The 102,783-nt window shown below is 49.3% G+C and carries 86 protein-coding genes, 5 tRNA genes and 1 other annotated feature; of the genes, 45 read left to right on the top strand and 46 right to left on the bottom strand.

The genetic code is table 11. The features are described from left to right. Positions 1-109: 109 nt before the first annotated feature. Positions 110-820, bottom strand: a complete 711-nt coding sequence (locus EKM96_RS06680) for an SDR family NAD(P)-dependent oxidoreductase (protein ID WP_125641538.1) — start codon at positions 818-820, stop codon at positions 110-112. 70 nt (positions 821-890) lie between these two features. On the opposite strand from EKM96_RS06680, the gene EKM96_RS06675 reads away from it, so the two are divergent. The 3 genes from EKM96_RS06675 (at position 891) to EKM96_RS06660 (ending at position 3,914) form a co-directional block, all read left to right on the top strand. Continuing rightward, positions 891-1,271 carry a MerR family transcriptional regulator gene (locus EKM96_RS06675; protein WP_125641535.1) on the top strand — a complete coding sequence of 127 codons (381 nt, stop codon included), beginning with the start codon at positions 891-893 and terminating at the stop codon, positions 1,269-1,271. Positions 1,272-2,196: 925 nt separating this feature from the next. Further along, the gene (locus EKM96_RS06665) at positions 2,197-3,237 is read left to right on the top strand and encodes an Rrf2 family transcriptional regulator (RefSeq protein ID WP_125641533.1); all 1,041 of its coding nucleotides are present in this window, start codon (positions 2,197-2,199) and stop codon (positions 3,235-3,237) included. Positions 3,238-3,521: 284 nt separating this feature from the next. After that, positions 3,522-3,914 carry a hypothetical protein gene (locus tag EKM96_RS06660; protein ID WP_125641530.1) on the top strand — a complete coding sequence of 131 codons (393 nt, stop codon included), beginning with the start codon at positions 3,522-3,524 and terminating at the stop codon, positions 3,912-3,914. Between the two features lie 27 nt (positions 3,915-3,941). On the opposite strand, the gene rlmH is transcribed toward EKM96_RS06660, so the two are convergent. The 7 genes from rlmH to yycF form a co-directional block, all read right to left on the bottom strand. Continuing rightward, positions 3,942-4,421 carry a 23S rRNA (pseudouridine(1915)-N(3))-methyltransferase RlmH gene (gene rlmH, locus EKM96_RS06655; protein ID WP_125641527.1) on the bottom strand — a complete coding sequence of 160 codons (480 nt, stop codon included), beginning with the start codon at positions 4,419-4,421 and terminating at the stop codon, positions 3,942-3,944. 546 nt (positions 4,422-4,967) lie between these two features. Next, positions 4,968-6,311 carry a S1C family serine protease gene (locus EKM96_RS06650; protein WP_125641524.1) on the bottom strand — a complete coding sequence of 448 codons (1,344 nt, stop codon included), beginning with the start codon at positions 6,309-6,311 and terminating at the stop codon, positions 4,968-4,970. A 143-nt stretch (positions 6,312-6,454) separates the two neighbouring features. After that, on the bottom strand, positions 6,455-7,276 hold the full coding sequence (locus EKM96_RS06645; RefSeq protein ID WP_061776129.1) for an MBL fold metallo-hydrolase: 822 nt from the start codon (positions 7,274-7,276) through the stop codon (positions 6,455-6,457). A 111-nt stretch (positions 7,277-7,387) separates the two neighbouring features. Continuing rightward, on the bottom strand, positions 7,388-8,245 hold the full coding sequence (locus EKM96_RS06640; protein ID WP_125641521.1) for a two-component system regulatory protein YycI: 858 nt from the start codon (positions 8,243-8,245) through the stop codon (positions 7,388-7,390). Between the two features lie 27 nt (positions 8,246-8,272). Beyond that, positions 8,273-9,571, bottom strand: coding sequence for a YycH family regulatory protein (locus EKM96_RS06635; protein ID WP_125641518.1), 1,299 nt, complete (start codon positions 9,569-9,571; stop codon positions 8,273-8,275). Beyond that, on the bottom strand, positions 9,558-11,414 hold the full coding sequence (gene walK, locus EKM96_RS06630) for a cell wall metabolism sensor histidine kinase WalK (RefSeq protein WP_125641515.1): 1,857 nt from the start codon (positions 11,412-11,414) through the stop codon (positions 9,558-9,560). The genes EKM96_RS06635 and walK overlap by 14 nt, the downstream gene beginning before the upstream one ends. A gap of 45 nt (positions 11,415-11,459) precedes the next feature. Beyond that, entirely contained in the window at positions 11,460-12,176 is a 717-nt protein-coding gene (yycF, locus tag EKM96_RS06625) for a response regulator YycF (protein WP_125641514.1), read from the bottom strand. Between the two features lie 564 nt (positions 12,177-12,740). Here yycF and EKM96_RS06620 point away from each other — a divergent pair. From EKM96_RS06620 to EKM96_RS06610, 3 genes are all read left to right on the top strand, one after another. After that, positions 12,741-12,813 (top strand) — tRNA-Lys (locus EKM96_RS06620). A gap of 223 nt (positions 12,814-13,036) precedes the next feature. Beyond that, positions 13,037-13,657 (top strand): hypothetical protein, encoded by a 621-nt coding sequence (locus tag EKM96_RS06615; protein ID WP_225417658.1) that lies wholly within the window; start codon positions 13,037-13,039, stop codon positions 13,655-13,657. Between the two features lie 165 nt (positions 13,658-13,822). Continuing rightward, positions 13,823-14,824 carry a matrixin family metalloprotease gene (locus EKM96_RS06610; protein WP_125641511.1) on the top strand — a complete coding sequence of 334 codons (1,002 nt, stop codon included), beginning with the start codon at positions 13,823-13,825 and terminating at the stop codon, positions 14,822-14,824. 61 nt (positions 14,825-14,885) lie between these two features. Here the strand turns inward: EKM96_RS06610 and EKM96_RS06605 are convergent, their stop codons facing one another. From EKM96_RS06605 to EKM96_RS06590, 4 genes are all read right to left on the bottom strand, one after another. Beyond that, positions 14,886-15,122: a hypothetical protein gene (locus EKM96_RS06605; RefSeq protein WP_125641508.1), complete on the bottom strand. Its 237-nt coding sequence runs from the start codon at positions 15,120-15,122 to the stop codon at positions 14,886-14,888. 278 nt (positions 15,123-15,400) lie between these two features. Beyond that, a complete protein-coding gene (locus EKM96_RS06600) occupies positions 15,401-17,011 on the bottom strand; it encodes a peptide ABC transporter substrate-binding protein (protein WP_125641505.1) in 1,611 nt (536 codons plus the stop codon). Between the two features lie 449 nt (positions 17,012-17,460). Continuing rightward, positions 17,461-17,742: a hypothetical protein gene (locus EKM96_RS06595; protein ID WP_125641503.1), complete on the bottom strand. Its 282-nt coding sequence runs from the start codon at positions 17,740-17,742 to the stop codon at positions 17,461-17,463. A 70-nt stretch (positions 17,743-17,812) separates the two neighbouring features. Then, positions 17,813-18,988: an MDR family MFS transporter gene (locus tag EKM96_RS06590; RefSeq protein WP_125641501.1), complete on the bottom strand. Its 1,176-nt coding sequence runs from the start codon at positions 18,986-18,988 to the stop codon at positions 17,813-17,815. A gap of 134 nt (positions 18,989-19,122) precedes the next feature. Here EKM96_RS06590 and EKM96_RS06585 point away from each other — a divergent pair, with 134 nt between their 5' ends. After that, positions 19,123-19,656, top strand: coding sequence for a flavodoxin family protein (locus EKM96_RS06585; protein WP_125641498.1), 534 nt, complete (start codon positions 19,123-19,125; stop codon positions 19,654-19,656). A 664-nt stretch (positions 19,657-20,320) separates the two neighbouring features. Here the strand turns inward: EKM96_RS06585 and dnaB are convergent. From dnaB to EKM96_RS06570, 3 genes are all read right to left on the bottom strand, one after another. Next, the gene (dnaB, locus tag EKM96_RS06580; RefSeq protein ID WP_125641495.1) at positions 20,321-21,712 is read right to left on the bottom strand and encodes a replicative DNA helicase; all 1,392 of its coding nucleotides are present in this window, start codon (positions 21,710-21,712) and stop codon (positions 20,321-20,323) included. A 121-nt stretch (positions 21,713-21,833) separates the two neighbouring features. After that, positions 21,834-22,292 carry a 50S ribosomal protein L9 gene (rplI, locus tag EKM96_RS06575; protein ID WP_125641492.1) on the bottom strand — a complete coding sequence of 153 codons (459 nt, stop codon included), beginning with the start codon at positions 22,290-22,292 and terminating at the stop codon, positions 21,834-21,836. Positions 22,293-22,360: 68 nt separating this feature from the next. Further along, positions 22,361-24,376 (bottom strand): DHH family phosphoesterase, encoded by a 2,016-nt coding sequence (locus tag EKM96_RS06570; RefSeq protein ID WP_125641490.1) that lies wholly within the window; start codon positions 24,374-24,376, stop codon positions 22,361-22,363. A gap of 255 nt (positions 24,377-24,631) precedes the next feature. On the opposite strand from EKM96_RS06570, the gene EKM96_RS06565 reads away from it, so the two are divergent. Continuing rightward, on the top strand, positions 24,632-25,393 hold the full coding sequence (locus EKM96_RS06565) for a MerR family transcriptional regulator (RefSeq protein WP_164510987.1): 762 nt from the start codon (positions 24,632-24,634) through the stop codon (positions 25,391-25,393). Between the two features lie 51 nt (positions 25,394-25,444). Here the strand turns inward: EKM96_RS06565 and EKM96_RS06560 are convergent, their stop codons facing one another. After that, the gene (locus EKM96_RS06560) at positions 25,445-25,909 is read right to left on the bottom strand and encodes a VOC family protein (RefSeq protein ID WP_125641484.1); all 465 of its coding nucleotides are present in this window, start codon (positions 25,907-25,909) and stop codon (positions 25,445-25,447) included. Between the two features lie 585 nt (positions 25,910-26,494). Here EKM96_RS06560 and EKM96_RS06555 point away from each other — a divergent pair. Both EKM96_RS06555 and EKM96_RS06550 read left to right on the top strand, forming a co-directional pair. Continuing rightward, a complete protein-coding gene (locus EKM96_RS06555) occupies positions 26,495-28,099 on the top strand; it encodes a peptide ABC transporter substrate-binding protein (protein WP_125641481.1) in 1,605 nt (534 codons plus the stop codon). A 53-nt stretch (positions 28,100-28,152) separates the two neighbouring features. After that, complete coding sequence (locus tag EKM96_RS06550) at positions 28,153-29,340, top strand: metal-dependent hydrolase family protein (RefSeq protein WP_125641477.1); 1,188 nt, start codon at positions 28,153-28,155, stop codon at positions 29,338-29,340. 79 nt (positions 29,341-29,419) lie between these two features. Here the strand turns inward: EKM96_RS06550 and EKM96_RS06545 are convergent, their stop codons facing one another. After that, on the bottom strand, positions 29,420-29,767 hold the full coding sequence (locus tag EKM96_RS06545) for a hypothetical protein (protein ID WP_125641475.1): 348 nt from the start codon (positions 29,765-29,767) through the stop codon (positions 29,420-29,422). A 420-nt stretch (positions 29,768-30,187) separates the two neighbouring features. Then, positions 30,188-30,477 (top strand) — a binding site (T-box leader). Positions 30,478-30,557: 80 nt separating this feature from the next. Between EKM96_RS06545 and EKM96_RS06540 the strand changes: the two genes are divergently transcribed. Both EKM96_RS06540 and EKM96_RS06535 read left to right on the top strand, forming a co-directional pair. Then, positions 30,558-32,159 (top strand): peptide ABC transporter substrate-binding protein, encoded by a 1,602-nt coding sequence (locus EKM96_RS06540; protein WP_125641473.1) that lies wholly within the window; start codon positions 30,558-30,560, stop codon positions 32,157-32,159. 55 nt (positions 32,160-32,214) lie between these two features. Next, positions 32,215-33,399: a metal-dependent hydrolase family protein gene (locus tag EKM96_RS06535; protein ID WP_125641470.1), complete on the top strand. Its 1,185-nt coding sequence runs from the start codon at positions 32,215-32,217 to the stop codon at positions 33,397-33,399. A 73-nt stretch (positions 33,400-33,472) separates the two neighbouring features. Here the strand turns inward: EKM96_RS06535 and EKM96_RS06530 are convergent, their stop codons facing one another. The 11 genes from EKM96_RS06530 to dnaA all read right to left on the bottom strand — a co-directional run bounded on the left by EKM96_RS06530 (position 33,473) and on the right by dnaA (position 47,524). Next, positions 33,473-34,234, bottom strand: a complete 762-nt coding sequence (locus tag EKM96_RS06530) for a glucose 1-dehydrogenase (RefSeq protein ID WP_125641467.1) — start codon at positions 34,232-34,234, stop codon at positions 33,473-33,475. Between the two features lie 203 nt (positions 34,235-34,437). Further along, positions 34,438-34,674: a 30S ribosomal protein S18 gene (gene rpsR, locus EKM96_RS06525; protein WP_011666824.1), complete on the bottom strand. Its 237-nt coding sequence runs from the start codon at positions 34,672-34,674 to the stop codon at positions 34,438-34,440. Between the two features lie 28 nt (positions 34,675-34,702). Beyond that, on the bottom strand, positions 34,703-35,284 hold the full coding sequence (gene ssb / locus EKM96_RS06520) for a single-stranded DNA-binding protein (protein ID WP_125641464.1): 582 nt from the start codon (positions 35,282-35,284) through the stop codon (positions 34,703-34,705). Between the two features lie 32 nt (positions 35,285-35,316). Next, positions 35,317-35,613: a 30S ribosomal protein S6 gene (rpsF, locus tag EKM96_RS06515; RefSeq protein WP_125641461.1), complete on the bottom strand. Its 297-nt coding sequence runs from the start codon at positions 35,611-35,613 to the stop codon at positions 35,317-35,319. A gap of 424 nt (positions 35,614-36,037) precedes the next feature. Further along, the gene (locus EKM96_RS06510) at positions 36,038-38,173 is read right to left on the bottom strand and encodes a BspA family leucine-rich repeat surface protein (RefSeq protein WP_164510986.1); all 2,136 of its coding nucleotides are present in this window, start codon (positions 38,171-38,173) and stop codon (positions 36,038-36,040) included. Positions 38,174-38,565: 392 nt separating this feature from the next. Continuing rightward, complete coding sequence (gene gyrA, locus EKM96_RS06505; RefSeq protein WP_382336247.1) at positions 38,566-41,049, bottom strand: DNA gyrase subunit A; 2,484 nt, start codon at positions 41,047-41,049, stop codon at positions 38,566-38,568. A gap of 84 nt (positions 41,050-41,133) precedes the next feature. After that, positions 41,134-43,080: a DNA topoisomerase (ATP-hydrolyzing) subunit B gene (gene gyrB / locus EKM96_RS06500; protein ID WP_125641453.1), complete on the bottom strand. Its 1,947-nt coding sequence runs from the start codon at positions 43,078-43,080 to the stop codon at positions 41,134-41,136. Between the two features lie 3 nt (positions 43,081-43,083). Then, on the bottom strand, positions 43,084-44,235 hold the full coding sequence (gene recF, locus EKM96_RS06495) for a DNA replication/repair protein RecF (protein ID WP_125641450.1): 1,152 nt from the start codon (positions 44,233-44,235) through the stop codon (positions 43,084-43,086). After that, positions 44,235-44,462 carry a S4 domain-containing protein YaaA gene (gene yaaA, locus EKM96_RS06490; RefSeq protein ID WP_061776154.1) on the bottom strand — a complete coding sequence of 76 codons (228 nt, stop codon included), beginning with the start codon at positions 44,460-44,462 and terminating at the stop codon, positions 44,235-44,237. Before yaaA ends, recF begins: the two co-directional genes overlap by 1 nt. A 295-nt stretch (positions 44,463-44,757) precedes the next feature. Next, complete coding sequence (gene dnaN, locus EKM96_RS06485; protein ID WP_125641447.1) at positions 44,758-45,897, bottom strand: DNA polymerase III subunit beta; 1,140 nt, start codon at positions 45,895-45,897, stop codon at positions 44,758-44,760. A gap of 268 nt (positions 45,898-46,165) precedes the next feature. Next, a complete protein-coding gene (gene dnaA / locus EKM96_RS06480) occupies positions 46,166-47,524 on the bottom strand; it encodes a chromosomal replication initiator protein DnaA (RefSeq protein WP_125641444.1) in 1,359 nt (452 codons plus the stop codon). Positions 47,525-48,058: 534 nt separating this feature from the next. Here dnaA and rpmH point away from each other — a divergent pair. The 8 genes from rpmH to EKM96_RS06440 all read left to right on the top strand — a co-directional run bounded on the left by rpmH (position 48,059) and on the right by EKM96_RS06440 (position 55,106). Continuing rightward, a complete protein-coding gene (gene rpmH, locus EKM96_RS06475; protein ID WP_081624573.1) occupies positions 48,059-48,193 on the top strand; it encodes a 50S ribosomal protein L34 in 135 nt (44 codons plus the stop codon). A gap of 102 nt (positions 48,194-48,295) precedes the next feature. After that, positions 48,296-48,652 (top strand): ribonuclease P protein component, encoded by a 357-nt coding sequence (gene rnpA / locus EKM96_RS06470; RefSeq protein WP_061776158.1) that lies wholly within the window; start codon positions 48,296-48,298, stop codon positions 48,650-48,652. A gap of 2 nt (positions 48,653-48,654) precedes the next feature. Further along, complete coding sequence (locus tag EKM96_RS06465) at positions 48,655-49,488, top strand: YidC/Oxa1 family membrane protein insertase (protein ID WP_225417656.1); 834 nt, start codon at positions 48,655-48,657, stop codon at positions 49,486-49,488. A 121-nt stretch (positions 49,489-49,609) separates the two neighbouring features. Next, the gene (gene jag / locus EKM96_RS06460) at positions 49,610-50,368 is read left to right on the top strand and encodes an RNA-binding cell elongation regulator Jag/EloR (RefSeq protein WP_125641440.1); all 759 of its coding nucleotides are present in this window, start codon (positions 49,610-49,612) and stop codon (positions 50,366-50,368) included. 354 nt (positions 50,369-50,722) lie between these two features. Next, positions 50,723-52,117, top strand: a complete 1,395-nt coding sequence (gene mnmE, locus EKM96_RS06455) for a tRNA uridine-5-carboxymethylaminomethyl(34) synthesis GTPase MnmE (protein ID WP_125641437.1) — start codon at positions 50,723-50,725, stop codon at positions 52,115-52,117. Between the two features lie 52 nt (positions 52,118-52,169). Then, on the top strand, positions 52,170-54,080 hold the full coding sequence (gene mnmG / locus EKM96_RS06450; RefSeq protein ID WP_125641543.1) for a tRNA uridine-5-carboxymethylaminomethyl(34) synthesis enzyme MnmG: 1,911 nt from the start codon (positions 52,170-52,172) through the stop codon (positions 54,078-54,080). Between the two features lie 350 nt (positions 54,081-54,430). After that, complete coding sequence (locus EKM96_RS06445) at positions 54,431-54,784, top strand: hypothetical protein (RefSeq protein WP_125641434.1); 354 nt, start codon at positions 54,431-54,433, stop codon at positions 54,782-54,784. Positions 54,785-54,854: 70 nt separating this feature from the next. Next, positions 54,855-55,106 carry a type II toxin-antitoxin system Phd/YefM family antitoxin gene (locus tag EKM96_RS06440; RefSeq protein ID WP_125641432.1) on the top strand — a complete coding sequence of 84 codons (252 nt, stop codon included), beginning with the start codon at positions 54,855-54,857 and terminating at the stop codon, positions 55,104-55,106. A 72-nt stretch (positions 55,107-55,178) separates the two neighbouring features. Here the strand turns inward: EKM96_RS06440 and EKM96_RS06435 are convergent, their stop codons facing one another. From EKM96_RS06435 to EKM96_RS06425, 3 genes are all read right to left on the bottom strand, one after another. Continuing rightward, positions 55,179-55,448 (bottom strand): hypothetical protein, encoded by a 270-nt coding sequence (locus EKM96_RS06435; RefSeq protein WP_125641429.1) that lies wholly within the window; start codon positions 55,446-55,448, stop codon positions 55,179-55,181. Between the two features lie 101 nt (positions 55,449-55,549). Further along, entirely contained in the window at positions 55,550-56,890 is a 1,341-nt protein-coding gene (brnQ, locus tag EKM96_RS06430) for a branched-chain amino acid transport system II carrier protein (RefSeq protein ID WP_125641426.1), read from the bottom strand. Positions 56,891-56,989: 99 nt separating this feature from the next. Continuing rightward, a complete protein-coding gene (locus EKM96_RS06425; RefSeq protein ID WP_125641423.1) occupies positions 56,990-57,637 on the bottom strand; it encodes an NAD(P)-dependent oxidoreductase in 648 nt (215 codons plus the stop codon). A gap of 121 nt (positions 57,638-57,758) precedes the next feature. Here EKM96_RS06425 and EKM96_RS06420 point away from each other — a divergent pair, with 121 nt between their 5' ends. Then, positions 57,759-58,328, top strand: a complete 570-nt coding sequence (locus EKM96_RS06420; RefSeq protein ID WP_125641420.1) for a GNAT family N-acetyltransferase — start codon at positions 57,759-57,761, stop codon at positions 58,326-58,328. On the opposite strand, the gene EKM96_RS06415 is transcribed toward EKM96_RS06420, so the two are convergent. Further along, positions 58,325-58,849: an acyl-CoA thioesterase gene (locus EKM96_RS06415; protein WP_125641417.1), complete on the bottom strand. Its 525-nt coding sequence runs from the start codon at positions 58,847-58,849 to the stop codon at positions 58,325-58,327. The genes EKM96_RS06420 and EKM96_RS06415 overlap by 4 nt on opposite strands. Before the next feature lie 174 nt (positions 58,850-59,023). Between EKM96_RS06415 and EKM96_RS06410 the strand changes: the two genes are divergently transcribed. Beyond that, positions 59,024-60,232: a condensation domain-containing protein gene (locus tag EKM96_RS06410; protein ID WP_125641414.1), complete on the top strand. Its 1,209-nt coding sequence runs from the start codon at positions 59,024-59,026 to the stop codon at positions 60,230-60,232. A gap of 42 nt (positions 60,233-60,274) precedes the next feature. On the opposite strand, the gene EKM96_RS06405 is transcribed toward EKM96_RS06410, so the two are convergent. Then, positions 60,275-61,471, bottom strand: coding sequence for a multidrug effflux MFS transporter (locus tag EKM96_RS06405; protein WP_164510985.1), 1,197 nt, complete (start codon positions 61,469-61,471; stop codon positions 60,275-60,277). 369 nt (positions 61,472-61,840) lie between these two features. On the opposite strand from EKM96_RS06405, the gene lepB reads away from it, so the two are divergent. From lepB to EKM96_RS06380, 5 genes are all read left to right on the top strand, one after another. Beyond that, positions 61,841-62,425, top strand: a complete 585-nt coding sequence (gene lepB, locus EKM96_RS06400) for a signal peptidase I (protein WP_125641408.1) — start codon at positions 61,841-61,843, stop codon at positions 62,423-62,425. A 120-nt stretch (positions 62,426-62,545) separates the two neighbouring features. Next, positions 62,546-63,001, top strand: coding sequence for a MarR family winged helix-turn-helix transcriptional regulator (locus tag EKM96_RS06395; protein WP_125641405.1), 456 nt, complete (start codon positions 62,546-62,548; stop codon positions 62,999-63,001). A 154-nt stretch (positions 63,002-63,155) separates the two neighbouring features. Beyond that, positions 63,156-63,689, top strand: a complete 534-nt coding sequence (locus tag EKM96_RS06390) for a hypothetical protein (RefSeq protein ID WP_125641402.1) — start codon at positions 63,156-63,158, stop codon at positions 63,687-63,689. Positions 63,690-63,857: 168 nt separating this feature from the next. Then, entirely contained in the window at positions 63,858-65,189 is a 1,332-nt protein-coding gene (locus tag EKM96_RS06385) for a C1 family peptidase (RefSeq protein ID WP_125641399.1), read from the top strand. A gap of 101 nt (positions 65,190-65,290) precedes the next feature. Further along, the gene (locus tag EKM96_RS06380) at positions 65,291-65,929 is read left to right on the top strand and encodes an HAD family hydrolase (RefSeq protein WP_125641396.1); all 639 of its coding nucleotides are present in this window, start codon (positions 65,291-65,293) and stop codon (positions 65,927-65,929) included. A 64-nt stretch (positions 65,930-65,993) separates the two neighbouring features. Here the strand turns inward: EKM96_RS06380 and EKM96_RS06375 are convergent, their stop codons facing one another. The 4 genes from EKM96_RS06375 to EKM96_RS06365 form a co-directional block, all read right to left on the bottom strand. Further along, positions 65,994-66,842: a C39 family peptidase gene (locus EKM96_RS06375; protein WP_125641393.1), complete on the bottom strand. Its 849-nt coding sequence runs from the start codon at positions 66,840-66,842 to the stop codon at positions 65,994-65,996. A 528-nt stretch (positions 66,843-67,370) separates the two neighbouring features. After that, positions 67,371-67,664, bottom strand: a complete 294-nt coding sequence (locus EKM96_RS06370; protein WP_125641390.1) for a transposase — start codon at positions 67,662-67,664, stop codon at positions 67,371-67,373. Positions 67,665-67,734: 70 nt separating this feature from the next. Beyond that, positions 67,735-67,905, bottom strand: a complete 171-nt coding sequence (locus EKM96_RS10570; RefSeq protein WP_164510984.1) for a hypothetical protein — start codon at positions 67,903-67,905, stop codon at positions 67,735-67,737. Positions 67,906-67,992: 87 nt separating this feature from the next. After that, complete coding sequence (locus EKM96_RS06365; protein ID WP_125641388.1) at positions 67,993-68,538, bottom strand: hypothetical protein; 546 nt, start codon at positions 68,536-68,538, stop codon at positions 67,993-67,995. A gap of 248 nt (positions 68,539-68,786) precedes the next feature. Here EKM96_RS06365 and EKM96_RS06360 point away from each other — a divergent pair, with 248 nt between their 5' ends. Further along, a complete protein-coding gene (locus EKM96_RS06360) occupies positions 68,787-69,602 on the top strand; it encodes a DNA/RNA non-specific endonuclease (protein WP_125641385.1) in 816 nt (271 codons plus the stop codon). A gap of 67 nt (positions 69,603-69,669) precedes the next feature. On the opposite strand, the gene EKM96_RS10565 is transcribed toward EKM96_RS06360, so the two are convergent. After that, positions 69,670-69,825: a hypothetical protein gene (locus EKM96_RS10565; RefSeq protein WP_164510983.1), complete on the bottom strand. Its 156-nt coding sequence runs from the start codon at positions 69,823-69,825 to the stop codon at positions 69,670-69,672. A gap of 112 nt (positions 69,826-69,937) precedes the next feature. Here EKM96_RS10565 and cls point away from each other — a divergent pair, with 112 nt between their 5' ends. Further along, a complete protein-coding gene (gene cls / locus EKM96_RS06355) occupies positions 69,938-71,395 on the top strand; it encodes a cardiolipin synthase (protein ID WP_125641382.1) in 1,458 nt (485 codons plus the stop codon). Positions 71,396-71,669: 274 nt separating this feature from the next. Continuing rightward, positions 71,670-74,750 carry a YfhO family protein gene (locus EKM96_RS06350; protein WP_125641379.1) on the top strand — a complete coding sequence of 1,027 codons (3,081 nt, stop codon included), beginning with the start codon at positions 71,670-71,672 and terminating at the stop codon, positions 74,748-74,750. 181 nt (positions 74,751-74,931) lie between these two features. Here the strand turns inward: EKM96_RS06350 and EKM96_RS06345 are convergent, their stop codons facing one another. Both EKM96_RS06345 and EKM96_RS06340 read right to left on the bottom strand, forming a co-directional pair. Beyond that, positions 74,932-76,242, bottom strand: coding sequence for an NCS2 family permease (locus EKM96_RS06345; RefSeq protein WP_125641376.1), 1,311 nt, complete (start codon positions 76,240-76,242; stop codon positions 74,932-74,934). A gap of 218 nt (positions 76,243-76,460) precedes the next feature. Then, a complete protein-coding gene (locus EKM96_RS06340; RefSeq protein ID WP_125641373.1) occupies positions 76,461-77,444 on the bottom strand; it encodes an aldo/keto reductase in 984 nt (327 codons plus the stop codon). A gap of 141 nt (positions 77,445-77,585) precedes the next feature. Between EKM96_RS06340 and EKM96_RS06335 the strand changes: the two genes are divergently transcribed. The 3 genes from EKM96_RS06335 to EKM96_RS06325 all read left to right on the top strand — a co-directional run bounded on the left by EKM96_RS06335 (position 77,586) and on the right by EKM96_RS06325 (position 79,784). Continuing rightward, complete coding sequence (locus EKM96_RS06335; RefSeq protein WP_125641370.1) at positions 77,586-78,188, top strand: NAD(P)-binding oxidoreductase; 603 nt, start codon at positions 77,586-77,588, stop codon at positions 78,186-78,188. Between the two features lie 80 nt (positions 78,189-78,268). Next, positions 78,269-78,640: a hypothetical protein gene (locus EKM96_RS06330; protein WP_225417655.1), complete on the top strand. Its 372-nt coding sequence runs from the start codon at positions 78,269-78,271 to the stop codon at positions 78,638-78,640. Positions 78,641-78,767: 127 nt separating this feature from the next. Further along, positions 78,768-79,784, top strand: coding sequence for a polysaccharide deacetylase family protein (locus tag EKM96_RS06325; protein WP_125641365.1), 1,017 nt, complete (start codon positions 78,768-78,770; stop codon positions 79,782-79,784). 52 nt (positions 79,785-79,836) lie between these two features. Here the strand turns inward: EKM96_RS06325 and EKM96_RS06320 are convergent, their stop codons facing one another. After that, entirely contained in the window at positions 79,837-80,979 is a 1,143-nt protein-coding gene (locus EKM96_RS06320) for an ArgE/DapE family deacylase (RefSeq protein WP_125641351.1), read from the bottom strand. A gap of 213 nt (positions 80,980-81,192) precedes the next feature. On the opposite strand from EKM96_RS06320, the gene EKM96_RS06315 reads away from it, so the two are divergent. Both EKM96_RS06315 and addA read left to right on the top strand, forming a co-directional pair. Next, positions 81,193-84,789 (top strand): PD-(D/E)XK nuclease family protein, encoded by a 3,597-nt coding sequence (locus EKM96_RS06315; RefSeq protein WP_125641349.1) that lies wholly within the window; start codon positions 81,193-81,195, stop codon positions 84,787-84,789. Continuing rightward, a complete protein-coding gene (gene addA, locus EKM96_RS06310; RefSeq protein ID WP_125641346.1) occupies positions 84,782-88,564 on the top strand; it encodes a helicase-exonuclease AddAB subunit AddA in 3,783 nt (1,260 codons plus the stop codon). The genes EKM96_RS06315 and addA overlap by 8 nt, the downstream gene beginning before the upstream one ends. Before the next feature lie 52 nt (positions 88,565-88,616). Here the strand turns inward: addA and EKM96_RS06305 are convergent, their stop codons facing one another. Continuing rightward, positions 88,617-88,805: a hypothetical protein gene (locus tag EKM96_RS06305; protein WP_125641343.1), complete on the bottom strand. Its 189-nt coding sequence runs from the start codon at positions 88,803-88,805 to the stop codon at positions 88,617-88,619. A 54-nt stretch (positions 88,806-88,859) separates the two neighbouring features. Further along, a complete protein-coding gene (locus EKM96_RS06300; RefSeq protein WP_125641340.1) occupies positions 88,860-90,023 on the bottom strand; it encodes a thiolase family protein in 1,164 nt (387 codons plus the stop codon). Positions 90,024-90,184: 161 nt separating this feature from the next. On the opposite strand from EKM96_RS06300, the gene EKM96_RS06295 reads away from it, so the two are divergent. Next, the gene (locus EKM96_RS06295) at positions 90,185-91,147 is read left to right on the top strand and encodes a hypothetical protein (RefSeq protein ID WP_225417653.1); all 963 of its coding nucleotides are present in this window, start codon (positions 90,185-90,187) and stop codon (positions 91,145-91,147) included. Positions 91,148-91,198: 51 nt separating this feature from the next. On the opposite strand, the gene EKM96_RS06290 is transcribed toward EKM96_RS06295, so the two are convergent. From EKM96_RS06290 to EKM96_RS06280, 3 genes are all read right to left on the bottom strand, one after another. After that, complete coding sequence (locus EKM96_RS06290) at positions 91,199-92,719, bottom strand: UDP-N-acetylmuramoyl-L-alanyl-D-glutamate--2,6-diaminopimelate ligase (RefSeq protein ID WP_125641337.1); 1,521 nt, start codon at positions 92,717-92,719, stop codon at positions 91,199-91,201. Positions 92,720-92,738: 19 nt separating this feature from the next. After that, the gene (lysS, locus tag EKM96_RS06285) at positions 92,739-94,250 is read right to left on the bottom strand and encodes a lysine--tRNA ligase (RefSeq protein ID WP_125641334.1); all 1,512 of its coding nucleotides are present in this window, start codon (positions 94,248-94,250) and stop codon (positions 92,739-92,741) included. A 131-nt stretch (positions 94,251-94,381) separates the two neighbouring features. Next, the gene (locus tag EKM96_RS06280; protein WP_125641331.1) at positions 94,382-94,912 is read right to left on the bottom strand and encodes a helix-turn-helix domain-containing protein; all 531 of its coding nucleotides are present in this window, start codon (positions 94,910-94,912) and stop codon (positions 94,382-94,384) included. 206 nt (positions 94,913-95,118) lie between these two features. Between EKM96_RS06280 and EKM96_RS06275 the strand changes: the two genes are divergently transcribed. The 9 genes from EKM96_RS06275 to EKM96_RS06235 all read left to right on the top strand — a co-directional run bounded on the left by EKM96_RS06275 (position 95,119) and on the right by EKM96_RS06235 (position 102,373). Further along, a tRNA-Glu gene (locus tag EKM96_RS06275) sits at positions 95,119-95,191 on the top strand. Between the two features lie 10 nt (positions 95,192-95,201). Beyond that, a tRNA-Gln gene (locus EKM96_RS06270) sits at positions 95,202-95,273 on the top strand. Positions 95,274-95,474: 201 nt separating this feature from the next. After that, positions 95,475-95,547, top strand: a tRNA-Glu gene (locus EKM96_RS06265). Positions 95,548-95,558: 11 nt separating this feature from the next. Continuing rightward, a tRNA-Gln gene (locus tag EKM96_RS06260) sits at positions 95,559-95,630 on the top strand. A 243-nt stretch (positions 95,631-95,873) separates the two neighbouring features. Continuing rightward, the gene (locus EKM96_RS06255) at positions 95,874-96,464 is read left to right on the top strand and encodes a TetR/AcrR family transcriptional regulator C-terminal domain-containing protein (protein ID WP_125641328.1); all 591 of its coding nucleotides are present in this window, start codon (positions 95,874-95,876) and stop codon (positions 96,462-96,464) included. Positions 96,465-96,665: 201 nt separating this feature from the next. Then, positions 96,666-98,165: an amino acid permease gene (locus EKM96_RS06250; protein WP_125641325.1), complete on the top strand. Its 1,500-nt coding sequence runs from the start codon at positions 96,666-96,668 to the stop codon at positions 98,163-98,165. A gap of 97 nt (positions 98,166-98,262) precedes the next feature. Then, positions 98,263-99,669 (top strand): glutamate decarboxylase, encoded by a 1,407-nt coding sequence (locus EKM96_RS06245; RefSeq protein ID WP_125641322.1) that lies wholly within the window; start codon positions 98,263-98,265, stop codon positions 99,667-99,669. Between the two features lie 74 nt (positions 99,670-99,743). Next, the gene (gene gltX / locus EKM96_RS06240) at positions 99,744-101,258 is read left to right on the top strand and encodes a glutamate--tRNA ligase (RefSeq protein ID WP_125641320.1); all 1,515 of its coding nucleotides are present in this window, start codon (positions 99,744-99,746) and stop codon (positions 101,256-101,258) included. A gap of 197 nt (positions 101,259-101,455) precedes the next feature. Beyond that, positions 101,456-102,373, top strand: a complete 918-nt coding sequence (locus tag EKM96_RS06235; protein WP_125641317.1) for a hypothetical protein — start codon at positions 101,456-101,458, stop codon at positions 102,371-102,373. Positions 102,374-102,783 lie beyond the last annotated feature (410 nt).

Raw genomic sequence — 102,783 nt, 5'->3', positions numbered from 1 at the left:
ATTGGCGAACACCGATTGAGATCTTTTTGCGTGATCTGCGTTACTAAATTTGTTCAAGTTATTTCTTGCAATCTGCCAAGCACAAAACATATTCAGTGCCTTGAGCAGGTTACCAGGGAACGACACCATCAATATCCGAAAACGTGCCAGAGTCAGTTAACGCATCCGCAGTGGCCAATTCTACAGTCCGCGCCACACCCACTTGCACGGTTCGATTACCGCCACCACCGCCAAAGCTGGTGTCGACCCAACCAGGATTGACGGCGTTTACCGTGACAGTCGTTCCCTCAAGTTCGGCAGCGAGTTTGATCGTGAACATGTTGACCGCTGACTTAGAAGCCTGATAGCCAGACGCTTGTAGCTTGTGAATGCTGGTATTGGGATCGCTGGCCAGATTCAATGACCCCACTGCACTGGAGATATTGATAATCCGGCCAGCCGGTGCTGCCTTCAAAAGTGGTAAGAAGACTTGCGTGACGTCGATCAAGCCGAAATAATTCACATTAAAATCTTGTCGAATTGCGTCTAACGCCAGTTCTGACGGCTTAGTCTCATGATCAACGGCAATCCCAGCATTATTGATTAGAATATCTAAATTAGTGATACTCTTTTTCGCCGCAACAATCGACTCATGGTCGGTCACGTCTAACTGTACCGCCTGAGCCTGAACGCCAGCAGCCTCGAGCTGAGCAACAGCGGCCTGGCCTCGGGCTAAATTCCTAGAACCAACATAGATATACTGGCCTTTCAGCCCAAGTTCCAGGGCCAATTCGTAACCCATCCCGCGATCGGCACCGGTGATTAATGTCTTGATAGTCATATCCATAGCTCCCTTTTCTGTTATGATGGATTTACTATAACAGCCTAACGTAACGGGAGGTCAAGCCAAAATGGAAAATAATCAAGTGATGCGGATTGGTGAGTTTGCGAAAGCCGCTAATGTCACGATTCGAACAGTCAGGTATTACTTGGAGTGTAACTTATTACCACCAGAAAAGCGTAACAAAAATAATCAACGGGTCTTTAACGATGAAGACCTACACTGGATAACTAATTTGCATTATTTGCGAGAAGCTGGCATGTCGATTGCTGAATTGCAACACTACACCACCTTAGTACGCGAAGGCGATAGCAGCCTACCCCAACGAATTGAATTGATGCAAGAACAGCGTAAACAAGTCATCGCTGCGATTGCTGATAAACAGGAACAGCTGAAAGTGATCGACCATAAACTGGAGCGGTATTTAGCTGGGGATAGTGCGGTGATGTGAGCGATATAAACAAACAGGCCTCGACGACGTCGAGGCCTGTTTGTTGCCGCGTATTATTTATGATACGGACTCCCGTAACCACTAGCGATTAATTCCAAGAAAAACCTCGTCACTTATGATACGGCGAACAGTATCAAACTAATCTATGATTATACCAATCGATTTATTAACGTGGAGAACAATTTATAATCCACTCGTCGACTCTTAATCATAATACTGTTGCAGCAGTTCCGGTACCTCCCTAGCAATTCGGGAGATTGTTGTAACAAACTCTTCGCGGGCTTTTCGTAAATCATTTCGTAGCCACTCTCTGCAAAATTCCCGCCATCATATTCGTCATTGCAACAATCATGTACTCTGTTTGCTCATCTAAGTCTGTCGTCTGAAAAAGTAATGGCTTCATACTATCAATGTATTTTGCCATGAACTGGGGATCACCACGCTCCCCATCAAGTAGCTTGAAGGCTTGACGATGATCATAAATGTACTGGATAACAATATTTTTTACGGCATATCATCAAGGTTCATAGCAATCTAGCTCGAGGTAAAAGTGAACTAAGAATAGATTAGTTGTTGATTTGTCCGATTAATTTCATCATGCCATTGCACTAATACGTTGATATACCAATGTTATACGGTACATGCAAGAATACAAAAGAATGCACATATTATTGGACACGTTCGGATTAAGCTAATTCTCAAAGAAGATAAGCTTTTATTAGGGCGTGGCAAGCTTTGGCAGGTAGCTTTCTGCACCCTAGATAGAAAAGGGTTCACCACTGATATCCGAAAAAAATGTCATGTTTTGTCAAGTAGTTCTGCTTATAAACTAAAAAATAATTAAATGTATTTATTGACATTACATCTAATGAGAAGTATAGTATCACATGTAATAACAATAAATACATGAAAGTGAGGTGGACTTATGCGCTTAAATACTCGACTTAGTGATGCAATCCACACTTTATCATTGCTGTATGTTAGAAATAACGAAAATTTAAGTAGTAAACAAATCGCTCAAAGCGTAAACACCAATCCTGTTTTGATTCGTCAACTAGTTGGAGATTTAAAAAGGGCTGGGCTAGTAAATTCACAGCGCGGTGTATCAAAAATCACTTTGTCAAAAGATCCGCATGATATCTCACTACTAGACATTTATCTTGCTGTTGATGATCATCAAATATTGAATGTTGATACCAATACCAATCTAAATTGCATTGTTGGCGGCAATATTCAGAGCATCTTAGGTGATTACTATCAAAATCTTACTGATGGTGTCAAACAGCAACTTAATGAAACAACTCTTGCAGATATGATTGACCAAATTCTTAACCAAGCAGAATCCCAGAAAGGACGTATTATGAATAAAATTAAATTAGCACTCGCTGAACTAGAAAAAGACAACACTAAAGTCGAAGTAATCCGCACTTTGAATGATAATAACTGGTTAGCTCTCCATACTTCAACAACTGTAGAAAATAACAAGACTGTTACCTTTGATGCTTTTGAATTTGAGGGTGATACCATCAAGCAACATTTACACACAGAAACGCCTTATTTAGAAACACTCACTCCATCAGGTCACACTCAACTAGACGGCCCAACACATGTTGACGCCAATTTTAATGCTAACGAAACCGGAAAACTAGTTGAAGAAACTATTAACGCAACATTGATGGGCGGCCCTCATTTAGAACATGCTACTGACTATATGAATACCGATTACATTCAGCATCATGTTGGTGTGCCTGATGGATTAAACACTGTCATGAAAGGTGTTCAGATGTTAAAAGCAGCGGGCAAAGAATCTATCTATACTAAGATCAACCACGTTATTGCTGATGGCAACTTCGCTTTAGCTATTTCTGATGGTCATGCTGAGGGTATTGAAAAAACTTACTACGACTTATTCCGAGTAGAAAACAATCGTATCGCTGAACATTGGGATATTGTTAACCCACGCTAATAACAGCCAATCGTTTTTAGGCAAACTAACTTCTGTCAGCATTCACTATCGAATACTAGATCATCCACCTGTATGGCTCATGACTGCAGCAGATAAAATATCAATGAACTGTATTCCAATTAAAAATTTGCTCCTGGTTGATGGAGAAGCTGCCATTACTATTTAATGTTGATTGAGCCAATTGCTTAGGCTTTAAGCAATTGGCTCAATTATTTTGTCTTAGTTGAAGTAGTTTGAAATTTGCAACTGATACTTAATTAAAATTAAATGCAGACCAGAAGGGGATGTCCCCTGCATCACTTGAGACTGACTACTTAGAGAGATTATTAACTCCAAATTCACCCACAATAACTGATGTAGTAGACGAAGCCATCAATAATACCAAAGAATTTGTCGGCAATGTGCAATCTCAAAAGTCACAAAATATATCCAAAACAGCTCAAGAGTTTTTGAAAGATACACTTAACGATATCAACGTTGATGGACATCACAATGAAACTACACCTCAGTTTGGTCTGCAATGCAAGAAGCGAATCGATTCCGATATCGTTAAAAACCCCACCACGTACTGGCGAGACGAAGAGAAAAAGATTCGCCATGTTAACGGAGCTACAGGTGGAAGACTCTATGTCATTAACAACACTGCTATAATTCCTGGAAATTTTTATATTAAATAGAAAATAGAAAATATCGAAATAACCGCGTCATTTATGATATGGAGACCCTTCATTAATCATAAACGCCCGATAAACCTGCTCCGTTAACACCAACCGCATCAATTGATGGGGCAGCGTGAACCGGCCAAAGGAAATCTGCGTGTTGGCTCGCTTCAGAACGGCCGGTGTGAGTCCCAGGGACCCGCCAATGACGAACGTGATGTCTGAATGGCCATACGTGGTCAAATCCTTCAGCTCCTTGGCAAACTCCTCAGAGGAGCGCTCCTTGCCTAGAATAGCCAGGGCAAAAACATACTCCCGATCCTTAATCTTGCTGAGGATGCGGTCACCCTCGGCCGCCATAACCTGATCCATCTCCGCCTGGGATAAATTCTCAGGCGCTTTTTCATCTGGTACCTCAACGATTGAAAACTTACAGAAACGGGACAACCGCTTCGCATATTCCGCAATCCCCTGTTTGAAGTACTTTTCCTTTAATTTACCCACCACGACAAACTTAATGTTCATAATTCTCCTCCTATTCACAGGTTATCCACAAAGTTATCCACAGGCACCTGATTCACTTTCCTAGATATTGGGGTCAGTCATCCACAGACCCACCACATGTATTTTTACAAAAATGTCAATGTTTTTTTAGTTATCCACCGCTGTCCACCAAAACAAGTGTTTGTCGTTCCCGCTTACAATCCGCGTCGCAACTGGGTTTTGAGCACCATATTTTCATGAACAGCTTTTCTATCCACAGTTATCCACCGTGCCTGTGGATAACTTTTCCACCGGGTTCAGGGCCGTCATTCCGGACTTTTGTCAAAATCACCGGTCTTGCACCAGAGTTATCCTCAAAGTTATCCACAGGTCGTCACAAAAATAATTTTGCCGATGAATGACGATGGCCGTTCACGGAACTTCGTTCGGTGATTTGGCGAACGGGGACGTTTTCATGGCCCTTCGTGAACCGTTAAACTTCGGATTTTCACTCATAGTTTAGCATATCAAAAAAGACCGCCATATCAAATGGCGATCTTTCTTTCAAATTCTTTCAAAATTTTTGACTTAGCTTTCGGAGTTAGCGTTTGTCGTGGTCTTCAACTGTGAAGACGTCTCGGTCAATTTCACCTTCGTCGTCTGCTTCTTACCATTGTGATAGTAAGTCATAGAAACCGTATCGTTAATCTTGTACTTGTACAACAGGTCTCGTAGCGTTGACTGGTTGCTGATCTTTTGACCACCCAATTCGGTAATCACGTCGTACTTCGCCAATCCCGCCTTCTTAGCAGGTGAACCGGTCGAGGCACTCATCACCACAACCCCGCTATCCACGCTAGATGGCAGCTTCAAGACGGATTTCTGTTGCGAGCTGGAAACGTTGGCCAGGTCAACGTAGGTAATCCCTAACGCCGGCCGGACAACCTTACCCTTCTTAACCAGTTGATTGATGATGTTGACCACTTCATTGGAAGGAATGGCAAAGCCCATCCCCTCGACGCTGGTCCCCTCGGTGTCGCTGGCAATCTTAGAAGACGTAATCCCAACGACTTGGCCGCCGACATTAATCAGCGCCCCACCGGAGTTCCCAGGGTTGATCGCGGCGTCGGTTTGGATAACCGTGGCGTTCCCGGTCTGCGTCCCGGCAGAGTTCGTGGTTTCAATCGTCCGCTTCTTAGCGGAGATGATCCCTTGCGTCAGTGACGTTGCGTATTGACTGCCTAATGGCGATCCGATGGCCAAGGCGGTCTCGCCGACCTTCACCTTATCGGAATTCCCGAAGGAAGCCACCGTCTTCAGGTCGCTCCCATTAACCTTCAACACGGCCAGGTCGGTCACGGAATCCTTCCCGACGACCTTGGCCTGGAGTTGCTTACCACTACTGGTAACCACCCGCAGCGCAGAGGAACCAGACACCACGTGATTGTTCGTCACGATGTAGGCGGTACTGCCGCTCTTCTTGTAAACGACCCCAGAACCCTCGGAGGCCTCCTCCAGCTGTGATTTAGAACTGGATGACGACGATGAGGAACTCTCGCCGAAGAGTTGTCCCAGCGTACTATTGTTGCTGTTTTCCTTTTGGAGGTTAATCACTGAAACCATCGCACCCTTAACCTGATTAAAGGCTTTGGTCGACTGGCTATTCACGTTAACCGTCACGTTCGAGGTCGAGGCATTGCCGCTCTTATTACTACCACTAGGAACCGCCGTATCATTAATACCACTATTATTAATATAAGAGATACCACCGTAGGCAACCCCACCACCGAGCAGTCCGGCAACAACCGCCGTAATGGCCACCTTCGTCAGTGTAAGCTTACCCCGTTTCCGACCTTGTGGTGCCGGAGTTGGCGTTTCTTCGTTATTATTATCATTAAATTGATCGTTGTTATTATTATTATTGTCCATCATATTGCGCTAAAGCGCTAACCCTCCTCATTCATGGCTGGGAACAGACAAACTGCCAACCATTCTGATTAATTACCCCAATCATACCGATGGAGTGTGAATTTTGTTTGATAAATTCGTGCAAAACACCTAAAATTTACCGTTTCTTATAAAGCCACGAGGGGTGTTGCTTCTTCCGGGTTCGTATCGATCAACTGGAAATCATGACCGACGCCAAAGTCCCGGTTTTCCATCATTGAGGCCACAGTCAGGTGACAGAGCGACTGCATGTTGTTGTGCAGGCTCCGGTGCCCAAGGTAAATCTTCTTGGTTCGGTTACCCAAGACGTCCATCAGGGCATCGGCCCCTTCTTCATTGGACAAATGGCCCTTGTCACCCAGGATCCGTTGCTTCAAAGGCCAAGAATACTCGCCCATCCGCAGCATTTCCACGTCATGGTTACATTCTAAGAGGTAAGCGTCCGCGTTCGCTATGACGCCCTCAATGTGTTCTGAGACGTACCCGGTATCGGTAAGGATAACGAAGGTCTTCCCGTGGTAATGAACGGCATAGAACTGGGGTTCCGCCGCGTCATGCGACACGGAGAAGCTCTCAACGTCAATATCCCCAAAGGTTTGAACCGTGTCGGGGGCAAATAGGTGCTTCTGCGCCAAGTCAACCTTGCCAATCTTTGAGTCCATGGCATCCCAGGTCCCTTGATTGGCAAACACATTCAACTGTTCGTAGCGTCGGGCCAAAATCCCGACGGCCTGGCGATGGTCGGAATGTTCATGCGTGACCAAGAGGGCGTTGACGTCCTCCATACTGCGGTTAATATTTCCCATCAATTTTTCAATCTTTTTGCCACTCAAACCGGCATCAATCATGATCTTCTCGTTTGGGCTTTCAATGTAGCATACGTTACCCGTACTACCGCTAGATAACACGCTAATCCGCAAGTCATCTGCTGTTTCTGTCCGCAAATCCATCTGACCTCTCCTTAAATTCAATACCGTAATAATACCGCATTTTACGGCCATTGTAACGAATATTAACATCCAAATAAAAAGGACGGTTCTACCCGTCCTCGTCATCATTTATTATTCCGTCGCCGTTTCGGTCCCACTGACCGACTTCACACTGCTGTCTGACGTGAGGATCGCCCCGGTGAAGGCGTTGACGTGCTTCAACTGTAGGGCACCGGCATTACTGCCGCTATTAGACTTCACGGCAATGACCCAGGTTGGAATGTACACGCTGCTATTCTTCAAGGTGAAGTAGCGGGTGTAGGCCAACTTGGTCCACATCACCTTTGTGTTATTCGGGATCTGGTTGTACTGATACAGCCAGATGAGGGCCTTACGCTCCGAAATGGTCTCCGTCTTTTCCCGCAAGGTTGAGACATTGTTCAAGAACCCTTGCTTGTAGCCGGTTACCGAGCCATCGTTGGTCAGGCTGAAGCGAATCTCACCGTGACGCGAGTAAATCTGGCCATCCGCCACGCGTTGGGTATAAACCACCGTATTTTGGCTAGACAGCTGGCGATTGTAGAGGTACTGACTCCCATTAAGAATCAGCGACCCGTTGTTAACCACCGTGTCCAGCGTCTTGTCGGGATGCTTAACATCCACGTTGCTAATCGCGGTCTTGAAGGTCGCCGAGATGGTCCCATCGGATTCGTAACGAACCGTTTGGTCACTCAGAGACGTCAAGCTGGTCTTTAAGCTGCTGTCATCACTGGTCGAAATGTAGTAACCATTGCCGCTAGCCTTCGAGGGTGACTTGAAGCTAATGTCATCGGCCTTCATTTCCTTGATAATAGTCGTATCGCTATCAGAGGAACGGCTGGAGGTCGTATCGGTCTGGCCCGTTGTGTCGCGCTGAAAGGCAACGAACAGGAAAATATCAATGACAATGAACGCAACTAAAAATAACCATTCAATGCGGCGAAAATCCATGGCCGGACCGCCCTCCTTTATTCCGCGTTATTGTTGCTGTAGCAACTGCGTGTAGGTCTTCCAGGCACCATTGTAGTAAACATACCAGGTTGGTGTTAGGTTAACGACTTTATCCGATGAGGCCGAGGCCTTCCATTGGTAACCCAATTGGAGACTCGCCATCTGCTTTTTACTATAACCGGCCGCTACCAGCTGGTCAATGACCCGTTGGGTGCTAGGCAACGAGACCGACTTACGGTCCGTTGGCACAGGCACTTGCAAGCTATAGAGTGAGAAATTATACCGCCGAACCCCTTGCGAGAGCATTTGGATTCGAGCCGCGCCATAGTTACTCTGATTGAAGATTGGGAACCCTTCAACGAAACTTCGGTAGGTGACCGTGGACTTCCCATTGTCATAACCGTAGTAGCGCAGGTTTTCCATTGGAATCCCGATGGACTTCACGGCCTTATAGCTAGTCGACAGTGCCTGGCTAAAGTTTAACGAGGCCTGCAGGGCACTGTAATCCTCATACAAAGCGGTCCCACTCTTCGTGTAAATGGCCAGCTGACGGGAAGCACCATCGCTGTAGATGGTACTATCCTTAGTCTTCTTGGCCGAAACGTTGGTGGATTCCCCCTTATTCAGGAGTCGGGTCGTGAAGTAATCGGTCGACTGTTGGTTGACCAAATAACTATAGGACTGAACGGTCACGTTATTGGAAACGTAAGCCATTGCGGACTTGTTCAGCCAGCCCATCTTGACGTTAACCCGCAACAGATTCTCCTTCAGGATTTTCTTCAGCGCCGCCACATGGGCTTTCTTGACCTGAACCCGATAAACATCCTTGCCGGTATCGTCCAATAAATAGAGATGCTCTTGGTCATTCAATGACACCACAATCCGCGAGAACTCAACATTCTTACGACTCAGCTTGGTGCCAAACACGGTATTAAACATATTAATATTGATTGGTGCGGCATACGACAATAGCAGGCTATTTTTCTGTTGCAAGTATTGGGTATAGTCTGCCCGGTCCTTCACCCGCACCTTGGTTACTCGACCCAGCTGCCACTTGGACAACGCCTGGCGAATTTCCGTGGTCAAGTTGACCTTCCGGTTGTTCAACAGCTCCTGTTTCCCATCATCCGCGGTATAAATCACCTGGGTGGGTAGGTAAACATCCTTGGCGGGCCGGGCATTCAACTCATTGGTTGGCGTATTCGAGCTTCGCTGACGGTTCCGTTCATACTGCGTTGGATTCGTCCAAATAATCGCGGACAGAACCACACTGACACCAACCGCAACCGTCAAACCAAGGGGAAGAAGGATTTTAGTTATTTTCATCCCAAATATCCTCCTCATCATATGGTTTGTAAGGCAAAGCAATATAGAAGGTTGACCCACGGCCTTCGCGACTATCAACCCAGATTCGGCCGCCCAACATTTGGACAACCTCACGAGAAATCGCTAAGCCTAAGCCAGTCCCACCTTGAGCCCGTGAACGGGCCTTATCAACCCGGTAGAACCGATCAAAAATCCGTGGAATATCTGCTCGAGGAATCCCCAGACCTTGGTCAGAAACGCTAAGAATCACGTTGTTATGGGTCTCAAGTAGGCGACAGGTCACAACCCCACCGTCTGGTGAGTACTTGATGGCGTTATTCATCAAGTTATCCAACACCTGCGTGAACCGATCGGTATCAATTTCAACCCACAGGTCACGCTTGGTGAAGTCGCGCTTGATGGTATAGGTCTTTTCAGGCCGGTCATCTTGTTTCAGCATCATATCGAACCGGTCCAACACGTAGTTGAACAGTTCGTTTAGGTTAACCATTTCTAGTTCCAGCTTCTGTGTCCCGGAATCCATCCGTGACAAGGTTAACAGGTCATTAATCATCCGGATCATCCGGTCAGTTTCTTCCTGGGTGACCTTCAAGAAACGTGGAGCAACCTCGGGATCCTTCCAGGCCCCTTCGGACAGGGACTCGATGTAGGCCCGAACACTGGTCAATGGCGTCCGCAATTCATGAGAAACGTTGGAAACGAATTGCCGCCGGTCCTGATCAATCTTTTGTTGTTCAGTAACATCGTGCAGGACACAGACCAACCCTGAAATGAAGCCGGACTCCCGTTGAATCAGGGAGAAGTAGGCTTGCAAGATCAAATCGTGTTCCTTCGTCGAGAAGTCCAGCACCAGATTATCTGGGGCCTCCAGCAGTTCACGCAGCGTATAGTCATCACGAATCTCTAAGAGATCCAGGATGGACTTTCCAACCGCCTCATCCTGATCGGTATCCAGGAAGCTACTAGCCGTTTCGTTGATAATGGTCAGATTACCCCGCCGGTCAGTCGCTAAAACCCCGTCGGTCATGTGGGCCATCACTGAATCCAGACGACGCCGTTCGGACTCGGTGGATTCTTGAGCCTCTTCAACCCGGACTGACAGGTTATTAACGGCACTCGCTAACTGCCCCAGCTCATCGTTCCCGTACACATGAACGTGGCCAGAGTAGTCCCCACGGGCAATCCGCAGCGTTTGCTTCTTCATTTCATCAATTGGTCGGGTAATTGCCCGGGAAATAATAATCGCCATAACCAACCCTAAAATAATCGCGACCAGGGTGGCCGAGACATAGATTAGCGTAATCTGATTAATATTCTGATAAACGGAGTCTAAACTAGACCGCATGTAAATAACCCCGACTAATTCGCTGTTGTTGCCCTGGGTGCGAATCAGCCGCGTAATGGTGGTATAGTACCGGCTATTGTTCTGTGAATTATAGGTCGTGCGGACCACATCACGATTATTGTAGATAGCATTTTTAATGTTATTATCCGTGGTTTTTTGCCCAACGATCCCTTGGTTGTCGGCTTCATTGGTTCCCCGGATAGTTCCCTTGTTGTCGATGATGCGAATCTGCGCATTGTTTGTATTGTTAATCTCTGAAAGCGTCGATTTAATCTGCTTATCGGCGGTCGTCGTCTTCGTAGAAGACAGCTCGGTTGAGAAACGATTGACGATATAGGTTTGCACCGTTTGTTGCGCCTTGAAGGTGTTGAGGTTTTGGCGTTCTAGTTGCCGCACAAAGACCGCGCCGACAATCTCCAATGTCAATAATAGGAGGAGCGCGAACACCAGCGCGATTTTAAAATGAATCGACTGGAAGAATTTAATTTTACTATTCACGAGGTCACAGGCTCCTCAATGCGAGATTTAGCGTTACCGCTAGCTTTAGGCTTGGTCAGAGTCTGGGTTACGTAAGTAGTACCCGACCCCACGCCGCGTTACCAACCAAGTTGGGTGGCTTGGACTATCTTCAATCTTTTCCCGTAGGCGCCGAACCGTCACGTCGACAGTCCGGACATCACCAAAGTAGTCATAGCCCCAAACGGTTTGTAACAGATGTTCACGTGTCATAACTTGGCCAATGTGTTGGGCCAGGTAATGAAGCAATTCAAACTCACGGTGCGTCAACTCAATGTTGGCCCCGCGCTTAGAGACTGAGTAAGCCTCTGGATGAATGGTTAAGTCACCAATTTCAATGTCTTGATTCTCTGGTTCTTCAGGTTGGGCATGGGCTGCGGTATTTTGCCGCCGTAGGTTAGCCTTGACCCGGGCAACTAATTCACGATTAGAGAACGGCTTGGTAACATAGTCGTCAGCCCCAAGCTCCAGGCCCAACACCTTATCCAATTCGGAATCCTTGGCTGTGACCATGATGATTGGCATGTCATGCTTCTTACGAATCTCACGGGCAACTTCCAGCCCATCAACCTTAGGGAGCATCAAGTCTAGGATAACTAAATCGGGGGCATCTTCTTCAACCTGTTGGATGGCGGCTTCACCGTCATAGGCCACGTTAATCTCGTAACCCTCTTTTTCCAAATTAAACTTCATAATATCCGTGATCGGCTTTTCATCATCAACAACCAGAATTTTTTTAGGCATAATAAAAATTTCCTCCTTAAGGAAAGACACAGGCTAATCCGGTAATTGCAGGATTACCGGCAGACCGGCCGCTGGATGTCACAGTACCATCGACAGCGGGGTCACTAACAGTTAAATTCATTTGATTTCATCGTTTAAAGTCAAGAATTAAGGGACCGGCGTTCTTATCGGTCCATGTTTTTTAAAAAGTGGCGTTGAACGTTGCGAGATAGTTCCGCAAACGAGCAAACAACGCTACCTGAATTATAACACATCATGACCTATCTTTCAGGGCGGTCCGCTTGGGCGCTTAAGGTTCAGTTAACGATCTATTTCCCGGGAAATATTTGACGCCTAATAGACATTTTGTTCACTTTTGTATTTAACGTTTGCTCGCTCAAAAATAAATTTATGACGCGTCACGGCCGTTTTCTTAATTTCATCGGCCTTTTCAGGCCCTATTTTTCAAAAATATCAATTTTTTTGAATAAAAAACAACTTTTTTTCAAAAAAGGGTTGCGCACCCCAAATCTGCATGATATGATAGTTCTCGTTGATATGGAAGACATACGACATAACCGATATGGGCAGTTAGCTCAGCTGGCAGAGCAACGGACTCTTAATCCGTGGGTCCAGGGTTCGATCCCCTGACTGCCCATCACTTACTAATCAGCTTTCACGAAGCTAACTTCGTGGTTGCTGATTTTTTTGTATATCTAAAGAATAAATATCCGTCGAGCTAATATCTATTCACGGTCCGCCAATTCGTGTCGCCGACAACCGTCATCGATAGCCAAACCCGCAACGGAAACTTGCAGAGGTGACGTGTTATGGAAACAAAGCAACGGAAGAATCACATGTCGTACCGGGTCGTGGCCCTCATCATCGGGCTTTTGTTAAATGCTTTTGGAAACGCTCTCAGTGTTGCCGCCAACGCTGGTAGTGGGATTTGGACGGCTGCGGCGGTTAACATCGCGTACTGGATTCACGGCAACGTTGGGATCATCCTCCTCATCGTTGGGGTGCTCAGTGCCCTCTTGAATCAACTCCTCATCCGCAAGGTTGATATCCCCCGGTTTATAGGGGAAGTCGCCTTCATCTCGTGTTTTAGCTACTTCATCGATCTATTCGTCGGCATCTTCACCAAGTGGGGCATCCCCGCCTTGCCGCTCGGTTGGCGCATGGCCCTCAGCGTACTCGGGGTAACCATCTTCGCCTGCTCCATCTCCATCTATCAACGGGCGAACCTGATCATGCATCCCAACGATGATACCTCAAACATCCTGCGATTCATGTATCTCGGTGGTCGGGCCACGGCTTCTCAACTCGTGGACTTCATCCCACCAATCATCATGATTGCCGTCTGTTACGCCGCCACCCGCCAAATCTATTCGGTTAACGTGGGGACGCTATACTCCATCCTCTTCAACGGCATCATCATCGCGGCCTCGGACAAACACATCATGCCCCACCTGTATCATAACTTCCGGGCCTCACATTAACGACCAGCAGCAAGCCATCAACCACCCCGGTTGATGGCTTTTTTGCTGTCCATCTGGACAATAACTGCCAAGAAGACTAATCTAAATTTAATACGTGGATTGGACTATTTTATCAACAAGTCATTTATCGACTGGTCCATCCCCAATCAGAGAGGACCGGTTTCGATGAAGAAGACCATTACCCTATTTACCTGCTGTCTCGTGCTCCTCAGCGGCGTTTCTGCCGGTGCGGCAACCAAGAGCCCCACCCCAGTCAACAAGTACCGCTACGCCAAGAAAAAGGCATCCTACTACACCAAGTCCACGAGTAAGTACTACCGGACCATTTGGAACGATTCGCGGAAGGCCTGGAACAAGTCAAAGGTCTTCAAATGGTCGACAACCAAGAATAAAAAGTCCCGGTCATACGCGACGACCGTCAGTCGGACCACCGGTGTCTGGACCAACGCCACCGGGATGGCTTACAACGGCAAGGGTTTTGACAGCAAGGGCAATCAGACCGGCGCGGGCATGTACCTGAACCGCGCTATCCTGAAGAAGTACCAGTACAACAAGAAGCAACGGACGAACGTCGCCATTCACGAGATGGGTCATGCGTTGGGGCTGAGTCACAACAACGCCGGGTCAGTCAGCGTTATGAACCCGGCCAACCGGCGCTACGCCCTGCGTAACTGTGACATCAAGGGCGCCAAGAAGGTCTACAGCACCCCCGCCGCCACGCGGGCAACGCTGGCCTCCGCCGCCAAACCAACCCTCACCGTCGACCACATCCACGACTACTCGAACAATATTTACGGCGTGGAAAAGATCAAGCAGGACGCGGGCACCATTGTTGAGGGCACCATCACCAAGAGTGTGGCCCACCATACCGCCCCCCAGAATTACTACACCACCCAGACCATCAAGGTTAGCGAGCACTTCAAGGGCGCCAAAAACCAGACGCTCACCTTTACGCAAGGTGGCACGACTGAGATGGCCGTGGCCGACAGCGAGGTCCTACATCCCGGCGAGGACGTTGTCGTCATGCTGGCCAAGAATCCCAATGGCCAATACTACGTCATTAATGATGGTCAAGGCATGTTCATCGATACCCACACCTCCAATGGTAACGAGCTCTTTGAACACGTCTCAGATCACGGCATCTATACAGAAGGCATGTTGCACTAACCAAAAAAACGACCGACCAGGACATCCCTGATCGGTCGCTTTACTATGTATTGGCTATTATTTACCGTGAGCGCCAGAGGCGAAACGCCGCTACCAGGTCGATTAACGCGAATAGCGCAATGAACCCGCCGACACTCTCAAAGAATAATAGGCCGTAACTCCGCCAGAATAACTGGCCCTGCGTGATGAAATCGATCGCCCCTTTAACAAAGAACACGGGGACTAAGAAAAACAGATAAATCCCTAACAAATCAACTGTTTGACTCACTTGGTCTCTAAAAATTTTACGAAAGCTCATCACACACCCCTCCGTCTCCGATGCCATCACTACCCTAACGCCTTGCCCACCGTCAATTCCCCAATTAACGGTCCTCAGAATCAGTCGCAACGTCAGTTATGGGTTCCCTAAGTTCCCCATGCTGTCATGGTACCATGGGGTCCCCTAAAAGACTACGCCCCTGGACTAGTTTTTCGAGAAAACTAACAATAATCATTCTTTTTCCGGGTTAAAAGGTTTGATAGAACAACAAAACGACCGGTTTGCCGCCAAGGCAACCGGTCGTTATTTATTTAACCTTATTTCCAATAAGCGTACTTGTATTGCGCGTCGCTCATCATCGTGTATTTCAACCCACCAACAGACTTAGAGACTAAGTGTGCCTTGGCTTGTTGATATAGTGGCACGAGGCCGGCCTGCTTCGTCACGTAGGTGTCGGCTTCCTTCAGCAGGTCCCACCGTTGTTGCGTGGTGTACTTGGAGGTATCGTCAATCTGCTTCATCAGGTTGCTGAAGTGGGCGTTATCCCACTTGGTAAAGTTCACAGAGCTCTTGCCGTCGGCCATTTGTAAGAAGTCCGATGGGTCCCGCCAGTCGGTCGTCCAACCATCGAGGTCGATGTCGTAGTTACCGGAAGCCCCCTTGGCAATCTGTTGGGCCAGTGGCATGGACTTGATGGTAATGGTCAGGCCTGGCATGTACTTTTGTGCCTGTTGTTGGAGGTATTGGGCCACGTGCTTCTGTTCGTCGGTATCGGCCGTCAGGAGTTCCAAATTGGCCTTCTTGATGCCCAATTCCTTCTTGGCTTGGTTCCAAAGGGTCGTGGCCTTCTTAGGATTGTAGCTCAGGAGGTTCCCAACGTCCTTAGAGAAGTCTTTGCCGGTCGTTGGATCATTACCATCCCCGTAAGGAATGAGACTCTTAGCGGCCGATGAGCCGTCCTGTAGGACGTTCTTGGTCAGGGCCTGCCGGTTAACCACGTAAGAGAAGGCTTGCCGGACCTTGGTGTTATGGGTCACGGTCTTCTTGTCGTTAAATTCCAGGAACCGCATGGAACTGCCCAAGGTTTTCTTTAATTCGGGGTTGTCGGCGTTTTGCTTGATGTATTGACCGGAGAGGACGGTCTCTTGAACCTTACCGGACTTGAACAGGCTGGAAGAGGTCCCCGGGTCTTTCACGACTTGGACGTTAACCTTCTTAATCTTAACGTTCTTAGCGTTCCAGTATTTGTCGTTCTTCACGTAGGACCAGTTGTCGGATGACCCGCTCCAGCCCACCAGCTTGTAGGCCCCTTCGGACATGGTCTTGTCGGCGGAGGTCCCGTACTTGCTCCCGTACTTTTCAAATAAATCGGTCTTCATCGGATAAGCGGCCGTGGCCAAGATGTCGCCCAACCAAGGTTGGGGCTTCGACAAGGTTATCTGTAACGTCGACTTATTCAGAGCCTTTACGCCCAAGGCTGAGACGGGCTGCTTGCCGGCTTGAACATCATCATAGTTCTTCACAAACTTCAGCTTGTTAGCCACCTGCGACTTAGACTTAGGATTAACCTGCCAGTCAAAGGAGGTCACGAAGTCTTGGGCCGTGACGGGATCGCCATTTTGCCATTTGGCATTCTTCTTAATCTTGAAGGTGTAGACGGTGCCGTTCTTAGTTGGCTTAACCACTTTGGTCGCCACCCCGGCGGCCACCTTACCATTTTTATCCAAGGTATACAGCCCCTCGGCCGTCTGGGAAATCATGCTGGAACTGTTGCTATCGCCGGAGATGGCCGGATTGGCCGTGGCCGGGTTCCCCACGATCGTCACGTTCAAATCCTTGTCCGCATTACTCTTGGCTGTGGTGGACCCACAACCGGCCAACGCGGCAACGGCTAATAACCCAAATCCTAATCCGATAAATTTTTTCATTTTATAATCCCCTTTATTCTTCTCAATTAAAAAGTCACCCGTCCTCGTCAATCATCTCTGATCGACAAGGGCGAGTGACTCGCGGTACCACCTTGTTTTTTACTTAGGAGTCGGCCATGGCTGACTCACGTGAGGTAATGGTCACGGACCAGTGGCGGCTACTCGTTTCACCGTCACGACGCTCAGATGCGCCCCACTCTCCGTTAGATTCGGCTTCCATCGTCCCGAACTCGCTGGCCTAACAATTGAAAATGGCTCTTCTGTGCTTTGTCGTAATTATTGATTATAAACTTATCATCATTCATTTTAGATGTCAACCGTATTATAAACATTCGTTTTTATGTATATAATGCTGAATTTAGATTAAAAAAACGGCTAACCCGCGTCGCCGTAGGTTAGCCGCTATGAATATTCTGATAAATAGCCGTGTAAAATTGCTCAAAACTTTTTTATTTATTCACGCCATGCCACTGTTTTGGATGCTGCGTGTTTGAAACAGTGGTCGTCTGGCGACTGACAGTCTTCCCCGCCTGGCTAGTCGTCTTCTGCGTCTTCATTTGTACGTGGCCCTTGTGCGTCCCATCGGACAGCTGCACGGCCGTCTGACCGGACGTCGGCTGGACCACCGAGTCGGTCACCGTTGGCCGCTGGTGAATGGGTTGGATAAAGAAGAGTCCCCCCGCCACCAGGCCAATCAGCAGACCGCCGATTCCCCTAGTTGTTTTTTTCATGTGCTTCCCCTGATTTCCCTAAAAACTTGATAACTCCTGTGTGTCATTATACACCAAAATTTATGATTGCCTATTCATACTTCTCGATATGGGGCTTGTTGCCCATCACGGTAATCACCGTCATCGCTAGCATGAAGAGGATGGCCACCGCCGCGACGATGAAAAGCAGTGTATAGGAAGAATGATCGATGATGATCCCCCCAATAAGTGGGCCAAACGCCCGACCGAACGCCCCCCAGGCATTGGCCAACCCTTGATACTTCCCCTTCACAACCTCCGGCGTCAGCGTGTTCACGATCGACGGAATCGCTGGAAATGCCGTTGCTTCACCCAAGGTTAGGATGGTCATGGCCAGGACAAAGTGCAGGTAATCCTTGGCAAAAATCAACGTGACAAACGACATGGCCACGAAGAAAAAACCGGCATAAACCAAGACGTATTCATTCTTAAAGTAGTGGGCCAACCAGTTGAGACAAGCCTGAAAGACCACAATTAGCCCGGCATTTAACGTCCATAGTAGGCTGTATTCCTTCATGGGAATCCCCATCCCGGTCATGTAGACGGCCAGGTTAGAAACCCATTGTTCATACATAATCCAGATGACCACCAATGATGCGAAGAATATAAACATAATTCGCAGATTGGGCGCCGCAATGTGAACGTGTTCCTTGGTCTTCTCCGCGGGCTGACGCTGCATCACGGCCGGTGCCCGATAGTAGGCGATGACAATGACGAAGAAGATGACGAACAGGCTAAAGGCTAAGCCGAACAGCAAGGTCACGCTGATGCTATAGACAAAACCCACCATGGCAGTCCCTAAGACCACCCCGAGGTTCTGGGCAAAATAAAGCATGTTAAATATGTATCGACCATCACGACTATGAATCGTCGTCCCTAATGAATTGACCATCGTCAAGGTCCACCCCGAGGCAAACCCCAGGAGAACCAGGGCAATTGGAAATTGTGGCCAGCCATGATTAATCATCAGACCAGCCAATGTAACCAGGGAGATGGTGACCCCGCCTAACGTCAGATAGTAGGGATTCGTCCGGTCAAACAACCGGCCACCCAACATACTGCCAACCACGTTTGCCAAGGAGTACATCAGGAGGATCACCCCAACCCTGGTCAATGACGCGCCCAGCCGATCATGCATGTAGATCGTGGTCAGCGGCCAAATAAAACTCATACCAATACTACTGAATAGCGCGCCAAGCAGCAACCAGCGCAGCTTAATCTCTTTCATAGACCCTCCTCCTAATGGTGTTTATTCCTCATTCTAGCACGGACCTCCCCCGTTTCACCAGCCCTCTTCAGGAATCGCTTCAATTGCTTTAAACCAACATTTTGCCTAAACTGGGCCCAAGGAGGAAGACGACAATGACGACCCTATTCATCAATGGCAGTCCCCGAAAGCATGGCAACACCGCCACCCTTGGCACTCGCCTCTTACGCGATCTCGACCACACCACCATTCATCTCACCGACTACCGGCTAAACTTCGAACAAGATCAACGCGAAACTAACCGACCTCAGGTTGATCGAAGCGACGACTTCGAGTCACTCATGGCGCTGGTGCGGGCCAATGATACCTTAGTCTTAGGCACTCCCGTTTACTGGTATGGCATGACCGGTCAGCTGAAGGTTTTCATGGATCGCTGGTTCGATAGCTATACGGCCAACTTTCCCTTTGCCAACAAGCGCATCTACCTATTAGTCGTTGGCGCCGATCAGCCCGAAACGAAGGCTACCGGCATCACCCAGTCCGTTCGTGACTCTTGTGAATGGCTCCAAATGGACTTCCGTGGTACGGTCACCGTCACAGCGGACGCCGCCGATGACGTGGCTAACCTGTCGCAGCTACCGGCTACTTTCGCCCGTATCCGCAACGAGATTGGTCGTCAATTAGAATAATGTTTCATGTGAAACATTCAAAAACAAAACCACCACCAGACTGGAATGCCGGTCTGACGGTGGTTTTTCGATCTGTGATTTATTTTGTGGTGCTGATTCTGGGAATTTGACCACGCTTAGCTTCGATGGTTTAACTAGCCAAACCGGTTAAGGACGACTCTCGGTTTTCACTTTACCATCCCCGTCATTTGGGGCCGCCGAAACGCGTTTCCAAGAGCAGCCGGTTCCGCTTAACCCCATTAAGAAATAATCCAAGCCCAGGATTTTTTCTTAATGACGTTAATGCTCACCCGCTAAACGCTCTTTGAAACGCTCTGCACAAAAAAACCACCGCTCGGGGAAAGCGATGGTCATCGGAGTAGGGGTAACGTCATTTATAAGAATGACGTTAACTATTTTTTCATTATTCCAGGGGAGGAGGAGTACATGAAAAAAGATTGTTAATCTTTGGTAGAAGCTACCTTTATCGGTGAACTTCTATAATTCATATAGTAATCGGAAAATATGACGAAAGTGTGAACTTTTTGACACCACCATATGAATTTTACGAATACGTACTATTAATCCCATCATTTCAAGCAAAACTCATCGGTTGCGGCCCCACATTATCCAAATAAAAAACGACTTATGGGCTAATTTCGCCAATAAGTCGATTCCATTTTCATTATTTGTCTGGCACGTAGGCCACGGAAGAGAACTTGTTATAGGATTTAACAAATAACAACTTCACTGTTCCCCGCGGACCCGACCGGTTCTTTTCAATAATGACTTCAACTTCCCCGACGTCCTGATCATCATTATCACGGGGATCGCTGTCGCCACCACCGTCGTCACCTTCGCCATCCCGTTCGTAGTAGTCATCCCGGTATAGGAAGGAAACGATGTCGGCATCTTGTTCGATTGACCCGGATTCACGGATATCGGACAACACCGGCCGCTTATCTTGCCGTTGCTCGACGCCACGAGAGAGTTGTGACAGCGCGATGACCGGCACGTGCAGTTCCTTCGCGAGCTTCTTCAATTGCCGCGAAATATCGGAAACTTCTTGTTGCCGACTTTCATGATTGGTCCCTTCGATCAGTTGCAGGTAATCAATCACGATCAGGCCCAAATTGCCGCGTTCCTTGGCTAGCCGCCGACACTTGGCCCGAATCTCGGTAATCTTGTTACCGGCCGTGTCGTCGATGTAGATACTGGCCTTGGCCAGGCTACCCATGGCCACAATCAAGTTTTGCCACTCGTCTTCGGACAACTGTCCGGTCCGCAAATGATTGGCGTCGATGGACCCTTCCGCACACAGCATCCGGTTAACCAACGACTCCGCACTCATTTCCAAACTGAAGATGGCCACCGTCTTGTCGGTCTTGGTCCCGACATTCTGCGCAATGTTTAGGGCAAAGGCCGTCTTCCCGACGGCGGGACGGGCGGCCAGAATCATGAGTTCATCGTCATGAAGCCCGGTCGTCATCTTATCTAGTTCCGCATACCCGGTCGAGAGACCAGTGATGACGTCCCCCTGCTCGGACAGCTTATTGATCTCTTCAAAGGACGTATTCAGGACATCCCGAATGGGTTTAAATCCCGATTGATTCCGGGTCTCGGCCACACTCATGATGTCTCGTTCGGCATTGTCTAACAGGTCTGAAACGTCCTCATCCTGTTGATAACCCTGCGTCGCGATGTTCGTTGCGGTTTGAATCAACCGCCGTAGGATCGCCTTTTCTTGGACAATTTTAGCATAGTAGGTCGCGTTGGCCGCCGTTGGCACGGCACCCGCCAACTCGGCAATATAGGTCACGCCACCAACGTCGTCCAGTTCGTTCTTCGCCGTTAAGCGATCGGTGATCGTCACCACATCAATGGCTTCATCCCGGTCGTTGAGGTCAATCATGGCCTGGTAAATAATCTGGTGTTCCCGCCGATAAAAGTCCGCCGGTTCCAGATATTCCAACGCATCCACCAAAGCATCGGTACTCAAAAAGATCGCCCCGAGGACCGCCTTTTCGGCATCGAGGTTCTGTGGTGGTGTGTGGTCTGTTAATACATTGTTATCCATGCTGACTATTTACCCCTTCACTAGACCGTGCGTTTTTGTTAGACCTCATCTTACCATGTAACGCGGGTTCTCGTAAAATAAAAAAGGCCGCCGGGAATCGACGACCCTCATCTATCAAATACTAGTGTTGCTTTTCGGCAACGTGAACCCGAATCTTGGCGGTCACGTCGGTGTGAAGCTTGACCGGCACATTGGTAAAACCAAGTGAACGGATTGGTTCTGGCAGTTCTACCTTGCGCTTATCAATCTTCAAATCAAATTGCTTAGCCAAGGCTTGAACAATTTGCTTACTTGGGATTGACCCGAATAATCGGCCATCTTCCCCCGCCTTAGCGACCAATTCAACGACCGTCTTGTCGTCTTCCAATCGAGCTTGTAAGGCCTTAGCCTCAGCCAAATCTTCAGCTTCGCGCCGGTCTTCAGCCTTCTTTTCAGCTGACAATTGGCTCATAGCAGCCGCGTTGGCTTCCTTGGCCAGGCCCCGCTTGATTAAAAAGTTTTGCGCGTAGCCATCAGGAACATTCTTGATTTCGCCGCGCTTACCCTTACCACGGACGTCTTTCGTAAAAATAACTTTCACGTTGGTCACTCCTCATCTTATTGCATCTATTATTTATGTTACCCCTCAAATTAACGAGAAGCAATTAACTACGTCGTGGCCTCTTCCGGCTGCGGCGTATGATTCAAAATGTCAATCAGCTGTTGCTTAACCTCGGCAACCGTCTTATCGGGAATCTGGGTAGCGGCATTGGACAGGTGTCCCCCGCCTCCCATGGCTTCCATGGTCAACTGAACGTTAATGACCCCGAGCGACCGCGCGGAAATGCCCACTCGACCATCGGCCCGCCGCGTCACAACGAAGGACGCATCGACACCCGACATGTTTAACAAGTCATCGGCCGCCTGAGCCGCCGTGACGGGATCATAGGTCTGATCCTCTTCCCCTGTGATCAGGGCCATGTCTTCATTAACGAACTCAACCATTTCGATCAAATGATTACGTTGGAGGTAATTATCAACATTTTCTTTCATATACTGTTGTAGTTCAATGGCATCGGCCCCAGCAGACCGTAAGTAACTGGCCGCATCAAACGTCCGCGTCCCGGTTCGCAACGAGAAGTGTTTGGTATCGACGAAGATCCCGGTCAGCATCGCCGTTGCTTCCAACTTATTTATGGGTTCAGCCTCTTGTGATTGATACTCAAACATTTCGGTAATCAACTCACAAGTTGAACTGGCGTAAGGCTCGATGTAAACCAACAAGGGGTTCTCAGGGAACTCTTCGCCCCGCCGGTGATGGTCGATGATCATGACCCGGTTCTCTAGGCGGTGATACAGGTCGGCCGAAATGGAGATCGAAGGTTTCGAATGGTCAACCATCAGCAACATACTCTGATCATTGGCCTTCTCCAAGGCTTCCTTAGGCGAAATGATCGCGGCCTCGATGTCCGGATAGTCTTTCAGATTATCCAACAGCCGTTGAACATCCGAATGGACGGTTTCCTTGTCGAGGACAATCCAACAGGTCTTGTTGTTCATCTTGGCAATCCGCCGAATCCCTAAACAAGCCCCCAAGGAGTCCATGTCCGGTTGCGAATGCCCCTGAACAAAGACCTGATCGGACTCGTTCATTAACTCTTGCAGGGCTTGGGAAATCATCCGCGCCCGCACTCGAGTCCGTTTCTCCATTGGGTTGGTCTTCCCACCATAGTAGCGGGCCTCTTGATCGGCGGCCTTAACGACCACTTGGTCACCCCCCCGACCGAGGGCCAAGTCCAAGTTACTTTGCGCCTGATCAGCCAACTTGTTCAAGTTGGCATCGCCATAGGCAATCCCCATACTCAAGGTTAAGGGGAAGTTTTGCTTAGACGTACTCTCCCGGATGGTATCCAAAATCTTGAATTTATCCGTTTCGATGGCCGTCAGCGACTTGGCGTAGGCCAAGATAAAGTAATGGTCATCATCCAATTGTTTAAGGTACATATCAAACTGTTGGACCCAGGCCGACAATTCATTGGTCACATAGTTACGCAAATTCGAAATGTCTTGGTCGGTCATTGATTGCGTGACTTCATCATAGTTATCCAAGAAGACTTGGCCAATCGCAATCTTTTCATCATCGTATTGTTCCTGAATCAACTCATAGTGCGTGATGTCATATAGGTAAAGGGTGTGGAAGTCCGGTTGAATATACAGTGTAAAGCGGTAATCCCGCCATTTCACCGTGGTCATCGTCTTCGGTTCCACATCAGCCACCAGCTTAGCCAACTCGGGATCGACTTCCTCTAGTTCACGGTTCAAGATATCCGTATCACCAAAGAAGTCCTGTAGGTAAGGGTTTACCCACTCGATTTGGTCGCTGTCCCCCAGAATCATAACACCCGGTGGCATCCGAATTAGGGCTTCTTGCTCCCCCTGCTGAATTCGAAACGACAAGTCAGAAATATACTGTGTCGTATCGGAACCGATTTCCGCCATGGTATTGAAGGTTACTAACGTCGCAACCCCAATCAAGACCAGAATCACAATCCCGAAAATCCAATTAAGCAGGAACGAAAGCACAATCCCTAAGATCGCTAGAACCGCCGTCATAATGGCGATGCCCCTCAAGCGCCGGTTCTGTAAAAACTCGGGCACATTAGCTCGCGAAAATAATTTATTCATGCTTGCTCCTCATCTGATTCATCTGGAAAAGTTCGTTCTAACCGATTTAATAATCGGACTGATTATCCGCCGATTAAAATGTTACAAATGATAGGTTTATTTTATCACATTCACTGCCAATCACAAACTTTTACCGAGCCGCAGGCCGGAATGACGGGCTTGCGGCAACTTTATTGTTCGCAGTCTTCAGGCCTTGACCTTGACGCCACGACAACCCTTATAGTAGGTTTAACAGCAAGATTGGAGGTGGCCACGATGGCCTATAGCATTCAGCAACTCGCGGACCTGGCCGGCATCAGCTCGCGAACCTTACGCTACTATGATCAAATTGGCCTGTTAGTCGCCGACCGCAACCCGGCTAATGGCTACCGTGAATATACTTCTGACGCCGTGAATCGGCTTCAGCTCATCCGCTACTTTCAGGCCTTTGGCTTTAGCCTACAAGCCATTCAGGCCTTATTGGCCCAATCTCCCGCGGACCAACGGCAGGCGCTGGCCGACCAACGTGCACAACTCGCTGCCAAGCGCGACCACCTCACCACCTTGCTGAATACCCTGGACCGCACCCTGGCGGCCCAACGAGGAGGACCCCAAATGACCGATTCCGAAAAATTTGCCGCCTTTAAACGCGACCAGATCACGACTAACGACCGTGAGTATGGCGATGAGTCCCGCCAACGTTACGGCGCGACCACCTTTTCAGCCAGCCAACAACGCTACGCCAGCCTAACTGAATCAGATTACCAAGCCATGCAAGCGACCGAGCAACGACTCTTTACGCAGTTGAAACAGGTCGCAACCACCGGTAATCTGGACAGCCCAGCGGCTAAGGCCGCTTACCAGGCCCACCGTGACTGGTTATGTTTCACGTGGAACAACTGCTCACTGGCGGCCCATCGTGGTCTCGCCCAACTCTACCGGGATGACGACCGCTTCGCCGCCTACTATACCGACCGCGTGGGCTTACCCAATGCCGCCAAAACGCTGGTTGCCATCATCAATCACTATACGCAATAGACCGAATTACCCCCCTAAGGCTGTCCTTAGGGGGGTAATTTTTATTAATCACTATTTAGTTGGATCTTTGATCTGGCTCCAGGGAATCATGTGAAGCATCCAGGAGATCCCGTATTTATCGGTGAAATGCCCCATCTTGCCACCCCAGAATTGCGTTTCAAATGGCATGTCGATGGTGACCTCACCACTAGCCGCCAGCTTATCGTAAAAGGCCTCGGCGGCGCTCACACTGGACGCATCGTCGCCATCGATATCCAGAATGATATCAACCTGGTTTGACGGCTTAACGGGCCCGCGAAAACTATCGGCACACTGAAAGCTCATGCCCAGCACGGTGAAGCCACCATGAATGGTCATCGACTCGAGATCGGCTCCTTCTGGTAAGTGGAATTGCTTGGCCTGTTCCGGCTGTGGGCTGAACCGATAGACGTCGGTCGCACCGAAGACCCGTTGATAGTAGGCCAGCGCCTCTTTAGCATTCGTAAAAGCAAAGCTGGGAATAATCCGGGATTGCATAAATAACCATCTCCTCGATTTGGATAATCTCAGTATAACCGGACCCTTTACAGAATGGTAGTGAATGGTCTCAATCGTTGTCGCTAATAAGCTCTTTGACCCCCCTAGATCCAAAAAAATAAAAATTTTCCCTACATACTCTGTAACGGGTCAGTTTGAACCACCTGCACCAAACTTTTCTTTGACTTTCAGAAAATCCATGCTAAACTAGCAATCATTAACAAACGATTAGAAAATTAAAAAGTGATGACGAAGACTAGTATCGTCGCTGGTCATTGTTAGCGAGCCCGGTTAAGTGCAAGCGGGTCAAGGCTAGCGACGCGAACTCCCTTCTGAACTGTCAGCTGAAGTCATAGTAAGCCCGACCGGTAGCAACCGTTATCAATGCAGTGAATCGCGACCAATGGCCCCCTCTGCCAGGACCTAGCCTGGCCGATCTCGCCTCTAGGAGTGTCGCCGTTCATGTTCAAAGTTAAAAGTTAAGGTGGTACCGTGCATACGCGCCCTTACGGAGAAGTGTATTCCGTAGGGGCGCTTTTTGTTTATCACAGTTATTCTAATCGTTTGCCCTAGGAGGTTATGCTTATGCATCGTTCAATCGTTATGATTCCCATTGCATTTATTATCGCCGTCACCCTTAGTGCCTGTGGCAATGCCGCAGGTAATACCAATAAAAATCGAGCACTCAATGTCACATTAGCCGACCAACCCGCCACCACCGACCCCAACAAGGCCACCGATACCAATAGTGGTAGCCTGATCTATCAAACGATGGAAGGCCTCTACAAGTATGACAAGCACAACAAGATCGTTGCCGGGGTGGCCACCAAGGTGGTTAAGCCTACGAATCATGGCAAGACCTACACTTTTACCCTCAAGAAAAATGCCAAATGGGCCAATGGTCAGCGCGTCACGGCCCAAGACTTTGTCACCTCAATGCAACGGATGGTGAACCCCAAGACCAAGGCCCAATATGCCAGCGTCCTTTCAGCATTTAAGAACTACGATGCCATTCAAAAAAGTCAGATGGCGCCATCCAAACTGGGGGTCAAGGCCTTAAGTAAGACGAAACTCCAATTTCAATTAACGACGGCCGTGCCTTACTTTAACGACCTGGTTGCCATTGAATACTACCCATTGAACACCGCCGCCGTTAAGAAATATGGGGCCAAATACGGCACTAACGCCACCAAAACCATGGCCAACGGCGCTTACAAGTTGGTCGGTTGGACCGGCAGCAATAACTCTTGGCACTACGTCAAAAATCCCCACTACTGGAACGCCAAACATGTGAAAATTAATCGCGTTAATGTCGCCGTCACCAAGGATTCCAACACCGCCGCCAACCTGTTCAAGGCCGGCAAGGTGCAAGAAACCACGGTCACCGGCCAATATATCCGGGCCAATGCCAACAGCAAGGATATGCAGACCCACCTGCTGGGCCGGATGCAATTACTCTACTTCAACCACAAGAAATCGGCCAGCGACTCCGAAAACCTGCGTCAGGCCGTTTCCTATGTGATTAATCGGAAAACCATTACGAAGGATGTCCTTCAAGACGGCTCTAAGCCGGCGATGAGCGCCATTCCTCGCGGCGACCAGGCCAACCCCCAGACCGGCCAAGACATGGCCAGCGAGGTCGGTAACCTGTTGCCAACCGATGTGAAAAAGGCCAAGCAGTACTGGGCCAAGTACCTGAAGGAAAAGGGCAAGTCCAAGGTTACCCTGAATATTTTAACCGATGATTCCGACGAGGATAAGCACGTTGGTACCTACATGCAAGCCGTCATGGAGAAAAATTTCAAGGGCCTGACCGTTAATCTGACCTCACTCCCCCACGCCCAACACGTTGCTCGCGACTTCTCTGGTAACTTCGAAATCAACCTGATTGGTTGGTCGACCAACTGGTTCGATTCTGCCGATTACTTGGGATTAGCAACTAAGTCTAATTCCGTCAACTTCACTCATTGGAACGATACTAAGTACAACCAGCTCTACACTGAGGCCAACGCCAAGACCGGCCTGGATCGCTACAATGGTTTGATGACCGCCGACAAATACCTGATGAAGATTAAAGGTTACGTCCCCGTTTACCAACCTTCCGAGGCCAAGTTGATCAGTCACCAAGTGGGTGGCCTGCACTACTCCCTGTTGAAGGAAGCGCAATACCAATACGCCTACTGGAAATAAGTCCGGTTACGAATAGCCGCTATCCTTATCGTCTTGTATAGGAGGAATTGTCTATGACTCAAACAACTTTTAAAAATTTCACGCTTTTTGATGGCGCCACGGATCAGAACCAGCCTAATGCCTGGTTCGTCGTTGATGATGCGACTGGTAAAATGGTCGATCGCGGGCAAGGGACACCGCCCGCAGCCGATCAGGTCGTCGATTTCGGCGGCCAATATGTCATGCCGGGCTTCTTCAATGTTCACACCCACATTACCAGTGACCCCGCCAGTGCATCCGGTAACCTCGGTCGCTCAGAAACCGTGGCGACCGTCATGGCCGTCCGAAATCTTCAAACGCTCCTCCGATCTGGCGTCACCTACATTCGTCAGTGTGGGACCGACTTCGATGTTGATATCAAGCTCAAGCAGCTCCAACGCGCCGGTCAACTCGCTCACACCCCGCACATGATGACCTCTGGCCGTGCCTTTTCAATGACCGGTGGTCATGGAGACATGCCGGGATTTGCCTACCTCGTCGATTCGCCCGATGAGATGCGCAAACACATTCGTCAGGCCTTTAAAGCCGGTGCCGAGAGTATCAAGGTCATGGCAACCGGCGGCGTCATGACGCCGAACGACTTCATGGAAGATCCCCAACTTTCCGTGGCGGAAATGAGGACCGCCGTCGAGGAGGCTCACCATAAGCGGCACGTGGTCGCCGCCCATGCGGAAGGCAATCCGGGCATTCAAAATGCCCTCGATGCCGGCGTCGATACGATTGAACATGGCTTCTACACCAATGCGGCAGAGGCAAAACAGATGATCCGGCAGGGCACCTACATCACCCCCACCCTGGTCGCCGAAGCCGCCGTAGCGATTCAAGGTCAGGGCGTGCTCCCCGATTGGGAGGTTAAAAAGGCCGCCGATGCCCTCGACGACACGTTTGAAAACCTCACGAAGGCCTTTACGGCTGGGGTTAAATTCACCTGTGGTACCGACGCTGGCACCCCATTCAACGGCTTCGAGCGCACGCCAGATGAGTTTGGCTACATGACCAAGCTGGGGATGACCCCCGCGCAAGCCTACCAATGTTCCAGTATCAATTCCGCCAAAATGATGGGGGTGGATGCGGAATATGGCACACTCGAGATTGGCAAATTTGCCGATTTCCAGGTACTCGCCGCTGATCCACTAGCGGATACGGCCGCCGTTACACAGACCGATAAACAGGTCTTCATGGGTGGTCACCGAGAATTTTAATGACTCTGGAAAAATTAAAACCAGTATCCACCTACTCAAAATTAGGCTGATACTGGTTTTTCATTTAATATAACCCGGGTTAAGCCTCCGGAACAACATGATAAGCGCGATAGCGACCATGGCTACGGCGTACGGCAAATTCACGAACGGTAAAGCTACCATCGCCCGAAATATATCCCGGTTGAATCTCGTAATGGCGGAATTTTCGCCGACTGATGCCGTGTCGGCCCACAATCAAGTACGGCATCTCGGCCTTAATCGCCTTGGGCTGTGTCCGCATGGCTACGATGGGATGACCATCAAACACCATTTTACGCCGCACGGCACCCACCGGGTCCGTGGTTCCTAACGTGGTGATTGTCCACGCTAGGACCAACAATCCCGCAGCCAGACCGCCGCACCACCAAATTTGTCGTTGCCGTTTCATCTCTTTCACCCCTTGGTATTCCTTTCCTTAAGCATACTGAACGGCGATTTAAAAATCAATATTAGCTGTATATTGTTAATAATTATTCATTTGTGATCATAACCCAGTCGTTACCCATAGACAGACCTAACGTTTTTTAAAGCACGCTGCATTGTCGGCAAACAGTTCTCGTCGACTCACGGGATAAGGTCGCGGCACCGGTCCATCAAAACACCACCCGAAAAAATAGTACTTATTTTCAGCGTTTTTGATCCCTTGTAGAAAAACCAACGAAACCCAGCGCTGCCAAGGCCTCGTTTCTCATTTGGTCCTCATAATTTCGATTTTATTCCATTCACCATGGCCATTAATTTCAGAAAAATCGTTGACAAACTTAATTTCGGTGCTAAACTAGCAATTATTAACAATTGATTAGAAAATTAAAAAGTGATGATGAAGTCCAGTAGTGGTGGACGAACTTGTTAGCGAGCCCGGTCAAGTGCAAGCGGGTCAAGGTCCCTACCACGAACATCCCTTCGGAGCTGTTAGCTGAAATCCAAGTAAGTTTATACCGGAAGCATCCGTTATCAATGCAGTGAATCGCGGGAGTGGTCATTTCCCAAATGTTCCTAGCTTTTGGGGCTTGTCCTCTAGGAGCCCGCCGTTCATAGATGAGGCTACTTTTTGAGTAGCAAAAACTAAGGTGGTACCGTGCGAACAGCACCCTTACAGAGAATCTTTTTCTGTGGGGGTGCTGTTTATTTTCTCCGCTAATCACTTCTAATCAATTGAATCTAGGAGGTTGTTTCACATGAAACATTTAGTTTGGGCAGCACCCATGTCAGTTCTACTATTATTATCGCTTAGCGCCTGTGGCCAGGCATCCGGCAGTACCAATAAGAACCGGACCTTAAATGTCACATTAGCTAGTGAACCCGCCACTGCCGACCCTAACAAGTCGACCGACACCAACAGTGGGAGCGTTATTTCCCAAACGATGGAAGGCCTCTATACCTATAACAAGGATGGCAAGGTCGTCGCCGGAGTTGCCACCAAGGTGGTCAAGCCGACGAACAATGGGAAGACCTACACTTTTAATCTCAAGAAGAACGCCAAGTGGGCCAATGGTCAGCAAGTGACCGCCCAAGACTTCGTGACCTCTCTGAGACGTTGGGTGGACCCGAAAACCAAGGCCCAGTACGCCAGCCTCCTCTCAGCCTTCAAGAACTACGATGCCGTCCAAGCCGGCAAGGTCTCCCCAGATAAACTGGGTGTCAAGGCCCTCAGCAAAACCAAGGTTCAATTTCAATTAAACCAGGCCGTGCCTTACTTCGATGACCTGGTCGCCGAATACTATCCCTTAAACACCGCCGCCGTTAAGAAGTACGGTGCCAAGTATGGGACTAGTGCCGCCAAGACGGTCAACAACGGGGCCTACAAGTTAACCGGTTGGACCGGGAGTAATTCTACCTGGAACTACGTGAAGAACCCTCACTACTGGGACGCCAAGAACGTCAAGATCAAAAAGGTTAACGTTAACGTCACCAAGGATGAAAGCACTGCGGCTAACCTCTTCAAGAGTGACAAGGTCCAAGAAACCACGGTCAGCAGCCAATATGTTCGATCGAATGGCAACGACAAACAACTCCACACCCACTTGTTAGGCCGACTCCAATACCTCTACGTTAATAGTAAGAAGAAGGCCACGAGTTCAGACAATCTGCGTCAGGCGGTCTCTTACGTCATCGATCGTCAACAGTTGACCAACAAGGTGCTCCAGGATGGTTCCAAGCCGGCCCTGAGTGCCGTACCTCGTGGTGATCAAGCCGACCCCAAGAACGGCAAGGACATGGCCACCGAAGTTGGTAATCTCTTGCCCCACGATGTCACTAAGGCCAAGGCCTACTGGCAGAAATACTTGAAGGAAACCGGCAAATCCAAGGTCACGCTGAACCTCTTAACCGACGATACGGATGAGGATAAAAACGTGGGCACCTACATCCAATCGGTTATGGAAAAGAATTTCAAGGGACTGACCGTGACCGTCACCTCAATCCCCCATGCCCAACACGTGGCCCGCGACTTCGCCGGCACATTTGAACTTAACTTAACGGGCTGGTCCTCAAGTTGGTTAGACTCCGGCGATTACCTGGGATTGGCCGCCAAGTCCAACACGGTTAACTTCACTGGTTGGAACGATGATCAGTTCAATAAGTTACTCGATTCCGCTAACAGCAAGACCGGCCAGGCCCGTTACGATGGGTTAGTTGCCGCCGACAAGCGGTTAATGGAAGTCAAAGGTTACTTGCCTCTTTACCAACCTTCACAAGCAAACCTAGTTAGCAGCAAGGTCGGTGGCCTGAAGTACAACCTGGTCCACACCGCCAAGTACCAATACGCTTACTGGAAATAATCGATAGTCAAATCTGACCTTAAACGAAAAACACTTATTATAGGAGGACATTCATATGACTAAAAAAACATTCTTTAACTTTACCCTTTTCGATGGCACCAATGACCAAAACCAGGCCGATGCCTGGTTCACCGTCGACACTGAGACTGGCAAACTCGTCGACCGTGGTCAGGGCACCCCAGCCCAGTCCGATGAACAGGTAGACCTAGGCGGCCAATACGTCATGCCCGGCTTCTTCAACGTTCATACCCACGTTTCCGCTAACCCACAGAAGCTAAATGGTGACGACAAGTCGGAATCCGAAACGGCCGTCATGGCCTGGACCAACCTCCAAGCCTTGCTCAAATCCGGCGTCACCTACACCCGGGGCTGTGGTAACGAATACGATGTTGACGTGAAGCTCAAACGACTCCAGAAGTCCGGTCAACTGCCACACACACCACGGATGTTAACCTCTGGCAAGGCCTTCTCGATGACCGGTGGCCATGGGGACTCGCCTCATGGTGGCCATGCCGTGGATTCTCCGGATGAGATGCGCAAGGCCGTCCGTACGGCCTTCAAAAATGGTGCCGAAAGCGTGAAGGTCATGGCAACCGGTGGTGTCATGACGCCCAATGACTTCATGGAAGATGCCCAATTATCGGTAGCCGAAATGCATGTTGCCGTTGAAGAGGCGCATCACAAGCGTCGCGTCGTTGCCGCCCATGCCGAAGGTAATCCCGGGATCCAAAACGCCCTCGATGCCGGCGTGGATTCCGTCGAACATGGCTTCTACGTTAACGAGGCCGAGGCGAAGCAAATGGTTAAGCAAGGCACGTACCTGACACCAACGCTCATCGCCGAATGGGTAATCCCCGAATACGGCAATGGTGACCTGCCCGACTGGGAGGTCAAGAAGGCGGCCGACGCCTTGGACGACACCTACGTCAACATGCGGCGGGCGTTCAAGCTAGGCGTGAAGTTTACCTGTGGGACCGATGCGGGGACCCCATACAACGGCTTCGATAAGACGCCCGAGGAATTTGGCCTCTTAACCAAGCTGGGCATGACCAATGCCGAAGCCTACCAATGCTCGACCCTGAACTCCCCTAAGTTATTGGGGGTTGCCGATGAATACGGCACCTTGGAAGTGGGCAAGTTCGCTGATTTCCAAGTCTTGAAGAAGGATCCCCTGGCCGATACGGCCAACGTGGTCCAGGAAGATAAGCAAGTCTACCTGGGTGGGCACCGCGAATTCTAAGGTTCAAAAAAACAATGCGTCAGCATGGGATCCGACCCCCAATGCTGGCGCATTGCTTTTGTCTCCGATTAAATTAGGCGGTGACGCCACCATCGGCGGTTACCGTCGTGCCATTAATAAATTTCGAATCGTCCGAACCTAAGAACAAGGCTAGCTTGGCAATGTCTTTGGGTTCACCCATCGGATTGTTGCTAGGATCGCCGGTGGCCTTAATCCCCATGGGATCAATGTCGGTCAGCGTCTTAGCAATATTGGTGTTCACGCCGCCCGGGGCAATGGCGTTGGCCCGAATATTGCTGAACATGCCGAGAGTGGCCGCAATATTTTGGGTTAGACCAACCAGGCCATGCTTCGAGGCCACATAGGCTGCCCCACCCCAGGAGCCACCGAGGCCGCCAATGGAGGCATTGTTCACGATAACCCCACCATTGGGATTATTGTGCATAATTTTCACGGCATCATGAATGGCCAAGAAGGGTCCCGTCAGGTTAACCGCCATAATCCGGTCCCACAGGTCCTTGTCGGCGGTTGCGACCGTCTTGAAATTATCCATGATCCCGGCGTTATTGACCAGGATATCAATCGTGCCATAGGTCTTCACGGCAAAATCCACCATGTTCGCAATATCATCGCTCTTAGACATATCGGTCACCACAGCGCTGACGTTACCATCGGCCGCCTTGATACCGTCGACAACTCGCTTTAGACTATCGGCATCAAAGTCCGCCGCCACAACCTTGGCCCCTTCTGCCGCGTACAGTTCGGCAATCGTCTTACCCATTCCAGATGCTGCACCCGTCACAATCGCAACCTTACCATCAAGCTTCTTTGTCATATTCATACGCCTCCATGGTTTTAGAATTAACCACAATGTAGCATGGACCATAAGCGCTTTCAACGTAGCGAATCATCTCGGATTTGCAAGCTATTTGCTCACTAGTGCACAGAAAGCGCCACCCCTAGCCGTTCCCGTTAACCAAGGATCCCTAAAAAATGACAAAAAAAGGCCAACCACATTGTGGTTGGTCTTCATGATGACTACTCTTCGCTTACGAATGGCATTAAGCCCATGATCCGTGAACGCTTGATAGCGATCGTTAACTTACGTTGGTTCTTGGCACTAGTGCCAGTAACTCGGCGAGGTAAAATCTTACCCCGTTCGGAGATAAACCGACGTAATAAGTCAGTGTCTTTGTAATCAATGTATTCGATGTGGTTGGCTGCAATAAAGTCAACCTTACGACGGCGACGGCCGCCACGACGTTGTCCTGCCATGAGAAATTCCCTCCTCGTTATTTAGTGATTAGAACGGTAAATCATCATCGGAAATGTCAATCGAATCACCGGAGTTAGCAAACGGATCGGCTGAGTTATTGTTCCCAGCATTTCCTTGGTTACCACCTGCAGGATTATTATTCGTAGTCGGTGCCGCACTGGAAGCGGGCGCCGGATTACCACTCATAAATGGATTGTCATTTTGATTCTGATTTGAAGCCTGAGGAGCATTATTCGTGGGACCAGCGTTGTAATTACCACCGGCGTTGCCACCCGCACTACGATTGCTCGAGCGCGGTTCCAAGAACGAAAAGTTCTCGACGACAACTTCGGTCACGTAAACACGTTGGCCTTGCTGATTTTCGTAATTCCGGGTCTGAATCCGACCTTCAATCCCCACAAGGGAACCCTTGTGCATGAAGTTCGCAAAGTTTTCCGCGGCTTTGCGCCAGATGACACAACTTACGAAATCAGCTTCCCGTTCACCTTGTTGGTTGGTGAACCGCCGATCAACGGCCAACGTAAAGGTGGCAACAGCAGCACCGCCTTGGGTGTAGCGTAAGTCAACATCCCGTGTCAGTCGGCCAGTAAGTACTACTCGGTTGATCATTGCTGAATAACTCCTCTCAAATTAAGTTTAAATTAGTCTTCGCGCTTAACGATCATGTGACGTAAGATACTGTCATTGATCTTAGCTAAACGGTCGAATTCGTTTAAAGCTACGTCATCGGTAGCATTTACCATATCGATATGGTAGATACCTTCGTTAAAGCCACCAATTTCGTATGCGAACCGACGCTTTGACCAGTCTTTCGAGTTGATCAATTCTGCACCGTTATCAGTCAGTAACTTGTCGAAGCGTTCAACCAGAGCGGTCTTCGCAGCATCGTCAAGGTCTGGACGAATGATGTAGGTGATTTCGTATTTAGTAGTTTCCATGAATGTTACACCTCCTTATGGACTTCAGGCCCCCGCTGCAATGCGGAAGCAAGGAGAGACACTAGCGTAAGCCAGATACTCACAAGCTAGTAGTATAGCATATCCTGATACTTTAAGCAAATCGGGGCCGACCGATGGGTGCTGCTTACGTTACACCAGTTAGCTCCGTCGGTTGGCCCTCGTTATTTTTGAAAATTCGACTTTTTTCTATAATATCAGATCTGTTGCTCTGGTCAGCTAACCGTCATCAATGGTATCTATCGCTATGCTAAGGCTTGCTGAAGGCCAAATCCAGCTAGTTAGGGGGATTAGCCACCCACTATCGTTGCCGACGTTAGAACGTCTCAGAACGCTCCTTCCCCTAGTATCGTATCCGATACAAAAACCGCTCAGCCTAACTGAGCGGTTCGTTTAGTCAATTTAATTAATTTTGACGCTTAAACCAGTTCAACCCCAAGAAGCTGAGGCTCAAAGCACCAGCAATCACGGCTAACCAACTGGTCTTTTCTTCACCAGTTTGCGGTAAGACCGTTGCGGCCGATTGTGACTTGCTTGGGTCTTTCGTGGCTGTACCCTTAGCATTAGCTGCTAGCGGCTTGACAGCACTCGTGACCTTCGCAGCAGCTCCACCGTTATTCAGCGTTGCAGCCTTGCCAGTCGTGTTGGCCTTCTTGTCGCCGGCATGTCCCTTAGACGTGACAGCTGGCTTCTTGGTTGGTGTCGTTGGCTTAACAACTGGCTTAACGACTGGATTTTCTGGGTCAACCGTTGCGCCATTGCCGCCCTCTGAAGGATCGGTTGTTGGTGTAGTCGTGCCACCGCCATTGTTACCCGTGTTGCCGGTATTACCAGTGTCACCACCGCCGGTCGTTGCGGATGGCACCTTTTGCCAAACGTAAGTGTCAGCCATGGTAGCGCCATCGTAAGCGGTGTTCAATTGCGCACTCGTAAAGGTTGCTCCGGCAGGCTTGTCCACCGTACCGGTCCCAACGGCTTGCCATAGGCCCGTGTAAACGTCGGTCTTTGGAATGTCAGGAAGCGCGGCATTACCATTGCTACTGTCCATATGCATGTTCGTTGGCAGGATTAATTCTTTCAAATTAGTCGTCCCAAGCAAGGCTTCTCGAACACTAGCATCGTCCGTCAGACTGAAATTCGATAAGTTCAACTTTTCTACGCCAGTATTTCTAAAGGCCCAAGTCAGAGCACTCACAGGTGCTGGATGCCAGTTGCTCAGATCGATGGTGGTTAAGGACGAATCATTGTCAAACACTTGAACAAAACTCTTTGATCCAGAGACATCCCACTTGCTAACATCCAAGTCTGACAACAGTGGATCGCTTTGGAAGGCTTGAACCAAATTGTTCACCTTCGACGTATCCCAGTCGGCCACGTTGATACTCGTCACGTTGGGCATTGCAGCAAACGTGCTGTTTATTGACGTTAAGTTGCTGGTATTCCAGCCACTTAAGTCCAGACTACCAATTGCTGTTCCTCTGAAGAGCGCATCGGCACTTTGCAGGCTATCCACGTTCCAGTCGGCAGCATCGACATCGGTCAGATACTGGTCGCCATTGAACATACTCGACATGTCGGTAACCTTGCCAGTCGTCGAACCCAACTTGACACTTTGTAATTGCATTGTTTTGAGACCCGTGCCATCGTTGTACCCGCCACTAAACATATTAGTCATCGAAGTCACATTGCTCATGTCCCAGCTACTTAAATCGATGCTCTTTAAAGAAAGGTTCTGTGCGAACATACTGTCCATCATGACAACTTTGCTGGTATCAACATTTTCCATACCATCATATTCAGTTACATCGGTCCAGAGTTGAAATAATCCCCCACCAAAAGAGTACTTTGGAAAAACAACCTTTTGTCCAGCATCATTTAAGGCAAAAACAACCTTTTTTACACCAACGGTGCTAAAACTAGGGATCTTACTGAAATTCCCACCAAAAATAGTGACCGTTCCTTCACTATCCTTGGTCCACTTACTCCCATTTGTGCCGCTTATAACCCCAGAATCAACAATCGTCGGGGCAACTGGCACATCGGCAGCTCTCAATAAGTTTCCTCGATTGAACTTAGTCGTTGTGTCGCTGACAACAGTTGACCCACCGGTCTTGTCACCGTTGTTGTCAACCTTGCCATCAGTTTCCGTTGACCCATTGTCCCCGGTTGAACCGGTATTCGTATTAGCATCGGTGCCGCCTACGGACCCATTGCCCCCAGACTTATCACCGCTGTCTTTAGTATCGTTTAAACTGTCAGAACCATCGTTGGTCTTTGAACCAGTATCCTTATCCACTGATCCATCAACAGTCCCACCTTTATCTGAATCAGATTGTGACTGTGAACCATTACCAATGACGGCCTGGTCACTTTGCGTGTCGTCAGCCGTATCCCCGGCCTTGGTCACCGTGTTGGCGTCAATGTCTCCGCTGTTTGTTGCCGCGTGAGCATTGTCCATTTGGTACCCAACACCCGTTACCAATCCTAGTAATACTAAGGTAGTCAACCTTTGTTTTGAAAGCATCCTCAACTTTTTATCCATGGTGAATTCCCCTTCCATGTGTAACACATCTCAATATCTGGCTAAAGTATAGCGCCATTCCCCCTAAAAGTCCAACAAATTTAACAATTAACAACTAATTTGATTCGTTTTCACATTTTTAGTTTGTTCGCATAATAAACGCCGTTAAATTAGCGTTGCCACAATCATTGTTACCCGCGCTTTCTTCCTTGCTTTAACGCAATATTTACATAAATTATGACATATTTCGGAATCCTCATTTTCTAACATTAAAAAGTCGCTAGGTCGTCCACTATATAACCCATTTCGGCTAAAATATTTCCCTCTAAGCCCTCTAATCAATGGGTAATTCCGCAAAAAAAGACCGACTAGTCAAAATTAACTAGTCGGTCCTTACTTAGTTTCGCTAAAATTTAGTCTTCGCTAGGTGCGTCGGTATCAGACTCTGCAGGTGCTGCCTCACTGGTAGCGGCCGAATCATCAGTCGCTGTCGTGTCATCGCTATCTGTTTCGTCTTCCTTGGCCACCTTCGCCATCGTCGCAACGGCAGTGTCATCGTTCAACCGAATCAGGTGAACCCCTAAGGTTGCCCGACCAGTCTCGGAGACATCGGCGACGCTGAAGCGAATCATGACACCCTTGTTAGTAACCAACATGATGTCCTCATCGCCATCGACCGTGGTCAAACCGGCTAACGGACCGTTCTTGGCCGTCACGTTAACCGTCTTGATCCCTTTACCACCACGACCCTTGATTGGGTACTCGGCGGCGGCCGTTTGCTTCCCATAACCCTTTTCGGAAATGACAAACACATGGCTATCAGGCTTCAAGACACTGGCACCGATCACGTAATCGTTGTCACGGAGACGAATCCCCCGAACACCGGTTGCGGAACGACCCATCGACCGGACATCTTGGGCCGCAAAGCTAACGGCATAACCCAAGTGAGTCCCGATGATGATGTTGGCCTGGTCATTGATGATGTCAACGCCCATCAACTCATCGTCTTCCTTCAGGCTAATGGCCTTGAGACCATTACTCCGAATGTTGGCGAATTCATCGACTGGTGTTCGCTTGACCGTCCCTTGCACCGTGGTAAAGAACAGGTCGCGGTCAGGGTTTTCTCCTGGGTTAGAAACGTTGATGACCGCTTGAACGTGCTCGTTGTTGTTGATTCCCAGCAAGTTAATCACTGGAATCCCCTTCGCGGTCCGGCCGTATTCAGGGATTTCATACCCCTTCATGCGATAAACCTTCCCGGTATTGGTGAAGAACAACAGCATGTCATGCGTCGACGTTGCTACCAGGTGTTCGATGAAGTCATCATCGTGGACACCCATCCCTTGGACCCCTTTACCACCACGGTTTTGGGCCTTGAATTCGGACGTTGGTAACCGCTTGATATAACCGTTATGCGTTAATGAAATCACAACGTCTTCTTCGGCGATTAGGTCTTCGTCTTCCAAGCTAAGGACTTCACCGACCATTAATTCGGTCCGACGGGCATCCCCAAACTTGTTTTGAATGTCGAGTAATTCTTGATAGATGATGGCTTGTTGCCGTTCCTTGGAGGCCAAGATTTCTTGGTCATCCTTGATGGCAGCCATCACATCGTTATATTCCTTTTCGACCTTTTCCCGTTCCAAACCGGTCAGACGAACCAACCGCATGTCCAAGATGGCTTGCGATTGTTTGTCAGACAGGCTGTAACGCGTCATCAATTCATTCTTAGCTACTTCCGCGGTCTGCGACTCACGGATGATAGTAATAATGGCATCGATGTGGTCGAGGGCAATTCGCAACCCTTCCAGGATGTGGGCCCGGGCTTGGGCCTTCCGCAATTCAAACTCGGTCCGCCGGCGGATAACTTCCAACTGGAATTCCAAGTAGTATTGCAGGATGGCCTTCAAGCCTAAGACCTTAGGCGCACCGTTAACGATGGCCAACATGTTAATCCCGAAGGACGTCTGCATCAAGGTCATCTTGTACAAGTTGTTCAAGATAACTTCGGCACTGGCGTCACGGCGAACATCAATCACGATCCGCATCCCGGTCCGGTCGGTTTCATCGTTAATATCGGTGATCCCTTCAATCCGTTTGTCCCGGGCGAGCTCGGCGATCCGTTCGATCAGCTTAGCCTTGTTGACCATGTAAGGAATTTCCGTGGCCACAATGCGTTGCTTGCCGTTCTTTTCCTCTTCGATATCAACCTTAGCACGCAACGTGATGGTTCCCTTACCGGTCTCGTAAGCCCGGCGAATGGCGGCTTTACCCATCACGATCCCCCCAGTAGGGAAATCGGGGCCAGGTAAGGCTTCCATCAGGTCGGCCAAGGTGGCATCTGGATTATCCATCAAGATGTGTAAGGCACTGATAACTTCCGTCAGATTATGTGGCGGAATGTTCGTGGCCATCCCCACGGCGATCCCGGAAGCCCCGTTAACTAACAGGTTAGGAAAGCGTGATGGTAAGACCACGGGTTCTCGTTCGGAACCATCGTAGTTATCTTGAAAATCAATCGTATCCTTGTTGATGTCCCGCAGCATTTCCATGGCGATCTTGCTCAGGCGAGCTTCGGTATACCGCATGGCGGCGGCACCGTCACCATCGACGGACCCAAAGTTCCCGTGACCATCAACCAACATGTAGCGGTAAGAGAAGTCTTGGGCCATCCGTACCATGGATTCGTACACGGCAGAATCACCGTGAGGATGGTACTTCCCCAAGACATCCCCAACCATCCGGGCAGATTTCCGGAATGGCTTATCGGGGGTAATCCCCAGTTCATGCATATCATATAAAATCCGGCGGTGGACTGGCTTCAAACCATCCCGCACGTCCGGTAACGCCCGTTGAACAATCACACTCATTGCGTAATCCAGGAAGGAAGTTCGCATCGTTTGTGAAAGGTCAACGTCGGTAATTCGACTTAAATAATCTTGGTCAGCCAAATTTTTACCCTCCGTTCTTCCTGGCACTCACTAAACATCGAGATCGGCATACGTGGCGTTCTCTTCAATGAATTCCCGCCGTGGCGCAACCTTGTCCCCCATTAACATGGTAAAGACTTGGTCGGCATTGATGGCATCCTGGGCATCCACCCGCAGAAGCCGCCGATTTTCTGGATTCATGGTCGTATCCCACAATTGTTCCGCGTCCATTTCACCCAACCCTTTGTACCGTTGGATTTGTGGCTTAGGAGCTGGTGGCAATTGACCCAATAAGTCTTTCAACTCATCATCGCTATCCAGGTAACGTTGCATCTTCCCTTGGCGAACCCGGTACAGTGGTGGGCAGGCAATGTAGACATACCCGGCGTCCAGTAATGGCCGCATGTAACGGTAGATCAGGGTCAGCAACAGGGTCCGAATGTGGGCCCCATCGACATCGGCATCGGTCATAATGATCAGCTTATGATAGTTGGCCTTACCCACGGTAAAGTCATCACCAAAGCCCGTGCCCATGGCCGTAAACAGGGAACGAATTTCTTCGTTCGCCAGAATCCGGTCCATCGATGCCTTTTCAACGTTCAGAATCTTCCCTCGAATAGGGAGAATCGCTTGAGTCAACCGCGAACGACCCTGCTTAGCAGAACCACCGGCGGAGTCCCCTTCGACGATAAACAACTCGGAAATTTCGGGGTCCTTGGACGTGTTATCGGCCAATTTACCTGGCAGGTTAGAGATTTCCAACCCACTCTTCTTCCGCGTCACTTCACGAGCACGCTTGGCAGCGACCCGCGCCTTGGAGGCCAAGGTCCCCTTGTCGACAACCTTCTTAGCGACATCCGGATGTTCCATCAAGAATCGCATGAAGTGGTCGGCAAAGGTATGGTCAACCGCCGTCCGGGCATCGGAGTTCCCCAACTTGGTCTTGGTTTGTCCTTCGAATTGTGGGTCCGGATGTTTAACCGAAACCACAGCCGTTAAGCCTTCTCGAACGTCATCCCCGGTTAGGTTAGGCTCGTTGTCCTTCATCAGCTTCTTCTGACGGGCATAGTCATTAACGACCCGCGTCAAGGCGCGCTTGAAACCTTCCTCATGGGTCCCACCTTCATAGGTGTGGATGTTGTTGGTAAAGGTTAACAGGTTGTTATGATAGTCGTCTGTGTATTGCAGGGCAACTTCCACCGTAATCCCATTTTCCTTGCCTTCAACGTAGATTGGGGGTTCAAACAGCGTCGTCTTGTTTTCATTTAGGTAATCCACGTAGTGTCGAATCCCGCCTTCGTAGAGGAAATCATCCTCCGTGGGTTTCTCGGGACGTTCGTCACGAATCGTAATCCGTAGGCCCTTGTTTAAGAAGGCCAGCTCACGGATCCGCGTGGTTAACGTTTTAATATCAAAAGTCGTGGTTTCCCGGAAGATATCTGGGTCTGGCAGGAAGTGAACCGCCGTCCCATGTTGATCCATGGGCAGGCCTTCCTTCGTCACGTGCATTGGCACCGTCACGTGACCACGTTCAAAGGTCATCGAGTATTCCTTACCATCCCGATAGACTTGGGCGTCTAACTCGGTGGACAGCGCGTTAACAACTGACGCCCCCACACCATGCAGACCACCGGAAACCTTGTAACCGCCACCGCCGAATTTACCCCCGGCATGCAAGATCGTAAAGACGGTTTCCAAGGCTGGCTTCCCAGTCTTCTTTTGAATATCAATCGGAATCCCCCGACCATTGTCGGTCACGCTGATACTGTTGTCCTTGTTAACGGTCACGTGAATCTCATTCGCAAAGCCGGCTAAGGCCTCATCGATCCCGTTATCCACAATTTCCCAGACCAAGTGGTGAAGTCCTTGGGCACTTGTTGAGCCAATGTACATCCCGGGCCGTTTCCGGACCGCTTCCAAGCCTTCCAAGACTTGGATTTGACTGGCATCATATTCTCGGGCTTGTTCCGCCTTAGTTTCGTGTTCGTAATCAGCCACTGCCTAATCCTCCTTTGTCGCGCCACCAGGGTCTTCGTTGCCATCCGCCACAACCTGACCATCCGCAATCTGGAAGATGGTCGGGTCTTTAATTAATTGGCGGGTAATGCCACTCAGACTCGTGGTGGTAATAAACGTCTGTACCTTGTCCTGAATCGCCGTCAACAGATGGGTCTGCCGGGCATCATCCAGTTCTGAAAGCACATCATCCAGTAGTAAGACGGGATATTCTCCCGTCTCTTCCTTCATCAAGTCAATCTCAGCGAGTTTGACACTCAATGCGGTCGTCCGTTGCTGCCCTTGGGAGCCGAACGTCTGCACGTTCTTGCCGTTAACCTGAAAATGCAGGTCGTCACGGTGTGGGCCAACCAACGTGGTCCCCTGATACAACTCTTTGTCCTGTTGCTTCTGATAGAGCGCCGTTAACGCCGCACAGATGGTCTGTGGATCCGTCAATTGATCATCGGCAACCTGAGTCGCATAGTGAAAGGTCAGTTCTTCACGGCCCTGTGAAATCTCGCCGTGAATCGCCTGGGCCCAATGTTCCAGCTTCTTAAGCATCCCCAGCCGCGCCGCGATAATTTCCGCGCCATAGGCCGCCAACTGGTCCGACAACACCGACAGAAACAGGAGATCCTTCTTCTGCTTATGCTGCAGGTCCTTCAAGTAACGATTACGTTGCTTCAATAGCGTGCGGTATTGGCTGAGATTGTAAAGGTAGCGCGGGTTCATCTGACCGAATTCCATGTCCATGAAACGGCGACGAACGGTCGGCGCTCCCTTCACAATGGCCAAGTCTTCTGGCGCAAACAAAATGACGTTAAGCTGGCCAACATATTGTGACAGCCGGGCTTGTTCCAAGTGATTAACCTTGGCTCGTTTCCCCTGCCGTGAAAATGTCAGCTCTAACGGAACCGTCCCAGCGGATTTGACGACCCGCCCGCTAATCTTAGCGGTCTTGGTCTGCCAATTAACCAAATCATGGTCATTCGCTGTCCGGTGGCTCCGCGTTAACGCCAAAACGTAGATTGCCTCTAAAAGGTTGGTCTTTCCCTGCGCATTTTCTCCCAATAAAACGTTAATCCCCTGACCAAAGCGGAGATTAGCGGCGGTATAGTTGCGGAAATGCTGCAGCTGCAACTCTTGCAAATACATTATTCACCCTGCTTTGAGCGTATAAAAAATAATCCGGCATCAGGTACGGCAATCTTGTCGCCAGGATACAGCTTACGACCGCGCCGGTTGTCCGGCTCGTCGTTGATATTTACGGTATTTTCCCGCAAGTACCACTTGGCTTGGCCGCCAGTACTGATAATGGATTCTTCCTTGAGCATCTGGCCTAAAGTAATGTAGGGCGTCTCAATGAAAACATCTTTTTTCACAATTTCACCCCTTAATATTCTTCTCTACTATTATACCGCTTTTATAGTGAAAGGTACAGTTGCACTACCTTATTTTTGCGTTCTCAGCCGATCTACCCATCTTTTGAGCTTTTTGGTAAAAGACCGGTAAATTTGCTCAGATTTAAAAATAGCCCCATTCTCGCCGAATAACCCCATTTTTAAGCTCAAAATCAGCGTTTAAACGAAACACCACCGGAAAACGCCGAAAACTTGTGAAAATGGCGTAAAAAAAGAGCGTTTCGCACGGAAACGTCTCTTTGTGGGAGTTATTTAATTAGAATGTCCGGACTGGCGTGATCAATTGAATAAAGTTACTCGTGTCTTCCGTTGGCACCAGGGTAAATGGCCGCAGTGCTGACGTGAAGGCCACGCGAATCGTGGCCTGACCGAATGAATGCAAGGCATCCTTCATGTAATCAGGGTTAAAGGAAATCTCAAGGTCATCTCCATCGAGTTCCTTAGGCGCCAACTCTTCTTCAACATTCCCAACATCGGGCGAGTTACTGAAGATCGTCACCTGATTGTCGGCCGGCGTAAGGGTTAATTTAACCACGTTATTCCGTGATTCATGAGACAACAGAGAGGCCCGTTCAACGGCAGCCAATAATTCTGGCGCTTCGAACTCGACGGTTGTCGAAGCTTCCTTAGGGATCAGCCGTGAGGTGTCGGGATAGTTCCCCTCCAATAACCGAGAGTAAAACGAGGTGTCCCCTAATAAGAAGAGCACTTGGTTTTCGGAGAATTGCATCTTCACATCGGCATCGTCGTCCCCAATCATCCGGGATAATTCCGTCAAACTCTTCCCAGGAATGATGACGTCAAAGTTAGCATCGGTTGGCGTTGGTAATTCGATTTGCCGTTGACTCAACCGGTGACTGTCCGTGGCGACCGCCTGGAACTGATTCTCATTCAGGCTAAAGTGAATCCCCGTTAGGATTGGCCGACTTTCTTGGTTAGAAACGGCAATAACCGTTTGGCTAATCAATTCTTTGAAGACCGCCCCAGATAAGACGACGGAATCCGCCGCATCAATTTCTGGTAAATGAGGATAGTTATTGGCATCTTGGCCATTAATGTTAAAGGCCGCTGAACCAGACGTAATTTCAGTCTGGAAACCGTCCTTAACCTCTACCGTCATATCCTTTTCGGGAAGCCGCTTAACGATTTCGCTAAAGAAGCGAGCAGTTAACACGATTGAACCGGGATCGTCAATGGTTAAGCCAATATCGGGATCGTCGGCCCTGATCAGCGTTTCAATGGAGATATCGGCGTTAGACCCAGTCAAAAGTAACCCTGCGTCACTCGCAACAATTTTCAGACCCGTTAAGATGGGAATTGTGGTCTTGGAAGAAATGGCCCGGGAAACGTTATTGAGTTCTTTGATGAAAGCTGCCCGGTTAATGGAAAATTTCATAAGATGGACACTCCTTTTTCGTGATGCGTAGTTTAACTTAATTAAAAGAAAAAATAGTAGCCGTAGTAGAGCGGTGCATATTGTGGATAACTTTGAGGAACAGTTAACGGCTAGGGCTTTTCCACCTGTGGATAACTTGTGGAAAACTCCGTACCTTTTCATTTTTTATCCACACGCTGTTGCTAACACCGTTTATCATACGCTTTTAAAACGAGAAAGACCGACAAGTGACTCCCACTTTTCTGGGGGTCTCGTGACGGTCATCGGCCTAACGACGAAGTTCCTCTTTCAAGTCGTCAATGGCCTTCTGTAGTTCGGGATCGGTCTTAAGCGAGGCGGTAATCTTATCGTAGGCGTGAATCACCGTGGTATGGTCCTTACCGCCGAATTCGGTTCCGATCCGTGGCAGCGACGCCTCGGTTAACTCCCGCGACAGGTACATCGCGATCTGACGTGGCATGACGATAACCTTCTTGCGTTTCTTACCCTTCAAGTCTTTCAGGGAAACGTGGAAGTAGTCGGCGACCCGATCTTGAATGACGGGAATCGTAACGGCATCGCTGGCGTTAGCGAGGTTGAGACTCTTCAAGGCCTCGGCTGCTAAATCAGTGGTGATCGGTTGGTGCATGAGTTGATGGTAGGCCTGGACGCGAGCCAAGGCCCCCTCCAACTCCCGCACGTTCGAATCGATTTGTCCGGCGATGTAACTCAAGGTATCGTCGGGGATGTCGATTTGGTCGGCATCGGCCTTGTTCCGCAGGATAGCGATCCGAGTTTCCAGATCTGGCGGGGTGATGTCGACCGAAAGACCCCAAGCAAAGCGCGAAACCAAACGGTCTTGCAGCTTAGGAATTTCGTTGGGTAGCCGGTCGGACGTCAGCACAATTTGCTTGCCGTCGTCGTATAAGGCGTTAAATGTATGGAAGAACTCTTCTTGAGTCCCTTCCTTATTGGCGAAGAACTGAATATCATCGACCAGCAGCAGATCAACGTTACGGTACTCTTGTCGGAACTGCTCCTGCGTCCGTGTTTGAATCGCATTAATAAAGTCGTTAGTAAAAGCCTCGCTAGTGACGTATTTGACCTTGGTGTCGGGGCGATCTTCCAACATTTTATTACCGATCGCGTGCATCAAGTGGGTCTTGCCGAGGCCAACGCCACCATAGAAGAATAGTGGGTTGTACATGACGCCTGGTTCCTCAGAAACCACTAAGGCGGCGGCATGGGCCATCTGGTTACCCTTCCCAATGACAAAGGTATCAAATGTGTAGCGAGGATTCAGCGCCGTTTCCTTCATAAAAGTTGGTGTGGGCTCGTTGGTGGCCGCTTCCCCTGGGGTTGCGGTCTTGGCCTTGAGCGTCGCCTGTTGTTGGCGTTCACCTTCAAGAATTAAAACGGGTTGAATATCTTCGTGAGCGGCTTGGTATGCGTATTCTACCAATTGCTGGTCCAGGTGTTGGTGGGTCCAGTAATCACGATGCAGGGGTGATGGGAGTTCCAACGTTAATTTGTTGCCCTCTAAGGCAATGGGCTTGGCTGTATCAATCCAAGTTGAATAGGTCGTTTTGGAGTAATTTTCCTCAAACAACTGTTTGATATCAGTCCACAAAGTTAACAAGTCTGGCACTGATGTATCCCCCTATATTAGTTTAGATGGTCATTTATCGCAGGGCGGACTCCGCCCTAACGAAAACGTATATTCAGTGTAGCATGAAGAAAAAAAGTTTTCCACAGGGTATTGTGGGCTGTGCATAATTGTTTCACAGGAAGTGTAAGAAGTTATCCACAGGCACGTGTGAAACTGTGGATAGTTTTTATAGCCATAACTTGTCCACAGTCTTTTGTGGACTGGGAAATGCATAAGATCAAGTGTTTCACAAGTTATCCACAAAATGCACAGTTCCTAAAAATAAAAAATAAACAGCCTGTGGATCGGTGGATAACTCGGTGGCCAAGTCAAAATTAACTTTTGTAATATTTGAGAGTTATCCACAGGCAAAGTGCATGAAACAAATTTCTTCGGGGAAAACTTTTAATGAGAAAACCAAAGTTTCGGTTTCATTCTTTCTTTTTTTATGCTAATATGTTCAGGAAATGCATTTAGTAAGTATTGCCCGAGTTCTCGGGTAACCAATCAAAATAGAGTTAAGGAGGTGTCACGATGAAGCGCACTTTTCAACCAAAGAAACGTCACCGTTCACGTGTCCACGGCTTCCGCAAGCGTATGAGCACTAGCAATGGCCGTCAAGTATTAGCACGTCGCCGTCAAAAGGGACGTAAAGTATTGTCTGCATAGGCCGCTGAAGGTTCAGTGGTCTTTTTATTTTATCTGCGAGGAGACTGGGACCCCAATCCCTCGCGGACTGAACACAAATCGTGAGAATTTTGGAGATGCACCATGCGAAAATCTTACCGCATTAAGAAAGAAGCGGAATTTCAGCAGGTCTTTGAAACCAGAAATTCAGTCGCTAATCGGCAATTTGTGGTGTATTCAATGGATAAACCAGACCAACCACACTTTCGGGTCGGGATTTCCGTTGGGAAAAAGATTGGGAACGCCGTTCACCGTAATTGGGTGAAGCGCCGGATTCGCCAGAGCCTTCTTGAGCTAAAGCCCTACCTTAAACAGGATGTGGACTTTCTCGTGATCGCTCGGCCCCGTGCGGATGGTATTTCCATGCCCGACGCGAAGCATAGCCTGATCCATGTGTTAAAGCTGGCGAAACTACTGGATTCCAACTATAGTGAGGAATAAACGTGAAAAAGTATAAACGAACCCTACTTATGCTGGGTATTGTGAGCTTAGTGTTCATTCTCTCCGCTTGTAGCAAAACGCCAATTACGAATCATAGTACCGGGTTATGGGATGGCTTAATTGTCCTGAACTTCTCCCGGGCCATTCAATGGTTGGCAAGCTTGTTCGGCGGGAACTACGGGGTAGGGATCATCGCCTTTACGATTATCGTTCGGGTAATCTTAATGCCGCTGATGATTTTCCAAACCCGCAGCATGCGGAAGACACAAGAGATTCAGCCACAATTAAAGGCTCTGCAAAAGAAATACTCGTCACGGGATCGCGAAACCCGCGAGAAGTTATCCCAAGAACAACAGAAGTTATATTCGGAAGCCGGCATCAACCCAATGATGGGTTGTCTGCCAGCCATCGTGCAATTGCCAATCATTTGGGCTTTGTACCAAGCTATTTGGCGGACGAAGGTTCTGCGTTCTGGAACTTTCCTCTGGTTATCCCTGGGTGACAAAGACCCCTACTTTATCCTGCCATTATTGGCCGCCGTTGCCACGTTCTTGAGTACGTGGTTGGCGACCAAGTCAGCGCCAGAAACCAGTTCCGTCAACAATATGATGGTTATGGGGATGCCGGTCATCGTCTTCTTTACGGCGATGAACGTGGCCTCATCACTGTCACTGTACTGGACGGTTTCCTACGTCTTCCAAGTATTCCAAACCCTGATCATCCAAAATCCGTGGAAGATTCAAGCGGATCGCGATGCCAAGGAACAGGTCAAGTTGGAACATGAACGGGCAATGAAGCGTGCCGTTCGTAAGGCTAAACAGAGTCGTCGTAAGTAGACGATTCCTTAGTCACCAATCATAAAATGCATTTTAGAACCGCTACCGAAGTCTCGGTGGCGGTTTTTTCTATGGTATACTAGCCGTTAATAGACTACGGACGTATTGGAGGAATCAAGTCATGACCATCTTTACGGGGAAAACAGAAGAGGCGGCAATTCAGGCTGGCTTGGCAGCACTGAACAGTGACCGCGATCAGGTGACCATTAACGTTGTAACCGCGGCGCGTAAAGGGTGGCTCGGTATCGGTCAACGTGATGCCATGGTGGATGTGACGTTGAAGGTCGTTGCTGCCGATCAGGCGGCCGCCAAACCAGCACCGGTGAAGAAGACCCCCGTGTTCAAGGTGCAACAACCGGTGGCACCTGCTGCACCGGCCGATGAACCCGAACAGCCAACCGTGAGCCCGGCAGAGCGTCAGGCTCGGCGGGAGGCGGCGATTAGTGCGGTTGAGGACTATCTCGGCACGATCGTCGACCAACTAGGAATTGATGCCACGGTTGCGGCAACCAGCGCGGGTCACCGCCAGGTTCAGCTCGAATTTACCACGGACAAGGAAGGCCTGTTGATTGGGAAGCATGGGCGGACCATCAATGCGCTACAGAGCCTGGCGCAATTGTTCCTGAACCATCATGGGGCGGCACACGTCGAGGTTGAACTGGACGTGGCCGGCTATCGGGAACGGCGGCGCGTGACCCTGGCCCGTTTGGCGGACAATACCGCCCGCGAGGTCGTAGCCACGGGTAAGCCAATTTACCTGGACCCGATGCCATCATTTGAGCGGAAACAGATTCACGCCGTATTGGCGAAGAACCGCTTCGTCACAACGTATTCGGCGGGTAAGGAACCCCACCGGGCGGTTGTGATTGAGCCGGCCTAAGTTTGGTTTGACAAATGGTGGGATTGCCCTTATAGTGAAGACAATCATTCTTATCATGTTTACGATAAAGTAGTGAAAGTACTTTATCCGTGCCCGGTTAGGTGGCGCGGAGTAGGTGCTTTTTTTTATGGCTATAAATGATACGCCAGGGATGTTGGCCAGTTTTGAACGGTGGTTTAGCGCCATCACTCAGGAGGTGGCTGACAGGTCCTGTGGGCGCGTTAGCGGGCTAGACTAGTCAGTACCGCTATCGGTCGGTACGGGTCCGGATACGGAAACTGACCGCTACTGGTCGGGAACAGGATAAGGACTACAGACGAAGCGCAGTGTTTGATAGAAAAAGGAGGATGACTCATGGCAGTCACCACAACGGAATTTGATACGATTGCGGCAATTTCTACCCCACCTGGTGAGGGGGGCATTGCGATCATTCGGCTATCTGGCGAAGAGGTCTTTGACGTCGCCGGCAAGCTGTTTAAGGGCGCCGATTTAAGTCAGGTTGCGAGCCATACGATTCACTATGGCCACATCGTTGACCCTGAAACGAATGAAGAAGTTGATGAAGTCATGGTAACCGTGATGCGGGCGCCTAAGACTTACACCAAGGAAGATATTATTGAAATTAACTGTCACGGTGGGATCGTGGCGACGAACCGGATTCTTCAGTTGTGCCTGAGTTACGGGGCACGATTGGCCGAACCGGGTGAATATACCAAGCGGGCCTTCCTGAATGGTCGAATCGATTTGACGCAGGCCGAATCCGTGATGGATTTGATTCGGGCCAAGACCGATAAGTCGATGAAGGTGGCTTTAGATCAACTGGATGGTGATCTGTCCAAGTTAATTCGTCATTTGCGACAGGACATCCTGGATGCCTTGGCGCAGGTCGAAGTTAACATCGACTATCCTGAATACGACGACGTGGAAACGATGACAACGAAGATGCTGTTGGAGAAGGCTCAGTCCGTTCAGAAGCAGATTAAGGTTCTGTTAGCGACGGCTAAGCAGGGGAAGGTCTTGCGTGAAGGCTTGGCCACGGCGATTGTCGGTCGGCCTAACGTCGGGAAGAGTAGCCTGTTAAACCATCTGTTGCATGAAGACAAGGCGATCGTGACCGATGTGGCTGGGACCACGCGTGACGTGATTGAAGAATACGTCAACGTCAAGGGGGTTCCCCTGAAGTTAATCGACACCGCCGGGATTCGCGATACGACGGATAAGGTCGAGAAAATCGGGGTCGAACGGTCGTTGAAGGCCATTGATACCGCCGATCTGGTGATCTTAGTTCTGAACGCCAGCGAACCACTGACGGCCGAAGATAAAAAGTTGCTCAGTGCCACGGCGGCTAATCAACGAATCTTGATCTTAAACAAGACCGACCTGCCACAACAGCTTGATCTGACGGCGGTTAAGGCCGCTGCCGGTGACAGTCCGATCATTGAAACCTCCATTTTGAAGAGTACAGGGATGGATCAATTGGAAACCACGATTGCCCACCTGTTCTTCGATGAAGGCATTGAATCCAACCAAAACAATGTCATGGTGACAAACGCCCGGCACATTGGCCTCTTACATCAGGCTAGCGATGCCTTGTCCGACGTCATGCATGGGATTGCGGCGGGGATGCCAGTGGACCTGGTTCAAATCGACATGACGCGGGCCTGGGACTTACTGGGAGAAATCACCGGTGACAGTTACCAAGATGAGCTACTAGACCAACTGTTTAGCCAGTTCTGTTTAGGAAAATAATCAGAAGAGAAAATGGTTGGCGATGAGTCAACATGAAGGGAATCGAAAAACCATGACTGAAATCAAGGAATATGCCGGTCGCGACTACGATGTTATCGTGGTTGGTGCTGGTCATGCTGGTAGTGAAGCAGCCCTCGCCGCAGCGCGGATGGGCAACCGGACACTACTGATGACGATTAATTTGGATATGGTGGCCTTTATGCCATGTAATCCTTCCGTTGGGGGTCCCGCAAAGGGGATCGTCGTCCGGGAAATCGATGCCCTCGGGGGCGAAATGGGTCGTAATATTGACAAGACCTACGTCCAAATGCGGATGCTAAATACCGGTAAGGGTCCCGCCGTGCGGGCCTTACGGGCACAAGCCGACAAGCATGCTTACCATGCCGAAATGAAGCATACCATTGAAAAGGAACCGAACCTGACCTTACGTCAGGGGATCGTGGATGACCTGATCGTCGAAGACGGTGAATGTAAAGGGGTAATCACCAACACAGGGGCGCGTTACGCCGCTAAGTCCGTCGTGATCGCCGCCGGAACCGCCGCTCGGGGAAAGATCATCATCGGTGAATTGATGTACTCATCCGGTCCTAACAACTCTCAACCCGCAACCAAGCTGACGGCTAACCTGCCCAAGTATGGTTTCGATTTGGAACGATTCAAGACCGGGACCCCACCACGAGTGGATGGGAACACCATCAATTATGATGAAACCGAAGAGCAACCTGGGGATGAAGAACCCAATCATTTCAGCTTCACCACGCCAGATAGTGCCTACCTGGAATTGAAGAACCAATTGTCTTGCTGGTTGACCTACACCAACGAGAAGACCCACGCAATTATTCGGGAAAATCTGGACCGTGCGCCCATGTTTACCGGTGTGATTGAAGGGGTTGGCCCTCGTTACTGCCCATCCATTGAGGACAAGATTGTCCGCTTTGCCGACAAGCCTCGTCATCAAATCTTCTTGGAGCCAGAAGGCCGGAAGACGGATGAATGGTACGTTCAAGGCCTTTCAACCTCAATGCCTGAAGAAGTGCAACAGAAGATTCTGCACTCCGTTAAGGGGTTAGAGGATGCCCAAATGATGCGGCCCGGCTACGCCATCGAATATGACGTGGTTGCACCCTATCAATTACGGCCAACGTTGGAAACCAAGCTGCTGAAGAACCTCTTCACCGCTGGCCAAACCAACGGGACGTCGGGTTACGAAGAAGCCGCTGGTCAAGGACTCTTAGCCGGGATTAATGCCGGACTGCGGGCCCAGGGCAAGCCAGGCTTCACGTTACAACGTTCCGATGCCTACATCGGTGTCATGGTGGATGACTTGGTTACCAAGGGGACGAATGAACCCTACCGGTTGTTGACGAGCCGGGCCGAATACCGGTTAATCCTGCGGCATGATAACGCCGACCTGCGGTTAACCACGAAAGGTCACGACCTGGGATTGATCAGCGATGACCGCTACGAAGCCTTCTTGGCTAAGCGTGCGGCCATCAATACCGAGATCGAACGGTTGAACAGCATTCGTATCAAGCCTAGCGATGCCGTGAACGAGTTCGTTGGCCAACATGGCGACAAGCCGTTGCAAGACGGTATCATTGCGGCGGCCTTCCTGCGGCGGCCCTACGTGACCTACGCCACGTTGTTGGACTTTATCCCGGCACCAGATCAGCCACTCGATCGACACATCATTGAGGAAATTGAGGTTTCCCTGAAGTATGCGGGCTACATTAAGAAGTCCGAAGAGAATGTGGCGAAGTTGAAGCGGATGGAAGCCAAGACGATTCCCGCCAACATTGACTACGATGCTATCGATGGTTTAGCCACGGAAGCTCATCAAAAATTAAAGAAGATTCAACCAGAAACCTTAGCCCAAGCAACGCGGATCAGTGGGGTTAACCCAGCCGACATTGCCATCTTGAGTGTTTATATTGAACAAGGAAAGATCGCTAAAGTTAACTAGTTAATCATTAATTAAACCCCGAGAAAATTTATTCTCGGGGTTTTTGTGTGGCTAAAAGTGCTGATATGAAAGCAGTTTTAAGAGTTCTTCACGTGGGTATTATTAATAATTATCAAGCGATTATCAATTTAATAATAAAATGTACACGTAATCTTTACAGGTTCTTTGCAGGTTTACCACAGAGCGGCGGTAAGGTAGTGAATGTAGTCAGTCACGTTCGGAACCGATCGGAGGAGTGGGATCGAGCAGCGTTCAGTTGGAAATGGACTAGCATTTCTGGCCGACGACGGGACGTAGAGGGGATGGTTGCCATGCGGATAGCTGTGATAGTCGGACTAGCAGTCACCTGTATGAGTCTTGCGCTCCATGGCTGGACCCTTTTTCGGTTTCAGCAAACCCAATCAGTCGCCGCCAGGGTAAACTTGCGGCGGCGAAGCCTGATCTATATTTGGTTGGTTAGTTTTGGTGTTTCGTATGCCGCGATGAGTGTTTGGCTGCCGATGGCGGTCGGCGTTCGACCATTGCTATTGTTGATGATTGCCAACGTCATTGCCTTGGGGCACTGTTTGGTCCGCAATCGACGAGCGTGGCCATCGGTCTCGGTGCAGCACTTATGGGTACGACAATGGCAATTTCTCGCGGGGAGTCAATTGAGTATTTTAGGAACGTTGATGGTGGTTTTGATGACGCTGAACCAGCGTTAAGTAAAATGAGGCCAGGTCTCGTTGACGGGACACGGTCGATCACGGGGGATTATAGGGAGGAGCACTAGCGATGAAGCAATATTCACCACTTGCAGCACAGGAAGACTTTTTACAGATTTTGACGGCGGTTCACCGGTTGAAGGAAACGATTCTGGTCACGCCGACCGATGCGGACGATGCCGAGGCCGCTGTCATTGTTCCCAAAGGGGAATGGGAGGCATTAGCTGAATTGGCCTTTCTGCAGGAGCCCATGGCACCGCGGGACGGTCAGGCCGTCACCAAGGATGCTAAGGTTAACTTGCATAATATGGAGTGGGGCTAAGCTACAGCCAATTGAAGCGATCAAAATAAGCGTTGGGGTTAAAATTTATCCCCAACGCTTATTTATTTGTCGTTAATAACGACCACCGCCGTACATGAAGGCTTTGATCACCCCAACGACGATGAAGGCCACTTGAACGCCCAGATCAATCTTGGCAAGGGGATTAGTATCCCGAGTGTCTTCAAAAATATTGAAGTGTAGCATGATAGTAATGAGTGAACTGAAGGCCAGGAAGGCGACGGTGATCGGATCTTTGATCACAAAAATGGCGATTAACAAGACCCAAGTCATCACGTCAACCAGGATCTTAAGATGCGTTGTTGGGTAATGAATTTTAGTCATTCGACTCACCTCATTTGATTAGTCATCGTGAACAATTGGCTTCACAGTGAGTTTACCTGAGGGGAGCGGAAAATGGCAGTCGGTAGCTATCGGTAAGTAAGCTAACCGTTACTTCGCGAGGCCAACTGACTTATAGTCCAACCGGCGATGATCCCGATGACAGCCGGAACCACCCAGCCAAACCCTAACGCAGCGAAGGGGAGCCGTTGATTCCATGACCATACGAGCCGATACCAGGCCTGGTGGTGGACAGTTGTTGGTAGAGCGATGATTCCGGAGAACAGGGCAGGGATCATGGTTAGGCAGATGCTGGTGTTATAGAGCCAACGGGAATGGCCGAGCCAAGGCATAACGGCCAGGGCAATGAGGACGATGGCTAATGGATAAAGCAACATGAGGATGGGCGTCGAATACGTAATTAATTTAGTCAGGCCCACGTTAGCAAATAGGCATGGGAGCAGGCTAGCGAAGATGATTAGGCCGGCATAGGATAGCCGGGGAAACATCTCGTGGAGGGTGTCACCAAAGGCAGAGATGAGACCGATGGCTGTCTTGAGACAGGCGACGATGACAATCAGGGCCAATAGAATATTACCGAAGGTGCCGAAGTAATAGTGGGCAATCTGCGCCAGGGTGATGCCACCGTTGGCGGCCCGGCCAAAGTGACCGAGGCTCATAGTTCCCATGAGGGCCAAGAGGGAGTAGATCAGGCCCATCATGATCACACTGATGGTACCGGCCTTGACGGTATCCTTGGCAATTTGACCGGGGTCGCTGACGCCCAATGCGCGAATATTATCGATAACGACAATGCCAAAGGCCAGTGAGGCCAAGGCGTCCATGGTGTTGTAGCCCTCGGTGAATCCCTGGAGGAGTGGGGCGGTGACGTAGTGCCCTTGGGGCGTCGCGGTTAGCCCACCCAAGGGACGGACAATCGCGGTCAGCATCAATAGGCCTAAGAGAATCAGGAATAGTGGGGTCAACCATTTACCGATGTAGGTCATGAGCTTGCCGGGATTACGCGCCAGCCACCAGGCGAGGCCAAAGAAACCCACGGAGAAGACGGCCAAGACCAGTGGCTGTCGGGCGGTTGGCGTGAATGGTGCCAGGCCAATCTGAAATGAGGTCGTGGCCAGCCGTGGGAGCACGAATAAGGGCCCCAAGGTCAGATACAGGAGAATGGTAAAACTGTAGGCAAAGGGGCGACTGACGCGACTGCTGAGGTCAAAGACGCCCTGGCTACGCGATAGGCCGATGCCCATGACGCCGAGTAGTGGGAGGCCGATCCCGGTGATGAGGAGGCCAATGATCGCCGCCCCCACGTGATGGCCAGCTTGTTGGCCGAGATAGACCGGGAAGATCAAGTTCCCAGCGCCGAAGAAGAGGCCAAAAAGCATCATGCCAATGAAGAGGGTTTCACGCCAGGTTAATTGCTTTTTCAAAGTGATCGCAACTTTCTATGCAGGATTAGTTAGAGCCATTATACGGGATTAGGCAATAAAAAACGACACTTACCCTGGGGTTAGTGTCGTTGAGAAGGTTTAGCGATCGGCAACGGTGAAGCGTGCCTGATGATGCTTAGGCGTTTCCAGCTCATCAAGGATGGTGACGGCCATGGTTCCAGCAGAGGTGCCGCTGGCTTGCTGATCGTTAAACAGCAAGTTGTCGTTGCCCAAGATGGCGGGAACGGCGGCGCCTGGATGGAAGTTTGCGGCTGGGGAAACGCCAACCCAGTTGACGTTATCGACGTCATTCAAGAAGTTTAATTCCTTCAATTGATTTTGTGGAATGGCGATGAAGCCGGCCGCATTGGGATCTTTTGCGATATCGTTAACAAATAGATGGTTATCATCCCCGGTGTGCAGGCTGCCGGCGCCTAAGATGAAGACGAGGCGCGGTGCTGACGTGCCCCGTAGGAGGTGGACCAGGTGAGCGGCCAGGTCGACGTGAAGGTAGGCCAGGTCTGGTGCGGTGGCAAAGGCATCAACCACGACGTCCACGGCTTGAAGATCCGCTGCCGTTAGGTCGAAGGCGTCCTTGACCGAGGTCGTCAATGCTGGGCTGGAAGACAGCTTCGCTAATTTTTCCTCTGACCGCGCGAGGGCAGTCACCTCGTGGCCCCGCTTTAAGGCTTCGGTAACGATTTCTGAACCGGCCATACCAGTGGCCCCAATAATCATAATCTTCATGAATAAATGTCCTCCTTCATTGTTTCGATTAGTATAGCCGTTTTCATAGGTGAACCCAATTATTTTGGTTCGCACCGCCGGGCTGTGCTAGAGTAGGAACAACTAGCAAGGAGGGGTCAAGATGAAAGATGTGGTTCAGGGACAGTTGGTCCATTTGACGGAAATGCGCGATGGGGATGCGGAATGGTTGCAAGATACCCAATGGGAGCCGGGTTTACTGCGTAATTTATCGGCGGATGCCTTGCATCCGGTGACGGCGGCTCAATATAGTGAGTTGGCCGAGTATCCCGAAAATAACGATCAGTTTTTCTTCATGGTCCGGGCCAATGCCGATGATGGCTTATTGGGATCGGTAATCTTAAATAATGTGTTGTTCAAGAATCGCCGAGCAACCCTGGGGATTGCCCTGCCGGTCGTTAGTGATCGGGGACAGGGATATGGTGTCGATACCCTGAATACCATTTTGTCCTTTGCCTTCAATGAACTCGGCCTACATAAGGTTAACCTGGAGGTCAATGCCAATAATTTGCCGGCCATTCACGCCTATGAGGCCGTGGGTTTTATTCGTGAAGGGGTCAACCGCGAGGCGGTCTTTCAGGACGGCCGCTGGCTCGATCTTTATCAATACGGGATTCTGGCGAGTGACTGGACGGATGTTTCACGTGAAACATCAGCCGACGGTATCGACTAGATTGGCCAGGGAGCGGTCGTTGTCACGTGGGCATTTAGGTCGACCTGTTCCTGTCGGCGTTCCCGTCGTTGCGCAGCTCGAGCGGCGTAACCGGCACAGAGATAACGTTGTTCCTCGGTCACCGGTTTCATGGCGGGAAGCGGCTCGCTAATCGTTTGATCCTCGATGACGTAGGTAATGAAGCAAGTGAACCCAACGAAACGGTCACCCGTGGTCAGGTTTTCGCCGATGATTTTCACGAAGACCTCGAGAGATCGCGTTCCAGTGCCGCAGACGTAGGCTTCTAGGTCCATCGAGTCATCGAGACGGAAGGGAGCCAAGAAGCTGACGTGGTCAAACGAGGCGGTCACCACCGTCTTATGAGTTAGCCGGACGGCGGCAACTGAAGCACTGTCATCTACCAGAGAAAGAATTTTTCCGCCAAACACGGTCGCGTGTTCATTCAAGTCGGCCTGAAAAACGCGATGACTGGTAACGATCAGCGTCGCATTACAAGATACGGGTTCGGAAGCTTGAGTCATAACATCACCTCATGGATTTAGTAATAACTTCATTCTAACAGAGTCCATCAGGGGTGACGACTAAGCCATAGATTACAGCTTTATTAATTTTTGCCAATAGTTAGATTGAATCTTGGTGGTTAACGTAACGCCTTTGCTATACTGAGACTAATTAAGGCAAGGAGGGGTGTTCGCATGATTTACCATGGCGAGCCGTTGGATTTACTAGCGACTTTAGATCCAATTCAGACGTATCCATTATTGGAATGTACGTTGAGCTTAACCCAACCGATTGATGTGGCCCGACTTAAGGATGCGGTAGCAACCACGCAGACGGTCGTTCCCCAAGTGTTGGGACGGTATAACCTTAAATGGAATCGGTTTGAGGTGGATCATGAAACCCTAGACGCCGTGATCAGTGAGTACACGGAAAGTCACGACCCCGGCCGCGCCCAATTCGATGTTGAAGCGGGTCCGCAACTAAAAATTCAAGTGATTCACTATGAAACGTATGACCAGATTCGATTGGTGATGAGCAGTCTATTAACCGATGGTGAGGGGTTTAAGCACTACCTTTATCTACTGGCGGCAGCGTACTCCGGCGAGGATCTGACCAACTTTACCAATGAACGAGGCGTGCGGAAGATTTTACAACATCTGCGGCATCCTCACCGACCACTGCCGGCAACGGATGAACGCACGGCTGAGAAGGTGCCCGCGCAACGGGGGGATATTCACCATCACCGCGGGGAAGCCATTATTTCCCAGGTTATAAGTCGACGGATGCGGCAAAAGGCGCACCTTCAGGGGGTTACCATGAATGCGGTGCTCCTGTCGGCCTATGCCCTGTCGTTGTCGGCAGTGACGGGTGAACGCCAGTTGGTGATTCCTGTTCAGGTCGATCTGCGGTTACACGGCCCCGTGAGCGCCACCAACGTGGTTCAGGTGGCTAACATGACGAGTGAAATGCCGTTGAAAATTGAAATCGGCGATGGCGACACACTGCAGAACGTGGTGCCACGCACGCAGGCCACCATTAGCGAATTGCGGGACCGATTGGCGTACTTACCGCCGCTGGTTGAGGTGAATCGCATGAGTCGGGCCTTACCACCCGTGATCGTGCGCCGGCTAGCCGGAAAATTTAAGCCGCAGGCCCCGATCTCCTTTGCTAACTTCGGGCACATCGACCACACGCGGTTGGACTTTGCCGGCATTGCGGTCACACAAATCTATTTTGCGGGTGCTTACCGAACCATGCCGCATTTTCAACTCACCGTCAGCATCTATCATGACACGTGGACGTTAGCCTTTCGGATGATGGGCTCAGAACCCGATTACCAATTGGGCATTAAAATTTTGAAAAATGTCGTCGCCCAGCTCACGCAATGGAGCCAACACGACTAATAAAAAGAGCCACCTGAGAAATTAATCTCGGGTGGCTTTTCGTTAAGATTCAGGGGTGAGTCGTTGTTGATATTTAACGAGGCCCAGGGCCCCAGCACTACACAGGAAGAGCATGACGCCCATGGCGGCGTAAGACTTTCCGGACAGGCCAACCAAGGGCGATACCAGTCCACCGCAGGCATCCTGTGAGAGGCCGATGACGGCGGAAGCACTCCCGGCGTTGTGGGTGGCTTGGTCCATGATGATGGTAACCGTGAGGGTTAGTAGCGCCCCAATCAGGACGACCAGGATCAGGATCAGACCACTAACTAGCCAAACGCTGGCCGGGAAGAGTAAGGAGGCAATCATAATGGCACTGACGATGGCGGCCAGGGTCAGTAGGCCGGTAACCTGTTGGCGGTTGGTGAAGTACTTGATCAGCCAGCCGGGTAAGTTACTCCCGACCACGATGCCCAAACCGTTGAAGGCGTATAGCAGGCTAAACGTCTGCGGCGCCATCCCAAACCCCGTCTGAAAGACGAAGGTTGAGGCCGAAATGTAGGCAAACAGCGCACCGTAAACCAGTCCAGTGGCGAGAATTAATGGCCAGAAGCTGGGCTGAACGGTCAGCTTGCCCATGGCGAGCAACGAGGCGCTGAAGCCCCCCGTTTGGCGTCGATCGACCGGAAGGGATTCCGGTAGGCCGAAGGCCACGGCTAGCGCAATCAGGACCCCAATGACGGCCAACAGCACGAAGATGGCCTGCCAGTCGACGTAGTGAATCATGAAGCCCCCAATGATCGGGGCAATGATGGGGAAGACCCCGTTGACGGTGTTGAGGAGGGCATAGAAGTGGGTGAGTCGTTGACCGGAGAAGAGGTCGCGGGCCACCGCCCGAGCCATGACCTGGCCGGTGGCGCCGGCCAGCCCCTGCACGAAGCGGAGAATGATTAGTAAGGTAATCGAATGAATGAAGGCCATGGCTAATGAAGCGAGTCCAAATAGGATGAAGCCCGCAATCAAGGGCTTTCGCCGGCCATATTGGTCGGATAAGGGGCCAGCAATCAATTGGCCCAAGGCGAGGCCGATGAGACAACTCGTGATACTGAGCTGCATCAGTGAGGCGCTGGTGGCAAATTGGGTTTTCATTTCCGGCAAGGCCGGTAAGTAAAGGTCAATGGCCAAGGGGCCAGTTGCACTGACCGTTCCTAGTAACAGTGTGAGCCAGATGAGTTTACGCCGTGAAATGGCAGTATTCAACAACAGTCAGTCCTTTCCGTTTTTTAGCCATCGAAGGTGATGATGGCGGGGGTTATTACATAATTTATATTTGCTAGAAACAGTACTGGACCGCTAATCTGCTTAGCAGAGTGCGGCCCAGGGAATGGTCTAGATAATTTAAGTATTCCTCTATTATTGCCGGAAAAAGCGGAATTTGCAAGCGCCGTTTTAACGTTGAGTTAGCAAATTTATGACGACTTCATTAAATTCGGGGAAAGCGTAGGGTTTTGCAAGGTTAAATGGTAAAATTACAGGTGACCCTATCAACGACTTGTTTTACGGCCAGGCGTCGGGGTGTATGATAACAGTACCTAATTAATCTAATTTAAGAATGAGGAGTCACACGCCATGAAAGCACTAAAAGAAGTCATGAGTTGGATTATTCCGGTGGTCATTGGGTTAGCGATTGCCCTTGCCATTAAGCAGTTTGTCTTCACCCGGGTTCGGGTCGACGGTCCATCGATGGAGCCTAACCTGGATAACAACGAGAAGGTTTTCGCCTTCAAGCAATCTAAGATTAAACACCTAAGTGTCATTGTTTTCGATGCTCACGGGGAAGATCCTGCGGCCAAGGCCAACACGAACTACGTGAAGCGGGTGATTGGCCTGCCTGGTGACACCGTAACCAGTAAGAATGGTTACATCTATGTCAACAAGAAGAAGATCAATCAGGGCTTCATCAGCAAGTCGGAACAAACTTCCGGAACCGGGAACTGGACCCTCGCTAGTCTGCAAAAGACGAACGGCTGGGGTAACGGCACCACGGTGGTTCCAAAGGGGAAGTACTTTGTCCTCGGGGATCATCGGAGTGTGTCGAATGATAGTCGCTACTGGGGCTTCGTCAATAAGGACAAGGTCCTCGGGGTTGTTAAGGTGCCAGTTTGGGCATCCAACAAGACCAAGCGCGCTAATGTTAATAATCTAGCTTATTAAATGAAACGTGGTCGTTGACGCAATGGGCGTTGGGATCACGTTTTTTTCGGCAAAGCGCCCTTGATATTTCCTATGAGGTGGCTTATACTTGCGCACGTAAATTTAGGAAGGAGACCGCTTATGGTCAATAGTAGCAACGATCCAGACATCTTAAAATGGTTATCCATTGCCAATCGTTATACCCGGATTGCGCTCGATCGGCGTCTCCAGCCTTATCGACTGAATGCCAGTATGTACTATTATATTCTCAGAATTCACGAGCAGCCCCGACTCACGCAGGATAAGCTGATCAATTTGACTTATCTGAATCCTAGTAACGTGACGCGAGCGGTTAATCAATTGGTTAACCTGGGTTATGTGCGTAAGCGCCAGTCCAAGACGGACAAACGAGTCTACGAGTTATCCCTGACGAAACGTGGTGAGACTATTTATCCTGATATCGTGGCGATTAGGCAGCACATAGCCGACCAGTTACTCACGGATATTCCCACCGAGCAACACGACGAGTTGGTGGGCCAGATTCGTCAGTTGGCCTTGCGGGCCGTTGCCAATGAAACGCCGGATGAAGCGGAGTAGTGGCGAGCACAATGAATAAGCCTAAACGACTGATAGTCCAGCGAATGCTGGGCTTTTTTGTTCTATGATTATTAGTTACGAAGTTATATAATCGTGTTATCGGTGTTGAAGGTGTTTTATTATTCTGATGAACAATTCTGGAGGAGACGGAAATATGAATTCAAAACGGGTTAAGAAGATTTTGGGGATGGTCTTGTTAGTCATGGTCGCACTGTTTGCCGGCCTAGCTAACCCACAAACGGCAGCCGCTAAGTCTGTCAGCTATCATAAGACCAGTAGTGTGCCAAAGGCGTTTCGGCGGAATTGGTATCACTATGACAAGTCTAGCAAGTATGTTTGTCGGGATAAATTTTCCAAGAACCACATCACCTCACGGTCCAAGGTCAATGGTCACGTTGGGTCATATACGGCCAAATTGTCGATTCGTAAGAACAGCTATGGTTTTTACAAGACCCAAGAATACGGTTGGGATAACCAAACCTACCCAGACAATTGGATCGTCGTCAAGAATTGGAAAGTCAATGGTAAGAAGCAAACCGTTTTGATGCATATTTTATTTGAATATGCGCATATCTACACGAAGAAGCCGATCAAGAAGGACCTCTACGTGAAGGTCTACAATCACAAGTCGGTCTTCAAGAATATTGGGAGTTACTACACCATGAATCAATGGCTGGCTAAATTCTAATTAGAAAGTTATCGCGGTGGTGACCCTTCAATGGGCACCACCGTTTTTGTTTAGCCACTGTCCCATGAACGCCGGGAAGATTGCCTTCCACGGAGAGAAGCGCTAGAATTAGGCCAATGCTTATTATGAGATTCTAATGAGAAATCCAAGAACGAGAGGAGTTAGCTTATGCCAGACATTAAGAATGGGCACGTGTTGGACGCCATCGAGACGGCGGACCTACACGCTGACCTCCAAAATCAACCGGCACACGATGTGATTAGTCGAGCGGTCATTAAGAACGGTGTCCTAGCCGCTTCGGAGGACCCTCAAGCGGCGGTTCGTTTGAACCGAGCCTTTTCCGTGGAACTGGACACGGGGAAGGTGGCCAACCAGAAGCATTCCGGTCGGTGTTGGCTATTCTCAACGCTGAATACCATTCGCCACCAGTTCGCGGCTAAGTATCACGTGAAGGACTTTGAATTATCTGAGAGTTACCTGTTCTTCTGGGATAAGGTTGAGCGGGCCAACATCTTCTATGACAATATTTTGCGTACGGCACAGAAACCGGTGAGCGACCGAGAAGTCGCCTTTTACCTCAGTCGACCGGGTGAGGATGGTGGCCAGTGGGCCATGGGTGCCGCGTTGGTTCAGAAGTATGGCGTGGTGCCGGCCAGCGCGATGCCCGAATCGTTTAACACCAATGATACGACGGGGTTTGCGGCAACTCTTGACCTGAAGCTTAGGAAGGACGCCGTGGCATTGCGGCGGCTCGTTGCTACCGGTGCCAGTGATTCCGAGATTGCGGCCGTGCGTTCCAAGGCCCTGAAGGAAGTCTATCGGATGGCGGCCTATTCGTTTGGCGAGCCGCCAAACACCTTTGATTTGGCCTACAAGGACGACAAGCAGGTCTATCACCGGGATGCCAACTTGACGCCGAAGGGCTTCTTCGATAAATACTTTAATGTTGATCTGGATGACTACGTGGTGGTGACGAATTCACCCGACAAGCCGTTTAATCGACTGTATAGCCTGCCTAGCCAAGATAACATTGTTGGTGGCAAGGCCATCACCTTCCTGAATTTACCGATGGATGTGTTGAAGAAGACGGCGATCGATCAACTCCAGGGCGGTGAAACGGTCTGGTTTGGTAACGATGTGCTCCAACAGATGAGTCGTGAACGAGGGTTCTTAGATAGTCAGCTCTATCGTACGGCGGATCTGTTTGGTGTTGACCTCAGCCTGACCAAGGCGGAACGATTAGCCTATGGCGAAGCCGCGGTGTCTCATGCCATGACGCTGACGGGGGTCGATCTGGTACACCGGGACCCGGTGCGTTGGAAGGTTGAAAATAGTTGGGGCGAAAAGAATGGTGACAAGGGTTACTTCGTGATGTCGGATGATTGGATGAATGATTTTGTCTACGAAGTGGTTGTGCATAAACGTTACTTGAGCACCGAGCAACAGGCCCTGTTGGAAACGACGCCAGAGGAATTACCGGCGTGGGATCCCTTACAATAAAATTATTAGAAAATACCAGTCCGCGGGGCTGGTATTTTTTTAGTCGCAAAGGGTAAAATGTGTTCAATGAGTCTCAACCAAACTGATGAGGTGAAGCGAGTATGCAAAATTTCTTATTCGATTTCGATAGTACCTTGGCCGACACCCGAGACGTCGCGGTTATTGCGACGCAACGCGCCTTCGAGGTGCAGGGCCTAACGCCACCCGAACGTGATGTGGTCGTTAGCTACATGGGCGTGCCGATTGAGGTGTCATTTGCGAAGATGGCGGCGGTGCCATTGAGCTCGACGGCGTTGGAAGATCTGTATACCGTCTTTCGGGCTCAGTATCAGGAGGCCGAGAAGCTCGGCATCACCCTGTTTAACGGGATGGCGACGACCTTAGCGGCATTGAACGAACGCGGTGCCCAACTCTTTGTGGTTTCCAGTAAGCATTCCGTTCCGCTGCAACGTAATCTGGATCAAGTGGGATTGGGAACCACCTTCAAGGCGATCAGCGGATCCGACACGGTGGATCACTACAAGCCGGCACCCGATGGCATCTTGGCGTTGGTCGATCGCTTTCATTTGGATCCCAGCGAGAGTGTCATGATTGGCGATGCCAAGTATGACATGCAAATGGGTAAAAATGCCGGTGTTTCGACGGTTGCGGCCATGTGGGGGGCGGCCGATCCGGCCTCGGTTAGGGCGGAGGATCCCACGTACATCTTGGCCAAACCGGCCGATCTGTTAACGTTATAAAATGACAAACGGCGTCAGCGATTAAGATCGCTGACGCCGTTAATTTTGATCGATGGTGCGTTGGTTAATAACTCAAGGCACGGTAGGCATCGTGTTTGCGCAGCGTATGTAGCCGCTTGATGGTCATACTGGTTTTCTTCTTCGTCCAGGGATCGTTATAGTAGGCCCGCGTCTTACTGTAGCCAGAAAGGGTGATGGCGTGGGTATCGAAGCCATCGAGACCGGCGGCCCAGATGACGACAGGATGGTTCTTGTTGATCTGAGTTTTCATTTGGTTGAAGGAGGATCCGGTCATGTTTTTAGCCGTTCCCAGATGCTTCTTGACCGTGGACATCAGGCCCTTGGGGGCAACCCACCAGCCGGTCTTGTTGTATGGGCTGCCAATGAATCCCTTGTTAGGGTTGGAACTGCGGGGCATTTCCTTAGCCAATGATAGCTTGGTGACCTTGGCCCCGGCATATTGAAGCATCATGGCCGTTGCCGTAATCTCACAGCCGGTTGGGAGCTGAGGCCGTTGGCCGATGAGGGGAACGGCGAGATAACGGTAAGATTTAACGGTGCCATTGCGGTGAATCCAGCCGGTCGTTTTATGGTTATAGGTAAATTTAAGCCAGGTGCCATCTGCCATCGTCTCTTCGCGAGTGATGTGGACCTGTTTGTTGGCGAAATGGCGACCGTTGCTAATGGCGGTCACGTTGGCAGCCGATGATTGGGCACCACCGGTACGATAGACGGGGTAATTGTGGGAACGGTTGGCCCCAATCTTGGTGTAGTAGTTCACTTTTTTTAAGTGGCTCACCTGACGATAGGTTGTCTGACTAGTGGCCGCCGCGTGGCCGATGACGGCCGGTAGGCCAAGGACAAATAGGCCGCCCAAACTGAGTGCCAGCAGGGCCAAATTAAGTCGTTTCATTTAAAATTCCACCTTAGTATTCGGATTTTAAGGATGTCCTAGTCGTTGGCTAAGCTCGCAAAGGCCTGGAATGGGGAATGGGTCGCTCAAAGTGGCGCGGCTAGGTCACTTAGAGTGTACCCCTAAATGGTTTTGCGAGGCAATGTTTTTGAAAAAACGCTAATGATCAAAAAACCGTCCGATTAGAGACGGTTATGCTGAACTGGTTAGGAACAGAAAGATTAATTAATTTGATTGGTGAACTGGATCTTGGTCTATGGATATCCTAATCGGAAATTATGAAGAAACTGTGAAGATTATTTTTAAAATACTAATGAGTATAGATAGTTTTTATTTATAGTAGTGAAAAACAGAGCCCTTCCAGGGATTGGATTAAATGAAACTAATGGTTATCAGTGGATTTTGACGAATATCGACCGATCGAGACCGGATCTTTTTAGTGGTTTTTAAAAATTCTAATCATTTTAATAAGAATTAACATAATCAACTGAATCAAAAAAGCCGCCAATTTTTTAGCGGCGGCCGGGACTAATGATGAAAGTGCGGATGCGGGTGGCTTAACAGATGGGGATGACCGGCACACTCGTCGGGTTCATCATCTTGAAGCCGTAATTGCTTGGTGCGTTCACGTGCAATTTGAAGTTGTTTTTTTAATTGGCGGTTCTTCCAGTAGCCATGAATCAGCACGGCGGCCGGAATAACTTGTAAGGCGGCGGTAGCAGGAATCAGCCATGGATTCTCTTCGATTAGGGTGAGTAGACGCGCACGCTGTTCGGGAGAAATGGCTTCGACAGGGTTGACGGGTAATCGGTGTCCTAACATATTAAATCACGCTCCTTTCGGCTATCATAGCTCAAAAAGGAAGCGCTGTCAGGCGAGACGATCGGGCTCGTTAGTGGCGGTTGCGCCAGACACTGATGAAATGGAGAATACTGAAGACGACCCCGATGCCGAGAATGCCAGTTTCTAACATGACAATCCACGGCAGATGGCGCATCTGTTGATAGATCACGATACCGCCAACGACGATGACACCTAACAATCCGGGAACAATTCTTTTCATCAGTTTCCACCTAGCCTTCGTTTATGCTTAGCGACGCAAAGAAAACGGTCGAGACCGAAGTCCCGACAGTCTTAAATGCTGTCGATGTTACTTACCGACCTTAATCATAACCGCCTTCGTGACGTCATTGTCCACGTCACGGGCGATATGATAACCGGCAACTTTAAGATGCGTTGCTTTATTCTTACCCGTCAAGGTGTCCTTGACCGTAAACTTTTGTGTCATTGGGATGTCGGACAGTTTCCCTTTAAAGTTGACGATGGTGTCATCGCCCTTGGTCTTGAAGGTGGCCTTAAGGGTCCCTTCCTTGTTCAATGCCTTAGCCTTATCAGCGGCGGCGTAAGACTTGTAGATTTTGTTAACGTTGTAGACGGTCGCATTGCCTTGCTTGTCGAAGCTGTAGGCTTCTAGACCGGAATTACTCTTAGCGTTCACAGAACCCGTGACGTACCAGAGTTGCTTTGAACTGGTTAACGTTGACTTAACGTCGGCTTTCTTAGTCGTTTTGTTCTTAAAACTAGCTTGTTGGTTACTCCCCGATTTGCTACTGTTGCTATTACTGCAACCGGCCAGGCCCACGGCCATAACGGCTACTAAGCTCAGAGCAGCGGCAAAAATCCGCGATTTCTTCATATCTCAATCACCTCATCAAAAATCATAACAGTTTTATGGTGCAGGTACAAATGACCTACGCTTAACTACTGTCAGTATAGCATGTTCACCTAGGCCAAACGATAACGGGTCAGTTAAAAAAGCGTTAAGTTACCGTTGCTGAACAGAACCAATAAATTTTAAAAAAGTTGGCATTCGCTAAAGACGAACACATGTTTTTCTGCTAGAATATGACAGAGAGTTTTGGAAGCTAAGGGAGGAAGATTTAGATGAGTAAACGTCGTCGAGGACGCCGGCGCAGTAAGACATCCTTGGTTACCGCGCTAATCGTCATTGCCATTGGTGTGATTGGCGGAGGACTGAGTCAACAGGGATCATCCCCGACCAGTAAGGTTGGTCGCGAGGCCTCGAGTGCGGTCAGTCGCGTGACCAACGGCGCGTCGAAAGAAGCCACCGCGCCGAAGCAATCGGTGACCGGTCAGGCGTTGGCCCAACAGGCCTACAAGGGGACGCAGATTGTTGCGGTGAACCATAATCGGCCCACCTTTAGTCAACAGACGTTGTCACTTAAGAAGGGCGCCTGGGCGACCTATGGGGCGCTTGATAGCCTGAATCGGGTCACGACGGCGAATGCCATGCTGAGTAAGTCCACGATGCCCACGGCCAAGCGGGAACCGCTGTATGTCAATCCAACCGGTTGGAAAAACAAGCCTTATACGGTAAATGGCAAACGGGGTTATTTGTACAACCGTAGTCACTTGATTGGGTATCAGTTGACGGGGCAAAATAATAACTTGAAGAACCTGATGACGGGAACCCGATCGCTGAATGATCCGGGGATGACAGCCTATGAAAATCCCGTTGCTAGTTATCTGAAGAGTCATCCAAGTGACCACGTTCGTTACCAGGTCGAACCGGTCTTTCGTGGTCAAGAACTGGTGGCTCGTGGGGTCCATATGCAGGCTAAATCCGTTGAAACTAGCGGGATTTCTTACAATGTCTACATTTTTAACATTCAGGCGGGCATTAAGATTAACTACAATACAGGAACCAGTCAGCTAGGGAATCCGGCGGCCGCCTTTTAGGGCCGTGGGTTTGGTATAAGATAAACGGGCCGTGACAATTTAAATTTGTCACGGCCCGTTGTGGTCGTTAATGACGATTCATATAGCGATAAATAGCATACAGAATAATCCCAGCTAAGAGGATTAGGCCGACGCTTGGGTTGTCACGGAAGACCCAGCGGACAATCCGAAAAGACCCAGTTCCGTGAAGTCCTCCCAGTAAAGAATACGTGAATGAAGTCATGGGACACCTCCTGAAAAATTAGAGTTATTATGACTAAAAATTAAAAAAAAGTAAAGACATTTGGACGATTTGGCGTATTATGAGGAGACAGAGAACAGAGGAGGGTTTCCCCGTGGATGTGAATTACACCTTAATCTTAGAAATTATTGTGATCGTCAACTCGGCGTTGGCCTTCGTGACGGTTTTCCGGGAGAAACGGGATATTGCTGCGACGTGGGCATGGATGTTGGTGCTGGTGTTAGTGCCGGTGGTCGGGTTCATTGCCTACGCCTTCATTGGCCGGAAATTACCTAAGGGCCGGATGTTTCGATTGCAACATCAAGTGGCCGTCCAGTTAGACGAACGGTTACAACAACAGCGAGATCAGATTGGCAATCAAATTATGCCGGCTGATCAAATCAGTCACTCCGTTATCAACATGGTTAACATGTTTATGGAAACGGATCAGGCCTTTCTAGCCCGTAAGAATCGCGTTCGGGTGATTACGGACGGGCATAAGCTGTTTCACTTAATGATGGAAGATATTGAAGGTGCCCACTCGAGTGTTCATATCGAGTTTTACACCTTCTATAATGACAAGATTGGTAATGATATCTTAGACCTGTTGGTTAAGAAGGCTCGCTCAGGGGTTGAGGTCCGGGTGATCTACGACCCATGGGGTTCCCTTGGAACCTGGAAGTCCTTCTTTAAGCCATTGATTGATGTCGGTGGCCATGTAGAACCGTTCCTGGGAACGCAGTCGGCCGTCATTGACTTTCGGTTAAACTTCCGTGATCACCGGAAGATTGTCACGATTGATGGGGAGATTGGCTACGTTGGTGGCTTCAACATTGGCGACCAATATCTTGGGCGAAAAGAAAAGTTTGGTTATTGGCGGGATACGCACCTGCGGATCGTCGGGTCCGGTGTCTTTGCCTTACAGGCTCGTTTCATGTTGGACTGGAACGCAACCGATCGGGACAATCCGTTTAGGGATGATCGGATTGAGACGAAGTACTTCCCACTGACCAAGGTCAAAGGGGAGACAAGTCTTCAGATTGTTTCCAGTGGACCCGATTCGGACCTGCAACAGATTAAGATGGGCTACATGCGCCTCATCCAGACCGCTGAGAAGCGGTTGTGGATTCAAACGCCCTATCTGATTCCAGACGACAGTGTCTTGGACTCCTTGCGGATCGCGGCTATGGCTGGGATCGACGTTCGAATCATGATTCCTGATAAACCAGATCACGCGTTTGTTTATCGAGCAACCCAGTATTATGCGCGGCAACTGGCCGCCGATGGGGTTAAAATTTACTATTACCACCACGGCTTCATTCATGCCAAAACCATGGTCGTTGATGGTCGGATCGCCTCCGTTGGCTCGGCCAACATGGACTATCGGAGTTTCAAATTAAACTTTGAAATTAATGCGTTTATCTATGATGCGGCGGTTGCCACACAACTAGAAGAAATTTACGAGGCCGATATGCGGCAGAGCGAATTGATTACGCCGGAGAAGTTTGATCAACAGTCTGTTTATTTAAAATTCAAGCAGACAGCTTCCCGGTTACTTTCGCCGATTTTATAAGACCTGACTTGGTTTCCAGCTGGGGATGGCGTATTATTAGTTCTGCTGGGTAACCGGCAGTTTAGAAAGTATGTGAAAGGGCGTCGCAACCAACCGCGGCGCCCTTTTTTTGATCGTGGGGGACAGTTATCGTTAGGGAAAAATGGGTCCGCGAAACCTTATAATCCGGTATTGTCTGGCCAGAAGGATTGACACCAACCGCTTGGCTTGTGTAGATTAAAGTAAGTTGGCCTGTTCCTAGGCTATTGCGGATTAAATAATTGGAGGCATCATCATGAAAATCGCAAACCGCCGTTGGCCTTTGTGGGTATTGTATACCCTGGGGTTTGCGGTGATCGCGGCGCTAAGCTTTGGGGTATTTGGACTAGCGCATCGGACGCTGATCTGGAATATGGATGGCGTCACACAACATTATCCGTTAATTCTTGAACTACATCGTTTGTTAATGAAATCTGGGTTAGGTGGCGTGGCCGGCTGGTCTTGGACCTTTGGCCTGGGGGCGGATAAGCTCACGACACTAGCCTATTATGTCCTTGGTGACCCGTTTGCTTATGCATTGGCACTCTTGCCCACTCACTGGTTAGAAGCGGGCTATGGCTGGTTTATTGTCTTTAGGCTGTACGCCACCGGATTGGCCTTTTTGGCTTTGGCCGAGTACTATGAGTTTCGGCCTAGTAGCCGGCTGATGGGGGCGTTAACGTATGCCTTCACAGGTTATTCGTTGATGATTGGTGTTCACCATCCCTTCTTCTTACTGCCAATGATTTGGACGCCATTACTCTTTATCGGCATCGATCGGATCTTGCGCGGCAAGGGCTGGGGCTTCCTGGGTGTTATGACCGGATTAACCATTCTCAGCAATTTTTATTTTGCTTACATATTAGGGCTGGGTAGTCTCATTTACGCAGTCATTCACTTTTACCGTCTAAAAGATGAGGGAACGCTGGCACTCAAGTGGCCGCGGGCGATTGGTCGCTTTCTGGCCGCTGCTGGGGTTGGTTTACTTATCTCGGGGGTCCTGCTGTTACCGTCGTTACTTGCGATGCTGCAGTCTACCCGGACCATGTCGGTCTTTGCCAATGGTTTGTTGACGTACCCTAGCGGCTATTATCTACAATTGAGTAACATCGTTTTGACGACCGGGAATACGGTTAATTATTGGGCGGTGCTCGGGATTAGCAGTCTGACATTCTTTGGCTGCGTCTATAGCTTGGTTCATTGGCGAGACCACAAATGGTTAGCCATGACGTTGGTCACGATTGGTATCGGCCTGTTGATTCCTGCCGTAGCGGCAGCCTTCAATATTTTTTCAACGCCATCCAATCGGTGGATCTTAATGGCCGCCGTGCCTTTTGGCCTGGCAACGATGACGCTCATGGATCATTTGACGATGCTGACCCGCCACGATCGCTGGTGGCTCGGCGGTAGTACGGCTGCGTTGTTAGGGCTGGTCTATTTAGGCAATGGCTTGGTGTTTAGTAATCCCGGCCGTAACCTGATCACCTATGGGTTGTTGCTGGCCCTAATGGCGGTGATTATGGGCATTGGCCAACAACCGGCTAGATGGACCATTGGGCTGGTTTGGATCCTAGTGGGCCTAAATCTGGTTAGCAATGCTTGGGGATATTACGATCCGAACGCGGGGGTTCAAGCGACACAACAGCTGCGACAAGGCGACGCCACAGCGTACATTCAAGACTATTTTGATGACGCTCAAACCGTTGCGCAGCAGTCCAAGGCGTTCACCCGAGTCAATGCCACGCGTAACTTTAACCTCTTACGGACGGTGGGAAATAATATGACGATGACTCACGGCCTCCATGGTGTGATGTCGTATTTCTCCGTTCAAAATGGTTACATTGGCCAGTTTAGCCAGGACTTACAGAACTCAGAGTACTCAATGAATGCCCCCATGGGCCAGGCCGACAGTCGGACAACACTGAATCAAATTCTCGGGGTTAAGTATTTATTTGCCCGTGAGGATCAGGTGGCCAATGGGAACGCCTTACCATATGGGTATCATGCTCAAAAGAAGGTCTATCCGGAAAAACCGGTCTACGGGTTGTCGAATGGTTCGGGAACCCAGGTGCTCACGACAAGCCTGAACTTTCCGCTGGTCTACACGCAACCGACGACCATGTCCCAATCGACCTGGGAAGGGCTCTCGAGTCTCGACCGGGAACGGAGTCTAAGCCAAACGGCCGTGGTCCGTCAGGGCAGGCAAGGAACTCAGGTGGCCCATTATCAGTCGCCTAAGCGAAACCTGGCCTACACGGTTAAAGCAGAGACGGCGCCGGTCATTGACAGTACGAATAAGGTCATTCAATATCGACTCCAGCAGGCCCATGCGGCAGCTAAGGCCGGCCTAGGAGAGAAACAATTAACGGACTTTGGTCGCACGCTGAAACTACCTGAGTTAACGCCTGATCAAGACGGGTTGATTAGCGACAAAGAGGTTCAGCAATATGGCCCCATGGTCAATCTGAATCAGGACAAGGCCGCCTTGAAACAAGTCTTGCTGGCTAACCAGGAGATTTTGCAGAAGACGGCCCAGGCCAATCAGACGGGCCTACATCAGGTGACAAGTGATGCGCAAGGAAAGCCGATTACCTATACCTTGACGTTAAAACGGCCAAAGCAAGCGCAGGGAACGGAATTGTATTTGGCTTTGGATGGGGTTAGCGCCGATCATTTAACGACGGCGGGACAACTCGCGTCACAGAATAATACAAGTGTTTTGGGCGCAACACCACGGTCAGACTTAACGAAGTTGAATGCCTGGCGGGACGCCGTTAATCATCCGGACCTGGGCGATTACTGGATTAATGTTAAAACCCGTAATCAAACCAAACTTTTTTCACAGTTCGGGACCGATAATCTGTCGGATTACGAGCCTAAACACCGTGTCCTAATGAACCTGGGTTATTCGAATCAGCGTCGACAGACGGTCGACATTTCCTTTAACGCAACGAAACAAATTAATTTTAAATCGGCGAAGTTGATTGCTGTGCCATTTGGCAAGACTTACGATCAACAGGTCCATGAGGTCCAAAGTCGAGGGTTGAAGCGGGCTAAGGTCCAAGATAATTCAGTATCAGGTCGGCTGACCACCGATCGGGCAAGTATCTTAACCACCTCCATTCCATATTCTTCGGGTTGGCGCCTAACGATTGATGGTCGACACGTGGCCACCGAAGTTGTTAATGATGGGTTTGTTGGGGCCAAGATTGGGTCGGGAACACATCGGATTCGCTTGACCTATGCGACGCCGGGATTAAAGGTGGGTATCCTGCTAACCGTGCTAGGCGGCTTAGTTGTGGTTGGCGAGACCATTTGGTATCGTCGACGAACCTAAAGAAAGTTCCGTAAAAAGCCGGTTAGAATTTTTCGTTGAGAAGAATTCTAGCCGGCTTTTTTGTCGCGGATCAGGGACTGTCGTGGGGGTGCCTCGTTGACGGGTATAACCCGGGAAAATTTAACCATAATGACAAATAAAAGAGTCGCAACCGCGGTCACGACTCTTACCTAGTTAAATTCTAGTTAGCATTGAGAATCCAGAGGAAGATGACGAAGACCACGGCCAGGCTGTACATCATCGGCCCAACTTCCTTGCCACGTTTGGCGGCGAGCATGGTTAAGGGGTACGTGATGAAGCCAAGGGCAATCCCGTCAGAGATACTGTAGGTCAGTGGCATACCCAACACGATCAGAAATGCGGGAGCGGCCACTTCGAATTTTTCCCAGTGGATGTTCTTTAATGATTGGGCCATCAGGACCCCAACGATGATCAGTGCCGGTGCGGTCACTTGGTTCGTGACAACGGCCAGTAAGGGGGAGAAGAAGGCACCGAAGACAAAGAGAATTGCGGTGACAATGGCGGTGAACCCGCTTCGACCACCAACGGCGATTCCGGCAGAGGATTCAACGAAGGCCCCCATTGGCGACGTTCCGAGAAGGGAACCGACCACCATCGTACTGGAGTCTGCCATCAAGGCCTTCCCAATTCGAGGTAACTTGTTGTCTTTAACCAAGCCGGCCTGTTCGGCCAAACCAACTAATGTTCCAGTGGTATCGAAGAAGGTGACTAATAAGAAGGTCAAGACGACCACGATCAGTTGGACGGAGTTGATGTCGGTCATGTGGGTGAACCCAACCATGAACGTCGAGCTGATGCTAGGCACTGCGGAGACGATGTGTTTAGGCATGGCGATGAGGCCCGTTGCGAGTCCAAGAATAGAGTTCGCAACCATCCCAATGAAGATGGCCCCAGGAATCTTGGCGCTCATCAGGATTAAGGTGACGAGGAGGCCGAAGATCGTTAACCAGGTGCTCCCAACATGCAAGGAGCCTAGCGTGACAACCGTTGACTTGTCGGCAACGACTAGGCCACCTTGGCTCAGGCCGATGAAGGCAATGAAAAGGCCAATCCCGGCGCTAATGGCCATCTTGAGGTCACGAGGAATGGCATCAACGACCTTTTCCCGTAACTTAAAGGCCGTCAAGACCATGAAGAGTAATGAGGCCACGAAGACCCCGGCCAGAGCCGTTTGCCAGGGAACCTTCATGCCGATAACAACCGAGTAGGCAAAGAAGGCATTGATTCCCAGGCTAGCTGAAATGGCGATAGGATAGTTTGCCAGAATTCCCATCAGGGCACACCCGAAGGCGGAGGCAAAGGCAGTTGCGGTGAATACGGCGCCTTGACTAATCCCCGAGGCCCCAAGAACCTGTGGATTAACGAACAGGATGTAGGCCATAGAAACAAAAGTGGTCAGACCCGCTAAGGTCTCCTTACGAAAGTTGGTACCTAATTCTTCAAATTTAAAATAATTAGCAATACGTTGCATGACTGACGCTCCCTTAACCTTCTATTTAAGTAAAACCCGAACGTTTTGCGCTATCGTTCGGATTTATCAGTTAAAATAATCCTTAAATAGCTTATCATTCTTTGAAAATGAATGCAATCACGAAATAAAAATAAATTTATAAAAATAAAGTTCGTTATTTAGGAAAAATAAAAACCGACCGCCTGGTTAAGGCGATCGGTCATTTTGATAAAGATGGTTTAGTCCGGATCGGCGAGTGACTTGCCGCTAACGGTCGTTTTGAAACCGGCAAAGGCACGGTCAATCGTGGTGTACTCGGTTGAGGTTAATGTGACATCGAGTGACTGGGCATTGGCAACGACCTGTTCAGCCCGCTTAGCGCCGGGGATGACGACACTAATTAATGGATTGGCCATGTACCAGGCCAGAATGGTCTGGGTAATCGTGGCCTGATGAGCTTGGGCAATTGGACGAACCTGATCAATTGCTGCCAGGGCTTGGCCGTAGCGGGGTTCTTGGAAATCAGAAATTTGGCTACGGATGTCATCGGCCGGGAAACTAACCGTCCGATCGTACTTACCCGTCAAGAGTCCGGAGGCCAGTGGGAAGTATGGGACAAAACTCATATGATGGTCGTGGAGGTAAGGCATGAGGTCATTCTCGTGGTCACGATGAAGCAGACTGAATTCATCTTCGACCACGTCAACATAACCATCGGCATTGGCTTCCTTAACCTGATCAATGCTAAAATTAGAAAGACCGATGGCCCGAATTTTTCCCTGTTCCTTCAATCGTTGCAAGGCCCCAACGGCTTCTGCCTTGGGCGTTTGCTTATCCGGAAAGTGAATGTAGTAGATATCAAGATAGTCGGTGTCGAGCCGCTTCAAACTGGCCTCTACTTGTTGGGTCAAGAAGTCCGGGTCGTTATTAATGACTTGCTCACCTGATGAGAAGTCTTGGGCCCCCTTGGTGGCCAATGCGAAACTATGGCGGTTAAAGGCCTTCATGGCCTGGCCAACGAGTTCCTCTGAGTGACCGAGGCCGTAGACAAAGGCGGTATCCAGTAACTGAATCCCGTGTTCCAGGCCGGCAGTAACCAGCTTTAGGCCATCGTCGTCTTTCAGATTGGGGAAGAGGTTATATCCCCCGACGGCATTGGTTCCTAGACCAAGCGGCGTCGTTTCAACGTCGCTCTTACCGATGATGATGTTATTTTGAGTCATAACTTTACCTCCTAAATGATGATCGCGGAAAAATGAAACTCAGATTCATTATAACGGATTGCGGCCGAAATAAAATGAATCATGGTCGGCAGTTAATGGGAGTTCTGGTACACTGGAGATACAGCAAGGGAGCGAAGTTTAATGAAAGTCTATCTAGTAATAGGTGCAGGTAAAATGGGACAGTCGATTGCCCGGCAACTGAGTTTGGATACCGCCGCCACGGTGCGACTGCTACATGATCCCCAACAAGTAGTCTCCGCCGAACTAACGGATCGGGTCACGGAACTCACGGGTGACTTAACGGCGGAGGCCACGTACAACGAGGCCCTGAAGGACAACCCAGTTGTTATTTCGACTTTGGCGGGGATGGATGTTGACCTGACCTTCGAGGCGCTATTCGATGCCCAATATCATCAACGACTGTCGTTAAAACGGTTTGTCATGTTGAGTACGGCGGGGGTTGATCAGGAAGTCATAGGCGACCTGGACTATGCGGGAATAACTGATGTGAAGGAATACCTTAATCAACAACGATATGCTGCCAAATTAGTCGATGAGGCAGAATTCCCGTATACGATTCTGCGGCCGGTTACGCTTGATGATGGGCCCACAACGACGGCAAAGATTCTGCGCGAAGGTGAGTCGGTCCCCGCGGGTACTGTTTCACGTGAAACAGTGGCACAGGTAGCCGTCAAACTTGCCCAAACGGGTGGCTATGATTATCAGTCGCTAGCGATCTGTTAACTAATTGTGCAAGATATTTTAAATACTCACAAAAAAGGCTCTTATCTGCAGAGATAGTTTGTTAGAATAGGCGTAGTGGGGTGAAGGCATTGGCATTAAAAATAGACGATGATCAACTACAGGCGATTCGCGAACGCATGGACGAGGCCAATCAACGTGCCCACTTCGTTATTTTCCAGTCAGTGGAAAAACAAACGGGGAAGGTCCTGCGACTGATTACTGACATTGAGAGTTTTCGAACAATCCAGGACCAACACCAGGATGATTCTGAAATGGTAATTATCCAGGATATTGTTCCAATTACGAATACGTTGGCTCGATGGGCGGTCGCTGAAAACGTTGCCGCCCAACAGGGGGATAACCCAGACGTTCTAAACGATTTGGAATACTACACTAATGAAGTTTTAAAGGAAAATCATCAAGCAGTTAATCCACCTGAAGATAATGACTAAAACAACCTAACTCTGGTTAGGTTGTTTTTTTTATGACAAACATTGTAAGACGTTTAGCAGTCGACTTAATGGCATAGCTGGTAAACTAGGGGTATATCTAGGGGATAGTTTATGAGGAGGGATGATCATGAGACACATTAAGTGGGGACTTGTCGTTGGTCTAGTGATTCTGACTCTGGTGAGTCTTGGCGGCGGAGTGACGGCGATAGCTAAAGGAACCGATAAAACGGTAACTTTTGGTCAGTTAACAGCTAAGAATCCCAAGCGGTTAGCGGCCATTCGGCAGGCGGCGCGTCAACAAATCTTGAAGCAGGCGAAGGCGAAGAAGGGCAATCAAATAACGGCTGTCTATCAGGTGAAGCTACCAACGCATATGACTAAGAAGGCGACGCTGACGCCGGATGGCTTGCAAATGAATCTGCTCGCCAACCATTTTAAACTGAAAAAAATTACGATTCCATACAGCCAATTGAAAGGTAAGGTCGTCAATCGATACTTGCCTAAGGCTAATCGGACAAAGAGCGTCAAGACAACTAAGATGGTTGCCTTGACCTTCGATGATGGCCCGGATCCCAAGCTGACGCCACGGCTACTAAAGACCCTGAAGAAATACCATGTTCATGCAACCTTCTTTGAAGTTGGACAGAGCGTGGCCCGGTATCCGAAGATTTCGCGGGCCGTGTTAGCCGGGGGGAATGAACTAGGGAACCATTCTTGGAATCATCCTAATTTCAATAGTATTGGAACCGCTAAGACGGTCAGCCAAGTCACGCGAACCAATCGGGCCATTTATCAGGCAACCGGGACCTTACCGCAATACGTTCGGCCACCATATGGGAACATCACGGCGGCAGAAGGTCGGGCCATTGAGCAACCCGTCGTTCGTTGGTCGGTCGACTCACGGGACTGGGCTTATCTGAATACCAGAAAAGATATTAATGAAGTTATGAAAGATACGCATGGTGGCGACATTGTCCTGATGCATGACATCCACGCGCAATCGGTGGCGGCTGCACCAACCATTATCAAACGGCTGAAGGCCAAAGGCTACAAGTTGGTCACGGTGAGTGAATTATTAAATTATCATGCATTACCAGGACTGCAATATTTCGGGGCACATGATTACCGGACAACTGGTAAATAAGAAAAAAGCGATTGGCCTCACGGCAAGAACCGTGAGACCAATCGCTTTTCATTTAGCCAAGAAATTTTTGTGCGAGTTGTTCGTAAACCTGTTGGACGTGGCGGAATTGATCCAGGTCCACGGATTCATTTAGGGCATGGGCATCGTACCACTGGCCGGAACCATAGACGATGACGGGAAAGACATTCTTTGACTTGGTATATTCGGAGGCATCGGTGGCACCGTGGATAACCTGTAAGTTCACGGGTGAACCGAATTCAGCGTCGGCAATTTGCTTGGTTAGTTGAACCAGGTGAGAGTCTTTACCACTGATGATGGGTTTGAAACTGTAATCAACGTGGAGCGTCAAATGAACATCGGGTTCTTCATTCAAACGGTCGACGGTTTCGTTGAGACGCTTGATGACGGCCTCGTTGTCGAATTCTGGAATTGGCCGGATGTTGCCTTGAAGTTCGGCCTTAGCGGGGATGCTGTTAACCTGTTCGCCACCTTCGAAGACCGTTACGCTGTGAACCAGCGGTCCTAGTTCGGGGCTAACAGGGGCATCATCGAACTCGGTTGCTTCGGCCGTGACATATTTAATGAGGTTGGTGATAGCGTTGACCCCCTTTTCAGGCATCGAACTGTGAGCACCGACACCTTGAGAGTAAACGTGATAGTTCAAGGAACCGTTATGCGCATAGACGATATTGCCACCGGTGGGTTCACCTAGGACCATCGCGGAGATGTCGTCGGCAATGCCTTGCTTTGTAAGATCGCGGGAACCCATAGCGCCATTTTCTTCCCCGACCGTCCCGATAAACCTTAGCCGTCCATTGAGCTTATCTTGATGATCGGTGAGATTTAGGAAGGTAATGATCATGCCGGCTAAGCCACTCTTCATGTCGGCACTGCCCCGACCGTAGAGCCGGTTACCCTCAATGTGAGCGGAAAATGGATCAAACTTCCAGTCTGCTAGATCGCCAGTGGCCACCGTATCTAGATGTCCGGCTAAGGCCAGGACCTGGACAGTCTTGTGGTTACCAATTTCAGCCACAATATTGCTGCGGCCTTCAGCGTATGGCGTAATCGTTGACGAGATACCATGGTCGGCAAAGAGCCGCTTGATGTAGTCGGCCACTGCGGCTTCATTGCCATTGACAGAATTAATCTGAATTAAATGCTGGAGAATCTGAATTTGTTCACTATCTTCCATAAATCTAAAACCCGCTTTCTCATCATTTTTTAATATTAAAACTTATTCTAACACGGTTTTATCAGAATGGCAGAAAAAATCTCTGTAAAGGTTTTGTATCGATGGCAAACGTGTGTTCGCTTTTGCTGTCGGCTATGCTAGAATATAATAATAACAAGAGTTGTCATCGTGGTGATGGCAACGAGTGAACGGTTATTAAAAGGAGGTCGACTGATGAGTCTACAGTTTATTTTAGGGAGTGCGAAGTTCGATCACCGTCAACCCTTGGTAACGGCCATGGCATCGGCGGTTGAGCAGTCGACAGAACAGGCTTATTATTTGGTGCCTAATCATATCAAGTTCGAAACAGAAGTTGATGTTTTGGCGGCCTTAAAGCGCCTCGGCTCACCAGAAACGGCGTTGTTTGCCCAGTCGCAAGTGCAGGTCTTTTCCTTCACACGGTTGGCTTGGTTTTTCATGAAGAACGAACCCGTCTACCAGTTGCCACGGATCTCAACGGCAGGGTTGAATATGCTGGTGTATCAAATTATTCGGCAACATGCAGACGACCTGACGGTATTTAGGGGGGAGGTAGACCGACCAGGCTTTATCAGTCAGTTAACGACCCAATTGGCAGAGTTTAAGGTTGGCCAGGTAACCGCGGCCGATCTGGCCACGGCAACGGAAAATTTGGGAACGACCAATGCCGATCTACGCGCTAAGCTACATGACTTAACGGTGATTTATACCGCCTTTGAAACACAGATGATGGGGAAGTATGTTGAAAACACCGATTTGCTGAATCAACTGGCTAGTTATTTGGAAAGTACCGCGGACTTGAGCCATGCCCACTTTTATCTGGAAGGTTTTTCTCAACTGAGTGCCCAAGAACGCCAGTTAGTGGCCGTGTTGATTCAACGAGCGGCGAGCGTGACCGTGGCTGTGAATCTAGATCACCAGGCCCCACAAAAGCTGCCGGATCCGACAAACTTATTTTTTCAATCGGCCAAGCTGTACCATCAACTTTATCAGGTGGCGCAAGCCAATCACGTGCCAGTGTTGATTGATCAACAGGCAACGACGCCACGAGTTACACCTGACCTACAAGCCTTAGCCGACTACTGGGAGGCCACAACGACCTTATCACCACGGCCAGAGCCGGCCACAGTCGTGCCACAAGATATTCAATTGGTTCAGGCCGATAATCGCTATGTAGAAGTCTCACGCATCGCGACTAAGATTAGGCAGATGGTGGCAACCGGTCAGTATCGCTATCGGGACTTTTTGATTGTAACCCGACACCTAGATACCTATCAGACGATCGTGGGTCCTATTTTTTCGGCCCAAGATATTCCATACTTTAACGACGTTGACGTTCAAATGGCGGATCATCCCTTTGTAGAATTACTCAATGCCTTATTTGATGTCGACCGGAAGAACTACCGGTATGCTGATGTGTTCCGGGTGTTGAAGTCAGAATTGCTTTTACCCCGAGATGCGACTGGCAAATTCATGTCGATTCAGGACTATCGCCAGGCGTTGGCCCTGACTGAAAATTTGGTCTTAAAAACGGGATTTGAAGGTAAGTCACGTTGGACGCAGAAGCAGGACTGGCAGTATACCCGGTTTGCCGCCGGGGATGATCAGGTTCAGACTAGCCAAGACGAGAAAATTACGGCACAAATTAATATGATTCGCCATTTTATTCAAGCGACTTTACCGCCATTCTTTGCTCGCCTTAAGGCGGCCAAGACTTATACGGATGCCGCGACGGTTTTGTATCAGTTCTTAACGGCTCAGGGAGTCGACAAGCGATTGATCGTGTGGCGCGATCAGGCCATCGATGAGGGCGATCTTGTCAGAGTCGGTCAACCGGAACAAACGTGGGCCACGTTCTGTCAGATGTTGGATGAATGCCACCGAATTATTGGGGACCAACCCTTTCAGCAAGCGGATTTTCAGTCGTTATTACAGGCCGGTTTCGCAGGCGCCAAGTTTAATCAAATCCCCTCGACATTAGATCAGGTCCAGCTATCTGAAAGCGGGATTGTCCAGGCTAATAATCGGCGGGTGACCTTCTTAATGGGGGCTACAGCTGATGCTATGCCCGATGATCAGTTGCCGAACACCTTATTAGCAGATAATGACCGTCAAGATTTAAGCGATGAACTACAGGCCACCGATGAGGATAGTTATCTTCGCGATGATGCGGCGACACAATTGGCTGGCGAACCCTACTTGAACTATCTGGCGTTCCTTAGTGGGAGTGAGCAACTGATCTTTAGTTACCCTATCACCAGTGATGACGCTAAGAACGGTCTCGATATTTCACCATACGTTGCTCGTATCCGGGATTATTTTCATTTACCAGTCACGCTGGCACCAGCAACGCCACAAGCGGATGACCAGGACATCTTGCCATTCGTTGGGACGCGGCGAACAACACTGCGACACCTGGTTCAGGCGAGTCATGATAGCCAACAACGCCAACAACGGCTCTCACCAGCCTGGCTTTTTATTCTGCAACAATTACAGTCTGATCGACAATACGGGGAATTGACGACTAAACTACTGGGTAGTTTGGCCTATAAAAATACGCCAACGCCTTTGATGCCTGATATTGTGACGCAACTGTATGGACAGAAAATCAGTACCTCAATTTCAAAACTAGAGGAATACTATTCAAATCCGTATGCTTACTTCTTAAAGTATGGTTTGAAGCTACAGGAACGGGATGTCTTTGAGCTCTCCCCGGCCAGCACGGGTGAATTCTTCCATGCGACCATGGATGGCTTGATGAAACTGGTTAACCAACAGCACCTGGACTTGTCAGCGCTGGATGACCAGCAGTTGGGTGAACTGACGGACGAGGTGGTCGCTAAGGTTTTAGACACGACCACGAATCCGCAATTTGCGATCTTAGAGAGCTCACATCGAATGGCCTATATTCGGCAACAATTGATTAAGACGATGAAACAGATGGCACGCACCATGCGTAGCCAGAGTAAGCGAACCAAGCTACGACCTAAACAAACCGAAGTTCAGTTTGGGCTAGGAAATGTCGGTGGACTAGCGCCATTATCCTTTGACTTAGGGAACGAACGACAAGTCATGGTTCGTGGGAGAATTGATCGGTTAGATGCCCTGCAAATTAACGATAAAACCTATCTGGGTGTCGTCGACTACAAGAGTTCTGATCACAAATTTAGCTACCAAGAGGCATACTATGGCCAGGCGATGCAAATGCTAACCTACCTGGATGCCGTCAGGAAAAATCTGCCGAAGTTAGTGGGGGAAGATGCGGCTCACCAGGCGGAGTTAGCCGGAGCCGTTTACCTGCATTTGCAGAATCCAATCTTAAAGGCTGCCGAAGTTTTGGGCACCGATCTGTCGGAGGCGTTACTGAAGGCAGAACAGTATCAGGGGCTTTTGTTGGATGACCCCGATATGTTGACCAATATTGATTCGTTGTTTGAGCAGCCGGACTATAGTGGCAGCTCCATTCTTTTTCGTGGCTTACGGCGGACTAAGAAAGGGGCCATTACCTCATATGGCAAGTTGTTAGTCAATCCGGAGGAGCTGGATCTCTTACTCCAGCACACGGAAAGTTTGATCAAACAAGCGGCGAGCCAGATTTTTGCTGGTCGCGTAGACTTGGCACCAACCAGAGAACAGAATCGAACGGCGCTGCAATATTCGCCGTACAAATCGATCATGCAGTTTGATCCGTTACTTAAGGAAAATAATTATCATGACCTTACATCACTGGATAAGGACGAGGTTATGCGCCGCATCGCTGAAGAACAAGCAAAGGGGGAACACCATGAGTAAGAAATTTAATTTCACGCCAAGTCAAGACCAGGCGATTCATCAAACCGGTCATAACTTACTGGTGTCCGCTTCTGCTGGTTCAGGGAAGACGCGGGTCCTGGTGCAGCGAGTGATCGAACGATTGAAGGCGGGAACGGGGATCGATGAGATATTAATCGTGACGTTTACCAAAGCTGCCGCCAGTGAAATGCGAGATCGCATTCAGACGGCGTTGCGGCAGGAACTAGCCGCCAGCCAAGGGGATGCCGATCACCAACAATTCTATTTACGACAGCTAAACCAACTTCCGGTGGCCGACATTAGCACGCTGGATGCCTTTTGTTTACGGATTCTTCAGCATTATTACTACGTGATTGACCAAGATCCCGTTTTCCGACTGCTGGCAGATGAGACGGAGAATGGCCTGATTCGCGATGAGGTCTGGGCCGACCTGCGGGAGCAACTATATGCCGACGATGAGTCTGGCAATTTTGCTCGACTGACAGAGAATTTTTCTGGGGATCGGTCGGATGAGGGGTTAGCCGACTTGGTACAACAGACCAACACCTTTGCCAATGCCACGCCCGACCCGGCGGCATGGCTGGAAAAGTTACCCGCCCGTTATGAATTGGACGGTGAGCAGTTAACGGCAACGACCTTTTATCATGACCAGTTACAACCGTTGTTTTCAGAACAACTTGGCCAAGTAAAGGCGGATCTGACGAGTGCGTTGGATCTGGCCCAGCAAGCGCAATTAGATAAGCAAATTGGCCATTTGGAGACCGTTTTGAGCAGTGTGACCAGCGTTCAGGCGTTAGTCACCAATGGTAGCTGGAACGACCTCAGAGCGGCTATTCAGGACTTCCCTTGGGGCAGAATGCCAGCGGTTCGTAAGACTAATGAGGATTATCCGATCTATTCCGAGTTAAAGGGAACGTATTATGACCCTGCTCGCAAGCAGTTGGAGACGCTCAAGAAGACCTTCTTGTTGCAAAGTGAGGAACAGGCCGTGACCACGATTCAGCAGTCTGGTAAGTTGGTGACGGAGCTGGCCAGGGTAGTGACCGCCTTTCGCTCGGCCTATTGGGCCGAAAAGCAACGCCGGCATGTTCTTGACTTTGCCGATGTGGAACATGCCGCGTTACGGATTCTCACAATGGATTCGGACCAATCGCGCCAGGTTGCAAAACAGCTTAGTCAGCAATATCAAGAGATTATGGTGGATGAGTATCAGGACACCAATGGCCTCCAGGAGGCCATCTTAACGGCAATTGCCCATCCGGCCCCCGCAGGTAACCTCTTTATGGTGGGGGATGTTAAACAGTCTATCTACCGTTTTCGGCAGGCCGACCCAACCCTGTTTATGGGTAAAACGGATCGTTATGCGGCAGATGACACTCAGGGCCAGCTGATTGTTCTGGCCGAAAACTTCCGGTCGATGAAGAACGTCGACGATTTCACCAATTTAATCTTCAAGCAGTTGATGAATCGTGAATTAGGTGAAATCGACTATACGGGGTCGGCAGAGCTAAAATTTGGGGCAACTTACTATCCCGATGACGCGGTTAAGAGCACGGCCGAGTTACTGGTTTATCTGACCGAGGAGTCGGCCGATAGCGATGACGAGTCAGCCGCTCGGGAACCAATGGATGAGACCTTCCAAGTTGATAATAAGCATCAGGGGGAAGTCCTGCTGACAGGTCAGAAGATTCAGGAGTTGATTGCGGCCAAGACCCCGATCTATGACCGAGAAGCCAAGCAGGTGCGACCAATGACGTATGGGGATATTACCCTGTTAACGCCAACCAGGACGAACAACTTGATCATCACGGATGAACTTCGGCGAATGGGAATTCCAGTTGTCGTCAGTGATGCGCAGAACTACTTCAAGACGACCGAGATTCAAATCATGATGTCTTTGCTTCAAGTGATTGATAATCCCTACCAGGATATTCCACTGGCAGCCGTTCTACGGTCACCAATTGTCGGTTTGAACGAAAACGAATTGGCCCTGCTGAGAATTAACTCGAAGACTGGGGATTATTTCCAGGCGTTATTACACTTTCAAGAAGTGGCGGCCAATGCCGCGACGGGAGAATTTCAGCAACGGGTTTTTGAGAAGGTTAATCACTTTTTGGAACAACTCAAACTCTTTCGCGATGTGGCCCAACAGAATGAATTGGTCACGTTAATTTGGCGAATCTATCAAGAGACGGGATTCCTCGATTACGTTGGGGGGATGCCTGCCGGAGAACAACGCCAAGCCAATCTCCATGCCTTATATGAACGGGCGCGGAGTTATGAGCAGAGTAGCTTCAAGGGCCTCTTTCAATTTGTCCGTTTCGTCCAACGCCTGCAACAGCGGGATGCTGACTTGGCGGGGGCTCCAGTGCAAACGGCAGAGGATGCCGTGTCGGTAATGACCATCCATGGGAGTAAAGGCCTCGAATTTCCGGTAGTCTTTGTGATGGATGCGTCCCGTCAATTTAATCGACAAGACCAGCAGGGAAACTACGTGATGAGCGGCAAGACCGGTATTGGGATTGATTACCTTGATCCGGATAGCCGGGTGAAGGCCCCTAGCTTGCAAAAGTTAGTCACGGCGCAGGCCATTTCACGCGCCAGTCTGGCCGAAGAGATGCGGAAACTCTATGTGGCGTTGACCCGGGCCGAGTCACGCCTATATATTGTTGGGTCGCACAAGACCAAGGAAGAGGCCCTTGCAACATGGAATCAGGCGTATCAAAGTCCCGAGCTTGTTTTGAATGCCACCCTACGGGAGAAGAGTACGCTGGCAAACGATCTCGATTGGATTGGCATGAGCCTGGTGCGATCGCCACATTTAGCGGCGGATCTACGCGATGGCCAAACGAGGTTTGTCGGGTTGACCGATGATCCTGCTGAGTTTAAGGTGACCTTCGCCGGAGCCGAAGATGTCCAGCCAACGACGACGGTGGGGGCAGAGGAGGCCGATTGGCTTCAGACCACCCAACAGGCAGCCAAAACGGTGACAGCTGATAAAGTGTCGACCGAACAATTGACCCAGGTGATGGACTTTAAGTATCCGCATGAGGCGGCCACAATGACCACGGCTTACCAATCGGTTTCGGAAGCTAAACGGCTTTTCGAGGATCCAGATAATGCCACGATTGGTGAGTATCAGGCCACTGCGGAACGGCCGAGTGGGCATCGTTTTGTCACCCACGATTTCGCCCGTCCAGAATTTTTACAGACGGTTCGGGAACCCTTACCAACTGAAATTGGGACCGCGACCCACCTGGTGCTACAGCAGCTGGACGTGCGTACGGCTCCCACGGCGGCAAGTGTTCAAAACCTCATTGATCGACTCGTGAATGATCAAGTGCTCTCGGTGGAAGTGGCTAAACGGATCGATGTGTCAAATATTCTGCGATTCTTCGATAGTGTGGTCGGCCAACAAGTCTTGGCCAATCCGACGGCGTTGAAACGTGAAGTGCCATTTTCGTTGTTGATGCCGGCAAAGAGCCTGTTCACTGATTTTAAAGAGCAAGATTCACAAGTTCTGGTCCACGGGATTGTCGACGGTTATTTGACGACGTCAGAGGGCATTATTCTCTTTGATTACAAGACCGATCACGTCAACCTCAAGAATGCCGGGAACAGTGAACAGAAATTAATTGACCGATATGGTGGGCAGGTTAACCTGTATGCCACGGCGCTACAACAGATGACCGGGTTGCCGATCGTTAATCAATATCTATACTTGTTGGCAACGGGCGATTTGGTTAGCGTTCCGAAACAACAAATTCAAGTCTAAAAAAAGGACGCGACCTTTATAGTCGCGTCCTTTTTGGGCGAGATAGCCCGGTCTATTTTAGCGTGAAGAGTGAACCAAGAATAAAGAGCTGAACGACGATGACAGCCAAAACACCAGTGAATCCTTGGTAATAGTGGCGATCTCGGTGGAATAAGGTTACTAATAGACTGACTAAAGCAACGAGTCCAACGATTAAAAGAATGACGAGTTTTAGTTTAACTGCTGCATCTGCCGCGGACATGGCGGTCGCCTCTTTCCAAGTCAATTTGACTTTAGTATACCAGACTTTGGGTGATTAACGTTCGAGCAGGAGAGCGATCCCCATGCCACCGCCAATACACAAGGCGGCAACGCCACGAGATTGGTTGCTGTGCTGGAGTTCATGGAGCAAGGTCACGACGATGCGTGTCCCGGAGGCACCCAATGGGTGGCCGAGAGCGATACTACCGCCGTTAACGTTTAGTTTGTCGGCAGGAAGTTGTAGGTCACGGACAACCGCAACCGACTGAGCGGCAAAGGCCTCGTTGAGCTCGTAACGATCCACGTCGGCAACGGTGAGGTGCTGACCTGCTAAGACCTTCTGGATGGCTTCGACGGGGGCGTACCCCATGATATCGGGGTCGATGCCGACCTCTTGGTAGCCCTTCAGCGTGGCCAAGTAGGGGACATTATTGGCAATTGCCGTTGATTTTCGCATGAGGATCATCGCTGCGGCGCCATCGTTAAGGCCGGCAGCGTTTCCGGCGGTGACCGTTCCGTCAGTCTTAAATGAGGGCCGCAATGCGGCCAGCTTGGCCGCCGAGGTGTTGGCCCGCACGGCCTCATCCTGGGTAATGGTCTGCCCAGCCACCGTGACCGGGGTGATCTCGGCATCGAAACGGTGTTCAGCCTGGGCGCGCACGGCCTTTTCCTGTGATTTCAAGGCAAAAGCATCTTGCTCTTCTCGACTGATGTGAAATTTTTGGGCAACATTTTCAGCGGTGATTCCCATGGGCTCGCCACTAAAAGCGTCTGTAAGGCCGTCCTGGGCCAGGCTATCCGTTAAGGTAACGTCACCAAACTTATGGCCGGAACGGGTCTGAGCGTTCAAATAAGGCGCCTGACTCATGCTTTCTGTACCACCAACCAGGACAACATCGGCGTCACCCATCAGGATGGCGCTTTGACCCAATCGGATGGCCTTTAAGCTGGAACCGCAGACCTGATTAACCGTCATTGCGGTACTGCTAGTAGGCAGACCGGCATTGAGTTCGATCTGACGCGCTACATTTTGGCCTAAACCGGCCTGGAGCACCGTCCCAAAGATGGTCTGTTGAATCATTTTGGGATCCAGTCCGCTCCTGTGGATGGCGGCCTTGGCGGCAATGGTTCCCAGTTCAGTGGCGGTCACGGCTTGGAGACTGCGACCAAATTTGCCAATCGGGGTCCGAACGGCACTAACAATGACAACTTCTTCCATGGTAATGGTTTCTCCTTTTCCGATAAGTTTCCGAAACTTAAATATAACTGACTTCGAGTGATTTGTCTTGGTTTTGCCGCTGAGATGGCAGGGGATTTGCTTTTTCTTAATTATTTTTCCTATAATGGGAAACAGAGTTATTCAAAAGAGGGGGTCCAGTTATGACAAAATCTATGGGAACACCCAATCACCTAACCGTGACCGACTTTTTGGCGTCTTCGGCGGCCAGCAAGTTATCAGCGAATCAGCAACGGCATGCTCAAGCTATTCTTGAGGATGTTCAACAGGCCCGCGAAACGGTCAATCTGGCTAATGGGGAATGGTCAGCGGCCCAGGTGGCGGGGACCTTGGCGGCGTTGCCAACCTTGGTTAACCAGCCACACGCCTATTTCGTGGCGGTGGTCCCCGTTCTGACGGCCTACTTTACGGCGCGACATCAACCCAATCTAGCGGCAGTCTTAGCGGCGGTCAAAGCTGCGCGGCCGGAACTTGTTGCCAAACACGATCAGGTATCGGACGAGCAAGCGGCATACGATGACGTGGTGGATCTCGTCGAACAATGGGTTCAAGCCATGGTTGAACAGCCCGAAGTCGCCAATTTGGCGTCCCGCGACTTAACGAACTTCGTCACGATTGTCCACACAACGGCGGAGCTCATGATCACGGGTAAGCATTTGCAGCCGGAAGACTGGACGGTGACGAGTTTAGACGAGATTATGTTTGGTCCGTTCACCCATTTGCTGGATGAAGAGGATCGGGTTCCCGTTCTGTTTAACTTGGTGCCATTTTCATTAACTACGTTGTTTCGATACCTAGGTGAACAGGGGCGTCTACCCCATCAGGCTGAGTTACTGGCATGGGTCAGCGACCGGCATTCGGCCCTCATCACCATGTACGATCCACGGTTGGAACACTTCTTTGAAGACCTGACGGCGGCAATGCAGGCTAAAGGTATTCAGGCGAGTGACCACGCGGCGGTTGACGCCTTCACACAGGAATATTTGCGGGCTCATCCACAAGTAGGGCAGAAGCTATTTAGCACTGACCAGCAATCAGGCAAGTCACAGCATCCCCATCAATTAAAATATAGTCAGAAGCGTCGTAAGAAACGGCGCAAACGGTAAAAATAAACGGCCTCGAGCAAAGAAATCTGCTCGGGGCCGTTTGGTGTTTAATTAGTTTTCATTAACGAAGGCGGCGATAGCACCCTTAGCAACAACCGGGTCGGTATCGTATGGTGTATCAACACCATTGACCTTTTGGTAAGGATCTTCACCCTTGCCGGCCAACACGACGAGATCATGATTAGTTGCAGTGGCGATGGCGTGCCGAATGGCTTCCTCTCGTTGCGGGATAATCATGGTTTTTACCTTGGAGTGGTCAATGAAGCTATCGATCTCCTTGGCAATCTTCATGGGATCCTCGTAACCGGGATCATCAGTCGTCAGAAAGGCGGTGTCCGCGTATTGGTTCAGCGCCTTGGCGAAGCCTTCACGCCGGTCTTCGCCCTTGTCACCAGTACTACCGAGAACGGCAGTGACGTGATAGTCGGGGAATTGGGTATGGAGGAACTTCAAGAGGGCATTCATGCTACCCCAATCGTGAGCGTAATCGATGTAGACCGTGCCATGATGCTTGGTCTTGATGAATTCCATCCGACCAGGAACGACGGTGTTAGCCAGACCGGCCTGCATGTCGGCAACGGCCGCCCCGGCCAGGTGACTGGCCATGATGGCAGCCGTTGCATTGGCCTGGTTGAAGTCACCAGGTAATGACACGTCGTAGTCGGTGGCTAAATCAGTTAGGTCGGCATGATCACCATTAACGGTCAGGTTAAAGGAACTGCCGGTCAGAGACGCCGCGTCCTGAGTAATGGACAGGGTTGCCTCGGGCTGATTGAAGCCGTAGGTGAAGATGTGATTGGGCGCCGTGGAAACCTTAGCGGCCGAAAGCACCTCATCGAAATGGTCGGCATCCGCATCGATGATGCAATTGCGTGAGTTGAGCATCAATTGCATTTTGCAGAAGAGATAGTTGGCAAAGTTAGGGTGTTCATTGACCCCAATATGGTCCGGCGAGATGTTAAGGAAGACCCCAACGTCAAAGGTTAGGCCATACACCCGGTCGAGGAGGTACGCCTGAGAGGCGACTTCCATAACCAAGTACTTGCAACCATTGTCGACTGCTTGTCGCATTTCATGGAAAATATCAAACGATTCCGCCGTCGTCAGATGAGCCTTGAACTCATCGTCTGGCTTGGGACCGATGATATGATTAATCGTGGAGAACATGGCAACTTCCTTCGGATTGGCGTGAGCCAGGATGTTTTTCGTGAAGTAAGTTGACGTGGTCTTCCCTTTAGTTCCCGTATAGCCAATCACAAAGAGATCGTTTTGCGGGAAATTGAAGAACAGTTGAGCAGCTAGTGAGAGCGCCTTACGGACGTCGCTCACTAAAATCACGGGTGTATCCACGTGATAATCTTCTTCTGCCAAATAGATGCTGGCACCCTTATCGATGGCCTGCTTGAGGTAATCGACAGAGAAGTTAAAACCCTTGCAGACGAAGAGGCTATTCTGAGTAGCCTGGCGTGAATCATACGCTAACGAGTCGACCGTAACGTCGTCAGATTTAAGCGTCGTTCCTTGGTAAATATCGTGTTCTTGGAGTAACGCGATCAGCTGATTTACTCGCATTCAATCGTCCCTTTCGTAATTAGTCGTTTGGCCGCATGGTTGGGAAGAGCATGACATCGCGGATGGAGGCTGCATCAGTCAGCAACATCGTCATCCGGTCGATCCCAATACCCAGACCACCAGTAGGTGGCATCCCATATTCCATGGCTTCGACATAATCTTCATCGATACCGTGGGCTTCTTCGTTACCCGCCGCACGTTCAGCATCTTGGGATTCGAACCGTTGACGTTGGTCGATTGGGTCGTTTAATTCAGTAAAGGCGTTACCGTATTCATTACCATTGATGTAAAGTTCGAACCGGTCGGTGAAACGAGGGTCCTTAGGGTTCTTCTTAGCCAATGGTGAGATTTCAACGGGGTGACCGTAGATGAAGGTTGGGTTAACCAACGTATCTTGAACCTTTTCTTCGAAGAAGGCGTTGATGATGTGACCAACCTTCCAGTAAGGTTCGCAATGGATGCCATTGTCTTCGGCGAGCTTGTGGGCGTCTTCATCAGACATTGGTTGCCAGAAGTCGATGCCAGTTGCGTCCTTAACGGCGTCCACCATGTGAACCCGCTTGAAGTCTGCGTCTAAGTCGATGTCCTTACCTTGGTAAGTAATCTGACCGGTACCCTTAACCTTGTTAGCAACGTAGCGGAAGATGTTTTCCGTTAAGTCCATCACATCGGTGTAGTCGGCATAGGCCGTGTAGACTTCGACCATGTTGAATTCGGGGTTGTGACGTAAGTCAGTCCCTTCGTTCCGGAAGTCCTTTCCTAATTCGTAAACCTTTTCGACACCACCAACGATGAGCCGCTTCAGGTAAAGTTCCGTAGCGATCCGTAAGTATAATGGAATATCAAAGGCGTTAGAGTGGGTCACGAATGGCCGTGCTTCGGCACCGCCGGCTTCCGTTTGCAGGATTGGCGTGTCGACTTCCAGGTAGCCCTCGTTGTCGAGGTATTCCCGAATAGCCCGCTTAATCTTCGTGACTTGGACGAACCGGTCGAAGCTATCGCGGTTAGCAATCAGGTCCAAGTACCGTTGACGGTAGATGGTTTCGGGATTGGTTAAGCCGTGATACTTGTCTGGCAATGGCCGTAAAGACTTGGACAAGAAGTCGAAGTCGGTTAAGCGTAACGTCAGGGCACCAGTGTTGGTCTTGATCATGTAACCCTTAGCACCGATGAAGTCCCCAAGGTCTAACGTTTTGTAGAAGCTGTACTTGTCTTCGCCAAGTTCGTCTTGACGAGCGTATACTTGGACAACACCGGTTCTGTCGAGTAAGTCCATGAAGCCGGCCTTACCACTACCACGCTTACCGGTAATTCGTCCTGCAACAGCAACATAATGTTTGTCATCCATCAGTTCGTCTTTATCGAACTGATCGTATTTTTCTGTCAGTGTCTTGCTAGTGTCGGTCCGATCGAATCGGTGACCGAAAGGCGCGATGCCTTCCTCTGCAAGTTTGTTCATTTTATCCCGCCGAACCTGCATTTGGTCATTCAGATCAGCTGGCGAAGCATTATTGTTTTTGCTGTTACCCATTTTGTATCCTCCTATATAACTATTGATTCAATGCAATTGAATCTAAACCTCACTTAAATTTAGTTGATTTTAGCCTAATAAGCAAGCCTAAGTCCCCTAAAACCGGCAAGTTCTACCCGGTTGAAGCAAAATTAAACCAGTTCTAGCGGATACGGTTGCATTAACAATTCATCCACGGAAATCCCGGCAATGTGCGCCAACGGGTATAGAGAAAGTGGATTGGGAAGATGTTGTCCCTTGAGCCAGTAGTTGAGCTTGGTATTGCTAATCTGGTAGTCGAAGGTATCCGTAATCTCGGCAGCGAATTCGGCGACACTGCGCGGGTAGGGGTAGTTCTTAATCTGATTGAGCTTATCCGACAACTCGGCCATGATGTCATCGAGGGCCGTTGGGGTCATTCTGGGTACCGCCTCTGCAGGGAGCAAACGAGAACTAGGTGCGAGAAGACTATCTAAGCTGGTGGAGCCTAAGTCCGCCATAGCCATGATGAATTCCAAATGGGGAACGGCTTGACCACGTTCCCAACGGATCAGTGTCCCACGGCCGATTGTTTTCCCGGTTAAGCGCGTGATTTCGTTCGCAAAATGGGTGTAGTCTTGGTCGGCAGTTCGCTGTCGAATTTTCTTTATTTTATTTGATAAGTAGAATCGGTTAGCTTCCATGAGGAAACTCCTTTAATTTAAGTGTAGGAAATCTAGATAATTCTATTTTAGTTTAGTTTTGACAAATTTGAGCTATACAAAACAGGAATAATGTTAATAAATGGATTTTTTGACACTTTTCAGGCTTTGTCTAATGCTTTTATTCAATATTCGTCGCATAATGAATTTGTTGAATGAGTTAGACAAAACGTTCAACGAAACAGTATGGCCCGTTGGTCAAGTGGTTTAAGACACCGCCCTTTCACGGCGGCTACATGGGTTCGAATCCCGTACGGGTCATTTTCATAATTGGGCTATAGCCAAGCGGTAAGGCAACGGGTTTTGATCCCGTCATGCGTTGGTTCGAATCCAGCTAGCCCAATTGATAGGTCACAGTCGGCGTGCATAAGAGACTGGGCTTTTTTTATTGTCTAAATACAGATAAAGGATGAGCACATGCTGTTTTGGTCATTAATTTCCAAATAATGGTCAAATTGCTTGGTTTGTCTAATGATTTTATTCAGAATTAGATGCATAATGAATTTATTGAATGAGCAATGCAAAACATTCAACGAAAGTGTATGGCCCGTTGGTCAAGTGGTTTAAGACACCGCCCTTTCACGGCGGCTACATGGGTTCGAATCCCGTACGGGTCATTTTTTATAATTGGGCTATAGCCAAGCGGTAAGGCAACGGGTTTTGATCCCGTCATGCGTTGGTTCGAATCCAGCTAGCCCAATCTGTGAGGTAGTCCTTCGATGAAGAGTGACTAGCTTTTTTTATTTCTATAAAGAACATTCAAGTGGACGCCGGTTTCCTTAGATTAGGGAGCTGGCGTCTTTTTTGCGTTCGCTGGGAAAAGAATGGGGCGAAACCAAAGATAAAGCAAAAAGAATCTATACATTTTCCCCAATGATGTCTATACTGTATTTACAACGCAGGGTCGTGCGTGAAAATCTTATTAAAGTAGGAGACGATCTGTATGGAATATAAAACTAAGGACCGACTTGGAGAAGCCTTACAAGACATTGCTGAAAATGATCAATTTGATGACATCACGGTGAAGCAAATTGTTCAGGAAAGCCATGTTAATCGTCAGACCTTCTACTATCACTTCCAAGATAAGTATGATTGCCTGCATTATCAATTCAGTCACGATGCTGAAAAGCTAACGGCGAATACGGACTCACAGAATTGGTTAGTGACGTACCTTAGTTTGTTTCGGTACATTGACACCTATCAAAACTTCTGTCGCCATGTGGTTGACTCACATGCGTATCTGGAGTTCGACGACTTCATTCTAAAAACAATAGATTTAATAGTAGAAAAAATTAAAAAATCATTAGAAGATGACTATCCACGACTGGCTATTCGTAACCAAGCCGGCTTGCGAGTGTTCGAGTATGGTCACCAGGGGGTCGTTAGTAACTGGTTCCGTGGGGGGCTGCGAGAGAACCCGGCACTATTAGTCGAAGGAATGAGCAAGTTTAGCCAACAACAGTTGACCACGTTATTCGATCACCCGGAGATTGATTTAAAAACCTCTTTTAAACAACAACTGGAATTTGTATGATTTTTATACAGAAGAGGCCGAATGTCTATTCTCTATTATTTCCTGAAGGACTACCCTTGGTGTTGTTAACAGGGAGCCGATCTGATGATTGGCTCATCAATTACTTGGCCAAGTAATTATTTCTCAATTTGAAACCGCTGCCACTGCTTACATATATAGCACCTACAGAGTTTCAATTGATTCGAAGGGATTGTAGAAAAAGTGGATGAAAAAAAGTCTACGGAGCAAGTTGACTTAGCCAAAGCCAATCAAATAACTGGGTTCCAGTTATTCTCAATGACCACTTCAATGGTTATGACGGTTTATGGTTTTGCCGCATTTGCTAAGCAAGGGCCTACTGCCTTCTTCTACCTGTTCCTGGCCGGGATCTTATGGTTCCTCCCAGTTACTCGTACTGCTGGTGAAATGGCTTCAATCGATGGCTGGAGTAAAGGTGGTATCTTTACTTGGAGTCGTGACATGCTTGGTGAACGTGCTGGTTGGTCAGCTCTGTTCTATCAATGGATTCACATCACTGTCGGCATGAACACCATGATGTACTTTATTCTTGGGTGTTTCTCAGTAAGTTTCGGTTTACCTGTTATTGCTAACAACCCAACTGTCAAATTCATCTTAATGATGGTTATGATTTGGGGTCTTATCTGGTTGCAACAACGTGGGACTTCCGTTACTGGTAAGATCGCACAATGGTGCTTTACTTTAGGTGTCATTATTCCTGTGTTCTTCTTACTGTTCCTATTTATTGCATACTTGATTCAAGGTAATCCTGCCCTTATTCATGTAAACACACATACTATCTTCCCATCCAGTTGGAACGGGAGTGTCTTAGTTGGATTCGTGCCATTCATCCTTGCGTTTGCCGGAGCCGAAGGTTCTGCATCTCACGTTAAGGACTTGGAAAACCCTAAGGTTTACCCTAAGGTTATGACGGCCTTAGCAATCTGTGCTATTTGCTCCGATATCATCGGTTCAATGGCCATTGCTATGACTATTCCAAACGACCAAATCCAATTGAGTAACGGTATCGTGTTCGCTTATGGTGCTTTGGTTCAACGGTTTGGTATTAGCGTTGTCTTAGTAGAAAAAGTTGTTGGTTTCTTGTTAGCCGTTGGTGTGCTTGGGGAAATCAGTAGTTGGGTTGTTGGACCTAACGCTGGTATGTTCGAAGCTGCCAAGGAAGGTTACTTACCACCTCGTTTCTCTAAGTCAAACAAGTATGGTATTGAAACCAATGTTATGATTTTACAAGGTGTCGTCGTATCTATCGTCGGTGCACTCTTAACCTTTGGTGCTGGTGGGAACAAGTCATCCGTTTCCTTCCAAACTGCCATGAGTTTAACTGTTGCTTTGTACACTATGATGTACATGATGATGTTCGTCACTTACCTGGTATTACAATTCAAGCACAAAGACCTTCACCGGACGTTCCGTGCTTCACGTTCAATGGGTCTCCGTGTAACGTATGGTGTACTTGGTTTCATCTTGTCAGCATTTGGTTTCGTCGTTACATTCTTCCCACCTGCAGATTACAGCGCACACGACAAGAAGACATACTTGACGTTGCTGTTAGTTGCATTCGTTATCATGGGAATTCTTCCATTCATCCTATACATGTACCACGACAAGTGGGCACGTCAATTAGGTTTGGATCCTTCTAAGCCATATGCTGAACAAGCTGCGGCTAAGGAAGATGCAAAGTAAGTAGCTAGAAACGAATTATTTTCAAAAATAAGGAGGCTAGGTCATACATTAGTATGACAACTACATTATGAGTAAAAACGATCAGGAAACGCAGTAGATGTTAGACGCAGCACAATTGGAAAAGACTTTCTTGGGTAGCACCGCAGCCGGTGAATCACTTCCTAAGAACACTTTGCCTGCAGGCCCAATGGCTCCAGACGTAGCCGTAGAAATGGTTGACCACTTCCGTTTAAACGAAGCAAAAGCTAACCAAAACTTGGCTACTTTCTGTACCACTGAAATGGAACCACAAGCTGACCAATTGATGATGCGTACCCTTAACACTAACGCCATCGACAAGTCCGAATACCCTAAGACTTCCGCAATGGAAAACTATTGTGTAAGTATGATTGCTCACCTTTGGGGCATTCCTGACGAAGAAAAGTTCGGTGATGACTTCATCGGTACTTCAACCGTTGGTTCTTCCGAAGGTTGCATGTTAGGTGGACTTGCATTGTTGCACACCTGGAAGCACCGTGCTAAGGCTGCTGGCCTTGACATCGATGACCTTCACGCTCACAAGCCTAACTTAGTTATCATGTCTGGTAACCAAGTTGTTTGGGAAAAGTTCTGCACTTACTGGAACGTTGACTTCCGTCAAGTTCCAATCAATGGCGACCAAGTATCTCTTGACCTTGACCATGTTATGGACTACGTCGATGAGAACACTATTGGTATCATTGGTATTGAAGGGATCACTTACACTGGTTCCGTTGATGACATCCAAGGTCTTGACAAGTTAGTTACTGAATACAACAAGACTGCTGCTTTGCCAGTACGGATTCACGTGGACGCTGCCTTTGGTGGTTTGTTCGCCCCATTCGTTGACGGCTTCAAGCCTTGGGACTTCCGTCTTGACAACGTTGTTTCAATCAACGTTTCAGGTCACAAGTACGGCATGGTTTACCCTGGTTTAGGCTGGATCGTATGGCGTAAGAACTCTTACGACATCCTTCCTAAGGAAATGCGTTTCTCAGTTCCTTACCTTGGTTCAAGTGTCGACTCAATCGCTATCAACTTCTCTCACTCTGGTGCGCACATCAACGCCCAATACTACAACTTCTTACGCTTTGGTTTAGCTGGTTACAAGGCTATCATGAGCAACGTACGGAAGGTTTCATTGAAGTTGACTGATGAATTGAAGAAGTTTGGTATTTTTGACATCCTTGTTGATGGTAAAGAATTACCAATCAACTGCTGGAAGTTGTCTGACAACGCCGACGTTAGTTGGAGTTTGTACGACATGGAAGATGCTCTGGCTAAGTACGGCTGGCAAGTACCTGCTTACCCACTTCCAAAGAACCGTGAAGAAACTATCATCAGCCGGATCGTTGTTCGTCCTGGTATGACTATGGCTATTGCAGATGACTTCATCGATGACTTGAAGTTAGCTATTGCTGACTTGAACCACAAGTTCGGTGACGTTAAGGATACTGACGACTCGAACAAGACGACTGTTCGTTAGAATTACCGACAGCATAAGGTCGGACCTCAGCACTTGGGTAGGTGAGTGTAGTAGATAATAGAGGAGGAAATAGCATGAGTGATAATTCGGAATTGGATAAGAAAAACGTACGGGTGAGGTATGCACCGAGTCCAACAGGATTCTTGCATATTGGTAACGCACAGTCTGCATTATTCAATTACCTATTTGCCCGCCATTACCACGGCACGATGGTTCTTCGTATCGAAGACACCGATCTGAAGCGAAACGTTCCTCATGGTGAGGATAGTCAAATTGATAACTTGCATTGGTTAGGTATCGATTGGGATGAAGGCCCAGATAAGCCAAATCCAAAGTACGCTCCTTATCACCAAAGTGAACGTCAAGCCCTCTATCATCGCTACGTTGTTAAACTGCTCGATGAAGGTCTAGCTTACAAAGATTACGCAACCGAAGATGAATTAACCGAAATGCGCGATCAACAACGGGCAGCCGGTGAGGCTCCTCACTACGACGGCCGTTGGTATGGTCGGAGTGTTGAAGACCAAGAGGCAGCTGAAGCAAAGGGCTTGAAACCAAGTATCCGTCTTCACATGCCACCTGACCATGTTTACGAATGGGACGACATCATCAAAGGCCACGTTGCGTTTAACTCCGACAACATGGGTGGCGATTTCATTATTGAAAAGAGTAATGGGATGCCTACTTATAACTTTGCCGTTGTTATCGATGACTACCTGATGGACATCACCGATGTCCTTCGGGGTGATGACCACATTGCCAACACACCAAAACAAGTTGCGGTGTACGAAGCATTAGGAATTAAAATGCCTAACTTTGGTCATATCACATTGATTTACAACCCAAAGACTCGGAAGAAGTTATCCAAGCGGGATAAGAAGACTTTGCAATTCATTAGCCAATACAAGAACCAAGGTTACCTCAGTGAAGCAATCTTTAACTTTATTGCCTTCCTGGGTTGGTCCCCAGTTGGTGAAGACGAAATCTTCACTCGTCAAGAACTTATCGAACGTTACGATCCTTCACGGATGTCTAAGTCTCCAGCATACTTCGATCAACAAAAGCTTGATTGGATTAACGCGGAATACATCAAGAAGCTTAGCCTTGATGACATGACCGACCGGATTTTGGAATTGGTTGATGAAGGACAAACGGATGTTGCCAAGCAAGTTCAAGCTTTGAACTTACCTGACCTTCGCGAATTTGTTTACCAAGTATCCAAGATCTATCAAACCGAAGTACACATGTTAACTGAAGTTATGGACAAGGTTGTCTTTTATGCAAATATCTTACAATCCGATATCGATTACTCTCAATTGAGTGAATTCGACCATGATGATGTTGTCAGTGTACTGAAGAGCTTTGAAAAGCACGTTAAGGACTTAGGTGCTGACGTTGCTGATCCAGACTTCAAGGGTATGATTAAGGCCGTTGGTGCCGATACTGGGGTTAAGGGACGTGCATTGTACTTCCCACTGAACGTTGCCTTCACTGGTAACTCTTCAGCACCTGAAATCAATGAGATTTTACGGTTATACTCAATCAGCACGATCGTTGACTTGTTAGACAAGGCAATTGCGAACGTTTAAGACTTTCCGATTGTGATAATCACGAAAAGAGGAACTCCTTATGGAGCTCCTCTTTTTTTGTGCGCTGACGCAGGGGGACTAAGTAAGCTTAGATAATTAAACTCCCTGACCATTTGGCTGGTAAAGCGCCATATCTGTTGCGGGAAACACTCAGACTGGCTATGGTGTGCTTAATAACCAGAGAGGGGGAGTTGGTTATGTATAGTAGCGTCTTATTGGTTTTTGGATTAGGATATTACCTCTTTGTCTATAAGGGTGTGGAAAGAGCCGATAGTTCCTCAGAGGGGGACTCGACGACTGTTCGCTATCCAGAGACGAAGAGTGCTGCTACTCGGTGCTACATGCATGCTAAGCTGCTTGGACGGCCAGATTTGGGGGACCTGTACGTTTATGCTCGGGCATATCCTAAGAACTCGTTACCGGATAGCGAAATCCGTGCCGATATACTGGATGAATTTCGTGGTCGAGTGGAAGAAATGCGGGTGGAAGGCCGTCTGCCAGTGGAACCGGTACGATACATTGATAAGGTTGACCTATCGCTGGACATGACGACCGTGAAGACGATGGCACCGGATGACGCGATTAATCTCTATAAGCGGCAGATGCGGTACTTGTCGATGTATGTCCATCAAGCCAATCCATTCGAGAGCCTGCGGCAATTGCTAGGTCGTTCATCGCATTATCGTCGGCCCGATGGTAAGAACTATTTGCCCACTGAGGGGTATGCCGGTAACTTTGCTTGTTTCATTCAAGACTACTATTACTCGTTGTATTTCCCAACCAGGAATGAATGGAACATTTACCTTGCTCGGCAACAACGGGGGCTAGTTGAAATTGAAAATGATGTGTTTGGTCTCCTGAATGAAGATTGGGTCGACCGAATCGTTAACAGTGACGGTAAGGTTGTAACAACGTTCTTCTCGAAGACGGGATTAGAACTGTTATCTAATGGTATGCGACCAGACCGGTTGCTAGTACCGACCTTGTTACCCTATGCCGAAGCATTTACCGATAAGGATTGGCGTAACTACTTTCCATATACTTGGGCAGAAGTTAATCGTAAGCGGTCTAGTCGGGAAATTAACCGGTGGATTAATGGGCTCAAGAATGATTAACCGTTATGTTATTTGGACTGTTTGAGTGAGACCTGCTACCACAGTGGGTCTCATTTTATTTGGATACCTGTCGTGAGGAACGGTCGTCATGGGTTTCTAGGGGGATAGTAAATTGGCGGGTTATCGCTTTCCTTTCAGAAAATTTGGGCGGTCAAAGAGTTAATTGGAAAAGCTTTCAAAAAAAGATTGACGTAGGGAGTGATAGTTGGTATAGTTATATAAGTTGTCATTGAGGCAATTGCAACGGCATTTCAAAAACGTTTGAAATTAGTTGTTGACAATCATATAGCTTGAATGATATGATTAATAAGTTGTCTGCGAGAGCAGATAACTGGTAGACCTTTGAAAACTGAACATTGTTTCGACAAACCAAATATGTGTAGGGCGGTTTGATATTTATATCAAACCCA

The sequence above is a fragment of the Levilactobacillus tangyuanensis genome, assembly GCF_003946545.1.
GTDB lineage: Bacteria > Bacillota > Bacilli > Lactobacillales > Lactobacillaceae > Levilactobacillus > Levilactobacillus tangyuanensis.
The sequence above is the reverse complement of the archived record's forward strand: the minus strand, read 5'-3'. Positions and strand labels throughout refer to the sequence as shown.

Bases quoted from the DNA above. Each gene is read 5' to 3' on its own strand.
- EKM96_RS06560 (WP_125641484.1), bottom strand. From the start codon at position 25,909: ATGCAATCCCGGATTATTCCCAGCTTTGCTTTTACGAATGCTAAAGAG.
- gyrA (WP_382336247.1), bottom strand. From the start codon at position 41,049: ATGCGAACTTCCTTCCTGGATTACGCAATGAGTGTGATTGTTCAACGG.
- EKM96_RS06420 (WP_125641420.1), top strand. From the start codon at position 57,759: ATGAAAGATGTGGTTCAGGGACAGTTGGTCCATTTGACGGAAATGCGC.
- EKM96_RS06645 (WP_061776129.1), bottom strand. From the start codon at position 7,276: ATGGATTTGCGGACAGAAACAGCAGATGACTTGCGGATTAGCGTGTTA.
- rlmH (WP_125641527.1), bottom strand. From the start codon at position 4,421: ATGAACATTAAGTTTGTCGTGGTGGGTAAATTAAAGGAAAAGTACTTC.
- EKM96_RS06440 (WP_125641432.1), top strand. From the start codon at position 54,855: ATGAAGCAATATTCACCACTTGCAGCACAGGAAGACTTTTTACAGATT.
- EKM96_RS06370 (WP_125641390.1), bottom strand. From the start codon at position 67,664: ATGTTAGGACACCGATTACCCGTCAACCCTGTCGAAGCCATTTCTCCC.
- EKM96_RS06280 (WP_125641331.1), bottom strand. From the start codon at position 94,912: ATGGAAGCTAACCGATTCTACTTATCAAATAAAATAAAGAAAATTCGA.
- EKM96_RS06300 (WP_125641340.1), bottom strand. From the start codon at position 90,023: ATGGAAGAAGTTGTCATTGTTAGTGCCGTTCGGACCCCGATTGGCAAA.
- rpmH (WP_081624573.1), top strand. From the start codon at position 48,059: ATGAAGCGCACTTTTCAACCAAAGAAACGTCACCGTTCACGTGTCCAC.
- rpsF (WP_125641461.1), bottom strand. From the start codon at position 35,613: ATGGAAACTACTAAATACGAAATCACCTACATCATTCGTCCAGACCTT.
- EKM96_RS06295 (WP_225417653.1), top strand. From the start codon at position 90,185: ATGACAAAATCTATGGGAACACCCAATCACCTAACCGTGACCGACTTT.
- yycF (WP_125641514.1), bottom strand. From the start codon at position 12,176: ATGCCTAAAAAAATTCTGGTTGTTGATGATGAAAAGCCGATCACGGAT.
- EKM96_RS06390 (WP_125641402.1), top strand. From the start codon at position 63,156: ATGAATTCAAAACGGGTTAAGAAGATTTTGGGGATGGTCTTGTTAGTC.
- EKM96_RS06640 (WP_125641521.1), bottom strand. From the start codon at position 8,245: ATGGATTTTCGCCGCATTGAATGGTTATTTTTAGTTGCGTTCATTGTC.
- EKM96_RS06590 (WP_125641501.1), bottom strand. From the start codon at position 18,988: ATGAAAGAGATTAAGCTGCGCTGGTTGCTGCTTGGCGCGCTATTCAGT.
- EKM96_RS06535 (WP_125641470.1), top strand. From the start codon at position 32,215: ATGACTAAAAAAACATTCTTTAACTTTACCCTTTTCGATGGCACCAAT.
- rnpA (WP_061776158.1), top strand. From the start codon at position 48,296: ATGCGAAAATCTTACCGCATTAAGAAAGAAGCGGAATTTCAGCAGGTC.
- mnmE (WP_125641437.1), top strand. From the start codon at position 50,723: ATGGCAGTCACCACAACGGAATTTGATACGATTGCGGCAATTTCTACC.
- gltX (WP_125641320.1), top strand. From the start codon at position 99,744: ATGAGTGATAATTCGGAATTGGATAAGAAAAACGTACGGGTGAGGTAT.
- EKM96_RS06340 (WP_125641373.1), bottom strand. From the start codon at position 77,444: ATGACTCAAAATAACATCATCATCGGTAAGAGCGACGTTGAAACGACG.
- rpsR (WP_011666824.1), bottom strand. From the start codon at position 34,674: ATGGCAGGACAACGTCGTGGCGGCCGTCGCCGTCGTAAGGTTGACTTT.
- EKM96_RS06610 (WP_125641511.1), top strand. From the start codon at position 13,823: ATGAAGAAGACCATTACCCTATTTACCTGCTGTCTCGTGCTCCTCAGC.
- EKM96_RS10565 (WP_164510983.1), bottom strand. From the start codon at position 69,825: ATGACTTCATTCACGTATTCTTTACTGGGAGGACTTCACGGAACTGGG.
- ssb (WP_125641464.1), bottom strand. From the start codon at position 35,284: ATGATCAACCGAGTAGTACTTACTGGCCGACTGACACGGGATGTTGAC.
- jag (WP_125641440.1), top strand. From the start codon at position 49,610: ATGACCATCTTTACGGGGAAAACAGAAGAGGCGGCAATTCAGGCTGGC.
- EKM96_RS06635 (WP_125641518.1), bottom strand. From the start codon at position 9,571: ATGAAAATAACTAAAATCCTTCTTCCCCTTGGTTTGACGGTTGCGGTT.
- lysS (WP_125641334.1), bottom strand. From the start codon at position 94,250: ATGGGTAACAGCAAAAACAATAATGCTTCGCCAGCTGATCTGAATGAC.
- EKM96_RS06585 (WP_125641498.1), top strand. From the start codon at position 19,123: ATGACGACCCTATTCATCAATGGCAGTCCCCGAAAGCATGGCAACACC.
- EKM96_RS06350 (WP_125641379.1), top strand. From the start codon at position 71,670: ATGAAAATCGCAAACCGCCGTTGGCCTTTGTGGGTATTGTATACCCTG.
- EKM96_RS06660 (WP_125641530.1), top strand. From the start codon at position 3,522: ATGTCCCCTGCATCACTTGAGACTGACTACTTAGAGAGATTATTAACT.
- recF (WP_125641450.1), bottom strand. From the start codon at position 44,235: ATGTATTTGCAAGAGTTGCAGCTGCAGCATTTCCGCAACTATACCGCC.
- dnaN (WP_125641447.1), bottom strand. From the start codon at position 45,897: ATGAAATTTTCCATTAACCGGGCAGCTTTCATCAAAGAACTCAATAAC.
- EKM96_RS06365 (WP_125641388.1), bottom strand. From the start codon at position 68,538: ATGAAGAAATCGCGGATTTTTGCCGCTGCTCTGAGCTTAGTAGCCGTT.
- EKM96_RS06425 (WP_125641423.1), bottom strand. From the start codon at position 57,637: ATGAAGATTATGATTATTGGGGCCACTGGTATGGCCGGTTCAGAAATC.
- EKM96_RS06595 (WP_125641503.1), bottom strand. From the start codon at position 17,742: ATGAAAAAAACAACTAGGGGAATCGGCGGTCTGCTGATTGGCCTGGTG.
- EKM96_RS06445 (WP_125641434.1), top strand. From the start codon at position 54,431: ATGAGTCTTGCGCTCCATGGCTGGACCCTTTTTCGGTTTCAGCAAACC.
- EKM96_RS06665 (WP_125641533.1), top strand. From the start codon at position 2,197: ATGCGCTTAAATACTCGACTTAGTGATGCAATCCACACTTTATCATTG.
- EKM96_RS06255 (WP_125641328.1), top strand. From the start codon at position 95,874: ATGGAATATAAAACTAAGGACCGACTTGGAGAAGCCTTACAAGACATT.
- EKM96_RS06680 (WP_125641538.1), bottom strand. From the start codon at position 820: ATGACTATCAAGACATTAATCACCGGTGCCGATCGCGGGATGGGTTAC.
- lepB (WP_125641408.1), top strand. From the start codon at position 61,841: ATGAAAGCACTAAAAGAAGTCATGAGTTGGATTATTCCGGTGGTCATT.
- EKM96_RS06290 (WP_125641337.1), bottom strand. From the start codon at position 92,719: ATGCGAGTAAATCAGCTGATCGCGTTACTCCAAGAACACGATATTTAC.
- EKM96_RS06360 (WP_125641385.1), top strand. From the start codon at position 68,787: ATGAGTAAACGTCGTCGAGGACGCCGGCGCAGTAAGACATCCTTGGTT.
- EKM96_RS06530 (WP_125641467.1), bottom strand. From the start codon at position 34,234: ATGACAAAGAAGCTTGATGGTAAGGTTGCGATTGTGACGGGTGCAGCA.
- dnaB (WP_125641495.1), bottom strand. From the start codon at position 21,712: ATGGATAACAATGTATTAACAGACCACACACCACCACAGAACCTCGAT.
- EKM96_RS06415 (WP_125641417.1), bottom strand. From the start codon at position 58,849: ATGACTCAAGCTTCCGAACCCGTATCTTGTAATGCGACGCTGATCGTT.
- EKM96_RS06320 (WP_125641351.1), bottom strand. From the start codon at position 80,979: ATGGAAGATAGTGAACAAATTCAGATTCTCCAGCATTTAATTCAGATT.
- EKM96_RS06395 (WP_125641405.1), top strand. From the start codon at position 62,546: ATGGTCAATAGTAGCAACGATCCAGACATCTTAAAATGGTTATCCATT.
- EKM96_RS10570 (WP_164510984.1), bottom strand. From the start codon at position 67,905: ATGAAAAGAATTGTTCCCGGATTGTTAGGTGTCATCGTCGTTGGCGGT.
- EKM96_RS06540 (WP_125641473.1), top strand. From the start codon at position 30,558: ATGAAACATTTAGTTTGGGCAGCACCCATGTCAGTTCTACTATTATTA.
- EKM96_RS06555 (WP_125641481.1), top strand. From the start codon at position 26,495: ATGCATCGTTCAATCGTTATGATTCCCATTGCATTTATTATCGCCGTC.
- EKM96_RS06605 (WP_125641508.1), bottom strand. From the start codon at position 15,122: ATGAGCTTTCGTAAAATTTTTAGAGACCAAGTGAGTCAAACAGTTGAT.
- EKM96_RS06675 (WP_125641535.1), top strand. From the start codon at position 891: ATGGAAAATAATCAAGTGATGCGGATTGGTGAGTTTGCGAAAGCCGCT.
- EKM96_RS06245 (WP_125641322.1), top strand. From the start codon at position 98,263: ATGTTAGACGCAGCACAATTGGAAAAGACTTTCTTGGGTAGCACCGCA.
- EKM96_RS06335 (WP_125641370.1), top strand. From the start codon at position 77,586: ATGAAAGTCTATCTAGTAATAGGTGCAGGTAAAATGGGACAGTCGATT.
- EKM96_RS06315 (WP_125641349.1), top strand. From the start codon at position 81,193: ATGAGTCTACAGTTTATTTTAGGGAGTGCGAAGTTCGATCACCGTCAA.
- EKM96_RS06375 (WP_125641393.1), bottom strand. From the start codon at position 66,842: ATGAAACGACTTAATTTGGCCCTGCTGGCACTCAGTTTGGGCGGCCTA.
- EKM96_RS06510 (WP_164510986.1), bottom strand. From the start codon at position 38,173: ATGGATAAAAAGTTGAGGATGCTTTCAAAACAAAGGTTGACTACCTTA.
- addA (WP_125641346.1), top strand. From the start codon at position 84,782: ATGAGTAAGAAATTTAATTTCACGCCAAGTCAAGACCAGGCGATTCAT.
- EKM96_RS06565 (WP_164510987.1), top strand. From the start codon at position 24,632: ATGGCCTATAGCATTCAGCAACTCGCGGACCTGGCCGGCATCAGCTCG.
- EKM96_RS06545 (WP_125641475.1), bottom strand. From the start codon at position 29,767: ATGAAACGGCAACGACAAATTTGGTGGTGCGGCGGTCTGGCTGCGGGA.
- EKM96_RS06380 (WP_125641396.1), top strand. From the start codon at position 65,291: ATGCAAAATTTCTTATTCGATTTCGATAGTACCTTGGCCGACACCCGA.
- EKM96_RS06305 (WP_125641343.1), bottom strand. From the start codon at position 88,805: ATGTCCGCGGCAGATGCAGCAGTTAAACTAAAACTCGTCATTCTTTTA.
- EKM96_RS06650 (WP_125641524.1), bottom strand. From the start codon at position 6,311: ATGATGGACAATAATAATAATAACAACGATCAATTTAATGATAATAAT.
- mnmG (WP_125641543.1), top strand. From the start codon at position 52,170: ATGACTGAAATCAAGGAATATGCCGGTCGCGACTACGATGTTATCGTG.
- EKM96_RS06600 (WP_125641505.1), bottom strand. From the start codon at position 17,011: ATGAAAAAATTTATCGGATTAGGATTTGGGTTATTAGCCGTTGCCGCG.
- EKM96_RS06550 (WP_125641477.1), top strand. From the start codon at position 28,153: ATGACTCAAACAACTTTTAAAAATTTCACGCTTTTTGATGGCGCCACG.
- EKM96_RS06235 (WP_125641317.1), top strand. From the start codon at position 101,456: ATGTATAGTAGCGTCTTATTGGTTTTTGGATTAGGATATTACCTCTTT.
- EKM96_RS06570 (WP_125641490.1), bottom strand. From the start codon at position 24,376: ATGAATAAATTATTTTCGCGAGCTAATGTGCCCGAGTTTTTACAGAAC.
- EKM96_RS06435 (WP_125641429.1), bottom strand. From the start codon at position 55,448: ATGACTAAAATTCATTACCCAACAACGCATCTTAAGATCCTGGTTGAC.
- EKM96_RS06345 (WP_125641376.1), bottom strand. From the start codon at position 76,242: ATGCAACGTATTGCTAATTATTTTAAATTTGAAGAATTAGGTACCAAC.
- EKM96_RS06325 (WP_125641365.1), top strand. From the start codon at position 78,768: ATGAGACACATTAAGTGGGGACTTGTCGTTGGTCTAGTGATTCTGACT.
- EKM96_RS06385 (WP_125641399.1), top strand. From the start codon at position 63,858: ATGCCAGACATTAAGAATGGGCACGTGTTGGACGCCATCGAGACGGCG.
- EKM96_RS06410 (WP_125641414.1), top strand. From the start codon at position 59,024: ATGATTTACCATGGCGAGCCGTTGGATTTACTAGCGACTTTAGATCCA.